Origin of the sequence: Brevundimonas sp., assembly GCF_046299535.1 — a bacterium.
Taxonomy (GTDB): domain Bacteria; phylum Pseudomonadota; class Alphaproteobacteria; order Caulobacterales; family Caulobacteraceae; genus Brevundimonas.
In genome coordinates, this window is the sequence record NZ_JBKBIB010000009.1 from 53,777 (window position 1) to 160,298 (window position 106,522).

A 106,522-nucleotide genomic window follows, 5' to 3' on the forward strand; every position below is an offset into this window, starting at 1 on the left:
ATGGGGTGCAGTCAGTCCGAGGTCTGGCGCGGCGTCAAGGGCGGGCGGTTGTTGCGGCGCTCGAGGTCGGCCAGCTCGCGCTCGAGGGCGGCCAGGTCCGGGTCATCCTCGGGCATGTCGTCGGTGTCCGGCACGGCGACCCAGGCGGGGACGTGATGCGGGCGGCAGGGGAAGGTGCGCGGGGTCATGCGGCGGCCTCGGCTTCTCGCTGGATGCGGATCGCTTCCCGTTCGGCCACGCATTCATCATAGGCGGCGGCCATCATGGCCTTGGTGACCTTGCGCCAGTCGGGGAAGGAGCGCGTTGGGCGGATGTCGTCCCAGCCATGCGACGTCCGCGTGCCGAGCGTGACTTCAAATCCGGCCCCGAATTCAGGCATCAAGGGCCGCACGATATAGGCGTCCTTTTCGCCGTAGCAGACCTTCCACCATCGGTGTTTGAAGGCCCATTGCCGGTCAGTCCAGCGCCACTCGGGATGGAGAGCGACGAGGCGGCGCGGCAGATAGGATAGGCCGACGTTGTGCCACCAGCAGAGGGCGCCGTCTTCGAGGCTTTCGATCAGATATTCCGGCCAGCCGGGATTGGTCTCGCGCGTTTCGACCAGCCAGCCGATGATCCACTTTGATGGCGGAGCCGAACTGAGCACGACCAGATCACCGACCTGGACTTGCGCATCGCCGAAGCCGCCGCCTACGAACGCGTCGAGGCCTGCATATTTCTGGCCGCCCTGTTCTTCTTCAGCCTTGGCGACATCGTATTGCCGCGACAGGCAGAAGCTCAGCACGTAGTGCATGATCTGCTGGCGAGCGATCAGCTTGGGTTCCGGTTTGACGGTCATCCCCGGTGCTCCTCTTCCATCTGGCGCGTGTCCAGCCGGAACTGGCCGGCGTGCGGCCTCTTCAGGGGGATAATCGCGCTGGGATAACCGCTGAAGATCGTGACGCGCCGCCGGTCTTCCGGGCTCAACCGCGCGACCAGCTGGTGGGCCAGAAGGGTTTTGCCGCTGGCCCTGCCGCCGAGAATGAATATCTCGATGCGCTCGCGGCTGGGCGGCAGATCGAAGGGCTTGGCGATCGGCGCGGGGGGATTGAACGCGCGCGTCCAGGCGCGGCGGAATGAAGCGAACATGGGGTGTTCCTCTTGGGTTTGGCTACCCGCCCGCCGCCGCCAGGAGGGCGGCGACGCGGTCGGCGGGCGGCGTGGGGTGACGGTCGTTGGCGTGGGTGTCGTAACCCGGCGCCGGGGCGGCGGTGTCGGCTTGGTCCGGCCGGGGGAAGCGCTGGCCGTGCTTGAAGGCGATGATGAGCGCGCGCGCCCATCGGGGGGACTGCCCCCGGCCGCCGCCTTTGTGCGGCCAGGGGAAGCCCGGCTCCGTGCGCCAGTGACGCTGGAGCCAGTCGTAAGTGACGTCCAGCTCCGCGGCGGCGCCGTGCAGATCGAGGACGTCAGGGGTCATGGCGCGGTCCTGAGAGCATGAAGCCCGAAGGCCAGGGCGATCAGGGCGATGGTCACGGGCGCGCGCCAGCGCGGGCGATGGTCCGCGCCTCCCTCAGTGTCGGCGATCATCCAGAGCACCATGCACACGGCCGCGACCCAGGCCGCGACCTTGAGCGCATGGAGCACAGCCTGCAGATCGAGGACGTCAGAGGTCATCGGCCGCCGTGCTCCGCCGCCAGCTGGTTGAACTGCTGCCGCGCCTTGGCGGTCGGCTTGACGCCGCCCATGCGCCCGGCCGAGGGGACGTCCTCGCACAGGCCCGCGCGCTTCCACGCCTCGACGGTCTCGTTGCTGATGAAGGGCGGGTGCTGGGTGGCGCTGTACCCGTCCTCGGTGCGGTAGAGGCGGCGGTGATCGAGCAACGCCTTCAGCTCACGGATGCGAACGGCCACGGGGGCCTCGTCCGTCTGGATGACGGCCAGGTCCTCCTTGACCGCGTCGGGCTGATCCACAGTCTCGCCGTCCTCGCCGGCGACGCCGCGCTTGGCGGCGGCGATTTCCTCCGGCGTGAAGGTGGGGGCGGTCTCCGACGTGGCGGCGTCGATGCGCTGGAACGCCTCGGCCAATGCCGACTTGGTGGCGGAGAGCTGCTCTTCGGTCCACGCTTCATGGCGGGCCACGACTTCCGGGCGTTCGATCGTTTCCAGATCGCCCGTGACCCACGCGCCTTGCTCGTCGTTGAAGTGCGCGCCGTCGGCGGTCATCTGGTCGGCCCAGCGTTCGGCCGCCTGGGCGTCTTCGTCGGACCAAGCCTTGACCGCCTCTTCGGTCAGGCTGCCGATGTGGGCCGGGTCGATGTCGAGGCCCGCGTCCGCCAGCTTCAGGATGATCAGGGCGTCGTCGCGGGTCCACGGCTGCGGATCCTGCGCGGCCTGTTCGGCGGGCGCGTCGGCCGGGGGATCGGCGGGCGGTTCGGCGTCGCTGTTGGGCGGTCCGTCGTCGGGGCGGTTGGGGGCGCCGTCGGGGTTGGCGTCCGGCGCCCGGGCTTCGGTTGCGGTGTCGGCCGGGGCGTCCGCGCCCTGCATATAGGGCGCGGTCTTGTTGCCGGGCAGGGAGCCGCCGGGGTCGCCGTCGCCGTCGCGGTCCAGCGGGTCGGTGCGCCTGGATTGAGCCTTCTTGGTCATGGGGTCTTCCTTGAGTGGACGGCCGCGAGGGCCGCGTTGAGAGCGTCAGAGGGAGAGGCGCCTTCGCCGGTGACGATGACGCCCATGGTGTCCGGCGATGAGGCGAGCCGGTGCCATTGGGGGTTGGTCAACTGGGCGCGCCACGGCCCGTCCGGCCGCCGCCCGACGGACACGCCCCAACCGGGGAGCGCGTCACCAGCGGCGACCAGAGGGCAGGGCGCGGCGGTCAATGCCGGACCGCTTCGGGCGTGGGCGAGGCGATCAGCCCGCCTTCCTCGAGCGCGGCCAGCGCCGCGCGGACGCGGGCCAGGCGGGCGGTGCAGGCCGGGCAGGTGCGGCAATCATCGTCCCGGTCGGCCTCCGCCCCGGCGATGGCCCGCAGCAGCTGGTGCGCACCGGCCTCGAGGTCCATGGCCGTGGTTTCGTCGCCCGCGCCCCACCAGACGCGGAACGCGCCCGGCTTTCTCTCGAAACCCATCAGGACATAGCTCTCTTCAAGCGCCGCCAGGTGTGGTTCGAGGGCTTCCAGCTGGTCCTTCATGACACCCACCACATCAGCAGGAGGACGGCGCAAGCGATCGCCGTCAGGATCAGGGTGCGCGCGCCGGTGTGGCGGGGTTCGCGGCGGGACTGCCACGCGATGGGGGAGGGCGCGCGGTCCACGATGGGCTTCATCAGCTCTTCGTGGTCGGCGGCCTCGGCGTCGGGGCAATAGGCGCCGATGTGCGGGCGGCCCAGGCCGCGCAGCGGGAGGCCCTGCAGCGGGCCGCGATCATAGGCGGTCCCCATGTCAGACCTCCCCCAGGGCGGCGAGGTAGAGGTCCAGAATGGCGTCCTCTTCCTGGGCCTTGGCCCGGTCTTTCTTCCGGCGGGCGATGACCTTGCGCAGGGTGGCCACGTCGTAGCCCTCGCCCTTGGCCTCGGCGAAGATCTCCTTGATGTCGCCGAGGATGGCGGCCTTGTCCTCTTCCAGCCGCTCGATGCGTTCGATGATGGTGCGCAGGCGACCCTGAGCCGAAGCGTTCAGGACGTCGGGGTGCGCGGTTTGGTCGTTCATGGCGACAGCCTCCCGTTGAAAGGTGTCACCGCCGCGCCTGGCGTCCCCGACCCTTCGCCCGCTGCGGTTGGGAGTAGGAATTCGGGCGATCGGCACCGACCGGCGCGGCGGTGACCGGGGGATGTGGATGCTAGTTTGCGAAAATCGTCAAGACGAAAATCGTCAATAGGTGTCGCCAATCGCAAGGGCGATGACGATGACGCCGAGGGCGACCCCTGTTCCGGTAAGGATTGCGTCGGCCCAGACGCGCCGCGAGCGCGGCAGTTTCACCACGTTCAGGTCGGTGTGTCCGGTGAGGCGTTCGGCAGCCAGCAGGATCCGCGCTTCGTCAGGCGTCGGACTGCGATAGTCGGTGCGGCGGCTGGCGAGGGCGGCGGTCAAGCCCGCGAAGGGCGCAAGAGCCATGAAGATGGCGGAGCCGCCACCCGCGTAGCGTTCCGCCAGCACGGCGGCGATGAAGGCGCCGGTCCCGATCAGCGCCCAGATCGCGCTGGGAACATGATAGGGCCGGCCGGGTCGCATCAGCCGGTTCCGAAGGTGGAGCCCACCACGGCGTCCAGTCCTTCGACCTCGCGCAGCGCCACGCTGACCGGCGCGCGTTTGGGGTAGGTCTCATAGAGGTGCAGGGTGCGGTCGTCCTGACTGTCGTAGAACTTGACCAGGGCCTCGCCGGTCTGGAGCCGGACCACGCACAGCTGGTTGCGGAAGGGCGGGCGGTTGCGCAGGGCGTAGCCCGTGTCACCGTGCTGGAGCCGCGTTGAAACGCTGTCGCCGAAACAGATGAAGGCATAGGCGTTGCGGCTGCCCCGCTGGGCCGGATGCAGGGGCACTACAGCCACGACGCTGTCTTCGTTAAGGCGCAGGGTCTGGCCCGCGCCGTTGGCGTAGCCGAACAGAGGCTGGACTTCGTCGGTGTCCGTGAGGACCGGCGTGGCGGCGGGCGATGAAACCGGCGCGGCGGCCAGCTCGCGCAGCGCCTCCAGCTCGTCGGCCTGGACCTTCCGTTCGCCCGACAGGATGCGGCTGACCTGGTAATGCTGGAAGTCCCGCTGAAGCCGACGTGACAGATAGGCGGCCACTTCGGCGTTGGTGCGCTCGGATGCCCTGATCATCTCGATGGCAGGGGCGTTGCGCTGAAGGTTTTCCTTTCGCGCTTCGCTACGTCGGTTTCGGTCGCGGGTCTCACTCATACCCACACTTGTGACCGATTTCGTCAAACATGCCGATTGACGATACATGCCAAATCACTCCAGCCATCGTGACGATTATCGTCAACGCCCTCTAACGGAGCTGTGGTGTGAAAGCGACCGAAAAGATGCGGGCCTTTGGTTTGAAAGAACTGGAGGCGCGGACAGGCCGGTCCCTGTCGATCCTCTATCGATGGATCAAGGCCATCGAAAACGGCCGGGGCGTCCGGGACGAAAACAAGCGGCTGCTGATCGAGGCCACGGCGGGCAGCGACGACCCGATCAGCTGGGGCGACTTCGAGCCCGCCGAGTTGAGGGACGCGGCATGATCGACCTCTACTGCCTTGTCTTGGCCGAGGAAGCGGAGCTGCCTCCCGACGAAGAATTCACGCCGCGTCAGGTCGCGGTAATCGACGCCATGTGGGCGCTCACCGGCGGTGTCGGCGGGGCGTGGTGTGACAGTCGCGCCGTGGCGGCCGCCGCAGGGCGCTATGCCTGGTGCACGGTGCGGGCCTTGATCCGGCGGGGCGTGGTGGAGCAAGGGGCCGTCTCGGGCCAGCCGCGCCAGCCCCATAGCCGCCATGTGTGGCCATTGAGCCTGCTCTATCGGTTCACCCAGGAAGGGTTCGCGGAAGTCGCCCTGACCCAAGGGGTGCTGCGATGACCCCGGTGAACCTGAACGCGGTGAAGTGGCGTCAGCTGTGCGACCAGGCGGAGCAGGCGGCGCTGCTGCGCCAGCCGAACACGGCGGCCGACGAGCTGGCCAAGGCGGCCGGGCGGCTGACCACGGTGACGCCGCCCCACGAAAGCATGGCGGACACGGCGCTGGCCACGGCCTTTCGCTGGTCCTGCACGGCGTTTGGGCTGGCCGATCCGGGGCGGCGGTCGGTGCTGGCCGCCGGGCTGGTCGCGCAGGCGGCGCTGGTGCGGCGGATGGTGGACCCGGACGCGCCGGAGGCGGCCGAGGCGCTGGCCGTGCCGACGCTCGCGCCGGAAGAGCCGCCCGCCTGGACCCAGCGCGCGGACATCGGGGGCTGACACCATGGCGGGGGAAACGAGAGTGGCCGGGCGCGAGCGCGACCCCGGCCTGTTGACCGCCATCGAGGCGGCGGGCGGCCTGCGCGCGCTGGCCCGCAAGGCGGGCCGCCGATCACATCAGGCCCTGGGCAAATGGGTGAAGGTGCCGCGCTGTGAGGTGTTCGCCATCGCGGCGGCGTCGGGCGTGGACGCGGAGATCCTGCGTCCCGACCTGGCCGACTGGATCAAGACGGAACGGACGCGGCGTCTGCTGGAGCGGGCGCGGGAGAAATTTTCGGTGCGCACCGGCCTGACGCCGGGGGCGGCGGCGACGGTCAAGCGCCCCGAGAAGGGCGACCCCCAGACCTTCGACCTGCTGGACCTGGGCATGGTGACGGCCGCGACCCGGTTCGCGGCGCGCGAACGGGGGCTGGACGTGCGGGCGGTGTTCGCGGCCCCGGCGGGCGGAGCGGGCGGAAAGCCCACCCCGGCCCAGAGCGCGCGGGCCTATGGCGCGGCCCTGGCCGTGGTGGTGGGCCGGGTGTCCAGCGAGACGGTGGCCGGGGTGCTGGGCCTGACGCGGCAGAACGTGGACGGCGCGGCGGAACGGTATCTGCGCGCCCGCGACGGCGACGACCCCGAGGACGGCGAGACGGTGATGGAGCGCGGCCGGGTGCGCCGCGCCAAGTCGGCCGAGGACGGCCTGTGGGAGGCGGAGCGCCGGTTCATCGGCGAGTTGAGCGGGGAGGGCGGACGATGACCGAACACGAACGGGGCGTCCTGCTGACGTCCATGTCCGACGATACGGCCGCCATGGTGCTGGGCCGGTCCGCCGCCTGGGTGAAGCGCAAGCGCGGCGAGCTGGCCGGGCGCGTGGCCGTGCCGCCCATCCCGGCGCCGAGGACGCCGCCGCCGCCGCCCCCGCCCGTGGTTCCGACCCCGCCGCCCGCGCCGCCCCTGCCGCCCCTGCCGGAACCCGGCCTCGAGGCGCGGCTGGTGCGCTGGATCGGCTGGTTTCGTGACGCGCGCTGGGCGCCGGCGGAGGTGGCGCGGCTGTTCGACCTGGACATGGACGAGCTGCTGACCGCCGTGCCGGATTGGAGGGCGTCATGAACCGGCTGGAGCAGCTGGGGTTCGACACCGCCGCGAAGCGCGCCCTGGGCGTTCGGCCGCAGGAAGGTGAAATCCTGCGCAGGCTGGTGATCGCCAGCCCGGCCGCCGTGCATCTGGAGCAGTTGCGCATGAGCGGATACCAGTGGGACCGCCGCGTCAGCATGCCGGTGTCGCAGGTCCGCGCCCTGGTCAGCCGGTTGCGCGAGGCGCTGGCCGACATCGGCCATGCGGACTGCATCGAGACCATCGGGGGGTTCGGCTATGCCATCCGCGACCCCGCCACGGCCGACACGATCCGCGCCATGGTCGAGGCCGCCGCATGAGCGAGGACATCGCCCGAAAGCTGTCCCTGTTGCTGGCCGACGACATCGAGGGCGTGGTGGACGCGCTGCGCATCGACGTGCGCCAGCGCGGGCGTCGTCAGCTGGTCTGCTTCGCGCCGTGGAACAGCCACCACAAGCCCAAGCTGGAAATCAATCTGCACCGCCGCCGGGGCGGGTGGAACGACTGGCACGGCGGCGTCTGGGGCGATGCCCTGGGCCTGGTCGCCTGCACCCTGTCGCGCCAGCCGGACCCCAAGGCGGCCGACGCCCTGCGCGAGGCCATCCGCTGGGCCCAGGCCCGCTATGGGATCGCGGGCGCGGTCGAGCCGGAAGCGTGGAAAGAGAAGGTGGCGGCGGCCGAGAAGCGGGCCAAGGTCCGCGAAGGTCAGGCCGCGCGCGAGCTGGCCGAGGCCCGAAAGCAGATGTTCGGCGTCTGGCTGCGGTTCTCGGACCCGCTGCGCCCTACCACTAGGACGCACAAGGGCTGTTTCGGCGCGCGCTACCTCGAGGCGCGCGGGGTGGACTTCGGCCTGCTGCCGCACCTGCCGCGCGCCGTGCGCCTGAGCGGGTCGCAGCAATGGCGGGGGCGTGACGGCGAAACCCATGTGGGCCCCGCGTTGATGTCCGCCATGACCCTGCCGGACGGCAAGTTCGGCAGTCTGCACCGCATCTGGATCGACCCGTTCCGCGACGGCGAGAAGGCGGACATCAACCCGCCGCGCAAGATGTATCCGTCCAGCGAGGGCGCGGCCATCCGCCTGTGGCGCGGGGCGTCGCGCCTGAGCATGGCCGAGGCGGCCGAGAAGGGCATCAAGGAAGGGGTCGTGGTCGCCGAAGGGGTCGAGGACGGCCTGTCGGTGGCCATGATGACGCCCGAGCTGCGCGTGGACGCGGCGGGGAGCCTGCCCGGCCTGCTGTCCTATGTGCCGCCGCCGTGCGCCAGCCATCTGGTGATCGCGGCCGACAACGATTGGGGCAAGCCGCAGGCCCAGGCCCTGCTGGACCGGGCCGTGGCCCGGCTGCGCACCGAATTCAAGATGCCCGTGGGGATCGCGCGATCGCCCGAGGGCAAAGACTTCAACGATCTGGTCAAGGAGTAGCGTGTGAGTTTCAGGGACCAGGGCCTTGAGGGTGGATGGAGCGGCAAATTCGACACCGCCGAGACGTGGGCGCAGTTCGACGCCCTGCCGGTGGGGGTGAAGCGGCTGTATTGGAACGCCCCCTATGCCTACACCGCGCGCCCGGCCTTCCGGGCGTGGATGGCGCGGGCCGACATGCGGGCATGGGTGGCGGGCCGCCTCGAGGGCTTCGCCGACGACGTCGCCCGCGAGAGCGCGCGGCTGTATGGCGAAGCCCAAGAGGGGTGGCTGTAATGGCGGTCATTCCCCCCGGCGACCCCCACGGCGACCGCGAGTGGCTGGAGGCGCAGCGGCGCAAGAAGCTGGGTCGCGGCCGCGAGGCCATCCTTGGCGCGGACTTCGGCGACTTCCCGCCCCCGCCCGAGGGCGGCGCCGGCGGCGATGACGGCGGCGACGACACCGGCGGCGGGCCGGGCGGGCCGCGCGTCTATCGCGGGTTGAAGATCCCGCGCATCGGCGCGGACGGGACGGTGTTCTGGACCACCCTGGGACTGCCCGACAATTGCCCGGTCACGGCGCTGGGCCGCGACGGGCGGGTGTTCTTCTTCCTGACGCCCGAAGGCCAACTGGTCAGCTATGAGGACGGCAAGTTCGGCCAGGCGCACCTAGAGGGCCTGTTCGCCAGCCATCTGGGGTGGCTGATCGACGCCTTTCCCCAGATCAGCGCCAACAAGGCGTTGAAGGGGTTTCAGGCCCAATACGCCCGCATGGCCCTGTTCAACACCTGCGCGCGCCGCGGCGTGTTCGATGCGCGGGAGAAGGTGCGCGGCCTCGGCTGCTGGAAAGGGCCGGAGGGCCAGCTGATCCAGCACATCGGGGACAAGGTGCTGATCGACGGCGAGGCCCACGACCCCGGCATGATCGGGGACTTCGTCTATCCCGGTCGCCCGCCCGTGCCGCCGCCCATGAAGGGCGGGCAGGAGAGCGCCATGGCGCTTTACGGCGACTTCCAGACGTGGAGCTGGGGACGCGGGCCGCTGGACGCGCGGCTGCTGATCGGCTGGATCGGCTGCGCGATCATGGGCGCCGCCCTGGACTGGCGCCCGATGGTGTTCATCACCGGGGACGCCGGGTCCGGCAAGTCCTCGGTGCAGGAGCGGTTGAAGAAGCTGCTCCCCGGCCGACTGGCCTCGACGGTGGACGCCACCCCGGCCGCCTTGCGCCAGATCGTCAATCAGGACGCCATCGGCGTCAGCTTCGATGAGATCGAGGCCGACATGAACACCGATCAGGGCACCATGGTCATGAAGCTGGCGCGGGTCGCGGCCTCGGGCGGGACCACCTATCGCGGCGGCAAGGATCACAACGCCTCGGAATTCACCCTGCGCGGCTGCTTCGCCTTTTCGGCCATCGTGCCGCCGTCCATGCGCGCCCAGGACATGCAGCGCCTGACCTTCCTTCGGCTCCAGCCCCTGCCCAAGGGCGGGAAGATGGCCAAGTTCCCTGACGCGGTCCTGAAAGAGCACGGCCAGCGCATGGCCGGGCGCATCGCCGAGGGCTGGGCGCGCTGGGACGACACCCTGGCCGCCTATGAAGCCGCCCTCGAGCGCATCGGCCACAACCAGCGAGGCCAGCGCCAGTTCGGCACCCTGATGGCTGCGTTCGACCTGATGATGTTCGATGAGGTTCCCCACCCGCAGGTCGCCGACAATCTGGTGGCCGGGCTGGATAGGGACACCCTTTACGAATACGAGAGCGCCGACCCCCTTTGGCTGACGGTCGTGCGGCATATCCTGTCAGCGCAGCCCGAAGTCTGGCGCAACTCCGGATCGCCCACGGTGGCCGAGGTGGTGCGGGACTTCCTGAACGCCGTCAGCGACGACGACGCCCGCCGCGAGCAGCGCAAGCTGAACCGGGCGGGCCTCGCGGTCACGCGCGACCGGAAGACGGGCCAGCCGTGGCTGGCCATCCCGGCGCGAAACCAGCAGGTGCAGGCCATGTTCAGGGACAGCGACTTCCGCGCCCACGGCGGCGAGGGCGCGTGGACGGGGGTTCTGCGCAACGCTGATCAGTGGAAAAAGGAAGACCCCCACAAGGGGGTGTATCGTGTGGAGAACGTGCCGCAGCTGGGCCGCGCCAAGGCGACCCTGATAAGGCTGACCGCCGAGGTGGAGGTGGGCGGCAAGACGGTGCCGATCTTCGACCTGGACCCCGAGGCGGTCCAGACGGACGGCGGGGGCTAGGCGACGGGCCCGACGTCCTTCAGGGCCTCGAGCACTTCTTCGGCGTAGCGCGCCTGAATTTCCCGCTCGCGGGGGACAGGCTGAAGCGCGGCCTTGATCTCGGACGCCCACGCCTGATTGACCTGATAGGGCTCGCCGTTGCGCACCTTGGACACCAGCCGGCGGATGGTGCGGTCGTTGACGCCCAGCAGCTTGGCCAGCGGCATCTGCCAGTGCTCCCCATAGAGGGCATGGCCAGCGCGGCAGACCAGGTCGGCGGTCAGGGGGTGGGTCACGTCATCCATCCGGGTTTCATAGGCCGAATTGGCGGGGACGGCCAAGCCGTCCCCGCCCCGGCGTCAGGCGTTGTCTTCGTCGTCGGCCGCGAAGCCGTCTTCGGCGCACCCGGCCGCATCCGCGCGGGTCCAGCCGTAGTTTTCGTCTCCGAACACACAGGACGCCCGCTCCAGTTCTTCACGAAGGAACCGCGCCGCCAGTTCGCCCGCCTGGACGCCCGGGACACCGTGGTGCGTGACCAAGGCGTCCGCGATCCACGCCAGATAGGTTTCCTCATCGGGCGCCTGCGTGGGGTCGTCGGCCCGCACCTTGTCGCCCTTCGGATCGGTCACGTCCATGAACCCCTTGAGCAGGGCCGGGCGCCAGCCCTTGAGGGCGACGAGGGTATCGACGTAGGCGACCAGATCACCCTTCTTGGCGTTCGGCATATCCTTGCCGTCCGCCTCCTTGACGGCGGCCAGCAAGGCTTCCTTGCTGCCGCCCTTGAGAAACGCTTCATCAGGCGTCCAGACATCGTCGACGGCCACGCCCGCGTGGCTCCCCATCCAGCCCAAATGCCGCCGCCGGTCGGCAGTCCCCATGCCGATCTGGACTTCCACGCCGTCGAGCGTCGCGGCGTAGCAGAGGGCTTGGAGCGTCAGCTTGTCGTCGGCCGACAGGGCGGCCACGGCCTCACAGAACGCGATGACCGTGGCTGGGAGCCGCGTTTTCCACGCGGCCAGGTCGCAGTTGAGGTCGAAAAGCCCTTCGACCGCCACATGGTCCGGGCGAGAGGCGAAGCGCGGGTCCACCACCAGATTGGACGCCAACTGCTGCTGGGTTGACCCATACTGCGGCTTGCGGAGCACGGCCCACGCCAGATGCGCCAGCATGGCGTCGGCGGCCGCTTTCGGATTGCGCGCCAGCGCGACCTTGGTGGCGTCCGTGGCCACCTGCGTCATGATGTGGTGGCCCTTGTGTCCGAAGCCGAACCGCGCCGGATCGGCCTTGGCGGGCGGGAGGAAGGCCGTGTCGCCGCCCTTGACCTTCTTCTCCTTGGCCCAGCCGCGCTCGATTTTGACGTCGTTATACTCGAACAGCACGAAGGCGTAGCCGCCCTTCATCTGTTCGGCCGTGAACGCCTTCTTTCCTTTCTTGCCCGCGCCCTCTGGCGTCAGGCGCTCGAACCCCTTGGACCAGCCCCAGCCGCCGTCGCGCGCCTCGGCATGGCCCCAGCCCTCGGCTTTCAGATCGGCCAGGGTCTTGGCCATCTTCTCATCGAACAGGCGCTGGAGCAGGGGTTCGTCCGACCACGTCTCGTCAATCTCCCGATGGGAGAACAGGTCGGTCAGGAAGGTGCCCCCCGCCTTGGCGTAGGCGACCCGGCCCACCCAGCGCGCCCGGCGGTCCATGGCGTCCACGGACCCTTTCTTGATGCGCTGGCGCACGTCGGCGGCGCGCGGCGGCTTTCCGTTGAAGCTGGCCAGCACATCCCGCTGGCGGTCCTGATCTTCGGAGAGCGTGAAGGCGAGGGCCGCGTCGAATTCCATTTCCCCCGCCTTGAATGCGGCGAAGATCTCCGGCGCGAGCATTCGGAAGCGCAGCAGCTGGCCCACGTCCTTGGCGCTGGCCCCCACGGCGGCCGCGATCTGCTCGGGCGTCTGGCCCTGATCGAACAGGGTGTTCCACATCAGAAAGCGGTCAGTCGGGTGCATGTCCTCCCGGACGAAGGTCGCGGCCGAGGCGATGCGCGCTTCCTCTTGCGTCGTCACGATCACCGGGACGGCGTCGATGATGGCCAGCGCCTCCGCATCGCCGTCGTCCGCGAGAAGGTTGAGGGCCGCCAAGCGTCGGCCGCCATCCCAGACCGCGCCGCCGGTGTCGTCGGCGTAGGCTTTCAGCGGTTCGATCAGCGCGCGGCCGGTGGCCCGATACAGCGCGCGCAGAGACATGGCCAACTGCATGAGGCCGTCGATGTCATAGATGTGGCCGTGGCGAGCGTTTTCCGTTGCCAAGCGCAGGTCAGCGAGTTTGAACGTGGTGATTTGGGCAGTCATGATCGGTCCTTTCAGTGACCAGATGGACGCCCGGGCCCGTTGCCCAGGGCGTGAACCGTGGCGGTTCAGCAAGGCCCCCACCCGGTGACGGATGGGGGCTAAGCGGAAGCGTCAGTGATCGTAGGTCCAGAACCCGTTTGCACGGTCCCATCGAGCGACATGGACGTGCAGGCTTTCCCGCTCGTCGGCTTCGTAATCCGACAGTCCGTCCTTAACGGCCTCCGAATGCGTTCTGAAAAGCGCTCCGGTGTGGCGTTCGCCATCGTGTCCGGCAAACTCGATGATGCCCCATGCCTCTCCATTGGTGTCAGCGAAGGCGGTGATGCGGGCGGTTTGAGTCTCGTGGGTCATGACCTGATCCTCACGCTGCGACGGGTTGAGCAACGCGGGTGGCTTCGAGAGCCGTGCGCGCGATCAGGGTGCAGACCCAGCGCGGGCAGTCGCCGAACGACTGCAGCTTGTCCGTCAATGCCCGTTCCGGCGCGGAGGGGAACCAGCGGACCAACTCGCCAGCCACGACGAGGCGGCGTGCGATCAGGTCGCGGTCGGTTTGGGGAAGGTGCGCGGTCTCGCGCTCTAGCACGGTGTGCATGGTCATCGGGTCAGTCCCTGATGTTGGCCCCCGACCCTGCGCCGGAGGCTTCCGCGACGGGCCTGTGCCCTGCCGCGTCCTATATGTAGGGCGCGCTTCGCTGGCGTGTCAACCGCCTACGCCCCCACCCCTTGCGGCGGAGCCGAGCAAGAGGGATAAGGGGTGGCTGCTTCGCGGTTCTGTCCCCGCCTTGGGTCGGGGGAGGGGACAAGATCAGGGACATTCAAGCCCCTGATATGTAAGCGAAAAACGGCAAAGTCCCCACTGTCTCCAACGTCTCGGGCGCGCATCACACGCGCGGGCTGGACCATGGCCGCCGCCCGGTCGGGCCGCGTTGTATGACGTGGCGACGGGGACAATGGGGACATTAGAGACAGAGACTGATTATTATAAGCATTATAAGGGCTTAGATGTCTCCGAAGCTGTCTCCGCCGTGTCCCCGACCGGCCGCGTTGCGGTCGGCGGGCGGCGGTGATCCTGCCCATGGATTAAAAATGAGGGTGATATGTCCGGCGGGGTGCGCGCGGCGCTAGAGCAGGTGGTCGATGGTCAGGGCGGCATGGAGGAAGTCGTCCAGGCGGGCCTGTTCGATGACGATCTGACGCCCGAGGAAACCGGCGCCCTGGACGCGCCGTCGCCGCTGTCCGCCGCCCTGCCATCGACGCGCCGGAAGGCCGGACGGCCCAAGGGCGCGAAGAACCGGCGAACCGAGGCCGTCACCAGCTGGCTGCTGGCCCAGCACCGGCACCCGCTGTCGGTGATGATGGAAGCCTACTCCATGTCGCCGGAGCAGCTGGCCGAGCGGATCGGGCTGGCCAAGGTCACGCGGACGGAGAAGCAAAAGCGGCAGATCGCGGGCGGCATCGTTGAGGTCGAGGTCGAGGTTCCGACCGATCGCTACTCCAACGACGTCCTGCTCGATCTGCTCAAGCTACAGGTGCGGATGGCGGAGGCCGTCGCGCCCTATGTCGCCCAGAAGCTGCCGCAGGCCGTCCAGCTCCAAGCGTCGGCCAGCCTCCTGCTGTCGTTCGGCGGCGTGGACCTTGGCGGAGGGGTCTCCGATCCCGCGCGCGGGGAGGCTGGCGAGATTTCCGTGGGCGACGGGATGGCCGTGAAGCTGGGCAAGTCGGACGATCAAAGTCGGACGGACGACTAGCGACCTGTAATCACAGGGCTTTTTCTATAAGTAGGGGTTAAGTGGGGAGTGCCTGGGCGACCGGGCCTCCCCCAAACCGCCGCCGCCAACCCCTTATGTCCGTCGGGTCCCGCACATAGGCGCGTTGCGAAAAAGCGCGGGGGGCGACGCTTCCTAGACCGACCCAGGGTCGGGGTTAGGGAGCGGAGCGAAACCGGCCGTGTTCAACGCCAGAGCCTACATCCCCGGCGGGCCAGTCCTGAAGCGGTTCCACGAAAGCACCGCCTTCACGCGATTGATGGCAGGGCCGATCGGGTCTGGCAAGACCGTGGGGGCTGGGGTCGCGGAGCCGTTCTTCACGGCCATGACGCAGCGGCCGGACAGCGACGGCGTGCGATCGGCCATCGTCGGGATCCTGCGCGACAACTATCGCAACCTCTACGCCACGACCATGAAGACCTGGCTGGACTGGGTGCCGCGCGAGTTCGGGCGCTTCGTCGGCTCCGATGACCGGCCGGCGATCCACGAGCTGGAATTCCCGGCGCCTTATGTGGACGGCACGCCCGGCGAGGGGCTTTGCCGCCTGCGCGTCGAGTGGCGGGCGCTGGGGACCAACACCGTCGAGGCCACCTGCCGGGGCTGGGAGCTGCACGGCGCCGGGATTGACGAGGCCGACACCACGCCCTTCGAGGCCCTGGCCTTCCTCGCAGGGCGGGTCAAGCGCGGCGGCCGAAAGGAAACCCGCGTCAGCCGCGGCGTCTGGGCCACCTTCAACAAGCCCGACACGGACCATCCGCTGTTCACCAAATGCGTGGAGGAAGCGGCCGATCACCGCCTGAACGGCGTCGAATTCTTCGATCAGCCCTCGGGCATCCTGCCGGGCGGTCCGCCCTATGTGACCAATCCGGGCGCCGAGAACCTGGCCAATCTGGACGCGGACTACTACGACGTGGCCGCGCGCGGCCAGGCGGAATGGTATGTGCGGCGCATGATCCGCAACCAGTGGGGCGCCTCGGTCGCGGGCGAACCCGTGTTCGGCGCGGTGGAGCTGGACCGCCTGTTCCTGCCGGTGGAGGTGGAGCCGGAGCCGGGGACAGAGCTGATCCTGGGCATCGACGGCGGCGGGACGCCGGCGGCGGTCATCATGGGGCGCGAGCCCAAGACCGGGCGGCGGATCATCTATGCCGAGGTGGTCCTGACCGACCCGCGCGACCCCCGCGCCCGGTCGATCCTGCACGGCGTCGGGCCCAAGCGGTTCGCGGAGGCCCTGGGCGACACCCTGCACCCCCGCTTCGCGCAATGCCGCGTGTCGATCGCCTGGGGCGACCCGTCCGCCTTCTACGGCGCCGATCGCGAGATGGGCGAATACGCGGACATCGAGCTGGTCTGCAACAAGCTGAAGATCCCCGTGCAGCCCGCGCCGTCCAACGAGCTGGGCCTGCGGCATGAGGCGGTGCGGACCTTGATGAGCCGCAACAACATCGTGGACGGCCTGCCGGACCTGCGCATCAACCCGTCCTGCCGGTGGCTGCGGCGCGGCTTCGCGGGCGATTACCGCTGGGAAGCCCGCGACCCGCGCCAGCCCTCGAAGCGGCTGAGGGTGCAGAAGACAAACAGCTCCCACGCCATGGAGGCGGTGCAATACGCCGCCCTGGGCGACGTGGGGCGGGCCGGGATCGTGGCCGGTCCCGCCTTCGACCAGCACCGGCCGAAGGCGGGCGGCGGCGAGGGCGGCGGCCATTGGGGCATGTCCGAAGGCGGCGTCCTACTCCCAGGGCGTGGTCAGGCGAACCGGGACAGCTACCGGTCGGACTGGTCGCCATGGGATTGAAGATGGGGGGACTGACGGTCAGCCAGGCGCGGGCGTCGGATTTGCTCGAGGCGGTGGACGACTTCGGGCGGCGGCAGCGGTTCACGCGGCGCGGCTTCGCGCTGGCGGCGCGGCAGGCGGCGGAAGGGGCGGCGCTGACGATCCGGGACGACGCCGGCGCGCTGGTGGCCGTGGTGGGCCTGTGGCCCGAGGCGGACCATGCGGAGGCGTGGTTCGCGGTGGGCGGGGGCTTTCGGGCGGCGCCGGTGGCGGCGGTGCGGCGGATGCGGGACCTGCTGGACGCCGTGGGGGCGGACGTGGCGCCCATGGAGGTGCGGGCGTTCGTGCGCGCGGGGTCGGAGGGTCGCGTTGCGGGCGCGCGGCTGGCCGCATGGTTGGGCTTCGAGATGGACGGTGAAGACCGGACGGCGGGCGTCCCGCTGGTCCGGTTCGTCCGCCGCTTCACTGTTTAGGAGACCGACCCCATGGACCGTGTTCGCAGTTTCTTCGGCGGTCGCACCCGGGCCCAGAAGCGCGCCGAGGCCGAGGCGCAGACGGCCCAGCGGCGGATGCAGCGCGACGCCGAGGAAGACGCCCAGCGCCAGCGCGCCGAGACCAACGCCGCCGGGCGTCGCCTGCGCGGGGCGGGCCAGCGGGCGTTGACCTGGCAGGGCCAGCAACAGTCGGGCGGTCTCGCCACCACCCTGGGGGGCTGATCGGTCATGGCTTCGAACGGGGCGGGCTGGTCCGTCAGCAAGATCATTCAGCGGTTTCAGGCGGCGGAGCTCCAGCGCGCCAAGGTTCAGCCGTTCATCGACCGGGCCATGGAATACGCCATGCCCTGGCGCCGGGACATCCGGAAGGGCCGCGCGCCGTTCGACGCCCTGTTCGACAGCTCCGGCCCGACGGGCGTTCACAAGTTCGGCAGTCGCCTGCAGCAGGACCTGACCCCGCCGTTCCAGCGCTGGTATCAACTCGAGGCCGGGCCGCTGATCGACCCGCGCCAGGCCGAGGAAGTGAACCGCCAGCTGGAGACGGCGACGCTGATCTCCCACGCGGCCCTGGACGCCTCCGCCTTTCCCAAGGCGAGCCATGAAGCCTATTCCGACCTGTCGATCGGCACCGGCGCCCTGCTGGCCATCGAGGGCGACGACGACGAGTTGATCCGCTGGACGGCGGTTCCGCCGTGGGCGCTGGCGATCGAGGAAGGTCCGAGCGGCCGCATCGACAACGTCTATTGGCAGCGGCGCTATCCGGCCAATCAGCTGGCGCGGCTGTGGCCCACCGCCAAATGGCCGGAGCGGGTGGCGCAGTTGATCGCCGAGGACAAGACCGACGAGGTCCTGATCCTTCAGGCCAGCTATTTCGACCTGTCCGCCAAGCACTGGCGGTTCGACGTCATCTGCCGCGAGGGCGCCGACGTGGAACAGGCCAAGGTCTGGACATCGGAGCACCGGACCAATCCGTGGATCGTGTTCCGCTGGTGGACCACGCCGGGCAATCCGTGGGGCATGGGCCCGCTGCTGCTGACGCTGCCGGACATCATGACCGCCAACAAGGCCGTGGAGATGATCCTGAAGGCGGCGGCCTATGCGCTGGCGCCGCCGTTGATGGTGGCCCACGACGGGGTGGTGAACCCCGACACCCTGCGCCTGGCGCCCCACGCCCTGATCCGGGTGGCGCGCACGGGCGGGCCGTTGGGGAGCTCCATCCAGCCGCTGGACATGAACGGGCGGGTGGACCTGGCGCAGCTGTCGCTGGCCGAGATGAAGCAGAACATCGCCCAGAACCTGATGTCGCGTCAGCTGCCGCCCGAGAGCGCGGCGGTGCGCAGCCCCACGGAGATCGTGGAGCGGATGCGCGAGTTCGCCTTCGACACCGGCGCCGCCTTCGGGCGCATGAACCACGAATACGTCCCGGCCGTCGTGGCGCGGGTGCTGGACATCCTGGACAAGAAGAAGGTGCCCGGCATCGACTTCAGCCTGCTGAAGGTCGACCAGCTGATTTTGAAGGTGAAGGTCACCAGCCCGCTGGCGCGCGGTCAGAACCTTGAGGATGTGCAGAACATCGTCCGGTATCTGGAACTGCTGAACGCCATCGGCGGGCCGGAAGCCCGCATGGCCATCGCCAAGATCGAGGACCTGCACCGGCTGGCCGCGCTGATGGGCGCGCCGGGCTGGATCAACCGGCCCCAGGCGGAGCGCGAGGAAATGATGGCGCGCCTGGGCGCCGCCGCGGCCGACGGCATGCAGACGCCCGGCCCGGCCGAGGCCAAGCGCACCGATGTGGCGGTGACGGAGCTGGCCGGATGAACGACCTGCTGTTGAACCATGTGATCGAGCAGGTGCGCGCGGGCTACGTCGCGCCGGATCCGCGCATCGAGCCGGATGACGCGACGCTGGCGCTGGCGCGTCTGGTCTGGGACCGGACCCAGGGCGAGGACGGCGAGAAGTTTCTGCGGTTGCTGGCAGACCTGAGCGTGCTGCGCCCCGCCGTCGATCATCGCCTGACCGGCGCGGACTATCTGGCCTTCGCCCAGCTGAGGCAGGGGCAGGACACCATTTTCGCGTCCGTGATCCACTACCGCCACTTGTGGGAAGACAACCTGAAAAAGAGGAAAGACAATGACCACCCCCGACACGAACGCCACGACCCCGCCGGCGGAGACGCCGAAGGCGGAAACACCGGCAACGACTGGAGCGCCTTCGACCCCGCCGGAGCCGTCGCCGGACGCTGACGCGCCCAAGTCCGGCGAGAGCGACCCGAAGCCCGCCGCCGACAAGCCCGCCGATACGCCCAAGCCGGAGGGCGACAAGCCCGCGGCGGATGATCCGCGCGCCGTGGTGCCGGACACGCCCGAAGCCTATGCGGTCAACGTCTCCGACGAGGTGAAGACCGGCCTTGGCCTGACGGACGATGACCCGATGGTGAAGGCCCTGCAGGCCCACGCTCACGACACCAAGAAGCCCCAGGGCTGGCTTGACGACGTGATGGAGGCGGCGGGCGTGCTGAACGCCAAGGGCTTGCTGGACGGGGTGTTCGATCCGGCGGCGGAGCTGGCCAAGATGGGCGAGAACGGCGCGGCCCTGCGCACCGAGGCCGAGACCTATGCGGGCGCCCTGAAGGAGCGGGGCGAGATCAGCGAGGACGCCTATGGCGAGTTGATGAGCCTGACGCCCACGGCCGCGGGCGTCGAGCTGATCCGATATTTCCGCAAGGCGGCCAACCAGGAGGCGGGCTTCGACGCCCCGTCCGAGGGCGGCCCCACCAGCCAGGAGGTCCTGCAGCAAAAGGCGCAGGAAATGGCCCGTGATCCGAAATACGGGACCGACCGCGCCTTCACCAAGGAAGCGGACGCGCTGTGGATCAAGGCCTACTCCAAGACCGGCTCCTGACCGCGTTGCGGCGCATCGGGCGGCCTTAGCGTCGGCGAAGTGGAAATCCGCCGGCGCTCATGCCGGTCATCGAAGGAGCGTCAGCTATGTCCCACAATCTGCCCGACTGGTTCATCCCGAAGTTCCGCGACGCCTACAAGCTTCGCGGTGAACAGAAGAAGCGCCGCCTGGACGGCCTGGCCGAGGAAGGGGGCATGTTCATCGGCGACGACTGCCACTTCCCCCGCTTCGGCCAGGCCGAGACCACCAAGTCCAGCCGCCTGCAAGAGCTGATCATGCAGCAGGTGCCGCTGGACTGGGTGAAGATCGCGGCGGAGCCCGAGTTCGTGTCCTTCGGCATCTGGGACCCGGACAAGAAGAAGCTGAACATCTCGATGGCCAACGCCTTCGCCGGCGCGGCCGTTCGCTCGGTGAACCGGGCGCGCGATCGCCAGCACATCGACGCCCTGCGTCTTGCGGCCACCAACGGGGTGACCAACACCAAGGGGCAGACCGAGAACATCATCACCATCGGCGACTACGACACCGTGGTGGATCTCGAGACCATCTGCGACGCCATCGTGCGTCTGGCCGAGGATGAAATGTTCGAGGGCGAGAGCGTGTCGGTCATCTCGCCCTTCAAGGTGCGGATGAACATGTCGCTGGACCCCTATCTGGCCAAGCGCGACATGAAGGAGAACCGCCCCTGGGATGAGGTCAACTGGCGCGGCTACGAGCGGCTGCCCGGCAACGGCGCCAACGGCGCGGGCTGGACCGCCGCGGGCGCCACGGGGGTGGACCTGTTCGTGCACGCCAAGTCCGCCGTGATGACCGTGGCCAATGACGAGGACACGGAAATCAACGAGCGCCTGGGCAGCCGCATGGGCGACCTGATCGGCCGCTGGTTCCAGACGGCCTCGGGCGTGGTGGAGCCCAAGGGCGTCATCCGCATCCGGTCGAAGCTGGACTTCGAGCTGTTCCGGCGCGCCATCCCGATCATCGATACGTCCGAGTAAGTCTCCCTGAGCCGACTGGGGCGGCGGTTCGCGCCGCCGCCCCTTTTTTTGACCGGGTTCCGCCATGTCCGACGCCGCCATCGCCATCTGCAATCTGTCCATCGACCGGATCGCCGGCGACGCCATCGAAAGCTTCACCGAGGAGACGCCCCTGGGCGCCTTCTGCGCGCGGAATTTCCCCGACCTTCAACGGGACCTGCTGTCTAAATACCGCTGGACCTTCGCCAACCAGATCGCCCGCCTGGCCGAGGTGGCGCCCGACCCGGCCGAGGCCGCGCCCATGGCGCACCGCTTCGCGCGCCCGGGCGACCTGACCGGCGCGGTCCACGCCTGGCGCGACCATGCCGACCCGGCCCAGGGCCGCCGCGTTCACGTCCTAGATGTAGGGCGTCACTTCTGGGCTGACACCCGCGTCGTCTTCGCGGAATACACCCGCATGGTGGCGCCGGAGCACTGGCCCAGCTGGTTCAAGACCCTGTTCCAGACCGCCCTGGCCGCGCGCCTGGCCGACTTCGCCCAGCAGCGCACCTTGGCCAACCGTCTCACCTCCGAAGCCTTCGGCACGCCCCAGGACAACGGCGAGGGCGGGCTGTATCAGCAGGCCCGGAATGAGGACGCACGCCTGGCCCCGCCCCGACAGCTGACCACGGGGGTGGACGCCGGGCCGCTGGTGGGCGTGCGGGAGCGCCACGGCTTCGCCTATGACCCGTCGTGGGTCGTCATCGGAGGGGCGTAAGATGGAGGTCCTGCGACAATCCACCTTCACCAGCGGGGCGCTGGATCCGACCTGCCACGGACGGCGCGACCTGAAGCCCTATTACTCGAGCCTCGCCGAGGCCGAGAACCTGTTGCCCATCCCGCAAGGGCCGATCCGTCGCCGGGGCGGCCTCGCCCATGTGGCGTGGATCCGCAACCAGCTCGAGAGCGTGCCGCTGGACACGGTGACGGCCACGGCCCCTAACGGGGGATCGGCGGCGGCTGCGATCAGCGGCACGCGGCTGGTGACCACGGCGGGACTGTCGACAACCGACCCCTATGTGGTGATCGAGCTGGACTTTGGAGAACCCACGGCCGTGGGCCTGGTGGACCTGATCGATTTCGCCGTCGTGCCGGCCAGCTATGTGCCGGGGGTCGATGATCCGGGGGCGCCGCCCATCCAGCAGCCGTGGGACCCGATCTTTCCGGTGATCCCATGATCCCGTCCACCGTCCGCGACGCGGTCGCGCTGCAATACCAGAACGCCGACGACGCCTGGGTCACGGTGGCGACCTGCGACCTGGGCGCTTTCCTGCGCACCCGGCGCCTGGCCGCGCCTCCGGGTCAGACCATCACCGCGCGGCGGTGGCGGGTGGTCAAGATCGGTTCCCACGACTTCGGCCTGAATGTCATGAGCCTGCGCAAGATCGAGGTGCGGCGCGAGACGGCGGCGCTGTCGGCGCATCGGCGCTGGAGCTTCGACTTCGACGCCGGCGAGCAGCGGTATGGCCTGATCGTCACCGACGGCAACGCCGAGGTCTTCCGGCGCGGCGAGCGGGTGGCGTCGATCCCTTCGCCCTACGGCCATGAACAGGTGGCGGAGGTGCGCCGGGCCCAAACCCTGGACACCCTTCTGGCGTTTCACCGGGACGTGCCGCCGTTCCGCTTCAGCCGCCAGGGCGCCCACAGCGAATGGGACAGCCGGGCCGTGGTGTTCGAGAACGTGCCCATCTTCGACTTTGACGGCACGCGGGCTGGCGGCGTCAACGATGAACAGCAGCTGGAATTCCGCGACTATCAGGCGGGCGACACCTTCAATCTGAGCCTTGAGGGCGAGGTCACCACGTCGATCGTCTATTCGACAAACATGGTCACCCTTGCCGCCTCGGTGCGGGCCGCCCTGGAAAACCTGACCAATGTGGGCGCCGGGGGCGTCACGGTCACCTCGCCGGAGGACAAGAAGCTGAAGGTGGTCTTCGTGGGCAAGAACCGCTCCGACGACGTGGGAGAGCTGGCCCCGGCCACCCTCAACTCCGATGAAGGCGGCATCCGGGTGGCCACCCTGGTGCAGGGCAAACCGGGGGGGGAGCCGGTCATGTCCGTCACGCGGGGATGGCCCGCGGCCGGTGCGTTCTTCCAGCAGCGGCTGGTGATGGCGGGGCTGCGCGATCGGCCCCAGACCGTGCTGGCGTCCATGGCGGGGCTCTATTTCAACCTGCGCACCCAGGGGGCCGAGACGAACAAGGGCATCGACGTGGAGATCGCCACCGACGAGAGCACGCCCATCATGGCCCTGTCGCCCGGCCGCCACCTGCAGGTGTTCACCAAGTCGGCCGAGTTCTTCAATCCGCCGCCGTTCGCGCCGCCGCCGGAGTTTGTGCGCACGTCGCGGGTGGGCCTCGAACCGGCGACGCCGATCCTCGAGATGGACGGCCAGTCGCTGTTCATCGCGGCGGGCGGCGGCACGGTTTACATCACCGCCTATGACGACATCCAGCAGGGCTATTCGGCCACGCCCCTATCGTCGCTGGCCTCGCACATCGTGAGCGACATCACGGCGGCGGGCTTTCGGCGGCATCGCAACACCGCCGAACCCAACCTGGGCCTGTTCATCCGCGCGGACGGCGGGGCGGCGGTCATGTCCGCCATGTTGAGCCAGGAGGTGCTGGGGTGGGTCCCATGGACCACGGACGGCGCCTTCACCGAGGCGGGCGGCGAGCGTGCCGGCGACCTGTATGTGTGCGTCCGGCGCGAGGCGGACGGCGTCGAAACCAACCGGCTGGAGCGTCTGGACGAGCGGCATATGCTGGACGCCTCGGTGCGCGGCGACGGTCCGGCCGAGGGCGCCACGGGCCTGCACCACCTGGAGGGTCGCACGGTGGCGCTGTATCTGGACGGCGGGGACGCCGGCGACGCCGTGGTCACGGACGGCGCGGTGACCTTCCCGTTCCCCTGCCAGCGCAGCTGGGAGGTGGGTTTGCTGTTCACGCCCAAGGGGCGGTTGCTGCCCATGGTGCTGGAGAAGGATCCACGCGCGGGCGCCTCGATGCGCGCACGGGTCGGCGAGATCGCCTTCAACCTCGGGCCCACGGCGGCCCTCAAGGCGGGCATGACGGGCAAGGCCATGTGGACCGTCCCCTTGAAGCGCCGACCGGGCGCGTTGCTGGATCATGGTCCCGGTGAAGATGCCTTCGAGGGATGGACCCGGCTTTTTCCAGTCCCCGGCTTCCAGGACGACGCGCAGATTGATTTTGCGCAACCCCGTCCCGGCCCGCTGGAGATCCGCGAGATCGTGCTGACCATCACCTCCTGACCGATCAGAGGGTGAAGGCATGAAAGCCGTTCAGGCGTTTCAGGGGCGACAGGCCCAATCGGCGGCGGCCCAGGGCGGTGAGGGCGGCGGCTTCAACTTCAGCGGCAAACAGCTGGGCGGCATGAGCCGGGGCCTGTCGGTCGCCGGGTCGATCATGGAATTCGCGGGCAATCTGCAGAAGGCGGGCGGGATGCGCACGGAGGCCCGCATGGAGCGCATGTCCGCTCGGCAGGAATACATTCAGGCCGACGAGCAGGTGAACGCCATCGACGCGGCCTATAACCAGCTAATCGGCGACCAGATGGCGGCGGCGGGCGGCATGGGCATCGACGTGTCGTCGGGATCCGTCGTGGCGCAGCGAAACGCGGCGCGAGACGCGGCGGACCGCGAACGGCGCATTCTGCGCAACAGCGCCGACGCCAACGCCAGCCTTCGACGCCTGCGGTCGATCCAGCTGAAGGACGCGGCGAAAAACCAGGTGATCGGCGCCTCGCTGAAGCTGGGCTTCGACGTGGCCAGCTCCTTCGTGGGAGGCTGAGGATGGCGAGGCGTCCCTTCGGCCCCGCCGACTTCGGCCAACGGGTCAGCAGCGTGGACACGCGCGGGCAGGGCGGCGCGCCGTCGGCCCAGATTACCGGCGCGCTGGGCGAGGCCGTGCATCGCTTTGGGGGAAAAGTCCGCGAGATCGCCGACGAAACCCTGACACGCGAGGGTCTGTCGGACGCGGCGGCGGACACCCAGGCGGGAACCCTGGCCGTTCGCGGCGGGCGGGGCGCGCGCAATCGGGCCTATGACACCGCGGCCCGGGAGCAGATGTCGGCCCAGCGGAGATCGGCCTTCGCCGACGCCGTCGATCAGGCGCTGACGGCCAATCCTGAAAGCCCGACCAACTTCGGCGAGGCGGTGGCCGCCGCCCGCGCCGCCTTCACCCCGACCGGGGACGCGCAGCTGGATCTGGACTTCGAGCAGTTCGCCACCCTGACCACGGGCCGGGCCCTGTCGCAGGTGCGGGCCGGCGAGGAGCGCCGGCGCGTCGATGTGGCGCGCGGGGCGTTCGTCACCAGCATAAACACCGAGCGGGCCGAGCTGGACCGGGCGGTGCGGGCCGCGCCGCTGGACGAAACCGGATCGGGCATGGTGGCGGCGCAGATGAGCCGGTTCGCCGGCCAGCTGGCGCGCTATGGTCCGGCCGAGGCCTTCGAGATCGGCGGCGTCCGGTTCGAGGCGGACCCGGACCGTCTGGGCGTCATCGACGTGCAGACGCTGGCCCGGGCTTACGACGAGACCCAGGAGGCCGCCCGCACCCAATGGATCATGGCCGCCTTCGACGGGATCGAGGGCAGTCAGGGCAAGGCCGCCTTCCAGGGGAATGTGCGCGAACGCTGGCAGTCGGGCGATCCCATGTTCGCCGGTCTGACCGGCGAGGCCGTGGACGCCCTGGACCGGCGCATGGGCGCGGAGGTGAACCGCGCGGCGTCCAGTGAGCGGGCGGCCGTCACGGCGGCGGCGGGGCAGGCCCGCGACCTTCTGCGCGCGCTGGAATACGGCGGCGATGTGGACCCGGAAGAGTTGCGGGCCATGGCGCGGGCGTCCGGCGACGTGGGCCTGATCGTTGAGGCGGATTACCGGCTGGCGCACGGTTGGGAAAGCGGGCCGGGCGCGCGCGGCGGCCAATGGCGCGGCGTGGCCGGGGCGGGCTTCGACAGCTACGCCGGGTTCCTGCTGAACGACCTCGAGGGCAGCGGCCTGGTCGGCGACGACAACGGCGCGGGCCGGGCGCGATGGGGCATCACGGAGCGTTCGCACCCGGACGCGTGGCGCGCCGGCGATGTGAGCGAAGCCCAGGCGCGCGCCATCTATCGGCGGGAGTATTGGGACGCCATGAACGGGGACAATCTGCCGCCGGACCTTGCCGTGGTGGCCGTCTCGGCCGCCGTGGTGGGGGGCGTCGGCACGGCGCGCCAGTTGCTGCGCGAGAGCGGCGGCGACCCCGAACGCTTCCTGCAGCTGGAAATGGCCCGCTTCGAGCGCCTGGCCGCCCAGAACCCGGCCCGATACGCCGACGATCTGCCGGGCTGGCGCAACCGTCAGGCCAAGATCCGGGGCTATCTGAGCGCCCTGCAGGGCAACATGCGCGAGCAGGCCGGTTTCGCGGGCGATCCCATGTCCTATGCGATGGGGTCCCGCACGCGCCCCGCCCTGACCAATGTGGCCGCCATCGACCTGGCCGCGCCCCTGACCGATGGCGGCGATCTCGGCGCCTGGGGCCAGGCCCTGCGGCAAAGGCGGGCGGCCGGGCTTCAACTGAGCCAGCAATATTCCGTGCCGCCGCGGATGCTGACCGACGCGGACGCGACCTTCTACCGGGACCAGATCGCCGCCAGTCCCGCCGCCGCTGTGCAGTTGGCCCGGGCGGCGGGTCAGGCCGTGGGCGTCGAGGGCGCGCGGGACCTGCTACGCGAGGTGGGCCGCACCGGCGGGGGGCTGGAGTTGCATGTGGCCAGCCTTGCGGCCAATCCGCAAAGCGCCGGGTTCGTGAACCGGGTGGTCGAAGGCATGGTGCTGCGCGCGGACGGGGCGCGCGCGCCGTCCTATGAGAGCGGCGAACGGCGCATCGAGCAGGTGGGGCAGGACTACGCGCCCGCCCTGTCCGGCCTGCCGGGGCTGCTGTCCTCGGCCGCCCAGGCGGCGGAGGCCGCGCGTCTGGCCGACGCCCAGCGGGGGATGGTGCGTTCGGCCGGCTATTACCTGAACGGCGCCCTGGGCGCGACGGAGCGGGACGGCGCCATCTATGGGGGCGTGGTGCGGGTGAACGGCGCGCCCGCCCTGGCGCCCGACTGGTTGCGGGCCGACCGGCTGGACGACGCCCTGGACCTGGCGGCGGATCTCTGGGTGCGGCACGACGAAGGGCCGGTCTATTCGAACGGGCGTCCCATGGAGCGCGGCGCGTTACGGCGGCTTCAGCCGCGCGCCATGCCCAATGGCCGCTATCAGCTGGTCAACCCCGCCACGGGCGAGGCGGTGCCGGCCCGGAGCGGGGCGGCGTTCGAGTTCAATATCGAGGCCGAGAGCTTCCGGCGTTTGCTGGAGACCCGCGTGCCCGGCTCCGTGATGCGGGGGCGCTGAGATGCCGCCCGTGTTCGCCAGCGTCCGTGAGGACCTGAACCGAAGCGACCCCGTTAGGGTCCAGTCGCCGGATGAGCCGACGCCCTTCTGGGACGCCCTGACGCGGTCGGTCGCGGCCAATGCGGAAGACGGGGTGCGCAACCGCGTGGCGGGGTGGCGCGAGCAGGAATGGCGCGGGGTCCTGATCGAGCGACACCGTGAGATTGAGCGCCTGACCGGCGAGCGGCTGACGCCATCGGCCGAGCAGCTGGGCTATGAGTTGCCGCCCGAAGGGGCGGAAGGCGGGTGGGCCGGGTTCGTTCGGGGGCTGCGCGATATGGAGGGGCGCGGCCCGGCGGCGCTGTACGGCCTGCCGTCCATCGCCGACTATGAGGCGCGGATCGAGGCGCTGCGGGCGACCCATGATCTGTCGGGAATTCTCTCACGCGATGACCTGTGGGCGCGCCAGAACGCTGCCCTGAACGCGGTCCGCGCGCGGGCGGACGAAACCATGTCGGACGGCGTGGCCGGCGCGGTCGGCGGTTTCGCCGGGCAGGTGGCCGGTAGTTTCGCGGATCCCGTGAACGTGGCGGCCAGTCTCGCCACGGGCGGCGTCACGGGCGCCGGGCGGCCCCTGTTGCAGCGCATGGCGGTGGTGGGCGCCGTCAACATGGGTATCGAGACCGCCCAGGTCCCCGGCCGGGCGGCCGACGCGGGCAATTTCGGCGGCCCGGACTACACCGCCGGGGAGGCGGTCACCGAGGTCATCGGCGCGGGCGCGTTCGGCGGCGTCTTCGAAGCCGGGCGCACGGCCACGGTGCTGGGCTGGCGCCAACTGGCCCGGATGCGCCAGGCCGGGGAGGCCGACGCCGGGACGCGCGGAACGGCCCAGGCGCTGGACCGGCTGCTGGCCGACGAGGCGGCCATTGGCCCGGCGCCGGACTTCGACGCGGCCCGCACGGCCATGGCGCGAGGTGATTTGCCGCCGCAAGTCCAGCCTGAGCAAGGGCTTGATGAACTGTTCGCGGGCGCGGCGGCAACCCGTGGCAACCCTTCGCAACGTGACCTGACCATCCTGCCCGGGGCGGCGGCTGACGACGGCCTGGTCAGCGTCGATTATCGCGGTCGGCGCATCTGGTCGGGGCGGTTCGATCCGCTGGCCACAGAGACGGACGCGGCCACGTTCCAATACAAGGCCGACGGCGACGCGGCAGGCGTGACCAACCGGCTGCGCGGGGTGGAGCAATGGGACGCCACGGCGGCCGGGCGGGTGCTGCTGTTCGAAAACCGCGAGGGGCGCACCTTCGTGGCGGACGGCCACCAACGCCGGGGCCTGGCCGTGCGGCTGTCGGAACAGGGGTTCGATGACGCCCGGCTGGACGGCTATCTGTTCCGCGAGGCGGACGGGTGGAGCCCTCGCGAGGTGCGCGTGGTGGCCGCCCTGAAGAACATGCGCGAGGGGTCCGGCACCATCCTGGACGCCGCCAAGGTGTTTCGCGACGCGCCCGGCGCGCTGAGGGACCGGTCCCTGCCGGTGTCGGGGGAATTCATCACCCAGGCCCGCCAGCTGGCCAGCCTGTCGGAACCGGCGTTCAGGGCCGTGGTGAACGGCGTCATCCCCGAACGCTACGCCGCGGTGATCGGCGAGTTGGCGGCCGAGCGGCCCGAGTTGCACGCGGACCTGGTGGCCCTGCTGAAGAAGGCGTCGCCCGGGTCGACGGACGGCGCCCGCGCCCTGACCCACGAAGCCATGCTGGACGACTTCATTGCGACGGAAGGCGTCCAGACGGATCTGTTCGGCGGCCTGCCGCGCCAGTCGACCCTGATCGCGCGCGGCCAGATCCGTGAGGCGGTGATGGCGGGCCTGCGCAAGGATCAACGCACCTTCGGCGGACTGGTGCGGAACGCCGACGCCATCGAGGCGGGCGGCAATGTGCTGTCGCGGTCGGACAATGAAGCCCGTCTGGCCATCGACCGGGCCGCCCAGGAGCTGGTGTCCAAGCTGTCGCTGCGCGCCGGCGACATCGGCGAGGCGTTCGCTGATGCGGCGGCGGCCGTGACCAAGGGCGACGCGACCGTGGCGGGGGTCTCGCGCGGCCTGATCCAGCGCATCCGCACCGCGGTGAAGAAGGGCGAGCTGGCGGAGTTGCAGCGCAAGGCCGTGCTGGACCCGGACCCCCCGTCCATGGCGGCGCGCGAGGCGGCCAAGGCGTTCGATGATCCGGCCGGACCGGGCCAGCGGGCGCAGCTGGAGCCCAAGCCCGAGGATGCGGAGATCGAGGCGGGGCGGGCCGGGCTGTTCGATGACCTGCCCGAGACCGTGGCCGAGGAACGGGCCTTGAACGTGTTGAGGGCCTGTGCGCCCGGAAAGGGCGGATGATGGCCACCTTCAGGGACTGCATCACGGAGGCCGTGCAAAAGGGCGACATCGACGCCGACAGCGCCCGGCTGGCCGAAGACGCCTATGACGACGCGTTCGAGGCGACGGCGGCGAGCCTGGGCCCCATCGAGGCGGACCGGGCGGGCGCCGACGCGGCCATGGCCCGGCTCGAGGCCGAGGCGATCGAGGCGCGCCGCCGCCGCCAGCTGGCCATCCGCACGCGGCGCGCGGCGCTGGAGACCGTGGCGGGCTACAAGACCCGGCGCGGCTATGAGGGCGTGCAGGCCCTGGGCGGCGGCGGCGACAAGCCGCCGAAAGAGGGCTGGACCCAGGGCGGCGGACCGCCGCCGGAAGGACCGGGCAGCCGGGGGGCGGCGGCGGCCAAGGCCCTGGAGCTGCTGGTGGAGAACAAGCCGGGCCTGTCGGGCGCGCCCGGCGCCTCGGTGGAGGGGCGTTACCGGACCCTGCGCGGATCCTTCGACGCGCGCATGGCCGAGCTGATCGAGACCTTCGAGACCCGCACCGGATTTGACCGGCCCGGGCGCGCCCATGGCGACAACCTGGTGCGCGAAGCCTTCGGCCAGGACACCGGTGATGCGGCGGCCAAGGGCATGGCTCTGGCGTGGCGGGAAACGGCGGAGGAGGCGCGGCGCCTGTTCAACGCCGCCGGCGGGGCCATCGGCAAGCTGGGCGACTGGGGCATGCCACAACGCCACGACGCGCTGAAAATCCGGCAGATGGGGCGTCCCGCGTGGATTGAGGCCGTCTTGCCCCGGCTGGCGCGGGCCAAGATGATCGACCGGGTGACCGGCCAGCCCTTCACCGAGCGTCGCCTGCGCGCGGTGTTGGGGGAGACGTGGGAGAGCATCGCCACCGGCGGCGCGTCCAAGCGTCAGCCGGGCGGGCATATCGGCCTGGGCATGTTGGCCAAGCGGCGCAGCGACGAACGGTTTCTCGTCTTCAACAACGCCGACGACTGGATGGCCTATCAGAAGGATTTCGGCGAGGGGGACCCGTTCCAGGCCATGATGGGCCATCTGGACGACATGGCGCGAGACATCGCCCAGATGCAGATTTTGGGCCCGAACCCGGCCCACCAGTTCGAGTGGCTGGCCAATTTCGCCCGGCGCGAGGCGGCCATCGAGGAAGCGGCGGGCGTGACGGGCGCGCGCGATCGGGCCGAGGGCATGGTGACCACGGCGGCCAACATGCTGGCGCACCTGAACGGCGACCTGTCGGCGCCGGTGAACAGCAAGCTGTCCCAGGTCAGCGGGACGGTCCGCGCGGGCATGACGAGCGTGATGCTGGGGTCGGCGATCCTGGGCGAGCTGGGGTCGAGCCCCTATTTCGGGCGGCAGGCCCGCGCCTTCGCGGGGCTGAGCCGGACCGGCGACATGGGCCAGCTGATGCGCCTGGTCACGGACCCGGCCGAGCGGGCGATCGCGCGGCGCAGCGGCTTCATCCTCGAGCAGGCCACGGACGGCTTCATCCGCGACACCCAGGACAATCTGCGTCTGCTGACCGTGGGCACGAAAGGCGCCGGGCGCCTGAACGCCTTCGCCCGCCGACTGCCCGCGTTCACCCTGCGCATGAGCGGGCTGACCGGCATGGTGCAGGCGCGCAAGCGCAGTCACCGGTTCGAATTCATGGGCCGGCTGAACGACCTGCGCGACCGGTCCCTGGCGGAGATCCGCGCGGGCGACGCCGGAGACCGGGCGTTCGGCGACTGGCTGGACGCGCGTGGCTTCACCGAGGAGGATTGGGCCGTCATCCGGTCGACGCCGGCATGGGAGCCCAAGGCGGGCGCGAAGTTCATCCGCCCGGCCGACGTGGCCCTGCCGGAGCTGGCCATGCGACTGGGCGAAGCCATCGAGATCGAGACCCGCTTCCTGACGCCGGAGACCAGCCTGTGGACGCGGGCCAAGCTGGCGCGGGACCGCCCCGGCACCCTGCAGGGCGAGTTCATGCGCAGCCTGCACATGTTCAAGGGCTTCACCGTCACGGCCAGTCACCTGTATGCCGAGGAGATCGCCCTGCGCGGCGGCAGGCAGGGCGGCCTGGCCGGGGCGGGCCTGATGGTCGGCCTGGCCAGTCAGGCGATCATCTGGCTGACGATCGGCGGCGCGCTGAATATCCAGCTGCGCGAAATGGCCAAGGGCAATGATCCGCGCCCCATGGACAAGCTGGAGTTCTGGGGCGCATCCCTGTTCCAGGGCGGCGGCATCGGCATCTTCGGCGACTTCCTCTATGCGGCCCAGGCCCGCAACGGCCTGACCGCGCCGGCGACGGGTTATGGGCCGGTCGGCCAGCTGGTGGCCGACCTGGGCGCGCTGACCGTGGGCAATGTCGGCCAGGTGGCCGAAGGGCTGGATAAGGGCAAGACCCTGGGCGAGGCGGTGGAGGGCGCGCGCCCCGGCCGTGACGCGGCGCGGGTGGCGACCCGCTATAATCCGCTGGCCACCATGTGGTGGAGCCGGGCGGCCTGGTCCCGCATGATGGGCGACAATCTGCAGCGGGCGCTGGACCCGGAGGCCGAGGCGGAGTTCGCGCGCCGGGCGCGGCGGATCGAGCGGGAAGGGCGCGGCCAATGGTGGCCGGAAGGGGAGACCCTGCCGACGCGGGCGCCGGATCTCGCCAACGCTGTTGGTGAGTCCTAGTTGTAGGGCGCTAACCCTCGACACGCGATGTCTTGCTGCCTGATCGCGGGACCGCGTTGCGGCTGTTCAGGCGCGGCCATTCTGCGTTCATGGCCGAACTGCCCGTCAATGACCGACTGACCGGACCCTTCATCGCCCACGCGGGGCAAAGGGACTTTCCGGCCGACTTCCCGCTGCTGAACGGCGGCGTGGTGCTGCAGCGCGTGCGCGGCGAGACGCTGACGGTTCTGAGCGGGGACGCCCTCGAGCTGGTGGACGAGGCGCCCGGCGGCTTCACGGTCCGCCTCGCCCTCGCGCACGCCTGTGAGGACGGGGATATCTGCCACGTGGCGGGGGACATGGACGCCGCCCGCCCGCGGGCCCACGCGCCCGGCGGCTTCACGCGCAGCGACACCCTCGAGGCCGACGCCATGGGCCTGACGGCCCTGCATCAGGAGCGGCGCCGCGACCAGGCGCAGGCCTTGCGGTTCCCCTTCGGCGAGGGCGGCTACACCGCGCCGACGAAAGCCGCGCGCCGCGAGACCATCCCGATCTTCAACGCCGCCGGCGACCTGATCTTCGCCCAGGCGGTGCAGGTGCTGAACGAAATCGGCCTGCCTTTCGCGGACGACGGCCCCTGGGGCGGTCCGACCGATCCTCTCACCTTTGACGACGGAGTGTTCGCCTGATGGCCCGCCGCCGCTTGCCCTTTGGAACGACCGCCCAGCTGGCGCCCCATGTGCTGTTCGAGGGGGAGGTGGTCACGGATGTGACCGACTTCCGCTTCCGCATCGGCGACGGGGTGACGGCGGGCGGCGTGCCCCAGGCGCGCCTGTCGGAAGTGCTGGCGCGCACCCTGCGCGACGGCTCGAACCTGACCCAGCCGGCGTCATGGCGCCAGGCGCTGGAGCTGGGCACCGCCGCCGGGCGCAATGTTGGCACGGCCCCGGGGCAGGTGGCGCCCGGCGACCTGGTGGCGACGCTGCAGACCACGGTGACGAACCTGGGTCTGAACATGGGCACGTCCAAGCTGGTGGACACGGTGGCCCAGTTGGCCGCCATTCCCGGCGCGGCCCTGTATGACCAGGCCATCGTCCAGAACGATCCCCTGGGCAATGTGGAGAACGGAAACGGCAAGTGGTCCTTCGTCGGCCCCGGCGCGGGCGACTGGGTCTGGCGCGGGCCGCTGTCCGAGGTGCTGTGGGACGACGAGGACGAGGCGGTCAAGGCGCCCGGCCTGTGGCTGGGGCGCGAGGATCGCGACGGCGGCCTGCAGGTGAGGGACGGCGTGGGCAGCGAGGCCCGGCCCGGCGCCGCCGTAGAGCTGGGCTGGACCAGCGGCCCGTCGCTGGAAATCTCGGACGGCGTGGGGTCGTCCGTGCGCATCGGCCTGGGCGGCGGCGGCGCGGCCAGCCAGCAGGAAGGCTTCACCGAGGCGGACCGCGCCTGGGTGGCGGCGCGCGCGCGGGCCAAGGCCGAGGCCATGAAGAACACCGACCTGTCGGCCCTGGCGGGCTATCTGGCGGGTGCGAACCTGCGTCTGTGCCTTGGCCAGTCGTTCCGGGCGGGCTCGGACAACGCGCGCCTGTACGCCAGCGCCAGCCAGATCGCCCTGATGGGGTGGGATTACAACGCCTGGCAGGTGGGCGACGCCAGCCGGTGCGTGGGCGCCACGGCCGTCTATGACCTGTATGGAACCGCCGAGCTGAACCCGCTGGTGGAGACCTTCGTGCGGGGGCCGGACCTGCTGAACGACGCCCAGATCGCGGCGGGGCAATATCCCCTGAACGCGCGGGGCGGCACGCCGGAGGTGATCACCGCCTATGTGTTCGAGGTGCTGCGCGCCCGCGCCCTGGGCCAGGCGGCCAAGGACATCAGCCGGTATTCGGTGTCGATGAACGTGGCCAAGTCCGAAGGGTCGCTGGCGGAAATCAGCGACCCGGCCACGGGCGGCGCCCGCACCCTGGACGCCATGAACCTGTTCAAGAGCACGGTCGAGGACCTGGACGGGGCCGCGCCGTCAACCGTGGGCGCGGGGAACGTGGACCCCCTGAACTGCATGTCGATCAACTTCGACCACGGCCAGGCGGACGAGGGGCTGAACCAGGACTACATCACCCCCTTCAGCACCTGGATGAACAGCCTGTTCGCCCACATGCAGACGGCGTGGGGCCAGAGCGCGCGGCCCGCCATCATCATGTCCCAGGCGGGCGGCCCCCGATACGGCGGGGCGGCCATGTTCGGCCGGGCCCAATACGCCACCATGCTGCAGGACAAGGGCCCGGCGTCCAACTTCAACCACATCTGGATCTCGCACGTCGATTACGGCCTGCCCAATTTCTACTATGTGGCCGAGGAAACGGGGCACGTGAACTGGGGCGACGGCCACCTGACCCAGGCGGGCAACGTGATGAAGGCCGTGTGGCACGCGGCGGCCGAGTATTACCTGATCCATCTGCGGCGGGCCTTCTATCCGCCGTTCGTGCACGAGGTGTTCTATCGCGGCCGGCACTGGCTTGCCGGTGTCGCGGTGTGCTTCCCGCCCCTGCGCGAAAGCCAGGTGGTGGTCAGCACCGACCCGGTCTGGCTGGCCAACAAGGGGATCAGCTTCGAGACCGACGGCGGCATCGAGACGGCCACCACGACCGTGGGCATGGCGCCCGGCTGGGATAATGTGATCGAGGGGACGTGCGCCGACCCGATCGAGGGGTTCCGCAACTTCAAGGCGGCCAAGGGCGGCGTGGGCCACCCCAGCCAGGGCTGCACCAACTTCCGCGACAGCTTCTCGTTCGACAGCCCCCTGCCGATCAAGTTCGAGACGCCGAACCAGATCCGCTACGCCAACGCGGATTACGCCACGAACCCGACGGCCGACGGCTGGCTGGACAACCCGGCCACCAACGGGACCAGCCCGCCCCGCTATCTGGAAAACATCGAGTTCCTGGTCGGCACCCGCGACTGGGGCCTGTTCATGCTGGGCGACCTGCTGATCGCCAAGCCCATGCCCGACATCACCGCCTAGAGGACGCAACGATATGGCCCTGACGCCGCTGCCGCGCATCAACTTTCCCGACCGTGACCCGTGGAAATCCCCGGACGCCGTCACCCGCCTGCCGGGCGTGGCGGAGCCCAACCACCTGGGCAGCTGGATTTTCGGACGCGCCAACCCGTCCGACGCGGTGGCGCGCAATCTGTGCAAGCGCAACCGCGCGCCCCTGGCCCGCAACGCCGAGGCGGATCACGAGATCTTCGGGGCGCCGGTGATCCACGACGACTACTGGGAGTTCCGGGGCGGGCTGGACAGCCTGCGCACGACCCTGTTCCTGCCCCGGCAGTTCTGCGGCTATGCGGTCGCGTGGAGCACCGCCGGCGGGCTGGCGTCCTCGGGTCTGCACCGGGCGCCGATCCTGTCCAGCTTCCAGAATACGGCGTCGCGCGGATATCAGCTGGCCTTCTGGTCCGCGACCATCGCGCGCGGCATCGCCTATGGCGGCGACCCGACGGGCGTCAAGACGGTGGACCTGACCACGCCCGGCGTGGCGGTGCCGCGCCTGTTCTATTTCGAGCGCCAGCCCACGGGCGGCACGGGCGACGAATGGCGCACGCGTGTCATCAACCTCAGCGACGACAGCGTGACCGACGACGTGCAGGTGGTCTGGTCCGCCGGCGCGGCCAATGACGAACTGCCCCTGTGGATCGGGGCCAGCCGCGCGGGCTATGTCTCTGACGTCAAGCTGCACCGGCTGGAGCTGATCGCCGGGGCCGGGCACGACCTGGCCACGCGCACGGCCATCGCCGACAGCGTCCTGCGCGGCCACATGGCCCGCAACACCGCCCTTGAAGAACTGACCGAGGCGGCGTGATGACGGACACCGGAACCCATAGCCGCCGCGTCAGCCCCGGTTGGGCGGCCTTCGTGGTCGCCATGGTGGCGCAGGTGATCACCATGGGCGCGGCCTATGGCGCCATGAACCAGCGGGTGTCCGCCCTCGAAATCCAGACCGCGCCACTGGGCGCCGGCGCGCTGGTGCGGGTGGAAGAGCGCATGGTGGCCATGCAGGCCAGCGTCGCGCGCATCGAACGCCGTCTGGAACAGCCCCAATGACCGATCCCGCCAAAGCCGCGGCCGCCATCGACCACAGCCGATGGGGCAACCGCAAGGTTTACGGGTGGGCCGTGACGCTGGGCCTGGCCGTGCTGCTGGGCGCGGCGGGCCATCTGGGCGTGCCGGCCGAGCCGATCGCGTGGCTGCTGGCCGTCGTGATCGTGATGACATTCACCATGCCGAGCGCCGAACAGATGGTGAAGATGATGGCCCAGGCGGCCGCCATCCGCCACGGCCCGGCCGCGAGAGGAGCGGACGATGACCAGAACTGACGTGCAGAAGGCGCTGGCCGCGCTGGGCCTGTATTCCGGCGATATCGACGGGAAGTGGGGCCGGCTGTCGCAAGCGGCGTGGGATGCGCTGGTCGAGGCCGCCCGGCCGAACCTGCCGCGTCCGGCCGACAAGGCCCGCCCGGACGGCTGGACGTGGGATCAGTCGGAAGGCGTGCTCTACCGCGACGGCAGGCTGGTGGCGCGTGGCTATTCCGGCCGCAAGGGCCTGCACCGCAACAACCCCGACAGCGAGACCCTGCGCGCCCAGGGGCCGATCCCCCGCGGCCGCTATTCCATCGGCCCTCTGCGCAATTCGAGCCAGACGGGGCCGCTGGTCATGGACCTGAAGCCCATCGGCCATGACGCGCGTGGGCGCAGCGCCTTCCAGATCCACGGCGACAACAGCGTGGGCGACGCCAGCTCCGGCTGCATCATCCTGCCCCGCGCCGTGCGCGAGACCATCGCCGCGTCGGGGCTGAAGGTGATCGAGGTGGTGCGGTGAGAGGTCTGACCTTCGACGCGCTGCACAGCGCCAACGTGGACCGGCAGGCCGCCTGGTGCCCGGATCAGACGCCGTCCCTGTCGTTCAGGGGCAACGAGCTGGCGGGCGAAACGGGCGAAGCCTGCAACGTCATCAAGAAGCTGGAGCGGGAGCGGCACGGCTGGGCGGGTTCGCGTGACACCCTGGAGCATCTGGCCGAAGAGCTGGCCGACGTCGTCATATGCGCGGATCTGTGCGCGATCACGGCCGGGGTCGATCTGTCGGCCGCCGTCGTCGCCAAGTTCAACGCAACCTCGGAAAAGGTGGGCCTGCCTCATCGCCTCGCAGAGCCGGTTCCAACGGCACCGGCGACCGGAGCGCAGGCCGTCATCAAGGACGGCAAGATCGTAATCAGCATCGACGTGGACGCCCTGCCGCTGATCGTGTCCGGCTCCTGCGCGACCAACGAAATCCTTCACGGGTGCTGGAAGGTCACGGATCCGGCCGAGTTCGCCAAGGAAGTCTGCCACGCCCTCAACCGCGAAAGCGAGATCGGCACCACGCCGGTCCACGTCATGTTCGACAGGGCGTTCCTGCACGTCATCGAGCAGGGCGGCGAGGGCATCGACCAAGTGTCGGAAGCCGAGTTCGAGGCCGAGGCCGCGCGGCTGCAGAAGGAAGCCGCCGCATGAAGCGCGCCGCCCTCACATGGCTGGCTGTCGGGGTCGCGGCGTTGATCGCTGCGGCGCTGGCGGTCAGCCTTTGGAACGGCCTGTGGTCCTTCCTGCCCTGGTCGGCCGAGAGCCGGGCCGAGCGGGAAGCGGTCCGCGCCGACACGGCCGAGGCCGGAGAGAGCGCACGCCGCATCGAGAGCCAGGGCCAGGCCGAACAGATCCAGCGCGTCGAGACCACGCACCGCCAGGTGATCGAGGTGATCGACGCCACCGCCCCCGTCATCCACGAAACCCGGAGCGCCCCCGATGCGCACGAGCCCCTGGACCCTGAGCGCCGTTCTCGTGTCCGCGATCATCAGCAGCGGATGTGCGAGCTGGTTCCAGCGACCTGCCCCGCCGATTGACCCGCCGCGCCTGACCGTGCCGGCGTTCGCGTTGACGCCCTGCACCCTGCCGCTGCTGCCCGAGGACGCCACATGGGCGGACCTTGAGGCCGTGGCCATCCAGCGCGCCGCCGCCCTGGTCCAGTGCGAGACCGCCCGCGCCCTGGCCGTGGAGACCCTGACCGCCGAACGCGCCCTGCAGGACCGCTGGCGCGCCGAACAACCCAAGTAACCCAAGGAGACTGACCCATGACCAAGATCACCATTGAGACCACGGAGCGCACCCGCGTCACCGAGATCACCCTGATCCAGGGCAACCGCCAGCGCGGCACGTCCACCATCATCGAGGCGGGCCAGACCGAAGAGCGCGACCTGGACGGCCTGGTGGCCCTCGAGGTCGTGCACGAAGAGGAAGAGGACACCGGGGAGGCGTAACCCGGCCAGCGACGGGGGCGCAGCGCCGCCGCCCTCCGAAGCGACGAAGCCCCGGTCAGCAATGGCCGGGGCTTTTGTCTTGTGCGCGTTGCGCGGGGTCGGTCGGGCCTAACCTGCAATCTGGTCGCCGATCGGGCGGCCGAGCCAAAAGCAGGAGATCGCCCGTCATGGCCCTTAACGCTGACCAACTGTCCAAGCCCGCCAACCTGAAGCCCGCCTCCGGTTCGGCCAAGCAGACCCGCTCGCTGTTCTGGTATGAGGCCGGCGCCGACGCCATCGCCGCCGTCGTCACCGCCGGATATTTCAATGGCGTGCGCGCCCAGCTGGCCGTGGGCGACCGCATCCAGGTGGTGTGCAACAACGAAGCGGACTTCCGCGTGCTGAAGGTGACCGCGGTTCCCATCGGGACGGCCAACGTCACCACGGCCGCCCTGGCCGTCGTCGCCGGCTAGATCCTTCTGCGAACATGGCGCGGCCTTCAGGGGTGGCGGCCGCGCGATGCAGACGCCCCGCCGGTTGGAAGGTCCCGGCGGGGCGTCGTTGCTTTCCGACCTGTTCCAGCCGCAGCCGCCGCCACGTCCCGGCGCGCCCCGTCAGCGTCCGACTTGGCCCGACACTTAAGCCGAAGTCGGACAGGCGGCGTCGTCAAACCCTTTGAAAATAAAGGAACGGGGTTCGGCGCGCGATAACGCCAACTTAAGGATGCCCGGCCATAGTGGCGCTTAACAAGATGCAGGCCCTTCCCGACCATATGGGGATGACCAAAGCGTCTCGGCAGGGAACAGACCGGTCGGTGATGATGTCCAAGAAAGTCCTCATCGTCGAGGATAACGAGCTGAACATGAAGCTCTTTCATGACCTGCTCGATTCCCAGGGGTACGAGACCCTGCAAACCCGCGAGGGACTGCAGGCTCTGGCCCTGGCGCGCGAGCATCGCCCCGACCTGATCCTCATGGACATCCAGTTGCCCGAAATCTCCGGCCTCGAAGTCACCAAGTGGCTCAAGGAGGACGAGGATCTGGCCCATATTCCCGTCGTTGCCGTCACCGCCTTCGCCATGAAAGGCGACGAGGAACGCATCCGTGAGGGGGGGTGCGAAGCGTATATATCCAAGCCCATCTCGGTGATGGGTTTTCTGGACACCGTGAAACGGTATGTGTCTTAACGAGGCAGCTCCATGACCGCGCGCATTCTGGTGGTCGATGACGTCGAGGCGAACGTCCGCGTGCTCGAGGCCAAGCTGACGATCGAGTACTATGACGTCCTGAAATGCTCCGATGGTCCGACCGCACTGGAAATCGCGGCGCGCGACCAGCCGGATATCATCCTGCTCGACGTCATGATGCCCGGCATGGACGGTTTCGAGACCTGCCGGAGGCTGAAGGCCGATCCCGCGACCCGCCACATCCCCGTGGTCATGGTCACGGCCCTGGATGGCCGCGAGGACCGCATCAAGGGGCTGGAGGCCGGGGCCGACGACTTCGTCACCAAGCCGATCGACGACGTGGTCCTGTTCGCCCGTGTCCGCTCGCTGAGCCGGCTCAAGCTGGTCATGGACGAGTTGCGCGAGCGCGAGGAGTCCGGGCGGCGTCTGGGCCTTGAGGAGGGCTCGGCCCGCATGCGCGGCATCGGCGGCCGTGTCCTGATCGTGGACGACAACGAGCGCCAGGCGAACCGGATTTTCGAACAGCTCAAGGGCGAGCATCGCCCGGTCATCGAACCAGACGCAGGCAACGCTCTCATGGCGTCGCGCGGGCCCGTCGACCTCATGATCATCAACGCGGCGGCCGACAGTTTCGACGGCCTGCGTCTGGCGGCGCACATTCGCTCGGCGGAAGCCAGCCGCCATCTGCCCCTGCTCATCATCATCGAACCGGAAGATCGGCAGCGGCTCGTCAAGGCGCTGGAACTGGGCGTCAACGACGTGCTGACCCGGCCTGTGGACGCCCAGGAGCTGGCCGCCCGGGCCCGCACCCAGATCCGGCGCAAGCGCTACACGGACTTCCTGCGGGACAAGCTGGACCACAGCCTGGAAATGGCGGTTACGGACGCCCTGACAGGCCTTCATAACCGGCGCTACATGACGACCCAGCTTCAGGCCCTGGCCAACCGCGCCTCGCGCGGCGGCGAGCCCGCGGCGGTAATGGTTCTGGACATTGATCACTTCAAGGCTGTGAACGACGGCTTCGGTCACGACGCGGGCGACGAAGTCCTGCGCGAGTTCGCAGTGCGTTTGGCCACCAATGTGCGGGCCATCGATCTGCCATGCCGCTACGGGGGCGAGGAGTTCGTGGTGGTCATGCCCGGGGCCTCGCTGCAGGCCGCCGAGCGGGTCGCCGACCGGATCCGCCGCGACGTGGGCGGAACGCCGTTCCGAATCATGGGCGGGCGCGAACTGCTGAGCGTCACCATATCGGTCGGCGTCGCCGCCACCGACGGGGCTCACGATACGCCAGAGGCCTTGATGAAGCGGGCCGACGAGGCGCTTTACGAGGCCAAGACCTCGGGCCGGGATCGCGTCATCGCCCGCGCGGCCTGACGCCCCCGTCCGCGCCCCGGACACAGAAAAACGCCCGGTCTTGCGACCGGGCGTCCAATTCCACTAGCAGATCAAGTTGTTACTTGATCTTGCCTTCCTTGAATTCCACGTGCTTCTTCGCGACCGGGTCGTACTTACGCACAACCATCTTCTCGGTCATGGTGCGGGCGTTCTTCTTGGTGACGTAGAAGAAGCCGGTGTCCGCCGTGGAGTTCAGGCGGATCTTGATGGAAGCCGGTTTGGCCATCGGGACTACCTTGGAGCAAGCGGTCGAAAGTGATGTCCGGCCGCGAAAATCGGAGCGGCGGAACATACTCAGGCCCGCGCCAAAGTCAACGGCGGGTTAGGTCCTGTGCGCTTCTGCACCGGTTTTCCTTGTGTCGCACGGCTTGGCCGTTACGCTGGGCCGCCATGAACATGACCCTCAAGGCCTTCAGCGCCCCCGTCGCCATTCTGTCCGCCCTGGCCATCGCCGCCTGCTCGCAGCCTGCCAATGACGAGGGCCCGGCGGTGGAAACCGCCGACGCCCAGGACGCCTTCTTCGCCAATCTGACCGAGCTGTGCGGCCAGCGGTTCGAGGGGCAGGTCATCACCGACGACCCCGTGGACGACGATTTCCGCGCCCAGCGCCTGCTGATGCACGTGCGCGACTGTTCCGACAGCGAGATCCGCATCCCGTTCTGGGTCGGCGAGGACCACAGCCGCACCTGGGTCATCACCCGCAACGACGACGGCGGCCTGACCCTGAAGCACGATCACCGCGACCCGGACGGCACGGAGCACACCCTGCACTGGTACGGCGGCGACACCGAGACCGAAGGCACGGCCACGCGCCAGGAGTTCCCGGTGGACCAGTTCTCCATCGACCTGTTCAACCGCACCGACGCCCAGGTCTCGACCACCAACGTCTGGGCTGTCGAGGTGAACCCCGGGGACACCTATGTCTACGAACTGGCCCGCGAGAACCGCCTGCTGCGCGTCGCCTTCGACCTGACCGAGCCGCTGGACGAGTAACGCCTATTGCGGAATGGGGGCGGCGGCGGAGATGCGGTCGCCCTCAACGGCGTAGATGAAGTCCCCGGCAGCTACATAGAGCGCCATTCCGTTGATCAACGACAGGAAAACGTGGGTCTCGACCGGGGTGTCCGACAGCATGTGGGTCACGAACATGACGACATCCTCGCCTTCTGGCCGCATATTCAGGCATCTATTGCTCAGTTGATCCCGCATCAGAACGCTTCGTCCATCCGCGCTGATGCGGAATCGGTAATGCCCGCCCACGGGAATCACACCGGCTTCCGACGTGGCGGCCAGCATCCATACCAGCCACCCTTCACCATCGGGGTCCTTGAGGACGATGCTGTTGAAGCTGGGCGTGCATCGGAGTTCGCCGAGGTTGGCGATAGCTGTCTGGCGCGCTTGGAATTGTGCCTGTTCCGCATCTGAAAGAATAGTGTCTGTCGCCGTGATGAGGGAACCGGCCACGCCTTCCTGAACCACGACATCCCATCCGGGACGGATGACGTCTCCATCCAGTCGGACGAAGCGAACAACAAGATCCTCATTGCGCGGTGAGACAATCCAGCCTCGCAGGTCCGGCGGCGGCGCACCGTTCGTCTGTGCGAGCATGACGTCCGTCGCCACCCAGGCGGCGATGTCGTGACGATGTATCTCACGTCCCAACTCGGAAATCCGATCGAGGCTCCAGGCTTCGATGGGGACGGGCGCGGTCCGGTCATCGGCCAGCGCCGCCGTTCCGGACAGAATGGCGGCGATCGTCAGGCAAGCTGTCAGATGGCGCATGTCAGACTTCCCTCCAAGGCGTGGAGCAGCCTAACCAGTCTTACTGCTCGACGTCGATGTCGAAGATCGTCAGTGAGGACGCCACGATCTGGGCGCCAGCAGGCGGCCGCGGCGGGTGTCGTAGCCGATTGCGGCGGCTCGCTAGGCGGGCGAGGGTCGCATGGCTGATCTCCGGGGGAAGGGGCAGGGGCGGGCCGGTCTAGACGTCAAGCTCCGCCACGGCGAACCGTGCGTTCTGCTGGATGAAGTCGAAGCGGGCCTCGGCCTTGCGGCCCATCAGACGTTCGACCAGATCCATGATCTCATCCTCGCTCTCGGGCAGGGTGACGCGGGCCAGGGTCCGCTTCTTCGGATCCATGGTGGTCTCCTTGAGCTGGGCGGCCATCATCTCGCCCAGGCCCTTGAAGCGGCCGATCTCGACCTTCTTGCCCTTGAAGGTGGTGGCCAGCAGTTCGTCGCGGTGGGCGTCGTCGCGGGCGTAGTCGCTGAGCGGGCCGGAGGAGAGGCGATAGAGCGGCGGCAGGGCCATGAACAGGCGGCCCTGGCGGATCAGGTCTGGCATGGAGCGGTAGAAGAAGGTGATCAGGAGGGCGGCGATGTGCGCCCCGTCCACGTCGGCGTCGGTCATGATGACGATCCGCTCGTAACGCAGGTCATCGACGCTGAACCGGCTGCCCGCCTGCACCCCCAGCGCCAGCATCAGGTCGGTCAGTTCCACGTTCTGGCGCAGCTTGTCGGCGGTGGCCGACGCCACGTTCAGGATCTTGCCGCGCAGGGGCAGGATGGCCTGGGTGGTGCGGTCCCGCGCCTGCTTGGCCGAACCGCCGGCCGAGTCACCCTCAACGATGAAAAGTTCGGTGCCGGCCGCCGCCTGACGCGAGCAGTCCGACAGCTTGCCCGGCAGGCGCAGCTTGCGGGTGGCGGCGGCGCGCTGGACTTCCTTGTCCTTGCGACGGCGCAGCCGGTCCTCGGCCCGGTCGATGACGAAGCCCAGCAGGGTCGAGGCCTGCTTGGGGCTTTCGGTCAGCCAGTGGTCGAACGGATCGCGCACCAGCTGTTCGGTCAGCCGCTGGCCCTCGGGCGACGACAGGCGATCCTTGGTCTGGCCCTGGAACTCGGGATTGCGGATGAACACCGAGACCATGGCCCCGGCGTTGGCGATGACGTCCTCGGCGGTGATCAGCCCGGCGCGCTTCTCGCCCGACATCTCGCCATAGGCCTTCAGGCCCTTGACCAGGGCGGCGCGGAAGCCCGCCTCGTGGGTCCCGCCGTCGGGCGTCGGCACGGTGTTGCAGTAGGACGAGACGAAGCTGTCGGCGTCGCCGAAGCCGATGGGCGACCAGGTCACGGCCCATTCCACGGCCCCGGCCTCGCCCTTCTTCTCCACCCGGCCGGCGAAGGCGGGGGTGACGGTGTCGATCTCGCCGATGCGCTCGGCCAGGGCGTCGGCCAGACCGCCGGGGAAGTGCAGGGTCGCCTCGGCGGGCGTGGCGTCGGTGATCCGTTCCGGCGCGCAGGTCCAGCGGATCTCGACGCCCCGGAACAGATAGGCCTTGGACCGCGTCATGCGGTACAGGCGCGCCGGCTTGAACGCCGCGCCGTGCCCGAAGATCTCGTCGTCCGGGCGGAAGCGGATCAGGGTGCCCTTCTTGCGGCTGGTCCCCACCTGTTCGATGGGGCCCAGCGGGTGGCCCCGGCTGAAGGACTGACGCCATTCGTGCCCGTCCCGCCAGACGGTGACGTCCAGCCGCTCCGACAGGGCGTTGACCACCGACACGCCCACGCCGTGCAAGCCACCTGATGTTTCATAGGCTTTGCCGGAAAACTTGCCGCCTGAGTGCAGCACGGTCATGACCACTTCCAGCGCCGATTTGCCCGGATGCTTGGGGTGCGGGTCCACCGGGATGCCCCGGCCGTCGTCGCGCACCGACAGGAAGCCCTCGGCGTCCAGATCCACGGTGATCAGCCTGGCGTGGCGGGCCACCGCCTCGTCCATGGCGTTGTCCAGCACCTCGGCGAACAGGTGGTGCAGGGCCCGCTCGTCCGTGCCGCCGATATACATGCCCGGCCGCTTGCGCACGGGCTCGAGCCCTTCCAGCACCTCGATGGACGAGGCGGAATAGGCGTTCGCCGCCCCGCCTGTCGGGGCCGGATGCGTCTCCACCGGCGCGGCCACGGCCTCGGGCGCGGCGGGGGCCTGAACCTTCAGTTCGGGCTTGTCCGCCTTGGGGGCGGGCTCGGGGAGATCGTCAAACAGGGAAGCAGAAGAAGCCATGCGCCAGTCTTGCCGCGATTCGGGGAGCGATCAGCTAAGCCTCGACGCCCCGGGTAGCAAGCGTCAGCGGTTCACCACCCGGGCATGGGCGGGCAGGGGCCTCGCCGCGGGCCGTCTGGCGGCCGCGCGCCGCCTCGGCTCGTCGATCCCTTCCGGCGGCGTCAGAGGTGCAAAGGCCCGCGCCAGAACCGCCATGAACAGCACCCACGGCAGGTCCTGGTGCCGCAGCAGCACGCTTTCCGACAGGCTCAGCAGCAGGAAAGCGGCCAGATAGCCCGCGGCCCAGAAGCCTTCCTGACGGCCCGCCACCGGCAGGCGCAGGAAGCTGCCCATGACGCCGACCACCACCACCGCGCCCACCGACCACACCCCGATCCAGCCCAGCTGGATCAGCACCTCCAGCCAGCCCTGGTGCGCCGAGGGCACGTCCCACTGGTTCTGGACGCGGATATAGTTGGCCGGGTCCGAATGCAGGCCCCAGAAGGCGGCGTAGCCATAGCCGGTCATGGGCCGCTGCTCGCTGAAGCGGCCGATGGCCTCCCAGATCTCGGTGCGGCCGGTCAGGGACGGGTCCTTGCCAAGGGCTTCCAGAATGAACTCCGGCGCGGCCACCAGAATGCCGATCCCCGCCGCGACCGCCACCACGCCGGTCCAGAGTCCCGCCACGGCCAGGGCCGGGCCGATCTTCCTCAGCACCCACAGCCCGCCGATCACCCCGCAGGCCGCCATCAGGCACAGCAGGGCCGTCTTGGACTGAGTGCCCAGGATCATCAGGACGCAGAACGGAAAGGCGACCATGGCCAGCCGCCGGTGCGGCCCCGGCGAAGCCAGCACGGCGGCGGCGGACACGGCCCCCGCCACCATGACCCAGCCCATGGTGTTCTTCTCGTACCAGACGCCGCGCCACAGCCCGGCGTTGACGTCCTGGTGGATGCCGATGGACGGCAGGGCCGCCACGAAAATCAGGCTCAGCACCGCCAGAATCAGCGCCGTCTGGGTCAGCAGCACCGGCAGCCGGCGCCCGGGCCAGGCCGCGGCCAGATAGACCGCGAAGAAGGTGCTCATCACCAGGGCGATCACCCGCCGGATGGTGATGTCCGGCGCCAGCGACCAGTAGCGCGAGGCATAGGCCAGCAACGCCAGAAGAAGCAGGAGAAACAGCGGAAACCACAGCCGCGCCATGGCCTCGTACCGCGACGCCATCAGGCCGAGGATCGCCACATAGGCCGGCAGCCACATCAGCCGCAGCAGGCTGGACTCCGCGCCCCCGCCGCTGGACGGCGCGAACACCGGCCCCAGGATGGCGCCTGACAGCATGATCAGCAGGATAATCGAGGCCACGCGCTCCCACATGGCCGGCTCCCGATAGCCGGGCGGCGGCGTCCTGTGCAGGGGCGGGGCGGGTGCGTGAGTCACGCGCTGGAGGTTGCGCGCGGGGCGTTAAGGATTGGCTTACCGGGACCGGTTCGGGCGAGCGCCAGAATCTACATCAACGCCTGCGTCGATCCTCTGCGCCGTGAAACAGCCGAAGAACGAGTATCTGGTCCGGCCGAACTTCATAGCGAAGGACGAACCCGAAGTGGCCAAGGCGGACAGTGGTCTCTCGCTGGTTCTGGCCGATGGACACGCCTGAAAACGGATACTCGGCCAAAAGACTGAGCGCGTCGAAGATAGCGCGTCCGGTCTTCTCTGCAGCGTTAGGCGACCGCTCGACCAGCCAGTCGATGTGTCTGCGCACGTCCCCCTGAGCCTTCCGGGAGAGACGAACCCTCAACCGCGCGCCTTGAGCTGGGCTTTCAGGTAAGCCTCCATTTCAGGGCGAACCTCGCTCCAATCCCGCGCACCTTCTTCGCTGACGGCCTGCATGGGGTCCCGCGGATCGCCGTTGGTCCAGGTGAAGTCGTCGTAGTCGAACAGATGCTGGTCCAGCAGCATCGCGGCCAGAGCCTCCGGCGTGACGCCCAGCGCCTCCGCCTTCTTGGTCAGCTTGGCGACCGTGTAGTCGCTCAGGGTCAGGTTCAGCGCACCGTCTGCCATAACCGGACGATAGCCGAATTCAGCGCGCCCGCCTAACTGGAAAGCGTGGCCGTTGTTCGGCCGTATCCACCTGTGCAACTCTTCACAAGTTCAAGAGGGGAGGGGCTTCATGCTGAAGCGGCTGTTTGGCAAGGGCGCGTTTCTCGACCCTGACGTGGAGCACTGGCACCTCGAGACCTGGGGGCTTCTGATCCAACGGCTCGGTGCGCAGGTCTCTCTTTTGGAAACGCCCGTCGTCCTGCCCACGCGAGAGTTCTTTCCCCCGACCGAAGCGACCGGCCACGCCCGGGCCGAGCACGTCTTCGCCTGCGTGAAATCCGTCATGGGCATGGACGCGTGGCCCGTTTCACTCGAGGCGCAGACGGAACGGCGGGGAGGCGAGCGGATCGCCGAGTTCGTGTCCACGGCGCCCGTTGACGCCCCGGCGGGAACGTTCCGTGTCGAGGCGGATGGAAGGGTGGTGGTCACCTACTCACCCGAGCTCGTTGATCGGCCCGGTGATCTGGTCGCGACCCTGGCTCATGAACTGGCGCACTACCTGCTCGCCAGCCACGAGGAACTTGTCGAGGACGAGACCCATGAACTTATGACCGACCTTGCGGTCGCCTATGCGGGGTTGGGTCTGTTCGGGGCCAATGCGGCGTTCAGCTTCAGCCAGCACGGGGACGCCTTCAGTCAGGGATGGTCCTGGCAATCTTCGGGCTATCTCTCACCACGAAGCTGGGCCTTCGCCCTGGCGGTGTTCGCGCGGCTGCGTGGTGACGATGGAGGCATCGAGCCGTATCTGAAGCCCGAGATCGCGTCGCTTCGCCGCGACGCCTTGAGGTATCTCGACAAACATCCCGATCTGCTGGCCGCGTTGCGCCCGGCCTGATCAGGTCTTCTCCACGAAGGTATCGATCACCTTCTTCTCACCAGCCTTTTCGAAGTCCACCACCAGCTTGTTGCCCTCGATGGCGCGGATCGCGCCATAGCCGAACTTCTGGTGGAAAACGCGCTCGCCCCGCGCCCAGTTGGACGAGGCCTTGGGGTCCCCCGTGGCGATCAGGCGGCCCTTGCCCTCGATGACAGCATTGCGCGCCATGCGGTCGCGGGGCGTGGTGGAGGCGGTGAAGCTCTGGGCGCGCTTCCAGCCGGGGCTGGAGTATCCGGCGCCGAACACCGGCGTGTCGTCCCAGCGGGATTTGGCTTCCTTCAGACCCGGCCCGGCGCCGTAGTAGCCGGTGTCGCTTTCGGCCTGCACATGGTCGATGGGCAGTTCGTCCACGAAGCGACTGGGCAGCTGGCTGGTCCATCGGCCGTACACCAGACGGTTGGCGGCGAAGCTGATGCGTGCTTCCTCACGGGCGCGTGTGACGCCCACATAGGCGAGGCGCCGTTCCTCCTCGAGACCCTTCTCGCCCTTCTCGTCGATGCTGCGCTGGGACGGGAACACCCCTTCTTCCCAGCCGGGAAGGAACACCAGAGGGAACTCCAGCCCCTTGGCGGCGTGCAGGGTCATGATCTGCACCGCGTCCTCGCCCGCGCCCCGGTCCAGATCCATGACCAGCGAGACGTGCTCCAGATAGGCCTGCAGGCTGTCGAAGGCCTGCATGGACTGGGTCAGCTCCTTGAGGTTGTCCAGACGGGTCTGGCCGCTGGCCCGGTCAGCGCGCTGCATGTCGGTGTAGCCGCTTTCCTCAAGGATGGTCTCGGTCAGCTCGCCATGGGTCACGGTGGCCGCCATGGCCCGCCAGCGGTCCAGATCGCGCACGAAATTGGACAGGGCTGTGCGGGTGCGGGCCTGCAGCTCGTCCGTATTGATCAGGCCGCGCACGGCGGTCAGGGCCGACAGATTGTGCTGGCGGGCGATGGCCAGGATCTTCTGCACCGAGGTGTCGCCGATGCCGCGCTTGGGCGTATTGACGATGCGCTCGAAAGCCAGATCGTCATCCTCGGACTGGATCAGGCGCAGATAGGCGTGGGCGTCGCGAATCTCGGCCCGCTCGAAGAAGCGCGGCCCGCCCACGACGGTGTAGGGAATGGCCAGCAGGACGAACCGCTCCTCGAACGCCCGCATCTGGAACGAGGCGCGCACCAGAATGGCGATGTCGCTGTATTTGCGGCCGGCGCGGCGCTGGGTCTCGATCTCGTCGGCGATCAGGCGGCTTTCTGCCTCGCCGTCCCAGACGCCCTGGACCCGCACCTTCTCGCCGCCGTCCGCTTCGGTCCACAGGGTCTTGCCCAGACGGTCCTTGTTGGCCTCGATCAGGCCCGAGGCGGCCCCGAGAATATGCGAGGTGGAGCGATAGTTGCGCTCCAGCCGGATCACCTTGGCGCCCGGGAAATCCCGCTCGAAGCGCAGGATGTTGTCCACCTCGGCGCCCCGCCAGCCATAGATGGACTGGTCGTCATCGCCGACGCAGCAGACGTTGCCCGTGGAGGACGACAGCAGCCGCAGCCACAGGTACTGGGCCACGTTGGTGTCCTGATACTCGTCCACCAGAATGTATTTGAACCGCCGCCGGTACTCCTCGGCCAGATCCGGATTCTTGCCCAGAATGGTCAGGTTGTGCAGCAGCAGATCGCCGAAATCGCAGGCGTTCAGCGAAACCAGCCGCGCCTGATAGGCGGCGTACAGACCCTTGCCCTTGCCGTTGGCGAAATCTTCCCCCGCCGGCAGGGTGTCCGGCGTCCAGCCCCGGTTCTTCCAGTGGTCGATCATCCCGGACAGGGACCGGGGCGTCCACCGCTTGGTGTCGATGTTCGCCGCTTCCAGCAGCTGTTTCAGCACCCGCTCCTGATCGTCCATGTCCAGGATGGTGAAGCTGGATTTCAGGCCCACCAGCTCCGCATGGCGGCGCAGGATCTGGGCGGCGACGCTGTGGAACGTGCCCAGCCAGCGCAGGCCCTCGGCAGACGGGCCGATCAGGTGGGTGATCCGTTCGCGCATCTCGCGCGCGGCCTTGTTGGTGAAGGTGACCACCAGCAGCTCCCACGGCCGCGCCTTGCCCGTGGCCAGGATGTGCGCCAGCCGCGTGGTCAGCACCCGCGTCTTGCCCGTGCCCGCGCCCGCCAGCACCAGCACCGGCCCCTCGGTGGTCTCGACCGCCAGCCGCTGTTCGGGATTGAGCCCGGCCATATAGTCGCCGGCGCCTTGCGGGGCGCCTTCGGGCGGACGGGCGCGGGCCAGGTCGGAAATGCGGGGAGACGGAAGATCGGTCACGAAACGGAAGGCTGCCTGATGCGGATTCGAAAAGGGAGAACATAAGTAGCACGCGCCGACGCGCCAGCGCGACCGCAGGGAACCGCAAGGCTTGGATTCCGTTTCGGCTCCATCAGAACACAATGGGAGGATTCCATCATGGCGGACGAAGGCAAGAGCGGCGGCAACGCCGGGCTGGCGTTCATCGTCGGGGGACTTGTGGTGGTGGTCATCATCATCGGCTGGTTCCTTTTCTCGGGCGGCGGCGCCGTCGAAGCCCCGACGCGGGACGTGGATGTGGAAATCAGCGTTCCTGATGCGCCTTCCGCCCCGGCTGCTGACTAAGGAGAACTCAAATGACCGATCCCAACATGCCCCCGGCCCCGCCGCCTGAAGAAACCCGGGCCCAGACGACCGTCCACAATCACAATCCGGCGCCTCCGCCGAAGAAGTCCGGCGGCGCGGGTCTCGCCTTCATCGTCGGCGGACTGGTGGTTCTGGTGGCGATCATCGCCTGGGTGATGTGGTCCGGCGGCGCCATGACCCCGACCCCGGAAGACCGCGACGTGGACATCAACGTCCAGATGCCGGAAATGCCCAATATGGAGCCGCCGGCCAATCCCGTGCCGGCTCCGCCCGCGGCAGACCCGGCTCCGGCTCCGGCTCCGGCTCAATAGTCGCGCAGAATGATAAGATGGCGCCCCGGTCCGTGTGGCCGGGGCGCTTTTCTATGGCCTTGCCGGATGACGGGTCCGCCAGTCCAGCGCCGTGATACGGCAGGCCGAGGCCAGCGGCCGGCGTCCTCGTTCGGCGTCGATACGCGCCAGCAGGGCGGGCGGAGTCAGGCCGTCATGGGCGGCGATCTCGTCCAGAACCGCCCAGAACTCCGGCTCCAGCGCCACCGAGGTGGCGTGGCCGGAGAGCTGTACGGAGCGCTTCTTCAGCGTCGACACCTAGGGGACCGCCACCATCATGATGTCGACACTCATGGGCGCGCCGGCTGTGATGACCGAATGGCGGGTGTCGGTGGTGAAGCGCAGACGACCATCGGCATCGCGGATCTCCGCCCGGACCGCATAACTATGGTTGGCGCGGATATCGGCCGGGTCATAGGCCAGACTGAAGGCGTAGGGCGGCCCGCGGCCCTCCAGCGGCGTGACCTGTTCGGCCAGCGTCCGCGACGGCGCATCGGCCAGACTGACGTCTTCCAGCCGAACCGTCAGCACATGGCCGGGGGGCAGCAGGATGCGCTCGCGATAGGCGGCGGTTCCCGTCACCTCGGCCCGGTCTGCGGGGACGGTGGCGCAAGCGGACAGGGCCATAACAACTCCCGCGGGGGCGAGCATCAGGGGGTTCAGGCGCATGGTCAGGTCTCCTTGAAAGCAGTCTAGCGGCATTCGGACGCCGGATACATTCCGGTTCCGCTTGTGATGGGACGCGGCGGGGCAGGGGTGTTATCGGGGCGTCCCCGTCCCCCTGAAACGCTCGAGATCGCCCTTCGTGTCCCGCCCCGTCGCCCTTGCCTGCGTCCTCATCTGCGCCCTGATCTGGGGCACGACCTGGTACGCCATTACCCTGCAGTTTGGCACGGTCGATCCTGTGGCCTCCGTGACCTATCGCTTCGGCATCGCGGCGGCGGTGATCTTCGCCGGGTGCCTTGTGACCCGCCGCTCCCTGAAGATGACCCGGGCTCAGCATCTGGCGCTCATGGGGCAGGGGCTGTTCGTCTTCACCATCGGCTACGCCTTCGTCTACTGGGCGGAGGAGCGGGTGGCCTCGGCCGTGGTGGCGGTGATCTTCGCCGCCCTGGCCTTCCTCAATCTGGTGCTGTTCCGGGTGGTGGCCCGCCAGAAGGCCGCGCCTCTGGCTTGGGCGGGCGCCGGGCTGGGCATCCTCGGTGTCGGCGTGCTGTTCGCCTCCGAGCTGCTGCGCGCCGGCATGGACCAGCGCGCCATGGTCGGCCTGACCTTCGCCCTGATCGCCGTCAGCGCCTCGGCCGTGGGCAATGTGTTCGCCTGGAAGGTCCAGACCGCGGCCGCCCCGGTCATTCCCGCCACCGCCTGGGCCATGGCCTACGGCACGGCGTTCCTCGCCCTGTTCGGCCTGGCCATCGGGGTGGAATGGGCGTTCGAGTTCACGCCCCGCTACATGCTGTCGCTGCTGCACCTCTCCATGCTGGGCTCGGTGGTCGCGTTCCTGCTGTATTTCACCCTGGCGCGGGCGCGGGGCTATGCCCTGGCGTCCTATATCTCGGCTCTGACGCCGCCGGTGGCCATGCTGGTGTCGGTGCTGTTCGAGGGCGCGACCTTCGGCATCGCCGCCTTCGCCGGGCTGGCCCTCGTGCTGGCGGGACAGATGCTGCTGATCAAGGCGCCGCGGGTGTCCGCCGCCTAATCATCCTCGCGTCTGGCCCCGTCCAGATCGCGCTTCAGCCGCTCCGCCTCGATCCGCGCTGCGTCCTTCTGGCCCTTCGTGCGCCCGAACGCGGCCCGGTTGGCGGCGGCCGTCGCCTTCGCCTCGGCCCGCGCCCGGTCCTTGCGCGCCTTGTTCAGATTGATGATCTCGCCCGCCATCGTCCTCAGAACCCCGTGAACAGCCGGTCGAGCGCCCGGCGAATGTCGTCCTCATAGACCCCAAGGTCCGCCACCGGCTGCCCGAGATCCCGGCGACGTATGGGCGCCATTTCGGCCAGCGACAGATGAAGGTCTTCATCCAGCAGACGTACGCCAATGGAGACGCGACTGAAGTCGCCACTTCCGCTTTCGCGGATCAGGGGCGCGACGAGGACCGTATGCATGGCCTCGAGAAAATGGGACTGCATGACGACGATGAACGGCGCCGCCTCCCGCGAACGCGGCGACGGATTCTTAAAGACGGAAAACTGACGGATCACCAGGTTCGGAAGTCTTCACCGAACACGCCGTCGCGTTCGACCCGGCGGCGATAGCCCTCGAGCGTGTCGGCGTTTTCGGCGGCCCACACGCCAGCATCGGCGGCGCGCTCGGCGTCGGTCAGGGTCGCGTTCTTTCGGGCGACCAGTGCGCGGCGCAGGCCGTCAGCCGTCGCTTGCTCGATGTCGATATCCAGCCGACGAGCCTGATCCAGCAGGTCGGCGTCGATTTCGATGTTCAGGTCCACCTTGCCCATGGGCCCAGATTACGTCGAAACGCTCCGGCCCGCCACTGCAGCCCTCACCCCGGCGCGATCATCTTCTCGGGCCGCACCCATTCATCGAACTCTTCATTGGTCAGATAGCCGCCGCCGACGGCCTCCTCGCGCAGGGTGGTGCCGTTCTTGTGGGCCGTCTTGGCGATCTTCGCGCAGGCGTCGTAGCCCAGCTTGGCGTTCAGGGCGGTGACCAGCATCAGGCTGTTCTCCACGCCCTTCTGGATGTTGTCCCGCCGCGGCTCGATGCCCACGACGCAGTTGTCGGTGAAGCTGATCGCCGCGTCGGCCATCAGGCGCACCGACTGCAGGAAGTTGTAGGCCATCACCGGATTGAACACGTTCAGCTCGAAATGCCCCTGCGATCCGGCGAAGGTGATCGCCGCGTGGTTGCCGAACACCTGCACGCACACCTGGGTCAGGGCCTCGCACTGGGTGGGATTGACCTTGCCCGGCATGATGGAACTGCCCGGCTCGTTCTCGGGCAGGGCCAGCTCGCCCAGACCCGCCCGGGGACCGGAGCCCAGGAAGCGGATGTCGTTGGCGATCTTGAACAGCGATGCGGCCACCGTGTTGATGGCGCCGTGGGTCATGACCATGGCGTCGTGGGCGGCCAGGGCCTCGAACTTGTTGGGGGCGGTGGTGAAGGGCAGGCCGGTGATCTGGGCGATCTTGTCCGCCACGCCTTCCGCGAAGCCGACGGGGGCGTTCAGCCCGGTGCCGACGGCGGTGCCGCCCTGGGCCAGCTGCATCAGGTCGGGCAGGGTGCTCTCGATCCGCTCGATGCCCTTGGTCACCTGCTGCACATAGGCGCTGAATTCCTGACCGAGGGTCAGGGGCGTGGCGTCCTGGGTGTGGGTGCGGCCGATCTTGATGATGTCCTTCCACGCCTCGGCCTTGTCGTTCAGGGCGTTGCGCAGGGTCTGCAGCGCCGGGACCAGCCGATGCACCACTTCTTCCGCGCAGGCCACATGCATGGCCGTGGGATAGGTGTCGTTGGACGACTGGCTCATGTTGACGTGGTCGTTGGGGTGGACCGGCTTCTTGGAGCCCATCTCGCCGCCCAGGATCTCGATGGCGCGGTTCGAGATCACCTCATTGGCGTTCATGTTGGACTGGGTGCCCGAGCCGGTCTGCCAGACCACCAGCGGGAAGTGGCCGTTGAGCTTGCCCTCGATCACCTCGTCGGCGGCCTGGACGATGGCCTTGCCCAGGTCCTTGTCCAGCCGGCCCAGCGCCATGTTGGTCTCGGCGGCGCCGCGCTTGACGATCCCCAGCGCCCGCACGATCGGCAGGGGCTGCTTCTCCCAGCCGATCTTGAAGTTGCCGAGGCTGCGCTGCGCCTGGGCGCCCCAGTAGCGGTCCGCCTGAACCTCGATGGGGCCGAAGGTGTCGGATTCTGTCCGGGTCTTGGTCATGATGCGCTCGTGTTCAGGCATGGCGGGAAGGTGCGCGGCGGTGTAGCACGCAGACCGCAGGGGGCAAGCCGAGGACGCGATGGATCAGGACTGGACCGGAACCGGCAAGGTGCGCGCCCGCGAGCGCGGCGACGTGGTCGAGATCATGATCGACGGCCTGACCACCCAGGCCAAATACTACAAGCCGCTGGTCTATGAGTTCATGCGCAAGGAATGGTCCTCGCGCCCCTCATGGGGCGACTTCGCCGTGGACATCCGCATGGAGCATGTGGGCGAGCCGCCGCACATCGATCTGGACAATCTGGCCAAGGCCCTGCTGGACGCCATCAAGGGCTATCTGTTCCACGACGACGCCCAGGTGGCCCGCCTGCTGGTCGAACGGAACGAGGGCGAGCGCGAGCGCATCACCATCGCCGTGCGGCCCCGCTGACCGGTGTCAGCCTCCCGGATATCGTTCGAACGCTGGAAGCTCCTCCAGATGCCCCATCCAGCCGATCCGCTCGGCCGTCTGGATCTGGGCACCCAGCGGAATGGAGTCCGGATTGTCGAGGGTTGCGCTCTGCACGTCGATCATGCCGGGGAACACGACGTCATTGGTGTAGAACAGGCTGCTCCCGCAGGCGCCGCAGAACAGCCGTCGGCCGTGCTCCGATGAGGCGTAGGTGACAGGGTCGCCGGTTATCGTCACCTGATCCATCGCCGCCATGGCCCAGGCCACCGCCGGCGCGCCGCTGGCCCGGCGGCAGTCGGTGCAGTGACACAGCGTATGGTGCGCCACCTGCGCCGGCATCTCGTAGCGTACCGCGCCGCAATGGCATCCACCGCTTGGCATCGTCATCACTCCCCTCATACGCTGTTCCCCATACGTTCGCATAGGCCTTGTCGTCAGGCCAGCGAAATCCGGTCAATCCGGCGACCGCTGGAACCGCAGCGTGGGCATCAGCAACTGCATGGTCGCGCCGATGAAGACCTGAGGCTCGGACGGCGGCGTCAGGCCCTCGGCCCGTTCACGCTCGGCGACGCACCGTTGGGTCTCGCCGGCCAGGGCGATGAAGTCCGTGGCCGCGTCCAGCGACTGGATCACGCACCCGTCAAAATAGGGATAGTCCGAGTCCTCGCTGCAGCCGAAAGACGCCCGATCTGCGCGCGCCGCCGTGATCACCATGCGATTCGGCCGCGACAGCGCCCCCATGAAGCTGCCCGAATAGCATGCAGACACCACCACGACCGTAGGCCGATGCCCGCACCAGCTGCCGATCAGGGCGTTCATCGGTCCGGGCTCCAGCTGTCCACCCGGTCCGAACACGATCTCGCCGGGCGCGCCGTGGGAGGTGAAATAGACGAGGCAGCCGCCGCTTCCCCGCCGTGCGACCGTCGTCGCGCCCTCGATCGCGGTGCGGACGCTGACGCCGCCGTCGGGACGCAGCGAATAGGCCGCCGTCAGCTCAGGATCGAAGCCGGCTTGCTCAAAGGCCGCGGTCAGGTCCCGCAGGGCGTTGTCGAAGGCCTGGATCGGCCGTCCGCGGCTGTCGGTCCAGTCCCCCGCGATGATCACGGCGGACCAGTCGTCGAAATCGCCCGACTCCGCCCTTGCTCCGGGCGTGGTCAGCGCCAGGGCGCAGAGCAAGATCGAAAGACAGCGAAACACCCGCATCCCATCCCTCCAGCGTCATTACCCTAGCGACGGCGGCGGCGATGAAAAGAGGAACAATCGGGCAGCGCCGGGCGGCGTGCGTCTATTTCTTGCGGAACTGGTCCAGCGACACGACCTTGGGGCCGTCATCCACGGGCGGCGCGGCTGTTACCGGCTTTTCCTCCGGCTCCGGCTCGGTGGGCGTCTCCGGCGCCTCGAACTGCAGCAGGAACTGCACGCTGGGATCATAGAAGCGCACCACGGCGGTCCACGGCGTCACAAGCTTCTTGGGCTGGCCGCCGAACTTCAGCAGCACCGAAAAGCCCTCGTCGTCGATGGTCAGGTCCCAGTACTGGTGCTGCATCACCACGGTGATCTCGTCCGGGTACTTCTCGGACACGTCGGGGGGGACGGACACGCCCTTCGCCCGGGTCTTGAAGGTGATGTAGAAATGGTGCTCGCCGGGCAGGCCTTCGGGCATGGCGGCCCGCTCAAGCGCGGCGCGCACGACACCCCTCAGGGCGTTCTGGGCCATGGCTTCATAGCCCATCTCGTCGCGCACCGGCGTCTCGGCCATGTCGTCTCCGCAAAACCCGAAAGGGTCAGCGTGACCCCCGTGGCGGAGTGATAGCGGCGGCGGAGGCGCGGCGAAAGTTCAATTCAGGGTAAAGTGGGAGGCTTCTGTTGCCAGGCGCCTCCCGGGCCCCGCCTGAGGATCTGAACCCTCAGGACTTAGGTCGGAAATACCGGAACCGCATTACGCGGCGACGGCGTATTCCTCAGCGAAGTTATCGTTCGCATTTAGATAAAGGCCCGATACGGTGGGCCAGGACGAGCGAAAGCAATCTTCTTTACACGTCCGTCGATGCTAGTCGGCCCCATGCTGCCTCCGCCGATAACGCGGGGAGAAAGATGGTGGAGCCGCCGGGAATCGCACCCGGGTCCGGTCCGCTTATTACAAGCGCGTTTATCGCTATAGTCCGGGCGAACCCGGACGGAACCAATATAGGCGATCGGGGGCGGGGTTCCAAGAGGGCGTGCGTCCTAGGGCGCGACCACAACGTCCAAACCGCGCGAACGCAGGATGGCCGGCACGCTGTCGTCGCCAATCAGATGCAGCACCCCGACCGCGATGAAGGCTGTGCCTGATCCCTCCAGCAGGGTCTCGATCCTGTCCGTCCACCGGAGATTCCGCTCAACAAGAACGGTCTGGTAAATCAGCTCACTCTCAAGACGCATGGGTGTGACGGCGAGGGCTTGGATCGCTTCCACGTCGCCGGTCGCCCAGGCCTCCACCAGCTGGTCCGGGACCGTCAGGGCGTTGTCGAACTCGGCCAGTGTGCGGCGCAGGAATGTCAATTGGCCCGCGTCGGGAAAGCCCGCCAGCATCCGGATCTGGTCTTCTGGCGTCTCGAGGCCCGCGATCGGTATGCCCGCAGCTTCGGCGCGGGCGCGCAGGATCAGGTCCGCCCCGGATCCGGGATCATAGCCGGCCCGAACGAGGCTGGAGGCCGACAGGGTCACGCTGGCCAGCCAGGGGCGCAGGCCGTCCAGGGCTGCGGCGCTGGCGCCGATGGTTCTCGCCGCCGAATCCAGGGTGGCCAGTTCCTCCGCCGTGAGCAGGCTGGATAGCGGCGTGTCCGGCGCCAGGCCGTGCCGCTGGATCAGCGGGAGAAGGGCGGCCTGATCGTTCGGATCGGCGACTTCCAGCACCAGCAGGTCGGCGCTGTCGAAAGCCGCGGTTACGCGAGGCGATTCCCATGCCGTCGTCGGGCGCAGGAAATGCACGGTTCCGAACAGGTAGACGGTGGAATCCGCGTCGCGCACGACCCAGAGGGCGGGGTTTGGGGCCGCCGCCTGAACGGGCGATGGGGCTTCCCGGGGCGCGGGCGTCTGGGCCCGGGCCGCCCCGGCGGGCCATTGAAACAGGCCGATGGTCAGGGTCGCGGCCACCGCCAGTCGGCAGGCGGCGGACATGCGGGTGCGCGCACGGCTTTCGCCGCGATGTTGATGCGTCATGGGAATGATCCTGTGGGTGAGGTTCAGGCGGCGGGGCGCCGCCGAGAGGGCCGTCTGTCAGCGACGGCGGCGGCTCAGGAGCCTTTGGCCGCTTCGGACGCCGGTGCGCCCAGGTTGCGGCAAGCCCAGATGGCGTAACCGATGGCGATGGCGAGGCTGGACCCCACCAGGATCATGGCGGCGGTCACGGCGAAGTCGACAGGGGCGAAGGCCCAGAGTCCGGCATGGGCCAGCCCGGCAAGGGTCAAGGACCAGCCGCCGATCCGGCGGGCCGTCTGCATCCGGGCCTCGGCCTCGCGAGACATCCGCTGGGGACCGATCCGCTTGGGCGCGACATTGGCGAAGCCGGCCAGCATCAGGCCGATCATCACCTGGACGGCCCGCTGGGCCATGTCGTCGCCGACCAGACCGACGCTCTCTGCGTATTTCAGGCCAGCGGCCGCGATGAGAAAACCGGCGGCGAGCAAGATGGAGGGAAGAAGGCGTTTCATGATCCTGTTCCTTGTTCAGGCGTGGTTCGATCCGCCTTGGCGGGATCAGCGTCCGGACCGATGCCCAGCGCCTGGGCGAAGCCCAGCAGGGCGTCCTCCAGCACCGACAGCTTGATCCGGTAGGTGATGGTCGTGCCCTGTTTGCTGGCGTCGATCAGGTCGGCCTCCTTCAGCACGTTGAAGTGGGCCGACATGGTGGGCTTTGACACCGGGAAGTGTTCGCACAGCTCCCCGGCGGTCATGGGGTGGACGCGCAGCAGCTCCAGCACCTTGCGGCGCGTCGGGTCTGCGAGGGCTTTGAAGACTGAGCTCATGAATCGATAATTAGCTAATCATCAAAATATGTCAACCGCCGAAATCAGGCCCGCCGCCGCGCGTCTTGCGCATGCCCGACGAGGCCCCGGGCGGTTATGCCCACGGAGGTGACACAGCCCCGCGGGGAGGCGCCTCTCAGGAAACGGGGCTGCGCGCGCTGTGGAGCGAAGCCCTGACCGTCAGGTCAGGGCGAGTATGACTGGATCAAGCTGAGCGAAAACGAGGCGTGGAAGGCTGCCCGAACCCCTGGCCGACTTAACCCGGCGTGCCGGGAAGCTCCTGGGGGGCGCCGCGATCAGTTTCGCGCAGGGTTTCCCGCGACTGGTCGCGAATGGCGTCCCATTGCGCCCGTGTCATGCACACGCGCTGCGGGCGATTGCTGCCGACCACGTGCTCCCGGCGGCAGATCATCCGATCAGCGTCTTCCTGGCGTTCGGAGCGCTCTTCGGCCGAGTTGCCCCGGGGGTTTGCCGTATCCGGGCTCGGCGCGGGCTGGGCGAAGGCTGCGAGGGTGAGGGAAACCAGGGCGGCGGTCAGCATGAAATACTCCGGGAACACGGTCGCTGGATCGCTGACCAAGGTTGAGTAAGCGATGTTCACATAAGGGAAGGTTTCGTCCCTTGGCAAGCACAACCATTTCGACGCCGTCCAATGGGGGAGGCCGTTGTCGGGGACGGGCTTGAGCGTGCCCCAATCCGCCCTTGCGCCCCACGCCTGATCAGGCAGGCGGGAGCACCCTGCGCCAGTCCGGCGTCTGGTTCCGGAACCAGGTCAGCTGCCGCTTGGCGTAGTTGCGGGTGGCCTGGCGCATGATGTCCAGCGCGTCGTCCATGGACAGTTCCCCCCGCAGATGCGCGCCCAGTTCACGCACCCCCACCGCCTTCATGATCGGCAGGCCGTGGGGCAGGTCCCGCGCCATCAGGGCGCGGACCTCCTCCAGCGCCCCGTTGGCCATCATCACCGAAACCCGCGTGTCGCAGGCCGCATAGAGCGTCTTGCGGTCCGGCTCCACCACCAGGGCCTCATAGGCGCCGGGCGCCAGCACGGGCCGGGTCTCGGCGCGCAGGGCCGACAGGGGGCGCCCCGCCACCTGCGCCACCGCCAGCGCCCGCACCAGCCTTTGCCGGTCGCCCGCCTCGATGGCGGCTTCGGAAGGGGCGTCCACCTCGGCCAGCGCCCGCCGGAACGCCGCCTCGCCCTCGGCGGCGAAGCGGGCGTCCAGCGCCGCGCGCACCTCGGGCGGCACCGGCGGCACGTCGGCCAGCCCCCGCGTCAGGGCGTTGAAATAAAGCCCCGTGCCGCCCACGACGATCACCGGCCGCCCGCCGGCGCCGTCGTCGTTCAACAGCGCCTCCGCCGCCCGCAACCACTTGCCAACCGACCAGGCCTCGGCCGCATCGGCCACGCCGTACAGCCGGTGCTCGGCCTGCGCTTCCTCGTCCGGCCCCGGCCTGGCGGTCAGCACGCGCAGGTCGGCGTACAACTGCTGGCTGTCGGCGTTGATGATCACGGCCCCCGTCTCACGCGCCAGGTCCAGCGCCAGGCGCGACTTGCCCGAGGCTGTGGCGCCCCCGATCAGGGTGACGGGGGAGATCGGCGCTTGGTTCCGGGCCATGACACCCGATATGACGACGCACGCCCTGTAAGCAACCCGCCGGAGAGACTCCTTGCCCGACCGCGCCGCCGTCATCGCCGCCCTGGACGCCGTCACCGACCCCAAGAGCGGGCAGGGGCTGATGGCCGCCGGGCTGGTGCAGGGGCTGGTGGTGGCCGAAGACCGGGCCGGTTTCGCGCTGGAGGTCCCCGCCGGCGACACGGCGCTGTACGCTCCCGTCCGCGACGCGGCCGAGGCGGCGCTCAAGGCCATCCCCGGCATGGCCCGCGTCTCCGTGGTCCTGACCGCCGAGGCCGTGGCGGCGCCCGCGCCCCGCCGCCGCACCGCCAGCCTGTCGCCCCAGGCCGCCGATCAGGGCCGCGCCAGGGCCCCGGTCCCCACCGACCGGCCCGCCCATGTGCGCCGCGTGCTGGCGGTGGCCAGCGGCAAGGGCGGGGTGGGCAAGTCCACCGTGTCGGTGAATCTGGCCTGCGCCCTCGCCGCGCGGGGCCTGCGCACGGGCCTGCTGGACGCCGACGTCTACGGCCCCTCCGCCCCCACCATGCTGGGGATCTCCGGCAAGCCCGCCTATGAGGACGGCGCCATGGTCCCGCACGAGGCCTGGGGCCTGAAGGCCATGTCCGTGGGCCTGCTGATGGCGGCGGACGACGCCATGATCTGGCGCGGCCCCATGGCCAGCCAGGCCATCACCCAGATGCTGACCCAGACCCGCTGGGGCACGGAGGATCAGCCGCTGGACGTGCTGGTGGTCGACCTGCCGCCCGGCACCGGCGACGTCCAGCTGACCCTGATCCAGAAGACGCCCCTGGACGGCGCCGTCATCGTCTCCACGCCGCAGGAAGTGGCGCTGGCTGACGCCCGCCGCGCGAAAACCCTGTTCGACCGGGTCAATGTCCCCACCCTCGGCCTGATCGAGAACATGTCCGGCGATGTCTTCGGCCGCGGCGGCGCCGAGGCCGAGGCCGACCGGCTGGGCGTGCCCTTCCTCGGCGACATTCCCCTGGACGCGGCCGTGCGCGAGTCCGGCGACGCGGGCCGCCCGCTGGTCGCGGCCGAGCCCGATGGCCTCGCCGCCCGCCGCTTCGCCGTCGTCGCGGCGCGGGTCGCGGACGTTCTCGGCGTCTAGCTCACAGCTTTCCGAACGCCACGCCCTTCCAGCCCCAGCCCGCCTCGGCCACGGCGGCCTTCAGCGGTCCCTTGATCTCGCCGGTGTTGAATTTGTAGCTGTAGACCTCGCCCCACGAGCCGTCCTCGCGGAAGGCGTAAACGCGCTCGAAGCTCATTTCCCATTGCTGCCCCCGGAACGCCGATCCCGCCAGCGACAGCTCGGGCGTCCCCGCCCGCCACTCCACCGACCACGCCTGATCGCTGGAGCGGACCACGCCCGCTGCCTCATCGAACCTGATCAGCATCTTGAAAACCCGCCGGGTCCCGGCCCTGGCGAAGATTTCGTACCATTCGGCGTCGACGATCCGCCACTCGGCCACCAGATCGACCCCCTCCGGCCCGCCGTCGCGGACCGTCCAGGGCGCGGTGTCCCGATTCAGCCCCAGCAACCGTTTGCGCAGGGCCGCCGCCGGCTCGCGCGCCACGCCCGGAGGCGCCGCCCGGCTGCCGGTCAGCCAGTTGAAAGCACCCATCTCAGCTTCCCCGCCCCATGGCCTGTAATCGGGCCTGTAATCGGGCCTGTAATCGGGCCCGCCGAACAGTGACACATCTGCGTCTCCAGCCTCTGGCCTTTTTTCCGCCGCTTCCTATCTGGACTCAGGCGTCGCCTGTTTCGTTCACGGATCGTTGTTCGTTCTGGAGCGATACTGGCCTGTCAGGGGGACCGGATAATGGATCCGAAAGTGATTGAATGGCTGGCGAACCGGCCCCGTCTGGGGATCGCGACGCTGTTCCTGTGGCGCGCGACATGGATCATGGCGCTGCTCGGCACGCTGGGTTTGCTGGGCGCGGCTCTGGCGCTGGGCGTGTTCGGGGTGGGCGGTCATGACGTGGCCGACCGCGTCTCCATCGGCGCCCTGCTGGCTTTCATGGCCCTCATGATGTTCGCCATCGGCTCCCTTGCGCGCCTGTCGGCCGCACAGCTGAAAGCCGTGCTCGGCGCGCGCGGAGGCCTCTGCGCGCGAAGGCTGCGCCGCTGCCCGTCCTGACCCGAGGTCAGTCCAGGGAGTCGAACCCGCGAAGCACCAGCGCCCCGTCGGCGTCCAGCCAGACCCGCGCCGTCCGGACTTCCAGCAGCCTGTGCATCCGGTAGCCGGTGAAGCCCCCCGGCGGCGGGACGTAGTCGGGGGTCTCGCACGGCAGGGTCAGGGAGAGCGTGTCGCCGGTCTGGCGGTCGCCCCGCTCGACCCCGGTGATCACCGCCTCGATCCGGCAGGCGCCCTGGCTGACGTTTTCCGCCAGGCCTTCCGACGACTGGACCTGAATGACCAGCACATGGGCCGCCTCGGCCCGTTCCTGCTCATAGACATGGGGCGGCAGGTCCGCCGCCGCTGGGGTGGCGATCAGAAGCAGGGGTAGGATCCACCGGCGCATTCAGGCCTTCCTGAGGAATGAAACGCCGTTATATGACGGCCTCAGCGCCGTTCCAGCAAGCGGAAAGCAAAGCCGTGATCGTCCGCCTCGCCCGCCTCGTGCTGCTCTGACGCTGCCTCGATCCAGGCGCTCTCGTCAAAGGCGGGGAACAGCACCTCGCCCTCGGGCTCCGCGTCCACCTCGGTGATGTACAGCCGTTTCGCGCGGGGCAGGGCCAGTTCGAACAGGGCTGCGCCGCCGATCACGCAGATCTCCTCCGCGCCTTCCTCCTCGGCCTGTTCGGCGGCGATCTCGACCGCCTCGAAGAAGCTCTCGCACGCGACCGCCCCCGCAGCCTCGAACGAGGAGTCCCGCGTCAGCACCAGATTCAGCCGGCCGGGCAGGGGGCGCAGCGGCAGGCTGTCCCACGTCTTGCGCCCCATGATGCACGGCTTGCCCATGGTGATCTGCTTGAACCGTTTCAGGTCGGAGCGCAGACGCCACGGCAGGTCGCCGTTCCGCCCGATCACGCCGTTCCGGGCGCGCGCCACAACAATGGACAGGGGAATCATCTCAGGCCGCGTCCTGTTCCAGCCATTTCAGCCACTTGCGCCGCATGGCGTCCTCGATGTCGATGCCCGCCCGGTCGCAATAGATCAGCAGCATGCCCAGCACGTCCGCCGCCTCGTCGGCCAGCGCCGCCGGATCGCCCGCGCCCCGCGCCCGCGAGGACAGCCGCAGATGCTCGGCGGTCAGCTCGCCCAGCTCCTCCTGCATCTTCAGCAGCGCCCAGTCACGGTCCCGCTCGATGCCGTGTTCCCGGGCGTAGATGTCGGAGATGCGCAGGACGGATGCAGACAATTCCTCGAGTGTCATGACTTCAACGTCGTTCCACCGTGACGCCGGATGCGGCCAGCGCGTCAAGCTGCGCCTGCGCTTCGGCATCGTTCAGGGCGTGGGCGTCGAGGAAGGCCTGCGTCGCCCGCAGGATCACGGCGAATGCGGCGTCGTCCGCTGCGGCCACCAGATCGTGTTCCGCGCCCTCGAAAACCATCAGGATCTTGTCGCCGGCGGGGCTGAGGTCAAAGGGCGCGCGATGGTCCCGCCAGTCGGTCACATAACCCGGCACCACATCGCGATCACCGGTGATCATCAGAAACGGCGCGGTCAGGGTCGCATAGGTATCTGGCGTCACCACGCCGGGCAGGCTTCCCGCCGACGAAAAGGCGATCACGCCCTGAACCGCCGGATCGCCCATGGGCCCCGCCGCCGTCACGGCCCCGGCCTGGATCGCCGACATCAGCGACCCGAATGAATGGCCCGCCACGATCAAGGGTTTTTCGGGATGGGCCTGACCGGCCATGGCGCGCGCCACCGCCAGATCCATAAGCCGGGTCGAGAAGGCCGCGACATTGTCATAGTCCCCATGGTCGGGGTGCTGGAGGGAATCCACATGCAGCGGCGCGATCACCGTGAAGCCGTGCCCGGCCCAAGCCGCCAGCAGCCGCTGATAGGCCGCGGGCGCGCCGTTGAAGCCGTGGCTGAACACCACCACGCCCCGTTCGTCCGTCGCGGTCCAGACGCTGATCGAAATCGAACGTCCGTCTGGCGCGGGGATTTGCATGACGTCCGGCGTGATCTCGGCCGGAGCGGCCGCCTGTGCGGGCTGCTGCGCCATCGCCGGAGCGACCGGCGCGGTCAGGATCACAAGAGCGGCCAGAACAGAGCGAATGGACATGAAGCTCTCCAGGGTGGGGCGGCGTCTAGACCGCCACCGCCGCCTTGATGTGCGGCCACGGGTCATAGCCCTCAAGCACGAAATCCTCCCGCCCGAAGGCGAACAGGTCGTCCCGGGGCGTGATCGTCATGGTCGGCAGGGGGCGCGGATCGCGGGTCAGCTGCAGCTTCGCCTGATCCAGATGGTTCAGATACAGGTGCGCATCGCCGAAGGTGTGCACGAACTCGCCGGGCTTCAGCCCCGTCACCTGCGCCATCATCAGCGTCATCAGGGCGTAGGAGGCGATGTTGAACGGCACCCCCAGAAACACGTCGGCGGACCGCTGGTACAGCTGGCAGCTCAGCTTGCCGTCGGCGACAAAGAACTGGAACAGACAGTGACAGGGCGGCAGGGCCATGTCGTCCACGTCCGCCGGGTTCCAGGCGGTGACGATGTGGCGTCGGCTGTTGGGGTTGGTCTTCAGGCTCTCGACCACGCGGGTGATCTGGTCGATGACCCGCCCGTCCGGCGCGGACCAGGACCGCCACTGCTTGCCATAGACCGGGCCCAGCTCGCCCTGCGCATCCGCCCATTCGTCCCAGATGCTGACCCCGTTGTCCTTCAGCCAGGCGATGTTGGTCTCGCCGCGCAGGAACCACAGCAGCTCCACCATGATCGAGCGCAGATGCAGCTTCTTGGTGGTCAGAAGCGGAAAGCCCTTCGACAGATCGAACCGCATCTGACGGCCGAACACGCCCAGCGTGCCGGTGCCCGTGCGGTCGCCCCGCTCCACGCCGTTTTGCAGAATGTCCTGCAACAGGCCAAGATACTGGAACTCGGGATGGTCGGCGGGCGCCGGCGTCGCGCCGGTGCGGGCTTCAGGGTCAGCGATGGCGGCCAGGGCGTTCATGACGCCATACAGAACCGATTCGCGGTGTGGGGGGTTAGCCTCCTGTACCCTTGATGCACAACATGACGGAGGCGCTTGTGGACGCTTTGGAAACCCTGGCCGCGAACATCAATCTGGTGTCGATCGTCGCCCTGACGGCTGTGTTCCTGATCGGCTACCTCATGGGCCGATCCCACACTCGCAAGGATCCCCAGCGCATCGGCAACCGTCGACGCCGCAACATCCGCGCCGACAACACGGTGGAACGGGCCCGCCGTTATGAGCGCGGCGGCGTGGCCGTGGACGAGGCCGACCTGCCCGGCGCCGCCAAGCACCACGTCCGACAGGGGGCTCGCAACGAGGCCGCCGACGCCGTGCGCGCCGCCAATCCGGGCATGAGCCTCTTCGCCGCCCGCCGCGCCGTGGACCGCTGGGCTGCCGAAAACGGCCTCTGACACCGGCTAATCCCCGCATTTCAGCGGGTCAATGCCGCTTGGGACAAGGGATTTCGATCCAGCAACCGCCTCTTTGCGCCGCCGCTCCCGGGGCGGCTCTAGACTCTCTCCCAAGGCCGGGTTCGAGCTTGGAAAGGAGGCGCCCCATACATACGCTCATCCCAGCGAAGGCTGGGGATCCAGGTCATAAGGCCAGGTTTCGGACACTTGGCCGCTGCAAACGCCAACCCCCGCGCCCGCCTCTGTACCCCAGCCTTCGCTGGGGTGAGCGGGTGAGAAGGGAACGTTGCACTCCAATTGCACTGTTTTTCGCCGCGGGAGTCTAAGGCACCTTGTCATCCCGGAAGCGCCGCAGGCGCTATCCGGGACGGGACGGAGAGATACTGCCAAGGCCCGGACGGCGCAGCCCGACGATCCGGGCCAAGGGTTCACCCTGTCGCCCGGCCTAGCCTCACGGTTGTCCGGGCGGCAGCATCAAGGACACGCCGTCCCGGCTCTCCGCTTCGCTCCGGCCGGGATGACAAGGCAGAATTGCACTCCCGTTGCACTGTTTTTCGCGCCCGGAGTCTCACTCAGCTCCCGAACCCGCCGTCGTCCAGAAAGGCCTGCTCCTCGGGTGTGGTGGTCCGTCCAAGTTCCGGATTTCTATGGGGAAAACGCCCGAACTTCACGATGATGTCCCGATGGATTTTGCCCCACTTCTCGGATTCGGCGTCCCCGGCCGCCAGCGCCATGTAGCGGTCCTGATCCTCCAGCCGCTCCGAGTGCTGGAACGGCAACAGGAGGAAGTTGCGCAGGGGGAACTCGAACGCCTCGTGGTGGCCGCGCTCAACCGCCTGTTCCGCGAACATCAGGCCCAGCGGGTCGGTGGCGAACGAGTGGGCCGTGCCCCGGAAGCTGTTGCGCGGGAACTGGTCCAGCAGAATCAGCAGGGCCAGGGCGCCCTCGGGCGTCTCCATCCAGTCGTCCAGCGCGCGCCGGGCGGCGGCCACATGGGCGTCATGGAAGCGGCGGCGGAACTCGGCGTCGAAGGCGTCGTCCTTGGCGAACCACTTTTCGGGACCGGCTTCTTTCCAGAAGGCGACGACGGCGGAAGGGGTTATGTCTGTGCTCATGACTGAACACCTAAGCACGCCTTTGCCCGTTTTCCATGACCGCGACTGCGACCTGTCGATCATCCGCGCCCGCAAGGTGGCCGTGATCGGCTACGGCAGCCAGGGCCGCACCCACGCCCTGAACCTGCGCGACTCCGGCGTCGCCGACATCCGCGTGGCGCTGAAGCCCGGCTCCGCCACCCGGGCGAAGGCCGAGGCCGACGGCTTTCAGGTGGTCACGGCGTCCGAGGCCGCGGCGTGGGCCGAGGTGCTGGCGATCATGGTCTCCGACGAAGCCCACCGCGACCTGTGGGCCGACGAGCTGGCGCCCCATGTGCGGCCGGGGACCGCCCTGGTGTTCGCCCACGGCCTGTCGGTGCGATTCGGCCTGATCCAGCCGCCGCCGGACGTGGACGTGATTCTGGCCTCGCCCAAGGGCATCGGGCCGCGCATTCGCGAGATCTACGAACAGGGCGACGGGGTCTTCTGCCTGTTCGCCGTGCATCAGGACGCCACAGGGCAGGCGAGGGGGCTGGGCCTGTCCTACGCCGCGGCGCTGGGCTGCGGCCGCAAGGGCATCCTCGAGACCACCATGAAGGACGAGTGCGAAAGCGACCTGTTCGGCGAACAGGTGGTCCTGTGCGGCGGCGTGGGCGAGCTGATCGACCAGGCCTTCATGAAGCTGGTGGACGCCGGCTATCCGCCCGAGGTGGCGTGGTTCGAGTGCTTCTACGAGGTCAAGCTGGTCACCGACCTGATGTTCGAGCGGGGCATCGCCGGGGCCTTCGCCCGTATCTCCAACACCGCCGAGTACGGGGCCTATCTGACCGGCCCCCGCGTCATCAACGACGCCTCGCGCAAGGCCATGGACGATGTTCTCTCCGAAGTCCGCGAGGGCGCCTTCGTCCGCCGCCTCATGGCCGACTACGACGCCGGATCGCCCGAGCTTCTCGCCCGCCGCAAGGCCCTGGGCCAACGCCCCATCGAGGCCGTCGGCGCCCACCTGAACGCCGTGGCGGCGCGGGCGAAAGACTGAAGGGAACATCTCGCCCTCAACCAGCGAGGCGCCGCGCGCCGGGCGGTAGGGCAAGGATAATGGTCGGAGTGGCAGGATTCGAACCTGCGACCCCCGCGTCCCGAACGCGGTGCTCTACCAGACTGAGCCACACTCCGACTTGAGGACGCGGCTTATAACCACGGGCCCCGGCGCCCGCAAGCGCCGTTCTTCGCCGCTGCGAAAAAGCCTTCAAAAGCGGTGTTGCATCCGAAAACGCCTTGGCGTATTCGACCGCCTCCCCGGCGTTCCCCGCTGGGCCGCGCCGATCCTGCTGGGGAATGGTGTAATGGTAACACTACGGTTTTTGGTACCGTCATTCTAGGTTCGAGTCCTAGTTCCCCAGCCATTCTCTCATAACGGTTTCAGCGCTTTCGCCTCCCTTCGCCTCAAGCTCCTCATCGTGGCGGCCGTCCTCAGGACCAGGTCTTGCTTTCGGCTTCGCGAGTCCAGATGACTGGTCTGAAGGGGACTGTCCCGGGCGCCTGGCTCTTTCGCGATCGTACATGACCCTCACACTGATACAGATCCTCGTCATCGCGGTCGGCGGGGCCATCGGCGGGGTGGCGCGGTTCGGGGTCTCCGGGATCATCGCGCGCCGTTTCGGGGAAGACTTTCCCTGGGGCACGCTGGTGGTGAATGTCTCCGGCGCCGCCCTGATCGGCGTTCTGGCCGGCGTTCTGCTCGCTCCCGAAACCCATGTCGCGAACCATGGCCCGGTCTGGTCCGGGCTCGTCATAGGCATTCTGGGTAGCTACACGACCGTTTCATCCTTCTCCCTGCAGACCCTGACGCTCCTGCGCACCAACAAGCCCTGGCTGGCTGGGGGCAATGTGATCGGGTCTCTTGCGCTCTGCGTGGCCTCTGCGGCGCTCGGCTATGCCTGGACGCTTCGCTTTCTGGAGGGGACAGGGTGATGGAATCTGTGAAGATCCATGGCGCCGTGGCGCTCGGCAGCGCTCTGGGAGCCGTCGCCCGATTTCTATGTTCCGTCGGGCTTCTGACCTTTCCTGGATACGGCCTTCCCCTGGGCACCCTTGCCGTCAATTTCGCAGGCTCTTTCCTCATCGGTCTCTATGCAACCCTGACCGGGCCAGGCGGACGGCTGACCGCAGGCCCGGCGGCGAAACACTTCATGATCACCGGATTTTGCGGGGGTTTCACGACGTTTTCGATCTTCAGCCTTGAGACCGTATTCTTCATTGAGGACGGGGCCTATCATCTGGCTGCGTTCAATGTCTGCGCTTCGGTCGTGCTGTGGATGGTTGCTGTATGGCTGGGCTGGCGCGCAGGCGCGCGGCTGAACCGTTGAAACGGAAGTGCTCGTCGGGAGCATGCGCCCGCGGCTTCGGAGACGGGACTTTCACTCGCCTGTCGGTCGCGCGAATGAGCGATCTGCGCACCGGGCGTCACTCCGGCCCGGTTCGGGAGGTGACGTCCTGATTGTCCGAGGAGAACCGCCAGATGGTGTGGTGGCGGTAGGTTTGGCCCGGATCAAGGCGTGAGGACGGGAAACCAGGCTGGTTCGGCGCGTCGGGAAAATTCTGGGACTCCAGGCAAAGACCCTGGCCCTGCCCGTAGGCGGCGCCGTCCCGACCGATCAGGGCTCCGGTCAGGAAGTTGCCTGAATAGAACTGCAGTCCGGGCTCTGTGGTCAGCAACACCATGCTTCGGCCGGAGGAAGGATCCACAAGCCGTGCGGCGAAGGTGGGCGTGTCGGTCCGCCCGTCGTCGAGGACGAAATTGTGATCATAGCCGCGGCCGATGCGGATTTGCGGATCATGAGCGTCCCGCACACGGTCGCCGATGCGTCGGGCGGTGCGGAAGTCGAAGGGCGTGTCGTCCACGGGGCGGATCTCGCCCGTGGGGATCAGGCCCTCGTCCACCGGCGTATAGGCGGAGGCGGCCAGGGTCAGGGTGTGATCCATTACGTCCCGGTCGCCGTCCGCCCCGGCCAGGTTGAAATAGCCGTGGGGTGCAAGCGACACTACGGTCGACGCATCGGTGACCGCCTCCAGGATCAGGTCCAGTTGGTCGACGCCCGGATCCAGCCGATAGGTGGCGGTGATGGTCAGTTCGCCGGGAAAACCCTGGTCTCCGTCGGGGCTGACATGGCGCAGCACCACCTGATGCTGGTCCGCCGACCGAATGCGCCAGACGACCTTGTCCAGTCCTAGAACGCCCCCGTGCAGGGCGTTGGCGCCTTCATTGGCGGTGATGTGGAAGGGGCGGCCGTCCAGGGAGAAGGCGGCGCCGCCGATGCGATTGGCGTAGCGCCCGACGCAGGCGCCCATGAAGTGGGGCTGGCGCACATAGGGCTCCAGCGTCTCGTGGCCCAGCAGCACATGGCCGAGGCGGCCCTCGCGGTCGGGAACCTGAACGCCCTGCAGGGACGCGCCCAGGGTGATGACGTCCACCTGCATGCCCCCGGCGTTGCGCAGGGTGACTCGCTCCACGACCTCCCCGTCCGGGGTGACGCCGAACCGGGTCCTGTCCGCATCGGGCATCGTCATCTCCTTGCGCCCGACCACGCCAGCGCGCGCAGCCGGTTCAGCCAGCGGCTGTCGCCGGCCGCGCGCAGCACGAGGAACAGCAGGATCATCAGGCCGATGACGATCTTGGCCCACCAGCTGGTCAGCGAGCCCTCGAAGGTGATGTAGGTCAGGATCAGGCCCTGAATCATCACGCCGAAGAACGAGCCGATCATGCCGCCCGAGCCGCCGGTCAGCAGGGCGCCGCCGATGACCACCGCGGCGATGGCCTCAAGCTCGACGCCCACCCCGGACAGGGCGTAGCCCGCCCCCGTGTAGATGGAGAACACCACCCCCGCCAGCGCCGCCATGAAGCCGGAGAAGGCGTAGATCAGGATGGTGACCCTGCCCACCGGCGCGCCCATCAGCAGGGCCGCGCGCGCGTCGCCGCCGACGGCGTAGACCTGCGATCCGAAAGGGGTCCGGTGAAGCAGCAGGCCGCCGAGGACCACCGCCGCGATCATGATGAGGGCGATCAGGGTCAGGCCCCCGCCGCCGGGCAGCGGCAGGCTCCATGACGCCAACTGGGCGTAGAGAGGATGCTGCACCGGAACGGATTCCTGCGACAGCACCAGCGCCGCGCCCCGGGCCAGAAACATGGCCGTCAGGGTGACGATGAAGGGCGGCGCCTCCAGATAATGGATCGCCGCGCCGACAAGAGCGCCGAAGCCTGCGCCCAGGGTCAGGGCCACGGCGAAGGCGGCCACGGGGTGCAGGCCCCAGTCGCCGATGGCGATGGCGATCAGCAGGGACGAAAACGCCATGACCGCGCCCACAGACAGGTCGATCCCGCCAGCCACGATCACCATGGTCATGCCCACGGCCAGGATGCCCAGATAGGCGCTGTCGGTCAGCAGGTTCCCGGCCACGCGCGGGGTGGCCATGTACGGAAACTGCAGGGCGAAGACGGCGTACATCAGCACGAACAGGCCGATGGTCACCAGCGTCGGGGCGCGAAGGCCGATCATGGGGCGGTCTCCGGGCGAGAGGGGATCAGGCGGCGCCAGGCCCGTCCGCCCGCGGGCGACTGCAGCGCCAGGATGATGGCGATCAGCAACGCCATGACGATCAGGTTGTACTCCGCCGGCAGGCCCGAGCGCAGGATCGCCAGCTTCAGGCCCTGAAGGGTCCACACGCCCAGCAACGCCAGCGACAGCCCCAGACGCCCGCCATACAGGGACGCCCCGCCGATCACCGCCGCAAGAATGGCGTCCAGCTCCAGCCAGAGGCCGGCGTTGTTGGCGTCCGCCCCGCGAATGTCGCCGGCCACGATCAGTCCGGCCAGGGCGGCCATCAGGCCCGAGGCCACATAGACGCAGATCAGCACCATGCGACTGTTGACGCCCGACAGGCGGCTGGCGGCGGGATTGACGCCGATGGCCTCGATGAACAGGCCCAGCGCCGTGCGACGGGTCAGGACGACGAGAGCCACGGCGGCGGCCAGGGTGATCCAGACGGGAATGGGCAGGCCCAGCCAGGCGCCGCTGCCGATGGCCGCCAGTCCCGGATCGTTGAAGGTCAGGATGCGGCCGTCGGTGATCAGCTGGGCGATCCCGCGCCCGGCCACCATCAGGATCAGGGTGGCGACGATGGGCTGGATGCCGATCATCGCCACCAGCACGCCGTTCCACAGGCCGCACGCCAGTCCGGCGCCCAACGCCGCCGCTACGGCGACTGGCCACGGCGCCCCGCCATTGACCAGCACCGCGGCCACCGCGCCCGCGATGGCCATGACCGCGCCCACCGACAGGTCGATGCCCCGCGTGGCGATGACCATAGCCATGCCCAGCGCCAGAAGGGCCACCGGCGCGGCGCGGTTCAGCAGGTTGATGGGACTGCCGTACAGCCGCCCGTCGGACCAGGTGAGATCGAGAAATCCGGGGGCGATCACCACGTTCAAAGCCAGCACCAGCGCCAGGGCGGCCAGTTGCGGCCGGGCCGTCATCAGCCAGCGGGTGGTGTCCTTCAGCATACTCACGCGGCGTCCGCGTCTGCGATGGCGCCGAGGATGCGGTCGGGGTCGATCTGGTCGTGGGGCAGGACCCGGACCTGACGCCGGTCGCGCATGACCGAGACGGTCTGGGACAGGGCGGTCAGCTCCTCGATCTCGGACGAGATCAGATAGACGGCCATGCCGTTGGCCCGCATCTCGTCCACCAGCTTGAGGATCTCGGCGTGGGCGCCGATGTCGACCCCCTGCGTCGGCTCATCCAGCAGGAACAGGACAGGCTCGGTGGCCAGCCAGCGGGCGATCAGGGCCTTCTGCTGATTGCCGCCCGACAGCTGTTCGATGGGCCTCTCCGCATCCGGCGTGCGGATGTCGAGCAGGCGGATGAAACGGTCGGCGATCTCGTTCTGGCGCGCGCGGGGGATGGGCCTGAGCCACCCCTGACGGGCCTGAAGCGCCAGAATGATGTTCTCGCGCACGCTGAGGGCGCCGACGATGCCGTCGGCCTTGCGGCTTTCGGGTAGCATGGCGAACCGCCGCGCCAGGGCTTGACGTGGGGCGCTCATCCGCACCGCTTCGCCGTCGATTTCCAGCGCGCCCGTGTCCGCCATCAGGGCGCCGAACATCAGCAGCGCGGTCTCGGTGCGGCCCGATCCCAGAAGGCCGGCGGCGCCCACCACCTGACCAGCGCGGAACTCCAGATCGAACGGCTCGACCACCCCTTTCAGGCCCATCCCCCGGGCGCGGGCGATCACCGGCGCCTGCGGGTCGGGCGGCGGCGAGATCCGGGGCGCGTCATCGAAGGCCCGGCCCAGCAGCAGCTCCACCAGCTCGCGACGCTCCAGCCCGGCGATGGCGCGCTCGCCCACCATGGCGCCGTTGCGCAGGACGGTCAGCCGGTCGCCGACCTCGAACACCTGATCCAGAAAGTGGGTGATGAAGATGATGCCGACGCCTTGCTTCGCCAGTCTGCGCATGACGCGGAACAGGGCCTGCACCTCGGCCTTGTCGAGACTGGCCGTGGGCTCGTCGAGGATCAGAACCTTCGCTCCCAGATCCACCGCCCGGGCGATGGCGGTCAGCTGGCGCACGGCGAGGGAATAGACCGACAGGGGCCGCGACACGTCGATGTCCAGACCGAAGGGCTTCAGCAATTCGGCGGCGCGCCGGTTCATCTCTCCGCGCCGCACCAGACCGAACCGGGTCGGCTGGCGGCCGAAGAAGATGTTCTCGGCCACGCTGAGGTTCACCGGGGCGGGCGCTTCCTGATGCACGGCGGCGATCCCCAGCCGCTCGCTTTCGGCCGGGGCGTGGGGATCGACCTCCTGTCCGTTCAGGAACAGGGCGCCGCCGTCACGCCGCAGCACCCCCGTGATGACCTTGATCAGGGTGGACTTGCCCGCGCCGTTCTCGCCCAGCAGGGCGTGAATCTCGCCGGGCCGAAGGGTGAAGTCCACGCCGTCCAGGGCGCGGACGCCGGGGAATATCTTGTCCACACCCCGCGCCTGCAGCAGGGGCGGGGCGCCAGGGGCGTGCGCCATGGATCAGTACCGGTCGCGGCGCTGTGCGTATTCGGCCTCGGCCGTATCCGCCAGATAGAGCGGCGACTCCGTGCGCACCCACTTTTGCGGCTGGGTTCCGTCTTCCAGATATGCCTGAAGCAGGTCGAAGGCGGGGCCCGCCATGTTCGGGGTCAGCTCGACTGTGGCGTTGGCCTGACCCTCGGCCATGGCGCGGAAAATGTCCGGCACCCCGTCTATGGAGATCGTCAGGATGTCTTCGCCGGGGCGCAGGCCCGCCTCGGTCATGGCCTGGATGGCTCCGATCATCATGTCGTCGTTGTGGGCATAGACCGCGCAGATGTTCGGACCGCCCACCGAGCGGATCAGGCTCTCCATCACCTCCTTGGCCCGCGAGCGGGTGAAGTCCCCGGACTGGCTGCGCAGGATGGTCAGGTTTGGGGTGTTCGCGACGATTTCGGCGAAGCCCGCTCGCCGGTCATTGGCTACGCTGGCGCCCACCGTGCCCTGAAGCTCGATGACGCCGCATCGCCGGTCGCCCGCCGCCCCGGCCAGCCACCGGCCCGCCACGCGGCCCTCCTCGACGGCGTCGGAGGCGACGGCGGCCAGATAGAGATCCTCGTCCGCAGTATCGATGCGGCGGTCCAGCAGGACCACGGGGATGTTGGCCTGACGCGCCTCGGCCAGCACCGCGTCCCAGCCGGTCTCCACCACCGGAGCAAGCAGGATGGCGTCGACACCCTGGGCGATGAAGGTGCGGATGGCGCGGATCTGGTTCTCCTGACGCTGCTGGGCGTCGGAGACGCGCAGGTCGATGCCGCGCTCCTCTGCCTGTTCGCGGGCCACCCTGGTCTCCGCCGCGCGCCAGCCGGATTCCGATCCGATCTGGGAGAAGCCGACCACCATGCGGTCGTTATCCTGACCCTGGCCGCATCCAGCCATGACGGCGCAGGCGAGGGCGGCGACGCCCAGTTTGAGCAAGGACTTCATGGCGTTTCTCTCCTCGGGCGCCGACTGAGCCGGTCATATGTCAGGGAGCACCATCGAATAGTCAGACATTTACCGCAAGCCTCCCGCTCGCGGTAAATGACATCGTGCAGCTCGATTCAGAAACGGAAGGCCGCGGCGCCAATCCGTTCGCCCAGCATGAAGGCGTCCGCCACGTGGCTGAGCGGCGTCAGGTCCACATCGCTGCGCCCTGCCGCGATCAGATCAGCGAAGCGGTCGTAGAGCGCCGCATATTCACCCCCCAGCACGCCGTCGTGGGCAGGCCCGGGCTGCCCTTCGCCGTCGATGAACAGGTCCGCCCCGCCGTTGGTCAGGGTCAGGACGCCGCCGTCGGTCTCGACCCGGATGGACCAGGTCTGGTCGCCGGTCTGCAGGAAGTCGAACACGGCCGTCACCGGCGCTCCGTCCACGGTTTCGAAAGCCAGATCCGCCAGGATGGGCGTCTGGCGGTTCTCCGGAACATGCACACGGGCTGTCCTGAGGAGGAAGGCGACGGGAAGGATGCGGGTGACGATGGACAGGGCGTTGATCCCCGGATCGAACACGCCCAGTCCGCCCGGCTCGAAGATCCAGTCCTGTCCCGGATGCCAGACCCGCACGTCCTCGCGCCATTCGATGTGGACGCCCCGGATGGTCTTGTCGACCAGCCACGCCCGGGCCGGCTCGACCCCTGCAGCGTGGCGGGAGTGCCAGGTGGCGAACAGGGTCAGCCGCGCCTTTTCCGCCTGTTCCGCCAGGGCGCGCACCTCGGACAGGGTGGCCCCGGGCGGCTTCTCGAGCATCACGTGCCGTCCGGCCTCCAGGGCCAGCCGGGCGTCTGCGAAACGGGGGGCGGGCGGCGTGCAAAGGGACACGGCCTGTATGTCAGGCACGGCCTCCAGCAATTCTCCCAGCCCGGAGCGTGTCGGAACGCCTTCGAGATCACCGTGTCGGTTGGCTGCGCCGGCCAGATTGAAGCGCGGGCTGGCGGCGATGGCGGGCAGATGCTGGCTGCGGGCGATAACGCCGACCCCCACAAGGCCCAGCTGAATGGGCTCGATGGTCACAGGGTGCGCACCGTCACCGGCGCGTGGGCTTCGACCGCAAGCGGATTGCGTACCGGCGTCAGGAACGGCGCCGCCTCGACCTCGAATACATCGCCCGGCCGGGTCTCGATCCCGTCGCTGAACGAGAGAGTGGCCGTCCCCATGAAGTGGACGTGCACGTCGCCCGGCCGGCGAAACTGGGCGTATTTGAAGTGGTGGTGCTCCAGATTGGCGATGCTGTGGCACATGTTGGCCTCGCCGCTCAGGAACGGTTTCTCCCAAAGTACGGCGTCGTCACGGTGGATACGCACCGTTCCCCGCACGTCGGCGGGCGGCTCCCCCAGCAGGATTTCGGCGCCCAGCGAGCAGGCGCGCAGCTTGGAATGGGCCAGATAGAGATAGTTCTGGCGCTCGGTCACATGGTCCGAGAACTCGTTGCCAAGGGCGAAGCCGAGCCGGAAAGGCGTTCCGTCCGGGCCGATAACGTAGATTCCCGCCAGTTCCGGCTCCTCGCCGCCGTCCAGGGCGAAGGCCGGGGAGGTCAGGGGCGCGCCGGGCGCGGAAATGACGCCGCCGTCCCCCTTGTAGAACCACTCCGGCTGGACGCCGGTCTGGCCGGGCCCGGGTTTGCCGCCTTCCAGACCCAGCTTGAACATCTTCATGGAATCCGTCAGCGCCGAGGCGTCGTTCAGATCCCGATGCATCTTGTCGCGACCTTCCGCCGAGCCCAGGTGCGTCAGGCCGGTACCGGTGACCAGCAGGTGCGCAGGGTCAGGATGATCGATGGGCGCGCGGACCCGACCCCCGGCCAGGGCGGCGTGCACGTCCACGGCTTCAGCCATTCCGGCGGCCTGAATCGCCTCACCCAGACTTGAACCGGCCGCGATGGCGGACAGGGCAAGGTCATAGGTGCTCACGTGGCCGTCGACCCGACGGGCCCGGCCGTCGTCCGTCATGACCGCCAGCAGACGATTACCGGCGGGGTCATCCAGTTGCAGCAGTCTGAGCGGCATGGCGTTCCTTGGGGAGGGAGGTTCGGCCAGGATATTTACTCATACAAATTGCACGGACATCAAGCGCGAAGGTGGGGATGCGGTTCTGCCTGCAGGCGTCCGACCTGAGCGAATCGGTGCGTGGCGCGTTCCCCTGTCCGCAAGAACCACAGAGGACGTGCGGCCATGGCGCGCGGCGAGCTCAAGACCTATCAGGCCAAGCGGAATTTCGGGGCGACGCCGGAGCCGAAGGGCCGGAAGGCGGCGCGGTCGAAAGCCGGGCTGCGCTATCTGATCCAGCGCCATGCGGCCACGCGGCTGCACTACGATTTCCGCATCGAGCACGACGGGGTTCTCAAGTCCTGGGCGGTGACCAAGGCGCCGTCGCGGGACCCGTCGGTCAAGCGGCTGGCCGTGGAGGTGGAGGACCACCCCATGGACTACGGCGGCTTCGAGGGCACGATCCCCGAGGGCAACTACGGCGCCGGCACGGTTCAAATGTGGGACGAGGGCGTCTGGACGCCGCAGGACGAGGACGTGGACGCGGCCTTCAAGAAGGGCGTGGTCAAGCTGACGCTGGCGGGGGAGCGGTTGAAGGGCGGCTGGGCGCTGATCCGGCTGAAGTCTGATCGGGGGCGACCCACCAAGCGCAACAACTGGCTGCTGGTCAAGGAGAAGGACGAGCACGCCGTGGACGGTGAGGGCGACGCCCTGGCCGAGATCGACGCCTCGGTGACCACCGGCCGCAGCCTGGCCGAGATCGCCGGCGGCGATGCGGAGTGGACCTCATCGAAGCCGACTGGTCGCAAGGCGCCGGCGAAACCGAAGGTCTCGAAGGCCCGGACAAGCACGGGCAAGGGGCCGCCCGCCTTCACGCCGATCCAGCTGTGCAAGGTGGTCGATAATCCGCCGGGCGGTTCAGGCTGGGCCCATGAGATCAAGTTTGACGGCTACCGGATCCAGGTGGCCGTGGGCGGCGGCAAGGCGAAGCTCTACACCCGCAGCGGGCTGGACTGGTCGGCGAAGTTTCCGGCGCTGGCGAAGCAGGCGGCGAACTGGCCGGACGGGGTCATCGACGGGGAGCTGTGCGCCCTGGACGACGATCACATGCCGGACTTCTCGGCGTTGCAGACCGCTATCTCCGAAGAGAGGACTGACGCGCTGATCTATTTCGCCTTCGACCTGATGTTCGAGGGGGCGGAGGACCTGCGGGACTTGCCGCTGGCCAGACGCAAGGCGCGGCTGCAGTCCTATGTGGACCGGGCGGGCGAGGCGGGCCCCAGCCTGCGGTTCGTGGAGCATTTCGCCACCACCGGTCAGGCGGTTCTGGACAGCGCCTGCCGCATGGATCTGGAAGGCGTGATCTCCAAGAAGCTGGACGCGCCGTACCGGGCGGGGCGGCAGGCCAGCTGGGTGAAGTCCAAGTGCCGAGGCCGGGACGAGGTGATCATCGGCGGGTGGTCTTCCGAGAAGGGCACCCGGTTCCGCTCGCTGCTGGTGGGGATCAAGGACGGCGAGGGGCTGCGCTATCTGGGCCGGGTTGGCACGGGCTACAGCGAGGCGCTGACGAAGGTGCTGGTTCCGGCGCTGAAGGATGCGGCCTCGGACGACAGCCCGTTCGCGGGCAAGGGGGCGCCGAAGGGCGGGCGGGAGATCCACTGGGTCAAGCCGCTGCTGGTGGCCGAGATCGAGCATGGCGGCTTCACCGAGAGCGGAACCCTGCGCCACGCCGCCTACAAGGGTCTGCGCGAGGACAAGGCGCCGAAGGATGTGACCGACGCGCCCCAGACGCCTGCGAAGACGGTCAGCCCGAAGGGCAGGGTGGTGGTGGCGGGCGTCACAATCTCCAGTCCCGACAAGCCGCTGTGGCCGGCCCATGAGGGCGAGGCGTCGATCACCAAGGCCGATCTGGCGCGCTACATGGAGATGGCGGCGGAGCGCATCCTGCCCCATGTGGCCGACCGGCCCACCTCGATCATCCGGGCGCCGGATGGAATTGAGGGGGAGACCTTCTTCCAGCGCCACGCCATGAAGGGGGCGAGCCCGCGGCTGAAGCTGATCGATGTGAAGCAGCGGACCCCCTATCTGGCGGCGTCGGATGTGGGGGGGCTGGTGGCCATCGCCCAGTCGGGGGGCATCGAACTGCACCCGTGGGGCTGCAAGCCCGGCGATCCGGAGACGCCGGAACAGCTGACCTTCGACCTGGACCCGGACGAGGGGCTGGATTTCGAGGACGTCATCGCGGCGGCCAAGGACGTCAAGACGACGCTGGAGGCGCTGGGGCTGAACCCCTTCGTGAAGACCACCGGCGGCAAGGGGCTGCATGTGGTGACACCCATCAAGGCGGACGGGCGCAGCCGGGTGGAGTGGGATCAGGCCAAGGCCTTCGCCAAGGCGGTGTGCGAACAGGTCAGGGACGCGGCCCCGGACCGCTACACCACCACCCTGTCCAAGAAGGCGCGGGGCGGGAAGATCTTCCTCGACTATCTGCGCAACGGGCGCATGGCGACGGCGGCGGCGCCCTGGTCAGCGCGGGCGCGGCCCGGGGCGACCATCGCCTTCCCCCTGTCGTGGGGGCAGGTGCGCAAGGGGCTGGACCCCAGGGCCTACACCCTGCGCACGGCGCCGGATTTGCTGAAGAAGCCCGACCCGTGGAAGGACTTCAGGAAGGGCGAGGTCTCGCTTCGGCCCCTGCTGAAGAAGGTGGGCGTCGCGTGAAGGTCGCGGTTTCGTGAAGAGCCTGCGCCCCGTTCAGGGAACGGCCATGACCACACCCCGTTCTCCCACCTTCAAAAAGGAGAACGACATGCTGAAGTGGGCGCTGATTTTCGCCGTTATCGCTATTGTAGCCGGGCTTGCCGGCTTTACCGGGATCGCTGGCGCCGCCGCCGGGATCGCGCAGTTCCTGGCCATAGCCGCCGTGGTGGTGTTCGTGGTGCTGCTGGTGCTGGGCTTCACGGTGGCCAAGAAGGTCACCTGACCGGGCAGGCCGGGATCAGAAACCCAGTCTGATCTCGGCCACCAGGGCCTCGTTGTATCGGTTGTCCGCGGGCAGATCGACGTCGGTGTCGTACCAGCGCACATCCAGATCCAGATTCCGGGTCAGGGCGTAGGTCGCGCCGACGTTCCAGCCTGTGTAGTCGACGCTGTTCCGCTGTTCGCGGCGACCGACGGCCGCAGTGCCTTCAAGGCGCGGGGTGAACGCCCATCCCACGCGGCCCTCGACCCAGCTGAAGCTGCCGGTCTGCCCAAGGGCGTCGGTTGAATACTGGTACTGGACCCGGGCGCTGGCCGGGCCGAGGGAGCGCGAGACGTTGGCGGTGAATTCCCAGGCGCCGTTGTCCGTGCCGGGGATCGGATCAATCAGCCATTTGTGGGCGGCGTTGAAGTCCAGGTCGAAGCCGGCGAACTGCGGCGCCCAGCCCACCAGCAACTTCGTCTCCCAGTCCGCGCCCGAGGAATCAACCCCCTCGATGGAGCCGGACATGTAGACGTCACCCGTCCCCGGAACGTAGTCGACGATGCCGTAAGCGTAGGCGTCGCCCTGCGTCTTCGAGATGGCCTTGGAGCGGTTGTCTGTGCCCGCCCCCAATTCCACGCCGAAGCCGTCGGGAAGGTTGAACCCGCCGTCCTGGGCCGATGCGACGGTGGCGGACAGGCCGACGAGGGCGGCGGCCAGAAGGACAGGACGGGGCATGAGGGGACTCGGGCTGGTGGCGGTGTGACGACGCCCTTACCTGTGCTTTCGGGCGAAATCATCACACGCCGACGTAAATTCGTCATTCAGCCTACGGATGAGTTCGGCTGTGGTCGGAATGTCATGGACGCCGCCGGCGCCCTGACCGGCCGACCACACCGTCTTCCACGCCCGGGCCTCTTCGCCCATGTCCAGCTTGTGCTCGGGCAGGGACTTGGGGTCGATGCCGTTCGCCACCAGCGACGGCGTGAGGAAGTTGGCCGGGATGCCGGACACCGCGGGGGTGTAGGTGACGTCCGAGGCCCCGGCGTCCACGATCATCTGCTTGTACTCGGACTGGGCCAGGCTTTCGGTCGTGGCGATGAAGCGGGTGCCCATATAGGCGAAGTCAGCGCCCATCATGAGGGCGGCGGCCACGTCCTGACCCGTCGACAGACAACCCGAGAGGATGATGGTTCCGTCGAAGAAGGACCGCACCTCGTTGACCAGGGCGAAGGGATTGACCACCCCCGCGTGGCCGCCCGCGCCGTTGGCCACCAGGATCAGGCCGTCGACGCCCGCCTCGGCCGCCTTGCGCGCATGACGAACGTTGGCGATGTCGTGGAAGACCACGCCGCCATAGCCGTGCACCGCATCCACCACGTCGCGCACGGCGCCCAGCGAGGTGATGATCAGCGGCACCTGATGCTCCACCGACACCATCATGTCGGCCATCAGCCGCGGGTTGGTGGGGTGGACGATGTGATTGACGCCAAAGGGCGCGGCGTCGGGTTTCAACCGGTCCTTGATCTCCACCAGCCAGTCCCGATAGCCCTCGGTGGTGCGCTGGTTGAGGGACGGGAAGGTGCCGATCATGCCGGCGTTGCACGTCTCCACCACCAGATCCGGGCCGGACACCAGGAACATGGGCGCGGCGATGACGGGCAGGGCGAGGTTCTTGTCCAGCGAAGCGGGAATGGCCACGGGCGTCTCCTGGGTTTCGTTTCACTACGCATAGCGGGCTGTCGCGGCGTAAGGCAATGCGGGGGCGCAGGAAGCGGCGCCTTTGGTTCGCCCGTTGCACTCCGCCATCAAAAAAACAGTGCAATTGGAGTGCAACGGAACCGGAAAAACAGTGTCCGAATTGTCCGAAATGTCCGAAATCGCGCTTCCACCCCACACGGTGCGCGTCAGTATAAGGCCTGCGTGGGAGCAGCGGTGAAAAAGGCGCGCCATGGCGTGCGAACCCTTTTTTTATAGGGGCATTGGCGCGGTGAAATGCGGGTGTTGGGGCGGCGTTCGTCCCACATTTCCTTCTCCCATCGAGGGAGAAAGTGGCCCGCGAAGCGGGTCGGATGAGGGGTGAAGCGCTGAACTTTCCTGTTCAAATGCTCCGGGGGACAGGAGGAAAATCGCGGCCGTTCGGAGTGAAACCACCTGATACCGGGATTCACCCCTCATCCGTCATGCTCCGCATGACACCTTCTCCCTCAAGGGGAGAAGGAAGACAGGTCCTCCGCAAAATGCGTTACAGGCCCTTTTCCGGACAGCCGGGGATGCGTAGGTGTCGGGCATGACCCAGACCGCACAGACTGACACCTGGACCGTCGCCGGACGGACCTTTTCCTCGCGCCTGATCGTGGGCACGGGGAAGTACAAGGACTACGCCGTAAACGCCGCGGCGGCCGAGGCGGCGGGGGCCGAGATCGTGACCGTGGCGGTGCGGCGGGTGAACCTGACCGATCCGGGTCAGCCGGTGCTGACCGACTTTCTGGACCCGAAGCGCTACACCTATCTGCCCAACACGGCCGGGTGCTTTACCGGCGAAGAGGCGGTGCGGACCCTGCGGTTGGCGCGCGAGGCGGGCGGCTGGACCCTGGTGAAGCTGGAGGTGCTGGCCGACCAGAAGACCCTGTTCCCCGACATGGAGGAGACGCTGCGGTCGTTGAAGCTGCTGACGGCCGAGGGGTTCGAGGTGATGGTCTATTGCACCGACGATCCGGTCTATGCGCGCAAGCTGGAGGACGCGGGCGCCGTGGCCATCATGCCGCTGGGCGCGCCCATCGGTTCGGGCCTGGGGGTGCAGAATCCCATCAATATCCACCTGATCGTCGAGCAGTCGTCGGTGCCGGTGTTGGTGGACGCGGGTGTCGGCACGGCGTCGGACGCGGCGGTGGCCATGGAGCTGGGTTGCGACGGGGTGCTGATGAACACCGCCATCGCCGAGGCGCGCGAACCGATCCGCATGGCCCGGGCCATGAAGCATGCGGTGATCGCTGGGCGGGAGGCCTATCTGGCCGGACGGATGAAGAAGCGGATGTATGCGGATCCGTCGTCGCCGCTGGCGGGGTTGATCTAGCCCCTGCGGTCATCGACACCGCCAGATCGGCTGGATAGGGTGCGCGCAATCCTGAAACCGCACCCGAGGTTCTCCATGCGTCCTGTCCGTTTCGCCACTGTCCTGATGGCGAGCGCCGCGCTCGCCCTGCCGCTCGCGCTCGGCGCCTGCGCCACCACCGACGGCGCGCACGCGTCCGCTTCCGCCCAAGCCGTGGCGTTCGAGGCCCAGCGGGTGTCCGATCACATCCGGACCCTGGCGGACGACAGCTTTGAGGGCCGCGGCATCGGCCAGGACGAGGTGGGCGAACAGCGCACCGTGGCCTACATCACCGAGCAGTTCCGGGCCGCAGGCCTGGCGCCCGGCGGCGAGAACGGCGGCTGGACCCAGACGGTGACCCTGAACCGGTTCGAGGCGTCCGATGTGCAGGCGGCCCTGAACGTGGGCGACTGGAGCCTGCCCATGACCCAGGGCGAACAGGTGGCGATCTCGACCCGGCGGCCGGCGCAGGGCGGCGCGGTCAATCTGGCGGACGCCGAGCTGGTGTTCGTGGGCTACGGGACCACGGCGCCCGAGCGTCAGTGGGACGACTTCAAGGACATGGACGTGGCCGGCAAGGTGCTGGTGGTCCTGATCAATGATGCGGACTTCGAGCAGCCGGAACTGAACACCTTCGGCGGCCGGGCCATGACCTATTACGGCCGCTGGACCTACAAGTACGAGGAAGCGGCGCGGCGCGGCGCTGCGGGCGTGCTGATCGTGCACGAGACGGCGCCGGCGTCCTATGGCTGGGCCACGGTGCGCAACTCGTGGGGCGGGCCGCAGTTCGACATCCAGCACGAGGATCCCGAAGCGGTGCGCATCCCGGTGGAAGCCTGGATCCAGCGCGATGTGGCGGTGGAGCTGTTCCAGCGGGCCGGGCAGGACTTCGAGGTCCTGAAGGTCGCCGCGCGCAGCCGCGACTTCCAGCCGGTGGTGCTGGAGAACGCAGGCTTCGACGTCAGCTTCAACGTCTCCTCGTCCGCCATCCGCACTGACAATGTCATCGGCGTCCTGCGGGGAACGACCCGGCCGGACGAGACCATCCTGTACGGCGGACACTGGGATCACCTGGGCATGGGCGAGCCGGACGCCAGCGGACAGCGCGAGGTGTTCAACGGCGCCGTGGACAACGCCTCGGGCATCGCGGCGATCATCGAGATCGCGCGCCGCTTCGGCGCCGGGCCGCGCCCGGAACGCTCGGTGGTGTTCATGGGCTTCACCGCCGAGGAGAGCGGGCTGCTGGGGGCCGAGTTCTACGCCTCCAACCCGCTCTATCCGCTGGAGACCATGGTGGCCGGCATCAACATCGACAGCGCCAATGTCTATGGCCGCACCACCGACATCGCGGTAACCGGCCACGGCCAGTCGCAGCTGGACGACTATGTGGGTCAGGCGGCGGCCGGACTGAACCGCACGGTGACGCCCGATCCGCGGCCGGAAGCGGGCGGCTATTTCCGCTCGGATCACTTCCCGTTCGTGAAGCGCGGCGTGCCCATGATCTATGCGGGCGGGGGCACGACCTTCCGTGACGAGCCGGTCCAGCCGCGCATCGACGCGCGGGCTGAATACGGCCGCACCCGCTATCACCAGGCGGGCGACGAGTGGTCGCCGGACTTCGACTATGCGGGCATGATCGAGGACATGGAGATCTGGTACGCGGTGGGCGCGCGTCTGGCCAACAGCCGTGACTGGCCTGCGTGGAACGCCGGCTCCGAGTTTGGTCCCGTGCGCGCCGAAAGCGCCTCGGCCCGCCAATAGGCCCTGAGGGCGGCCGGGCCGGACCCGGCCGCCCCATCTACTTCGAGAGACAGACGTGACCCGTTTCCAGATCACCGGCCGCGTGGCCGCCGCCGCCCTGCTGCTCGCCGCCTGGCCCGCACAGGGGCAGGACTTCTCCGCCGAGCGCCTGTCGCAGGGCATGCGCAGCATCAGTTCCGACGCCTTCGCCGGGCGCTATCCGGGGGAGATCGGCGAAGGCCTGACCCTGGGCTGGCTGCAGGCCCGCTACGAGATGCTGGGGCTGGAGCCGGGCGGGCCGGACGGCGAATGGCTGCAGCCGGTGGACCTGACCCGATACACTCCCGTTCGGCCCGCGACGGCGGCATGGCGCGCGGGCGGGGAGGCGCGCCCGCTGGCGGACGGCGTTCTGCTGCGGGCGGCCTCCAACGACGGGCGGGCGCAGGTCAGCGGGGCCCCGGTTGTGTTCGCCGGCTATGGCATCCATGCCCCGGAGCGGAACTGGGACGACTACGGCGACATCGACGTGGACGGCGCCGTGGTGGTGGTCATGTCGGGGGAGCCGGACGGCGCGCTGTTCAACGGCGAATACCGCACGGCCCACGCCAGCGACGCGGCCAAGGCGGCGGAGGCCTACCGACGCGGGGCTGTGGGGGTGCTGACCCTGGTGGACGCCGGGGCGGGCGAGCCCGCATGGACGCGGCGGGCGCAGTTCAATGATCGCCAGCGCACCCTGTCGCCGGGCAATGACGATCTGGAGTTCACCGGCGCGGTGCTGGCCGCCACCTTCGGACAGTGGGCCGAGGCGGCGGGGCGGACCCTCGAGGATGTGACCGCCGGTCTGGCCGGCGGGGACTTCCGCGCCATGGCGCTGGAGGGCGTGACCCTGGACGTGGACGTGCAGGAGACGGTGGAGACCCAGCGCTCCTGGAACCTGCTGGCGCGCATCCCGGGGACGGCGCGGCCGGAGGAGACCATCGTGTTCTCGGCCCACTGGGACCATGTGGGCGTGCGCGAGGGCGGCGAGGGGGACCACATCTACAACGGCGCCTGGGACAACGCCTCGGGCACCGTGGGGCTGGTGGAGATGGCGCGGGAGCTGAAGGCCGCCGGGCCGTTCGAGCGGTCCATCGTGTTCCTGCACGTGACCGCCGAGGAACAGGGCCTGCTGGGGGCGTTCTGGTATGCGGCCAATCCGGTCTGGCCGCTGGAGACCACGGCCGCCAACATCAACATCGACATGCTGCCCCTGTCGCCGCCGACCCGCGACCTGCCGATCTTCGGCCTTGGGCAGAACACGCTGGAGGATGACCTGTCGGCCCTGGCGGAAGCCGAGGGCCGCTATGTCAGCGACGACGGCCAGCCGGAGCAGGGGTTCTATTTCCGCTCGGACCACTTCGCCTTCGCGCGGGCGGGGGTGCCGGCCCTGATGCCGTGGCACGGCGTGGACTGGGTGGACGGCGGACGCGAGGTCGGGCTGGCGGCCTGGCAGGCGAAGTTCCGCAGCGACTATCATCAGCCCAGCGACGAATGGAGCGAGGATCTGGACTTCACCTCGGCGGTGGAGAACCTGACCCTGCTGTACCGGCTGACCGTCGATCTGGCCGACAGCGACCGCTGGCCCGGGTGGAAGCCCGCGTCGGAGTTCGGCCCGGTGCGGGCCCGCAGCGACGCGGCGCGGCAATAGGCCATGGCGGCGCGCCTGACCCCCATGACCGGCGACGGCTCGCCGCCTGTGCAGGGCGGCTATCCGCAGGCGGTGGCGGTGACGGGCGCGAGCCGCTGGCTGTACCTGTCCGGCCAGATCCCGGTGCGGCCGGACGGCGGGCTGTCGCCGGACTTCACCGAACAGTGCCGCCAGTGCTGGGCCAATATCGAGGCGCAGTTGCGGGCGGCGGACATGACCCTGGACAATCTGGTCAAGGTCACGACCTTCCTGTCAGACCGGGCGTATGCGCTGGAGAACCGGGCGGTGCGGCTGGAGGTGCTGGAGCATCGCCAGCCCGCCCTGACCGTCATCATCACCGGCCTCTTTGACGAGGCCTGGCTGGTGGAGATCGAGGCGGTGGCGGCGGCCTGAGCCGTCAGGCGCCTTCGCGGATCAGCTTCTTGCTGATGAGCTTCCAGGCGATGAGGGTGGCGGCGGTGACCACCAGGGCGACCGTGGCGACGACTCCGATGGTGTGCAGGTGGTCGTCCAGGCTGCCGAACTGGGTCAGGCCGGCGGCCACCAGCCAGCCCGGCGCGATCATCACCGGCACCCAGACCACGGCCGAGAAGAAATTGGCCAGCTGGAACTTCACCTGGTTCATGGTGGTCATGCCCGCGATCAGCGGCACGAAGGCGCGCACAGGTCCCATGAAGCGGCACAGGAAGATGGAGGCCACGCCGTAGTGGCGGAAGAACAGGCGGGCGCGGGCCAGGGGGCGGCGGTGCTTCTTGAGCCAGGGGTGACGCCAGGCGCTGGGGCCGACGCGGCGGCCGATCCAGTAGGACACGGCGTCGCCCAGGGTGGCGCCCGCGATGCACCACAGCAGCACCGGGATCGGGTTCAGGATGCCCGCGCCGATCAGGCCGCCGGCCGTGACCATCAGGGCCGTGGCGGGGAAGAAGGCGCCGATGAAGACCAGGGATTCGCCGAAGGTGATCAGGCCCAGGATCGGCGCGGCCCACATGACGTTGCGCTGCACGAAATCGTTCAGTTGGGCGATCAGGTCTTCCAATGGACTGCGGCTCCGATTTCAGGCGAGGGCGGTCGTCCGCGCCTCGCGGTCCGCAAATCTCATATGGGGTGTGTGTGAACCATAGCCGCGTCGCGGAATTTTGACCACGCTTCGTTTGGTCGCGGCAGAACGAAACCGGCGGACCCTCCAGGCGTTGAGGGGGCATGATGAAGCGAACCTCCACCCTGATCGCCCCGCTTGCCCTTTTCGCCCTCGCCGCGTGCGGGGACGACGTCAATCCGCCGACCCAGCCGGCCGAGCCGGCGAGCGAAGTCATGATCGACAACCCGACCGCGCCGATCCGGCCGGGCGAGGGACCCGACAGCTTCGTGGGCAACTGGGCCGCCGAAGCGGCCTGGTGCGCCAACACATCGGCGACCACCGACCAGGTTCCGATTCGCATCAGCGCCCAGCGCTTCGAAGGATACGAAAACCGCTGCGACATCACCGCCATCCAGCAGTCCGGCGACAGCTATGACGCCAGCCTGGCCTGCGAGGCCGAAGGCATGGTCAGTCGCGAACAGGTCAATATGCGCGTTCGCGAGGATCGCATGATCCTGACCTATGCGGACCGAGGAACCGAGCCTGTGCATCTGGTGCGCTGCGAGGCCGAGGCGGAGTAGTCGCGCGATCCCGGTGGCGGCGAGGGCTTCGAGCCCTTGCCCGGCTCTTGTCCGCTCCGGCCCCTGGACGGAGCGTCAATGTGACTGTCGCGTGATCACCGACTCCATTAGGAAGTGTCAGGCGGCAAACCGGTCGGGGCGGAACTTTCGGGCATGGGTAGCGGAATCGGTCTGACCAGCGATCGCCTCGGGCGCATCGTCGAGGAAGCGGCCAGCGAGGTCTACATCTTCTCCGATGAGGACTTTCGCTTTCGGCTGGTCAACAAGGGCGCGCGCGAGAACCTCGGCTATACCATGGGTGAGCTTCATCAGCTGACGCCATGGGATCTGAAACCCCAGATATCTCGCGCTGAATTTCTGGATATGGTCCGTCCGCTGCAAACGGGCGCGGTGGAGCGGCTGGATTTCGAAACGATCCACCGGCGCAAGGACGGGACGGACTACAACGTTTCGGTCAAGCTTCAGATGTTCGACGAGGAGGGCGACCGGGTCTTCTACGCGGCCATTCAGGACATCACCAGCCATCGGAAGATCGAGTCCGAGTTGCGGGAAATTTCGGCGCGGCTGGACGCGATCCTGAGCAATACGACCATGTCCGTGTTCCTGATGAATGAGCAGCAGCACTGCGTATTCATGAACAAGGCGGCGGAGGAACTGACCGGGTTCTCGTTCGCCGAGGTCACAGGACGCCCCCTTCATGACGTGATCCACCACACCCATCCGGACGGCACGCCCTTTCCGCTGGAGGACTGCCCCATAGACCGCAGCTTTCCGGAGAAGGTGGGGACGCAGGGGGAGGAGGTTTTCGTCCACAAGGACGGGTCCTTCTATCCGGTCGCCTTCACCGCCAGTCCGGTCCAGGACAATGAGGCCAATGTGGTGGGCACGATCATCGAGGCGCGGGACATCAGCGATGAGAAACGCAACGAGATGGCGCGCAGCCTGCTGATGCGGGAGGTGGATCACCGGGCGCGCAATGTGCTGACGGTGGTGCACTCGCTGGCGCAGCTGACGCGGGCGGATGATCTGGAGAGCTACAAGACCATCCTGGCGGGCCGGATCAACGCCCTGGCGCGGGCGCAGACGTCCCTGGCCAGCCGGCGCTGGGAGGGCGGGCGGCTGGAGGATGTGGTGCGCGAGGAGCTGGAGGCCCTGTGCCCGCGGGACAGCATCGAGGTGCAGGGGCCGGAGGTCGGGCTGTCACCCGAGCAGGTTCAGCCCGTCAGCATGCTGATGCACGAGATGGCCACCAATGCGAACAAGTACGGCGCCTGCAGCCGCGAAGGCGGCAAGGTGTCGGTGACCTGGACGCTGGAGGGTGGTCAGGTGACGCTGGTCTGGCGCGAGGCCGGGGGGCCGCCCGTGGCGCCGCCCACACGCGAGGGGTTCGGCTCGGTGCTGAAAGCCGGGGTGGTCGGTCAGATCAAGGGCACGATCACGCGGACGTGGGACCCGGCGGGCCTGGTGGTGGAAGTGGCCTTCCCGCTGTAGCGACGCGACAGGTCAGGCGCCCAGCAGGCGGGCGGCGCGGGGGGCGAAATAGGTCAGAACGCCCGCGCAGCCGGCGCGCTTGAAGGCGGTGAGGGTCTCGATGACGGCGCGGTCCTCGTCCAGCCAGCCGCTCGTGGCCGCGGCGCGCATCATCGCGTACTCGCCGGACACCTGATAGGCGAAGGTGGGCACGTGGAACGCCTCGTGGATGCGGCGCACGATGTCCAGATAGGGCAGGCCCGGCTTGACCATCACCGCGTCGGCGCCCTCGGCCAGATCGGCGGCCACCTCGCGCAGGGCCTCCTCGGAATTGGCGAAGTCCATCTGATAGGTCTTCTTGTCGCCGGTCAGGGCCTTCGCGGAGCCGACCGCGTCGCGATAGGGGCCGTAGAAGGCCGAGGCGTATTTGGCGGCGTAGGACAGGATCAGCACGTCCTGAAAGCCGTTGGCCTCCAGCGCGTCGCGGATGGCGGCCACGCGGCCGTCCATCATGTCCGACGGTCCCACCATGTCGGCGCCCGCATGGGCGTGGATGAAGGCCATCTCGGCCAGACGGTCCAGGGTGGCGTCGTTGACGATGACGCCGTCCTCGATCAGGCCGTCGTGGCCGTGGTCGGCGAAGCAGTCCAGCGCCACATCGGTCATGACGCCGATCTGGGGCGCGGCGTCCTTGATGGCCTTGATGCAGTCGGGGATCAGGCCGTCGGGATCCACGGCGCCGGAAGCTTCCGCATCCTTCTTCGACGGATCGATGTTGGGAAACAGGGCCACGGCGGGGATGCCCAGCGATGCGGCTTCCTTCGCGGCCTCGGCGGCGGCCTTCGGGCTGAGGCGATCGACGCCGGGCATGGAGGGGACGGGGACGCGGTCCTCGGGGCCGTCATGGACGATCAGGGGCCAGATCAGGTCCGACGGGGTCAGCACATGCTCGGCCACCAGCGAGCGGACCCACGGGGTGCGGCGCAGACGGCGCGGGCGGGCGGCGGGGAAGGGGGCGGGGGTGAAGACGCTCATGACCGGAACTTTCAGACCGAAACGCGGCCCATGGGCTGCTGGGCGCCCAGGCGCAGCATGCCGATGACCGAGGAGATGATGACCCACAGGCTGGCCAGGGCGTAGGCGATCAGGAACACGAACACACCCACAAAGAAGACCACGGGCATTTCCGGGTGCACCTGCATGGCCACCGCCTTCCAGGGGTCGCCCGGCGCATTGGCGATCACCAGCCGGACCAGATCCACGAACAGGAACACCACTCCGACGGCCAGGGCGATGAAGGCGATCATGGCCACGGCGAAGCCGATCCAGAAATGGCGGATCTGGTAGCGGTAGTGGCTGCACGCCAGCGGCTCGGACTCGGGCTTGCGCACATAGGCGATGACCACGGCCATCAGGGCGGTGAGGCCGAAGACGAAGGGGGAGGCGAACATCAGGGCGTGGCCGACCATGGCCAGGTTGCGATCATCGCTCGACGGATCGCGTCCCTGTCCGGTATTAGCGGTGTCGCTCATGCGGGTCTCCTCATGGATTCCGCCGTCAGCCCCCGACGACGCGCCGTTCAGGCCGCCGCATAGACCAATCGCAACAGCGGCGCAAAGCCGCGACGACTTCAGGGATGTTCATGGACTTCGCCCTCACCGAGGATCAACGCGCCATTCAGGAGGCCGCACGCGCCTTCGCCGAGGCCGAACTGGCGCCCCATTCCGCCCGCTGGGACGAGGAAAAGCACTTTCCCGTCGACGTGATGAAGGCGGCGGCCGAGATGGGATTTTGCGGCATCTATGCGGGCGAGGAGCACGGCGGCATGGCGCTGGGCAGGGTCGAGGCGGCGGTGATCTTCGAGGAACTGTCGCGGGGCGACGTGTCCGTGGCGGCCTTCATCTCGATCCACAACATGGCCACCTGGATGATCGACGGGTTCGGCTCCGACGACCTGCGCGTGCGCTATGTGCCGTCGCTGGTGAGCATGGACAGGATCGCCAGCTATTGCCTGACCGAGCCGGGCTCGGGGTCGGACGCGGCGGCGCTGCGGACCACGGCGGTGAAGGACGGGGATCACTACGTCCTGAACGGCTCCAAGGCCTTCATCTCGGGCGCGGGGACGTCGGACATCTATGTGGTCATGGCCCGCACCGGCGGGGAGGGCGCCAGGGGCATCAGCGCCTTCGTGGTGGACAAGGACACGCCGGGCCTGAGCTTCGGCGCGCAGGAGAAGAAGATGGGCTGGAACGCCCAGCCCACGGCCATCGTCCAGTTCGACGACTGCCGCGTGCCGGCGGCGAACCTGCTGGGCAAGGAGGGCGACGGATTCCGCTATGCCATGATGGGACTGGACGGCGGGCGGCTGAACATCGCGGCCTGCTCGCTGGGCGGGGCGCGGCTGGCGCTGGAGACGGCGCAGGAGTACGTCGCCAGCCGCAAGCAGTTCGGCAAGGCGTTGGCCGAGTTCCAGAACACCCAGTTCAAGCTGGCGGACATGGCGACCCAGCTGGACGCCGCCCGGCTGATGGTGCTGCGGGGCGCCTGGGCCATCGACACGGCCCACCCGGAGAAGACCAAGTGGTGCGCCATGGCCAAGCGGCTGGCCACCGACGCCTGTTTCCAGATCGCCGACGAGGCGCTGCAACTGCATGGGGGCTACGGCTACCTGAAGGACTATCCGCTGGAGCGCATCGTGCGCGACCTGCGTGTGCACCGCATCCTGGAAGGCACCAACGAGATCATGCGCGTGATCACCGCGCGGGAGATGCTGCGGCAGTAGCCAGATCGTCGGGCTTGAGTTATTCTGACCACAATTATGATCTGGAGGTCATTATGCGGTCCGTAGGCGTGCTTGAGGCCAAGACAAACCTGTCCACGCTGCTGGATGACGTCCTCGAGTCCGGGGAACCCATCCTGATCACGCGACACGGCAAGCCCATCGCCAGATTGGCGCCTGAGACCAAGCGGCGACGGCTTCCGGCGGCGGAGCTTGCGGTTCGTACCAAGGCGTTCCGCAACCAGCAGATTCCTGATCCGGATTGGTCGAAGATGTCCTGGGAGGAGCTGAAGGTCGTGGCGCGTGACGAAGACCATTATCGTTGACGCCTCGGCCGCTGCGTCCTGGCTCCTTGCGAGCCAATCGACCCGGTCGGCGGAGTCCTTCTTGCTGGAACTGGACTCGTATCACCTGGCGGCGCCGGACATCTTTCAATGGGAGGTCGGCAACCTCCTGCTCCGACAGACGCGTAGAGATCCGCGGTTTGACTTGAATCTGGCCTATCAGCGTCTCGACGAATTCCAGATCGAGATGGCCCGACCATTGGGACGGCGGCATTTGAGACGCCTTTCAGGGGTGGCGGCGGACCGGGGACTGAGCTTATTCGACGCCAGCTATCTCTGGCTGTGTCTGGGACTGGACGCAGGTCTGGCGTCGAGAGACGCAGCGCTTCTTTCGGCGGCATCGGCGGCCGGACAACCGATTTTCGACTTACGGGATCAAGAATGACCGACGAAATCCTCACCCGCGTCGAGACCGGCCTCGGCGTGATCACCCTGAACCGGCCGAAAGCCATCCATGCGCTGAACAAGGGCATGTGCGAGGCGATGATCGCGGCGCTGCTGGACTGGCGGGACGATCCGGCGGTCCACTCGGTGCTGATCGACCATGCGGGCGAGCGGGGCTTCTGCGCCGGGGGCGACATCCGCATGATCGCCGAGAGCGGGGCGGGGGATGCGTCGGAGGCCAAGGCCTTCTTCCATGCGGAATACCGGCTGAACCATCTGCTGTTCGACTATCCCAAGCCGGTGACGGCGCTGGTGGACGGCATCGTCATGGGCGGGGGCGTGGGGATTAGCGAGCCGGCGGACGTGCGCATCGCCACCGAGCGGACCACCTACGCCATGCCGGAGACGGGAATCGGCCTGTTCCCGGACGTGGGCGGGGGCTGGTTCCTGCCGCGCCTGCCGGGCCAGACGGGCGTGTGGCTGGCCCTGACCGGGGCGCGGCTGAAGGCGGCGGACACGGTGGCGCTGGGCATCCATACCCACTTCATGCCGGCGGAGCAGGTCGAGGCGCTGAAGGCGGCCCTGACGGCCGAACCGGCCGATCCGAAGGCTGTCGCGGAGCGCTTCGCCGCCGATCCTGGCCCGGCGCCGCTGGGCGAGCACCGCGCGGCCATCGACCGGCTGTTCGGCCATGACACGGTGGAGGCCATCTTCGCGACGCTGGAAGCGGACGGGTCGGAGTGGGCGCTGAAACAGCTGTCGATCCTGAAGACCAAGTCGCCCCAGTCCATGAAGGTTTCGCTGCGCCAGATCCGCACCGGGGCGGGACTGACATCCTTCGCCGAGAACATGGCCATGGAGTACCGGCTGGGCGGGCGGGTCGTGCGCACCCACGACTTCCAGGAGGGGGTGCGCGCCGTGATCGTGGACAAGGACAATGCGCCGAAGTGGTCGCCGGCTGATCTGGCGGGCGTCACCGACGCGAATCTGGACGCCCTGTTCGCGCCGCTGCCGGCCGATGAGGAATGGACGCCGCTGGCCTGACCGCTCTGAGGTGATGACCGGGGCGCGGCGAGGCGCTAAAGCGGGGTCATGACCACGAACACTTCCGGCCTCACCCAGCTCGGCGGCGATGTGCGGGGCTTCGACAGCCCCGAACAGGCCGTTCTGGAGCGCGTTCCCAATCCGCACGCTGACACCCTGTACCTGGCGCGCTTCACCGCGCCGGAGTTCACCAGCCTGTGCCCGGTGACGGCCCAGCCGGATTTCGCCCATCTGGTGATCGACTATGCGCCGGGAGACTGGCTGGTCGAGTCCAAGAGCCTGAAGATGTACCTCACCTCGTTCCGCAACCACGGGGCGTTCCACGAGGACTGCACGGTGGCCATCGGCAAGCGGCTTGCCGACCTGCTGGCGCCCAAATGGCTGAGAATCGGCGGCTACTGGTATCCGCGCGGGGGCATTCCCATCGACGTGTTCTGGCAGACCGGCCCGGCGCCGGAAGGCCTGTGGCTGCCGGATCAGGGCGTGCCGACGTATCGCGGCCGGGGCTGACGCTTCCATGAGCGAGGCGCGCCGTCTCCCGCTCGAGGCCTGGGGGCGGGCGCATCTGTTGCGGCTGCAGGACTGGGCCGACCGGCGGCGCGCGACCCGCTGGGGCTTCGAGTTCCTGTTGTTCGGCATCAAGCAGGGCTGGGCCTGCCTGTTCGGCGGACTGATGCTGGTCCTGCTGCTGGGGACGCACCTGCTGTATCCCGAGGACGCGCCGCTGGCCCGGTACGACTTCCTGGTCATCGGGGCGGTGGCGATACAGGCGGCCATGCTGCTGCTGAAGCTGGAGAGCTGGGACGAAGCGAAGGTGATCTTCGTCTTCCATGTGGTCGGGACGATCATGGAACTGTTCAAGACGGCGGCAGGGTCGTGGATCTATCCCGAGCCCAGCCTGCTGCGGATCGGCGAGGTGCCGCTGTTCTCGGGCTTCATGTATGCGGCGGTGGGCAGCTATATCGCCCGCATCTGGCGCATCTTCGACATCCGGTTCACGGGCTATCCGCCGCTGTGGACCACCTGGCTGCTGGCGGCGGGGATCTATGTGAACTTCTTCGCCCATCACTGGGTGATGGATGTGCGCTGGGGGCTGTTCGCGCTCACGGCGGTGCTGTTCTGGCGCGGACGGTTCTATTTCACGCCGGATCGGAAGCGGAGGTGGATGCCCATTCTGCTGGGGTTCTTTCTGGTCGCCCTGTTCATCTGGGTGGCGGAGAACCTGGGCACCTTCTCGCGGGCCTGGATCTATCCGGATCAGGCGGACGGCTGGGCACCGGTGTCCCTGGCCAAGCTGGGCAGCTGGTATCTGCTGATGATCATCAGCGTGGTTCTGGTGTCGCTGGTGCATCGGCCGCAGGCGGAGCGAGGCGCTGACTCAGGGCGCCTTGGCTAGCGCAGCGGCTCCCACCTAACGAAGTGCGGTGTGGGCTCGTTCGACACATAAGCCGCCAGTACGGCCATAGTTTCTTCGAAGGGCCAGACGTCCGCCTTCCGCGCGGCCTTTCTGGAGGACGGCGCCTGTCTCGACGCCTTGAAATGACGCTCGCCGCCGCCGTCGCGCTTCTCAATGATGAAGCCTCCATCCGTCGCCATCATCTGGATGTAGGTTTCGTCAGCAGATTCCACGATTAAAAAGTCACTGTCGCCCAGATCGAGCAGGGCGTCATAGATCGCGGCCGGTGTCAGGTTCCCGTTCCATTTCTCTCCGCCGATGCTCAGGATGAGCGGTCCCGTGATGGTCATGGAACGGGTCGATCTTTGCCGGAGCGATTTCCCTGATGCCGAGACGGCATCCTCAAGAAATCGAACCAAAGGGTCCGCCTCTCGCCTTGCCTTGTGGTTTATCCAGAGGGTCAGGGGAAAGAGGGAAATAAGGCCGACGCCCAGCAGAATGCCCCCGAATGATTCTTCCCGAAAGGCGATGAAGGCCATCAGGACGATAAAGGGGAAACACACCGCAAGCATGAGCATGCCGTTCAAGTCAGAGCCGGCTCGCCCAAGAATGCGCGTGCTTGCACCATCCGCTGAAATCCAGCCGAGCAACATCGGCCCGTAGCGGTTGAACGGGCTCAACCAGAGGCACATCAAAGAGCCGACTATCCAGCCGCGTGCGCCAGTGTTCGGATCAAACCACCCCTTCTTGCGGGCGCGGATGCGGCCCTTCACCGAGGAGGGCGACATGCGCGTTTTGATCTCGAAGGGATAGCCAAACGGCAAGTGCGGCATTCGTCTTTTCCTGCTGGATGTAAACGAGTTCACCCCGGCGAGTGCTGTCGATCAATCCGCTTTGGGAAGGGGCCTTACAGCCCCGATGACGCGGATGTAATCGGCCCCGTTCCGGTTTCGATGGTCGCGCGGTGCGCGGCGCGATAAGCTGGACGGGAAAAAGGGAGGCTGCCTGTGGGTTTGTCCGTATTTGCGATCGTCGTGGTGGTGATGGCCATCGCGCTGGCGTTCAGCGTCATCAAGATCGTGCCCCAGGGGCGCGAGTTCACCGTTGAGCGGTTCGGGAAGTACACCCGGACCCTGAGCCCCGGCATCAGCTTCCTGACGCCCTTCGTCGAAGGCATCGGGCGGCGCATGAACATGATGGAGCAGGTCCTGGACGTGCCCCAGCAGGAGGTCATCACCAAGGACAACGCCATGGTGAAGGTGGACGCCATTGTCTTCATCCAGGTGATGAGCGCCTCGGCGGCGGCCTACCGGGTCGATGATCTGAACTACGCCATCACCCAGCTGTGCTCGACCAATCTGCGGACCGTCGTGGGCTCCATGGAGCTGGACGAGGTGCTGTTCCAGCGCGACAGCATCAACTCGCGCCTGCTGACCGTGATCGACGCGGCCACCGAGCCGTGGGGCGTCAAGGTCAACCGCATCGAGATCAAGGACCTGACGCCGCCGGTGGACATCACCAACGCCATGGCCCGCCAGATGAAGGCCGAACGTGAGCGCCGGGCCATCATCACCGAGGCGGACGGCGAGAAGCAGGCCGCCATCGCCCGGGCCGAGGGCGCCAAGCAGGCCGCCATCCTGGAGGCCGAGGGCCGCAAGGAAGCCGCCTTCCGCGACGCCGAGGCCCGTGAACGGGAAGCCGAGGCCGAGGCCCGCGCCACCGCCATGGTGTCCCAAGCCATCGCCGCCGGCGACGTCAACGCCATCAACTACTTCGTGGCCCAGAAATACGTCGAGGCCTTCGCCGAGCTGGCCCGCAGCCCGCAGCAGAAGACCGTCATCGTCCCCGCCGAGATGGGCGGACTGGTCGGCACCATCGCCGGCCTGGGCGAACTGGTCGGTCTGGCCCGGGAACAGCAACAGGATCGCCGCGACGATCGTCAGGCCACGCGCCCCGCGCCGCGTCCGACCACCACGAACTCGCCGCCGCCGCCCCAGACCGCCCCGCGCCGTCCGCGCGGATCGGTCCCCGGCACGGAGTAGGCCATGGACTGGCTGATCGACCTCTATTCGGCGCAGCCGTTCTGGATCTGGCTGGCCATCGGCGTGGCGTTGCTGGCCATCGAGGTCAGCATGACCACCGAATGGTTGCTGTGGCCCGCCGCCGCCGCCGGGGTGGTGGCCGTGCTGACCGCCCTGGGCCTGCCGCTGGGCTGGGCCGGGGAACTGATCGTTTTCGCGTTGCTGACGGTGGTGTTCACGGTTCTGGCGCGGCGCTTCATCAAGCGGATCAATCCGGGCGACGCCGCCGACATCAACGACCGCGACAGCCGGCTGATTGGCCAGCGCGCCCAGGTGGTCCAGGCCTTCGCCGAGGGCCGCGGCCGGGTGTTCATCTCGGGGTCCGAATGGGCCGCCGAGATCGACGGCGAGGCGCCCATGGTGGGCCAGGCGGTGGTGGTGGAGTCGGTCAGCGGGTCGCGCCTGAAGGTGCGGGCGGTCTAGTCAGACCGGGCGCTAACCTTTCAGCTCATCCACGCCCCGGTTGGCGAGGGCGTCGGCGCGCTCGTTCCACTGGTGGCCGGCGTGACCCTTGACCCAGCGCCAGCGCACGTCGTGGCGGGCGCGGGCGGCGTCGAGGCGTTTCCACAGGTCCTCGTTCTTGACCGGCTTCTTGTCGGCGGTCTTCCAGCCGCGGGCCTTCCAGCCGTGGATCCACTGCTCGATGCCCTGCATGACGTATTTGCTGTCGGTGTGGAGCTCGACCTTGCAGGGGCGCGTCAGGGCCTCGAGCGCCTGAATGGCGGCCATCAGCTCCATGCGGTTGTTGGTGGTCAGCTTCTCGCCGCCCCACAGCTCTTTCTCACGCTCGCCCCAGTGCATCACCGCCCCCCAGCCGCCGGGACCGGGGTTGCCGCGACAGGCGCCGTCGGTGTGGATGATGACGTGGGACAAGGGACCTGCCGACATTTTGGAGAGGAGGGGAAATGTCACTATTCTCTCCGCAGGAGAAGAGCCATGATCCAGTTGAAAATCGAAGACATCGAGGGCCGGGCTGCCATTCTTCTGGATGACGCTTCGCTCAGGACGCTGGGCGTCGAGCGCGGGTAACGGAGAACGACGATGATCGCGCTGTTGCTCACCATGCTGGCGTTGCAGGCGCCGGGTTCGGGTGAACCGGGCCCTGATATTCGCCAAGCCATCGCTCCGGTCATCGAAGCCATCGAGGCGGAAATCGAGCGGCAGGCCGCCCTGCCGCCACCCGCGACCGATCGGGAGCGGCTGGAGCGGATGGGCCGGCTGGATCAGGCCGGCCGCTGGCGCATAGGCGAGGTGGATGTATCGGCTCTGCCGCCAGAGCAACGGGGCGAGGCGTTTGAGGCGATCGGCCGCGTGATGGGCCGCATCGACGCTGAAAATCAGGCGGCGCTCATGACCATGATTCCCGAAGAGGGATGGTTTCTCCGCAGCCGCTATGGCGACGAAGCCGCCACTGCCGCTTTCCGCATCGTGCAGCACGGAGACGAAGCGCTGTGGCGCAGGTTCCTGCCTGTCTTGCAGCCGCTGGTCGAAAGCGGGGAGGTGGCGGGTGAGAGCTTCGCCATGATGTATGACCGGCTCGCAATCAGTGAGGGGCGGCCACAGCGATATGGAACACAGTTCGTCTGCGTCGAAGAACGCTGGACCCTGGCCCCGCTAGAAAATCCGGACGAAGTGGAGGCGCGGCGTGCGGAGATGGATATCGCCGCACCGCTTTCAGCGCTGGTCGAGCATATGGAGCAGCAGCCGCCCTGCGCCTGACGATCAGGCCGGGTCGGCTTCCAGGCGCATGTCCAGATAGGCGCCGACGCGGCGTTCCACCGCGGGCAGGTGGTCCTGCCAGAAGTGGGTGGCTCCCTCTTCCAGCTCGTAGTCGATGGTGATGCCCTTCTGGGTACGCAGCTTGTTGACCACGCGCTCAACCTCGACGGGCGGGACGATGGTGTCGGCGGTGCCGTGCAGGAACAGGCCCGAGGCCGGGCAGGGGGCCAGGAAGCTGAAATCGTAGATGTTGGTGGGCGGCGACACGGAGATGAAGCCGTCCGTCTCGGGCCGGCGCATCAAAAGCTGCATGCCGATGTAGGCGCCGAACTGATAGCCGGCGACCCAGGTCTGGCTGGCGGCGGGGTTCTCGGTCTGGAGCCAGTCCAGGGCGGTGGCGGCGTCGGCCAGCTCGCCGATGCCGGAGTCGAACTCGCCCTGGGACTTGCCCACGCCGCGCGAGTTGTAGCGCAGGGTGGCGAAGCCGCGTTTCTGGAACAGCTGGTACAGATGCACCGCAACCGGATTGTTCATGTGCCCGCCCGCCTTGGGGTGCGGATGCAGGATCAGGGCGATGGGCGCGTTCTCGCGCTTGCCGGGGGAATAGCGGGCCTCGATGCGACCGGAGGCGCCGCTCAGGATGACTTCAGGCATGAATCTGGTGGAATCCCGTCTTCAACTGTCGTTTCGCAGCTGCGTAATACTTGACCATGGGGGTAGGACTTTATATCTCCACCCCACGCGCCATGGCCCATGAAGCCGCGGGTTCTAGCACAGGAGCCCCGAAAAGCGCGCGATTTCTTGAGGTGCGCGATGCGACTTTCGACAAAGGGACGGTACGCTGTGATGGCCATGGCCGATCTGGCCCGCCATGGTCGTGAGCGCGCCGTGTCGCTGGCGGAGATCGCCGCGCGGCAGGAAATCTCCCTCAGCTATCTGGAGCAGTTGTTCGCCCGCCTGCGCCGGGCCGGGCTGGTCAAGAGCGTGCGCGGCCCGGGCGGGGGATACCGCCTGTCGTCGGCGTCCTCGGAGATCATGGTGTCCGACATCGTACTGGCGGTGGACGAGCCGATCCGGGCCACCCGCTGTGCGGTGCAGGGCTCGCCCAAGGGCTGCATGATCGGCGGCGAACGCTGCATCACCCATGACCTGTGGGCCGGACTGGGCGACGAAATCCACCGCTATCTGTCCAGCGTCAGCCTGGAGGACGTGGTCATGCGCCGGACGCGCCGTTCTTCCCAGCTGGATGCGCGCGAGGGGGTGGCGGCGTGAGCATCTATCTGGACTACAATTCGACGGCGCTGGTGCGGCCGCAGGTGCGGGCGATCATGGCCGAGGTGCTGGCCGAGGGGGGCAACCCCAATGCGGTGCACGCGCTGGGCCGGCGCGCCCGCTCGCGCATCGAGACAGCGCGGGCCCAGGTGGCGGCGCTGGTCGGGGCCGATCCGACCGCGGTGGTGTTCTCCAGCGGCGGGACCGAGGCCAATGCGCAAGGGATCGCCAGCGCCATCGCGGCGGGATGCGAACGGCTGATCGTGTCGGCCACCGAGCATCCGTGCGTGGCCGAGGCGGCGATGGCCAGCGGCATCCCGGTGGAGGTCCTGCCCGTGGACGGAAACGGCGTGGTCGATCTGGACTGGCTGGCCGGGGCGCTGCAGCGGCCGGGCCGGGCGGCGGTCGCCATCCATCATGCGAACAACGAGAGCGGCGTGATCCAGCCCATCGTCGAGGCCGCAGCGCTGGTGCGGGCAGCGGGCGGCTGGCTGCACGTGGACGCCATCCAGTCGGCGGGCAAGATCGCCGTGGACATGCGGGCGCTGGACGCGGACACCCTGACCCTGTCTGGGCACAAGCTGGGCGCGGCGCAGGGCGTCGGCGCGCTGGTGGCGCGCGAAGGGCTGACTCTTGTGCGCATCCTGCACGGCGCCGGGCAGGAGCGGGGCCTGCGCGCGGGCACCGAGAACACGGCGGGCATCGCCGGCTTCGGCGTCGCGGCCGAGATCGCCGGCGGCGAGCTGGCGCAGGCGGCGGATCATGTGGTCTGGCGCGACGCGGCGGCCGGGCGGGTCAAGGCGGCGGGCGCGGTGGTGGTGGGCGAGGCGGTGGATCGTCTGCCCAACACCCTGTTCCTGGCGGTGGAGGGCTGGGACAGCCCGCAGCAGCTGATCGGGCTGGATCTGGCGGGCGTCATGGTGTCGGCGGGCAGCGCCTGTTCGTCGGGCAAGACCAAGCCGTCCAAGACGCTGGTCGCCATGGGGCTGGATCGGCTGGCCACGGGCGCGGTGCGCGCTTCGGGCGGCTGGGGCACGCAGAACTCCGACTGGACGAGGTTCGCGGACGTTTGGACCGCCGCATTTGAAAAGCATGTCGCGCGCCTGAGTGTGCGCGCGAAGGAAGTCGCGTAAATGGCTGCAGTTAAAGAGACAATCGACACGGTCGCGGAACTGGAGCGGTACAAGCACGGCTTCACCTCCGACATCGAGCAGGAATTCGCGCCCAAGGGCCTGAACACCGACATCGTGCGCTTCATCTCCGAGAAGAAGGGCGAGCCCGAGTGGATGCTGGAATGGCGTCTGGCCGCCTATGAGCGCTGGCTTGCCATGGAGGAGCCCACCTGGTCGGCGGTGCGCTACCAGCCCATCGACTATCAGGACCTGTACTACTACGCCGCGCCCAAGAAGAAGGACGGGCCCAAGTCGCTGGACGAGGTCGATCCGGAACTGCTGGCGGTCTACGAAAAGCTGGGCATTCCGCTGAAGGAGCAGGCGGTTCTGGCGGGGGTCGAGGGCGCGCCGCGCTATGCGGTGGACGCGGTGTTCGACTCCGTCAGCGTGGTCACCACCTTCAAGGAAGAGCTGAAGAAGGCCGGCGTGATCTTCATGCCGATCTCCGAGGCCCTGCGCGAACACCCCGAGCTGGTGCGCCAGTACCTGGGCACGGTGGTGCCGGTGTCGGACAACTATTTCGCGGCGCTGAACAGCGCGGTCTTTTCGGACGGCTCGTTCGTCTATGTGCCGCCGGGGGTCCGCTGCCCCATGGAGCTGTCGACCTATTTCCGCATCAATGCGAGCCAGACGGGCCAGTTCGAGCGCACCCTGATCATCGCCGACAAGGGCAGCTACGTCTCGTATCTGGAGGGCTGCACCGCTCCCATGCGCGACGAGAACCAGCTGCACGCCGCGGTGGTGGAGATCGTGGCGCTGGACGACGCCGAGGTGAAATATTCGACGGTCCAGAACTGGTACCCCGGCGACGCCGAGGGCAAGGGCGGCATCTACAATTTCGTCACCAAGCGCGCCGACTGCCGGGGCGACCGGTCCAAGGTCAGCTGGACCCAGGTGGAGACCGGCTCGGCCGTCACCTGGAAATATCCGTCCTGCATCCTGAAGGGCGAAGAGAGCTCGGGCGAGTTCTATTCCATCGCCATCACCAACGGGCATCAGCAGGCCGACACCGGCACCAAGATGATCCATCTGGGCAAGAACTCGAAGAGCCGGATCATCGCCAAGGCGGTGTCGGCGGGCAAGTCGGATTCCACCTATCGCGGGCTGGTGTCGGTGCACCCCAAGGCGACCGGGGTGCGCAATTTCACCCAGTGCGACAGCCTGCTGATCGGCAAGGACTGCGGCAGCCATACCGTGCCCTATATCGAGGCGAAGAACGGCTCGGCCCAGCTGGAGCACGAGGCCACCACCACGCGCCTGTCGGACGACCAGCTGTTCTATGCGCAACAGCGCGGCCTGTCGGAGGAGGAGGCGGTGGCCCTGCTGGTCAACGGCTTCGTCCGCGACGTGCTGCAGGAACTGCCCATGGAGTTCGCGGTGGAGGCGCAGAAGCTGGTGGCGATCTCGCTGGAGGGGTCGGTCGGATGATCCTCCAGCCTCCGTCATCCTCGGGCTTGTCCCGAGGACCCATTTGTCCGCATTCTCGACCGCATGGGACGCGAACGCCCTCTGATCGCCGCCTATATCGTGACGAACAAGCCGTTCGGAACGCTCTACACCGGCGTGACCAGCAACCTCTATCAGCGCGTACACCAGCACCGGACGGGGGCCTTTCCGGGCTTCACAAAGGAGCACGGCCTGAAGCGCCTGGTCTGGTTCGAACCATTCGAGCTGATGACGTCCGCCATCCGGCGCGAGAAGTCGCTGAAGCGGTATCTGCGCGCTTGGAAGATCAATCTGATCGAGCGGGAGAATCCCGACTGGGACGACCTGTCGCTGGAGTGGGATCGAGCGCCGGTGTGGAAGCACGGACCGACGGACGAGTAAGCGCAGCTTTTGCCCCCACCCTCCGTCATCCTCGGGCTTGTCCCGAGGACTCATCGTCCAGCGGCATGGATCCTTCGAGTTCGTGGCGGCCGTCCGCGCGCGCTGACCTGGGGCTCGCGGGTCCCGACAAATGGGTCCTCGGGACAAGCCCGAGGATGACGGATGTTGTGTTGGCGATCTCGCTGGAAGGGAGCGTGGCGTAATGTTTGGGTGGTTCAGCAAGTCACGGCCCAGGCAAGTGGCTCCTGCTGCGCGTCCTCTCGGTGAGCCCCCTTACGAGTGGCAGCCGACGCGCACGGTGCTTCCGACCTACGCTCTTGAGCTCAGAGATGAGGGTGAGTTCCGGGAGTTCATGAGGCGCGCCGAGACCCCGGCATCATGGAACCGGCGTGAGGATTTTGCAGCGCAGGCCAGCGAACCGCGAATGGACAAGATCGACGCCGATTTCTGGTGGTGGGCTCGGGTCGGCGATGAACTCTGGGTCCTTGCGGAGCGGGTCTGGGCCTATTTTCCCGATCCCTTGCCTTACTCGCTCGCCGTCTGGAGTCCTGCAAAACGAAGGTTCCGGACCCTCGGCCATTTCGGCGTTCTCCCTCCCCATTGGGCCAACGGGCCTCAAAAGGTTCAGAATTAAAGTGCTCTCTATCAACAACCTCCACGTCACTCTCGACGACAAACCCATCCTGAACGGCCTGACGCTCGACGTGCCGGCGGGGGAGGTGCATGCGGTCATGGGGCCGAACGGGGCGGGGAAGTCGACCCTGGGTTACGCCCTGGCCGGGCGGCCCGGTTATGAGGCGGCGCAGGGGTCCGCGACCTGGCGGGGCGAGGACCTGCTGGCCTTGGACCCGGCGGAGCGGGCGGCGAAGGGCGTGTTCCTGTCGTTCCAGTATCCCATCGAGATCCCGGGGGTGCCGGCCCTGACCTTCGTGCGCACGGCGGTGAACGCCCAGCGGCGCGCGCGCGGCGAGGCGGAGATCTCGGCGCCGGACTTCCTCAAGAAGGTGCGCGAGGCGTCGAAGGCCCTGAAGATGGATTTCGACATGCTGAAGCGGCCCCTGAACGTGGGCTTCTCCGGCGGTGAGAAGAAGCGCATGGAGATCCTGCAGATGGCGCTTCTCGAGCCCAGTCTGCTTATCCTCGACGAGACGGACTCGGGCCTCGACATCGACGCCCTGCGCATCGTGGCCGAGGGGGTGAACTCCCTGCGCTCGCCGGAGCGGTCGATGCTGGTGATCACCCACTATCAGCGCCTGCTGGACTACATCAAACCGGACCGGGTGCACGTGCTGGCGGCCGGGCGCATCGTCGCCTCGGGCGGGCCAGAACTGGCCCACGAACTGGAGGCGGAAGGCTACGACAAGTTCCTTCCGGCGGCGGCGTGAGCGCGGCGGTCCTGAACCTCAACGATCCGGCCACCTTCCCGTCGCGGCGGGTGGAGGCCTGGAAATACAGCGACCTGCGCCGGGTTCTGCGCGAGGCGCCTGAGCCGTCGCCGGACGCGTCCGTCGCGCCGGGCGGGCCGTTCGCGGCCTTGGGCGGCGAGGAGATGGCGTTCGCCAACGGGCGGGCCGTGGGGGCGGACGCCTTCGTGGCCTCGGGCGAGCAGACCCTGCGCCTGCGCTTCGTGTCGGAGGCGACGAACACCGGCCACAGCGCCGCCGCGCGCATCGCGGTGAAGCCGGGGGCGAAGCTGCTGCTGCTGGAAAGCCATGAGGGGTCGGGCGCCGGCTATGTGGCGCACAACCGGCTGGATATCGACATCCCGGCGGGCGCCGAGGTCACGCGCGTGGTGCTGGTCGAGGAGCCGGAGGACGCCATCTCGGTGGCCGAGGCGAGGGTCGCCGTGGCGCCGGGCGGGACGTTCCGCCAGACGACCCTGCTGACCGGGGCGAAACTGCAGCGGCAGGAGACGCACCTGACTCACGGCGGTCAGGGGACGGACGTGCGGATGGACGGCGTCTATCTGCTGACGGGCGCGCGCCATGCGGACATGACCAGCGTGGTCA

General features: G+C 68.4%; 132 protein-coding genes, 2 tRNA genes and 1 other RNA gene (2 of these 135 cut by a window edge). 74 read left to right on the forward strand and 61 right to left on the reverse strand.

Annotation, left to right across the window (positions count from 1 at the left end):
* The 12 genes from ACK4FB_RS08845 to ACK4FB_RS08900 all read right to left on the reverse strand — a co-directional run.
* A protein-coding gene (locus tag ACK4FB_RS08845; protein ID WP_409750735.1) for a hypothetical protein crosses the window boundary here: on the reverse strand, positions 1-2 show a 2-nt sliver of it. It extends 1,339 nt beyond the left edge of the window; a 2-nt sliver of its 1,341-nt coding sequence is all that appears in the window; only part of the start codon is in view: it crosses the left edge, with 2 bases visible at positions 1-2; the stop codon falls past the left edge of the window.
* A gap of 9 nt (positions 3-11) precedes the next feature.
* Positions 12-188 carry a hypothetical protein gene (locus ACK4FB_RS08850; RefSeq protein WP_409750737.1) on the reverse strand — a complete coding sequence of 59 codons (177 nt, stop codon included), beginning with the start codon at positions 186-188 and terminating at the stop codon, positions 12-14.
* Positions 185-838, reverse strand: a complete 654-nt coding sequence (locus ACK4FB_RS08855) for a hypothetical protein (RefSeq protein WP_409750740.1) — start codon at positions 836-838, stop codon at positions 185-187. The genes ACK4FB_RS08850 and ACK4FB_RS08855 overlap by 4 nt, the downstream gene beginning before the upstream one ends.
* Positions 835-1,128 (reverse strand): hypothetical protein, encoded by a 294-nt coding sequence (locus ACK4FB_RS08860; protein WP_409750743.1) that lies wholly within the window; start codon positions 1,126-1,128, stop codon positions 835-837. The genes ACK4FB_RS08855 and ACK4FB_RS08860 overlap by 4 nt, the downstream gene beginning before the upstream one ends.
* Before the next feature lie 22 nt (positions 1,129-1,150).
* A complete protein-coding gene (locus ACK4FB_RS08865) occupies positions 1,151-1,456 on the reverse strand; it encodes a hypothetical protein (protein ID WP_409750745.1) in 306 nt (101 codons plus the stop codon).
* A complete protein-coding gene (locus ACK4FB_RS08870; protein WP_409750748.1) occupies positions 1,453-1,653 on the reverse strand; it encodes a hypothetical protein in 201 nt (66 codons plus the stop codon). Before ACK4FB_RS08870 ends, ACK4FB_RS08865 begins: the two co-directional genes overlap by 4 nt.
* Entirely contained in the window at positions 1,650-2,621 is a 972-nt protein-coding gene (locus ACK4FB_RS08875; protein WP_409750751.1) for a hypothetical protein, read from the reverse strand. Before ACK4FB_RS08875 ends, ACK4FB_RS08870 begins: the two co-directional genes overlap by 4 nt.
* A gap of 226 nt (positions 2,622-2,847) precedes the next feature.
* A complete protein-coding gene (locus ACK4FB_RS08880) occupies positions 2,848-3,162 on the reverse strand; it encodes a hypothetical protein (protein WP_409750754.1) in 315 nt (104 codons plus the stop codon).
* Positions 3,159-3,410 (reverse strand): hypothetical protein, encoded by a 252-nt coding sequence (locus ACK4FB_RS08885; protein WP_409750757.1) that lies wholly within the window; start codon positions 3,408-3,410, stop codon positions 3,159-3,161. The genes ACK4FB_RS08880 and ACK4FB_RS08885 overlap by 4 nt, the downstream gene beginning before the upstream one ends.
* A 1-nt stretch (position 3,411) precedes the next feature.
* Positions 3,412-3,678 carry a DUF2312 domain-containing protein gene (locus ACK4FB_RS08890; RefSeq protein WP_409750760.1) on the reverse strand — a complete coding sequence of 89 codons (267 nt, stop codon included), beginning with the start codon at positions 3,676-3,678 and terminating at the stop codon, positions 3,412-3,414.
* Positions 3,679-3,840: 162 nt separating this feature from the next.
* Positions 3,841-4,200, reverse strand: a complete 360-nt coding sequence (locus ACK4FB_RS08895; RefSeq protein ID WP_409750763.1) for a hypothetical protein — start codon at positions 4,198-4,200, stop codon at positions 3,841-3,843.
* Positions 4,200-4,790, reverse strand: coding sequence for a hypothetical protein (locus tag ACK4FB_RS08900; RefSeq protein WP_409750765.1), 591 nt, complete (start codon positions 4,788-4,790; stop codon positions 4,200-4,202). The genes ACK4FB_RS08895 and ACK4FB_RS08900 overlap by 1 nt, the downstream gene beginning before the upstream one ends.
* A gap of 185 nt (positions 4,791-4,975) precedes the next feature.
* Between ACK4FB_RS08900 and ACK4FB_RS08905 the strand changes: the two genes are divergently transcribed.
* The 9 genes from ACK4FB_RS08905 to ACK4FB_RS08945 are packed head-to-tail and all read left to right on the forward strand — an operon-like array spanning position 4,976 to position 10,640.
* The gene (locus ACK4FB_RS08905) at positions 4,976-5,194 is read left to right on the forward strand and encodes a hypothetical protein (RefSeq protein WP_409750768.1); all 219 of its coding nucleotides are present in this window, start codon (positions 4,976-4,978) and stop codon (positions 5,192-5,194) included.
* Positions 5,191-5,529 carry a hypothetical protein gene (locus ACK4FB_RS08910; RefSeq protein ID WP_409750771.1) on the forward strand — a complete coding sequence of 113 codons (339 nt, stop codon included), beginning with the start codon at positions 5,191-5,193 and terminating at the stop codon, positions 5,527-5,529. The genes ACK4FB_RS08905 and ACK4FB_RS08910 overlap by 4 nt, the downstream gene beginning before the upstream one ends.
* Positions 5,526-5,903 (forward strand): hypothetical protein, encoded by a 378-nt coding sequence (locus ACK4FB_RS08915; protein ID WP_409750774.1) that lies wholly within the window; start codon positions 5,526-5,528, stop codon positions 5,901-5,903. Before ACK4FB_RS08910 ends, ACK4FB_RS08915 begins: the two co-directional genes overlap by 4 nt.
* Positions 5,904-5,907: 4 nt before the next feature.
* Positions 5,908-6,642, forward strand: coding sequence for a hypothetical protein (locus ACK4FB_RS08920; RefSeq protein ID WP_409750777.1), 735 nt, complete (start codon positions 5,908-5,910; stop codon positions 6,640-6,642).
* Positions 6,639-6,995, forward strand: a complete 357-nt coding sequence (locus ACK4FB_RS08925) for a hypothetical protein (protein WP_409750779.1) — start codon at positions 6,639-6,641, stop codon at positions 6,993-6,995. The genes ACK4FB_RS08920 and ACK4FB_RS08925 overlap by 4 nt, the downstream gene beginning before the upstream one ends.
* Positions 6,992-7,318: a helix-turn-helix domain-containing protein gene (locus tag ACK4FB_RS08930; protein WP_409750781.1), complete on the forward strand. Its 327-nt coding sequence runs from the start codon at positions 6,992-6,994 to the stop codon at positions 7,316-7,318. The genes ACK4FB_RS08925 and ACK4FB_RS08930 overlap by 4 nt, the downstream gene beginning before the upstream one ends.
* Complete coding sequence (locus ACK4FB_RS08935) at positions 7,315-8,418, forward strand: toprim domain-containing protein (protein ID WP_409750784.1); 1,104 nt, start codon at positions 7,315-7,317, stop codon at positions 8,416-8,418. Before ACK4FB_RS08930 ends, ACK4FB_RS08935 begins: the two co-directional genes overlap by 4 nt.
* A gap of 3 nt (positions 8,419-8,421) precedes the next feature.
* Positions 8,422-8,691, forward strand: a complete 270-nt coding sequence (locus ACK4FB_RS08940) for a hypothetical protein (RefSeq protein WP_409750787.1) — start codon at positions 8,422-8,424, stop codon at positions 8,689-8,691.
* The gene (locus ACK4FB_RS08945; RefSeq protein WP_409750790.1) at positions 8,691-10,640 is read left to right on the forward strand and encodes a hypothetical protein; all 1,950 of its coding nucleotides are present in this window, start codon (positions 8,691-8,693) and stop codon (positions 10,638-10,640) included. Before ACK4FB_RS08940 ends, ACK4FB_RS08945 begins: the two co-directional genes overlap by 1 nt.
* On the opposite strand, the gene ACK4FB_RS08950 is transcribed toward ACK4FB_RS08945, so the two are convergent.
* From ACK4FB_RS08950 to ACK4FB_RS08965, 4 genes are all read right to left on the reverse strand, one after another.
* Positions 10,637-10,960 (reverse strand): hypothetical protein, encoded by a 324-nt coding sequence (locus ACK4FB_RS08950; RefSeq protein ID WP_409750793.1) that lies wholly within the window; start codon positions 10,958-10,960, stop codon positions 10,637-10,639. The genes ACK4FB_RS08945 and ACK4FB_RS08950 overlap by 4 nt on opposite strands.
* A gap of 18 nt (positions 10,961-10,978) precedes the next feature.
* A complete protein-coding gene (locus ACK4FB_RS08955) occupies positions 10,979-12,952 on the reverse strand; it encodes a ParB/RepB/Spo0J family partition protein (RefSeq protein ID WP_409750796.1) in 1,974 nt (657 codons plus the stop codon).
* 111 nt (positions 12,953-13,063) lie between these two features.
* Positions 13,064-13,303, reverse strand: coding sequence for a hypothetical protein (locus tag ACK4FB_RS08960; protein ID WP_409750799.1), 240 nt, complete (start codon positions 13,301-13,303; stop codon positions 13,064-13,066).
* A 10-nt stretch (positions 13,304-13,313) separates the two neighbouring features.
* A complete protein-coding gene (locus ACK4FB_RS08965) occupies positions 13,314-13,550 on the reverse strand; it encodes a hypothetical protein (protein ID WP_409750802.1) in 237 nt (78 codons plus the stop codon).
* Between the two features lie 499 nt (positions 13,551-14,049).
* On the opposite strand from ACK4FB_RS08965, the gene ACK4FB_RS08970 reads away from it, so the two are divergent.
* The 28 genes from ACK4FB_RS08970 (at position 14,050) to ACK4FB_RS09105 (ending at position 41,178) form a co-directional block, all read left to right on the forward strand.
* Complete coding sequence (locus tag ACK4FB_RS08970; RefSeq protein ID WP_409750805.1) at positions 14,050-14,700, forward strand: hypothetical protein; 651 nt, start codon at positions 14,050-14,052, stop codon at positions 14,698-14,700.
* Positions 14,701-14,899: 199 nt separating this feature from the next.
* Complete coding sequence (locus ACK4FB_RS08975; RefSeq protein ID WP_409750807.1) at positions 14,900-16,510, forward strand: hypothetical protein; 1,611 nt, start codon at positions 14,900-14,902, stop codon at positions 16,508-16,510.
* On the forward strand, positions 16,501-16,962 hold the full coding sequence (locus ACK4FB_RS08980; protein WP_409750810.1) for a hypothetical protein: 462 nt from the start codon (positions 16,501-16,503) through the stop codon (positions 16,960-16,962). The genes ACK4FB_RS08975 and ACK4FB_RS08980 overlap by 10 nt, the downstream gene beginning before the upstream one ends.
* A gap of 12 nt (positions 16,963-16,974) precedes the next feature.
* Complete coding sequence (locus ACK4FB_RS08985; protein ID WP_409750813.1) at positions 16,975-17,205, forward strand: hypothetical protein; 231 nt, start codon at positions 16,975-16,977, stop codon at positions 17,203-17,205.
* Positions 17,206-17,211: 6 nt separating this feature from the next.
* Complete coding sequence (locus tag ACK4FB_RS08990; RefSeq protein WP_409750815.1) at positions 17,212-18,801, forward strand: portal protein; 1,590 nt, start codon at positions 17,212-17,214, stop codon at positions 18,799-18,801.
* The gene (locus ACK4FB_RS08995; RefSeq protein WP_409750818.1) at positions 18,798-19,226 is read left to right on the forward strand and encodes a hypothetical protein; all 429 of its coding nucleotides are present in this window, start codon (positions 18,798-18,800) and stop codon (positions 19,224-19,226) included. Before ACK4FB_RS08990 ends, ACK4FB_RS08995 begins: the two co-directional genes overlap by 4 nt.
* Positions 19,114-19,884 carry a hypothetical protein gene (locus tag ACK4FB_RS09000; protein ID WP_409750820.1) on the forward strand — a complete coding sequence of 257 codons (771 nt, stop codon included), beginning with the start codon at positions 19,114-19,116 and terminating at the stop codon, positions 19,882-19,884. The genes ACK4FB_RS08995 and ACK4FB_RS09000 overlap by 113 nt, the downstream gene beginning before the upstream one ends.
* Positions 19,885-19,970: 86 nt before the next feature.
* Positions 19,971-20,879: a phage capsid protein gene (locus ACK4FB_RS09005; protein ID WP_409750823.1), complete on the forward strand. Its 909-nt coding sequence runs from the start codon at positions 19,971-19,973 to the stop codon at positions 20,877-20,879.
* 64 nt (positions 20,880-20,943) lie between these two features.
* Entirely contained in the window at positions 20,944-21,615 is a 672-nt protein-coding gene (locus ACK4FB_RS09010) for a hypothetical protein (protein WP_409750826.1), read from the forward strand.
* A gap of 1 nt (position 21,616) precedes the next feature.
* A complete protein-coding gene (locus tag ACK4FB_RS09015; protein WP_409750829.1) occupies positions 21,617-22,075 on the forward strand; it encodes a hypothetical protein in 459 nt (152 codons plus the stop codon).
* Positions 22,072-24,168 carry a hypothetical protein gene (locus ACK4FB_RS09020; RefSeq protein WP_409750832.1) on the forward strand — a complete coding sequence of 699 codons (2,097 nt, stop codon included), beginning with the start codon at positions 22,072-22,074 and terminating at the stop codon, positions 24,166-24,168. The genes ACK4FB_RS09015 and ACK4FB_RS09020 overlap by 4 nt, the downstream gene beginning before the upstream one ends.
* A gap of 19 nt (positions 24,169-24,187) precedes the next feature.
* Positions 24,188-24,706, forward strand: a complete 519-nt coding sequence (locus ACK4FB_RS09025) for a hypothetical protein (protein ID WP_409750835.1) — start codon at positions 24,188-24,190, stop codon at positions 24,704-24,706.
* A 2-nt stretch (positions 24,707-24,708) separates the two neighbouring features.
* Positions 24,709-27,294 carry a glycosyl hydrolase 108 family protein gene (locus ACK4FB_RS09030; RefSeq protein WP_409750838.1) on the forward strand — a complete coding sequence of 862 codons (2,586 nt, stop codon included), beginning with the start codon at positions 24,709-24,711 and terminating at the stop codon, positions 27,292-27,294.
* A 1-nt stretch (position 27,295) separates the two neighbouring features.
* Positions 27,296-29,653 carry a hypothetical protein gene (locus tag ACK4FB_RS09035; RefSeq protein ID WP_409750841.1) on the forward strand — a complete coding sequence of 786 codons (2,358 nt, stop codon included), beginning with the start codon at positions 27,296-27,298 and terminating at the stop codon, positions 29,651-29,653.
* Positions 29,650-32,310, forward strand: a complete 2,661-nt coding sequence (locus ACK4FB_RS09040; RefSeq protein WP_409750844.1) for a hypothetical protein — start codon at positions 29,650-29,652, stop codon at positions 32,308-32,310. The genes ACK4FB_RS09035 and ACK4FB_RS09040 overlap by 4 nt, the downstream gene beginning before the upstream one ends.
* Positions 32,311-32,399: 89 nt before the next feature.
* Positions 32,400-32,978 carry a hypothetical protein gene (locus tag ACK4FB_RS09045; RefSeq protein WP_409750847.1) on the forward strand — a complete coding sequence of 193 codons (579 nt, stop codon included), beginning with the start codon at positions 32,400-32,402 and terminating at the stop codon, positions 32,976-32,978.
* Positions 32,978-35,311, forward strand: a complete 2,334-nt coding sequence (locus ACK4FB_RS09050) for a hypothetical protein (protein ID WP_409750849.1) — start codon at positions 32,978-32,980, stop codon at positions 35,309-35,311. Before ACK4FB_RS09045 ends, ACK4FB_RS09050 begins: the two co-directional genes overlap by 1 nt.
* Positions 35,312-35,324: 13 nt before the next feature.
* Positions 35,325-36,152, forward strand: coding sequence for a hypothetical protein (locus ACK4FB_RS09055; RefSeq protein WP_409750852.1), 828 nt, complete (start codon positions 35,325-35,327; stop codon positions 36,150-36,152).
* Entirely contained in the window at positions 36,152-36,394 is a 243-nt protein-coding gene (locus tag ACK4FB_RS09060) for a hypothetical protein (RefSeq protein ID WP_409750855.1), read from the forward strand. The genes ACK4FB_RS09055 and ACK4FB_RS09060 overlap by 1 nt, the downstream gene beginning before the upstream one ends.
* Positions 36,391-36,666 carry a hypothetical protein gene (locus ACK4FB_RS09065; protein ID WP_409750858.1) on the forward strand — a complete coding sequence of 92 codons (276 nt, stop codon included), beginning with the start codon at positions 36,391-36,393 and terminating at the stop codon, positions 36,664-36,666. Before ACK4FB_RS09060 ends, ACK4FB_RS09065 begins: the two co-directional genes overlap by 4 nt.
* The gene (locus ACK4FB_RS09070; protein ID WP_409750861.1) at positions 36,653-37,168 is read left to right on the forward strand and encodes a tlde1 domain-containing protein; all 516 of its coding nucleotides are present in this window, start codon (positions 36,653-36,655) and stop codon (positions 37,166-37,168) included. Before ACK4FB_RS09065 ends, ACK4FB_RS09070 begins: the two co-directional genes overlap by 14 nt.
* Entirely contained in the window at positions 37,165-37,839 is a 675-nt protein-coding gene (locus ACK4FB_RS09075) for a MazG-like family protein (RefSeq protein WP_409750864.1), read from the forward strand. Before ACK4FB_RS09070 ends, ACK4FB_RS09075 begins: the two co-directional genes overlap by 4 nt.
* Complete coding sequence (locus tag ACK4FB_RS09080) at positions 37,836-38,225, forward strand: hypothetical protein (protein WP_409750867.1); 390 nt, start codon at positions 37,836-37,838, stop codon at positions 38,223-38,225. The genes ACK4FB_RS09075 and ACK4FB_RS09080 overlap by 4 nt, the downstream gene beginning before the upstream one ends.
* A gap of 31 nt (positions 38,226-38,256) precedes the next feature.
* Positions 38,257-38,436: a hypothetical protein gene (locus tag ACK4FB_RS09085; protein ID WP_409750870.1), complete on the forward strand. Its 180-nt coding sequence runs from the start codon at positions 38,257-38,259 to the stop codon at positions 38,434-38,436.
* A gap of 17 nt (positions 38,437-38,453) precedes the next feature.
* Complete coding sequence (locus tag ACK4FB_RS09090) at positions 38,454-38,639, forward strand: hypothetical protein (protein ID WP_409750873.1); 186 nt, start codon at positions 38,454-38,456, stop codon at positions 38,637-38,639.
* Positions 38,640-38,806: 167 nt separating this feature from the next.
* Positions 38,807-39,091, forward strand: a complete 285-nt coding sequence (locus ACK4FB_RS09095; protein ID WP_409750876.1) for a hypothetical protein — start codon at positions 38,807-38,809, stop codon at positions 39,089-39,091.
* Positions 39,092-39,438: 347 nt separating this feature from the next.
* Entirely contained in the window at positions 39,439-39,804 is a 366-nt protein-coding gene (locus ACK4FB_RS09100; protein WP_292105212.1) for a response regulator, read from the forward strand.
* 12 nt (positions 39,805-39,816) lie between these two features.
* Positions 39,817-41,178 (forward strand): PleD family two-component system response regulator, encoded by a 1,362-nt coding sequence (locus ACK4FB_RS09105; protein ID WP_409750879.1) that lies wholly within the window; start codon positions 39,817-39,819, stop codon positions 41,176-41,178.
* Between the two features lie 79 nt (positions 41,179-41,257).
* Here the strand turns inward: ACK4FB_RS09105 and rpmG are convergent, their stop codons facing one another.
* Positions 41,258-41,425: a 50S ribosomal protein L33 gene (gene rpmG, locus ACK4FB_RS09110; protein WP_021695965.1), complete on the reverse strand. Its 168-nt coding sequence runs from the start codon at positions 41,423-41,425 to the stop codon at positions 41,258-41,260.
* A 164-nt stretch (positions 41,426-41,589) separates the two neighbouring features.
* Between rpmG and ACK4FB_RS09115 the strand changes: the two genes are divergently transcribed.
* Positions 41,590-42,192 carry a hypothetical protein gene (locus tag ACK4FB_RS09115; protein ID WP_409750883.1) on the forward strand — a complete coding sequence of 201 codons (603 nt, stop codon included), beginning with the start codon at positions 41,590-41,592 and terminating at the stop codon, positions 42,190-42,192.
* A 3-nt stretch (positions 42,193-42,195) separates the two neighbouring features.
* Here the strand turns inward: ACK4FB_RS09115 and ACK4FB_RS09120 are convergent, their stop codons facing one another.
* From ACK4FB_RS09120 to ACK4FB_RS09140, 5 genes are all read right to left on the reverse strand, one after another.
* A complete protein-coding gene (locus ACK4FB_RS09120) occupies positions 42,196-42,981 on the reverse strand; it encodes a hypothetical protein (protein WP_409750886.1) in 786 nt (261 codons plus the stop codon).
* 199 nt (positions 42,982-43,180) lie between these two features.
* Entirely contained in the window at positions 43,181-45,256 is a 2,076-nt protein-coding gene (gene parE / locus ACK4FB_RS09125; RefSeq protein ID WP_409750889.1) for a DNA topoisomerase IV subunit B, read from the reverse strand.
* A gap of 63 nt (positions 45,257-45,319) precedes the next feature.
* A complete protein-coding gene (locus ACK4FB_RS09130; RefSeq protein WP_409750892.1) occupies positions 45,320-46,672 on the reverse strand; it encodes an O-antigen ligase family protein in 1,353 nt (450 codons plus the stop codon).
* 73 nt (positions 46,673-46,745) lie between these two features.
* Complete coding sequence (locus ACK4FB_RS09135) at positions 46,746-47,030, reverse strand: type II toxin-antitoxin system RelE/ParE family toxin (protein ID WP_409750895.1); 285 nt, start codon at positions 47,028-47,030, stop codon at positions 46,746-46,748.
* Complete coding sequence (locus ACK4FB_RS09140) at positions 47,027-47,293, reverse strand: hypothetical protein (RefSeq protein WP_409750898.1); 267 nt, start codon at positions 47,291-47,293, stop codon at positions 47,027-47,029. Before ACK4FB_RS09140 ends, ACK4FB_RS09135 begins: the two co-directional genes overlap by 4 nt.
* Before the next feature lie 109 nt (positions 47,294-47,402).
* Between ACK4FB_RS09140 and ACK4FB_RS09145 the strand changes: the two genes are divergently transcribed.
* Positions 47,403-48,167: a hypothetical protein gene (locus ACK4FB_RS09145; protein ID WP_409750902.1), complete on the forward strand. Its 765-nt coding sequence runs from the start codon at positions 47,403-47,405 to the stop codon at positions 48,165-48,167.
* Here ACK4FB_RS09145 and ACK4FB_RS09150 read toward each other — a convergent pair whose 3' ends face one another.
* Positions 48,168-50,498: an ATP-dependent helicase gene (locus ACK4FB_RS09150; protein ID WP_409750905.1), complete on the reverse strand. Its 2,331-nt coding sequence runs from the start codon at positions 50,496-50,498 to the stop codon at positions 48,168-48,170. It lies immediately after the preceding gene.
* A 138-nt stretch (positions 50,499-50,636) separates the two neighbouring features.
* On the opposite strand from ACK4FB_RS09150, the gene ACK4FB_RS09155 reads away from it, so the two are divergent.
* Positions 50,637-50,822 (forward strand): hypothetical protein, encoded by a 186-nt coding sequence (locus ACK4FB_RS09155; protein ID WP_409750907.1) that lies wholly within the window; start codon positions 50,637-50,639, stop codon positions 50,820-50,822.
* 11 nt (positions 50,823-50,833) lie between these two features.
* The gene (locus tag ACK4FB_RS09160) at positions 50,834-51,154 is read left to right on the forward strand and encodes a hypothetical protein (RefSeq protein ID WP_409750910.1); all 321 of its coding nucleotides are present in this window, start codon (positions 50,834-50,836) and stop codon (positions 51,152-51,154) included.
* Between the two features lie 51 nt (positions 51,155-51,205).
* Here the strand turns inward: ACK4FB_RS09160 and ACK4FB_RS09165 are convergent, their stop codons facing one another.
* Both ACK4FB_RS09165 and ACK4FB_RS09170 read right to left on the reverse strand, forming a co-directional pair.
* Positions 51,206-51,430: a ribbon-helix-helix domain-containing protein gene (locus ACK4FB_RS09165; RefSeq protein WP_409750913.1), complete on the reverse strand. Its 225-nt coding sequence runs from the start codon at positions 51,428-51,430 to the stop codon at positions 51,206-51,208.
* Positions 51,431-51,841: a YbaY family lipoprotein gene (locus ACK4FB_RS09170; protein WP_409750916.1), complete on the reverse strand. Its 411-nt coding sequence runs from the start codon at positions 51,839-51,841 to the stop codon at positions 51,431-51,433.
* A 136-nt stretch (positions 51,842-51,977) separates the two neighbouring features.
* On the opposite strand from ACK4FB_RS09170, the gene ACK4FB_RS09175 reads away from it, so the two are divergent.
* Positions 51,978-52,871 (forward strand): DMT family transporter, encoded by an 894-nt coding sequence (locus ACK4FB_RS09175; protein ID WP_409750919.1) that lies wholly within the window; start codon positions 51,978-51,980, stop codon positions 52,869-52,871.
* Here ACK4FB_RS09175 and ACK4FB_RS09180 read toward each other — a convergent pair.
* From ACK4FB_RS09180 to fumC, 4 genes are read right to left on the reverse strand one after another with little or no spacing between them, the layout of a single operon-like run.
* The gene (locus ACK4FB_RS09180; protein ID WP_409750922.1) at positions 52,868-53,050 is read right to left on the reverse strand and encodes a DUF4169 family protein; all 183 of its coding nucleotides are present in this window, start codon (positions 53,048-53,050) and stop codon (positions 52,868-52,870) included. The two genes, ACK4FB_RS09175 and ACK4FB_RS09180, sit on opposite strands and share 4 nt — an antisense overlap.
* A gap of 5 nt (positions 53,051-53,055) precedes the next feature.
* Positions 53,056-53,370, reverse strand: coding sequence for a CcdB family protein (locus ACK4FB_RS09185; RefSeq protein WP_409750925.1), 315 nt, complete (start codon positions 53,368-53,370; stop codon positions 53,056-53,058).
* Positions 53,367-53,624 (reverse strand): type II toxin-antitoxin system CcdA family antitoxin, encoded by a 258-nt coding sequence (locus ACK4FB_RS09190; protein ID WP_409750928.1) that lies wholly within the window; start codon positions 53,622-53,624, stop codon positions 53,367-53,369. Before ACK4FB_RS09190 ends, ACK4FB_RS09185 begins: the two co-directional genes overlap by 4 nt.
* Before the next feature lie 44 nt (positions 53,625-53,668).
* Positions 53,669-55,060 (reverse strand): class II fumarate hydratase, encoded by a 1,392-nt coding sequence (gene fumC, locus ACK4FB_RS09195; RefSeq protein ID WP_409750931.1) that lies wholly within the window; start codon positions 55,058-55,060, stop codon positions 53,669-53,671.
* Positions 55,061-55,139: 79 nt separating this feature from the next.
* On the opposite strand from fumC, the gene ACK4FB_RS09200 reads away from it, so the two are divergent.
* Complete coding sequence (locus ACK4FB_RS09200) at positions 55,140-55,490, forward strand: RusA family crossover junction endodeoxyribonuclease (RefSeq protein WP_409750934.1); 351 nt, start codon at positions 55,140-55,142, stop codon at positions 55,488-55,490.
* Positions 55,491-55,496: 6 nt separating this feature from the next.
* On the opposite strand, the gene ACK4FB_RS09205 is transcribed toward ACK4FB_RS09200, so the two are convergent.
* The 9 genes from ACK4FB_RS09205 to miaA all read right to left on the reverse strand — a co-directional run bounded on the left by ACK4FB_RS09205 (position 55,497) and on the right by miaA (position 61,133).
* Complete coding sequence (locus tag ACK4FB_RS09205; protein WP_409750937.1) at positions 55,497-55,898, reverse strand: GFA family protein; 402 nt, start codon at positions 55,896-55,898, stop codon at positions 55,497-55,499.
* A 66-nt stretch (positions 55,899-55,964) separates the two neighbouring features.
* Positions 55,965-56,708 carry a C13 family peptidase gene (locus tag ACK4FB_RS09210; RefSeq protein WP_409750940.1) on the reverse strand — a complete coding sequence of 248 codons (744 nt, stop codon included), beginning with the start codon at positions 56,706-56,708 and terminating at the stop codon, positions 55,965-55,967.
* Between the two features lie 88 nt (positions 56,709-56,796).
* The gene (locus ACK4FB_RS09215; protein WP_409750943.1) at positions 56,797-57,270 is read right to left on the reverse strand and encodes an SspB family protein; all 474 of its coding nucleotides are present in this window, start codon (positions 57,268-57,270) and stop codon (positions 56,797-56,799) included.
* Positions 57,271-57,362: 92 nt separating this feature from the next.
* Positions 57,363-57,728, reverse strand: a transfer-messenger RNA (tmRNA) gene (ssrA, locus tag ACK4FB_RS09220).
* Positions 57,729-57,737: 9 nt separating this feature from the next.
* Positions 57,738-58,712: a TraB/GumN family protein gene (locus ACK4FB_RS09225; RefSeq protein WP_409750946.1), complete on the reverse strand. Its 975-nt coding sequence runs from the start codon at positions 58,710-58,712 to the stop codon at positions 57,738-57,740.
* A gap of 74 nt (positions 58,713-58,786) precedes the next feature.
* Positions 58,787-59,203, reverse strand: a complete 417-nt coding sequence (locus ACK4FB_RS09230; protein WP_409750949.1) for a hypothetical protein — start codon at positions 59,201-59,203, stop codon at positions 58,787-58,789.
* Complete coding sequence (locus ACK4FB_RS09235) at positions 59,200-59,517, reverse strand: autorepressor SdpR family transcription factor (protein WP_292106211.1); 318 nt, start codon at positions 59,515-59,517, stop codon at positions 59,200-59,202. The genes ACK4FB_RS09230 and ACK4FB_RS09235 overlap by 4 nt, the downstream gene beginning before the upstream one ends.
* 256 nt (positions 59,518-59,773) lie before the next feature.
* Positions 59,774-60,058, reverse strand: a complete 285-nt coding sequence (locus ACK4FB_RS09240) for a hypothetical protein (RefSeq protein WP_409750952.1) — start codon at positions 60,056-60,058, stop codon at positions 59,774-59,776.
* Between the two features lie 178 nt (positions 60,059-60,236).
* The gene (gene miaA / locus ACK4FB_RS09245) at positions 60,237-61,133 is read right to left on the reverse strand and encodes a tRNA (adenosine(37)-N6)-dimethylallyltransferase MiaA (protein WP_409750955.1); all 897 of its coding nucleotides are present in this window, start codon (positions 61,131-61,133) and stop codon (positions 60,237-60,239) included.
* A gap of 52 nt (positions 61,134-61,185) precedes the next feature.
* Between miaA and ACK4FB_RS09250 the strand changes: the two genes are divergently transcribed.
* Positions 61,186-62,259 (forward strand): Mrp/NBP35 family ATP-binding protein, encoded by a 1,074-nt coding sequence (locus ACK4FB_RS09250; RefSeq protein WP_409750958.1) that lies wholly within the window; start codon positions 61,186-61,188, stop codon positions 62,257-62,259.
* A 1-nt stretch (position 62,260) separates the two neighbouring features.
* Here the strand turns inward: ACK4FB_RS09250 and ACK4FB_RS09255 are convergent, their stop codons facing one another.
* Entirely contained in the window at positions 62,261-62,773 is a 513-nt protein-coding gene (locus ACK4FB_RS09255; RefSeq protein ID WP_409750961.1) for a hypothetical protein, read from the reverse strand.
* Positions 62,774-62,983: 210 nt separating this feature from the next.
* Between ACK4FB_RS09255 and ACK4FB_RS09260 the strand changes: the two genes are divergently transcribed.
* On the forward strand, positions 62,984-63,289 hold the full coding sequence (locus ACK4FB_RS09260) for a hypothetical protein (protein ID WP_409750964.1): 306 nt from the start codon (positions 62,984-62,986) through the stop codon (positions 63,287-63,289).
* 7 nt (positions 63,290-63,296) lie between these two features.
* On the opposite strand, the gene ACK4FB_RS09265 is transcribed toward ACK4FB_RS09260, so the two are convergent.
* Genes ACK4FB_RS09265 through ACK4FB_RS09285 form a run of 5 tightly spaced genes read right to left on the reverse strand, consistent with a single transcriptional unit; the run spans position 63,297 to position 66,280 of the window.
* Positions 63,297-63,674, reverse strand: a complete 378-nt coding sequence (locus ACK4FB_RS09265; protein ID WP_409750967.1) for a hypothetical protein — start codon at positions 63,672-63,674, stop codon at positions 63,297-63,299.
* Positions 63,675-63,715: 41 nt separating this feature from the next.
* Positions 63,716-64,225, reverse strand: a complete 510-nt coding sequence (locus tag ACK4FB_RS09270; RefSeq protein WP_409750970.1) for a dihydrofolate reductase — start codon at positions 64,223-64,225, stop codon at positions 63,716-63,718.
* Between the two features lies 1 nt (position 64,226).
* Positions 64,227-64,529, reverse strand: a complete 303-nt coding sequence (locus tag ACK4FB_RS09275) for a phosphoribosyl-ATP pyrophosphohydrolase (protein WP_409750973.1) — start codon at positions 64,527-64,529, stop codon at positions 64,227-64,229.
* 4 nt (positions 64,530-64,533) lie between these two features.
* Positions 64,534-65,391 carry an alpha/beta hydrolase gene (locus tag ACK4FB_RS09280; protein ID WP_409750976.1) on the reverse strand — a complete coding sequence of 286 codons (858 nt, stop codon included), beginning with the start codon at positions 65,389-65,391 and terminating at the stop codon, positions 64,534-64,536.
* 25 nt (positions 65,392-65,416) lie between these two features.
* Positions 65,417-66,280: a thymidylate synthase gene (locus ACK4FB_RS09285; RefSeq protein WP_409750979.1), complete on the reverse strand. Its 864-nt coding sequence runs from the start codon at positions 66,278-66,280 to the stop codon at positions 65,417-65,419.
* A 62-nt stretch (positions 66,281-66,342) separates the two neighbouring features.
* Here ACK4FB_RS09285 and ACK4FB_RS09290 point away from each other — a divergent pair, with 62 nt between their 5' ends.
* Positions 66,343-66,714 carry a hypothetical protein gene (locus ACK4FB_RS09290; RefSeq protein ID WP_409750982.1) on the forward strand — a complete coding sequence of 124 codons (372 nt, stop codon included), beginning with the start codon at positions 66,343-66,345 and terminating at the stop codon, positions 66,712-66,714.
* Between the two features lie 572 nt (positions 66,715-67,286).
* On the opposite strand, the gene ACK4FB_RS09295 is transcribed toward ACK4FB_RS09290, so the two are convergent.
* Complete coding sequence (locus ACK4FB_RS09295) at positions 67,287-67,829, reverse strand: DUF924 family protein (RefSeq protein WP_409750985.1); 543 nt, start codon at positions 67,827-67,829, stop codon at positions 67,287-67,289.
* Here ACK4FB_RS09295 and ilvC point away from each other — a divergent pair.
* Entirely contained in the window at positions 67,828-68,844 is a 1,017-nt protein-coding gene (ilvC, locus tag ACK4FB_RS09300) for a ketol-acid reductoisomerase (protein ID WP_409750988.1), read from the forward strand. The two genes, ACK4FB_RS09295 and ilvC, sit on opposite strands and share 2 nt — an antisense overlap.
* Before the next feature lie 60 nt (positions 68,845-68,904).
* Here ilvC and ACK4FB_RS09305 read toward each other — a convergent pair.
* Positions 68,905-68,981 (reverse strand) — tRNA-Pro (locus tag ACK4FB_RS09305).
* A 156-nt stretch (positions 68,982-69,137) separates the two neighbouring features.
* Here ACK4FB_RS09305 and ACK4FB_RS09310 point away from each other — a divergent pair.
* From ACK4FB_RS09310 to crcB (ACK4FB_RS09320), 3 genes are all read left to right on the forward strand, one after another.
* A tRNA-Gln gene (locus ACK4FB_RS09310) sits at positions 69,138-69,211 on the forward strand.
* A gap of 157 nt (positions 69,212-69,368) precedes the next feature.
* Positions 69,369-69,779, forward strand: a complete 411-nt coding sequence (crcB, locus tag ACK4FB_RS09315; protein WP_409750990.1) for a fluoride efflux transporter CrcB — start codon at positions 69,369-69,371, stop codon at positions 69,777-69,779.
* Entirely contained in the window at positions 69,779-70,174 is a 396-nt protein-coding gene (crcB, locus tag ACK4FB_RS09320) for a fluoride efflux transporter CrcB (RefSeq protein WP_409750992.1), read from the forward strand. Before crcB (ACK4FB_RS09315) ends, crcB (ACK4FB_RS09320) begins: the two co-directional genes overlap by 1 nt.
* Before the next feature lie 97 nt (positions 70,175-70,271).
* On the opposite strand, the gene ACK4FB_RS09325 is transcribed toward crcB (ACK4FB_RS09320), so the two are convergent.
* The 7 genes from ACK4FB_RS09325 to araD1 form a co-directional block, all read right to left on the reverse strand.
* Entirely contained in the window at positions 70,272-71,369 is a 1,098-nt protein-coding gene (locus ACK4FB_RS09325) for an aldose epimerase family protein (protein ID WP_409750994.1), read from the reverse strand.
* 2 nt (positions 71,370-71,371) lie between these two features.
* A complete protein-coding gene (yjfF, locus tag ACK4FB_RS09330; RefSeq protein ID WP_409750996.1) occupies positions 71,372-72,361 on the reverse strand; it encodes a galactofuranose ABC transporter, permease protein YjfF in 990 nt (329 codons plus the stop codon).
* On the reverse strand, positions 72,358-73,365 hold the full coding sequence (locus ACK4FB_RS09335; RefSeq protein ID WP_409751119.1) for an ABC transporter permease: 1,008 nt from the start codon (positions 73,363-73,365) through the stop codon (positions 72,358-72,360). The genes yjfF and ACK4FB_RS09335 overlap by 4 nt, the downstream gene beginning before the upstream one ends.
* A 2-nt stretch (positions 73,366-73,367) precedes the next feature.
* Positions 73,368-74,882 (reverse strand): sugar ABC transporter ATP-binding protein, encoded by a 1,515-nt coding sequence (locus tag ACK4FB_RS09340; RefSeq protein ID WP_409750998.1) that lies wholly within the window; start codon positions 74,880-74,882, stop codon positions 73,368-73,370.
* 3 nt (positions 74,883-74,885) lie between these two features.
* Entirely contained in the window at positions 74,886-75,851 is a 966-nt protein-coding gene (locus ACK4FB_RS09345) for an ABC transporter substrate-binding protein (RefSeq protein WP_409751000.1), read from the reverse strand.
* 116 nt (positions 75,852-75,967) lie between these two features.
* Positions 75,968-76,915, reverse strand: coding sequence for a Gfo/Idh/MocA family protein (locus ACK4FB_RS09350; RefSeq protein ID WP_409751003.1), 948 nt, complete (start codon positions 76,913-76,915; stop codon positions 75,968-75,970).
* Positions 76,912-77,907 (reverse strand): AraD1 family protein, encoded by a 996-nt coding sequence (gene araD1 / locus ACK4FB_RS09355; RefSeq protein ID WP_409751005.1) that lies wholly within the window; start codon positions 77,905-77,907, stop codon positions 76,912-76,914. The genes ACK4FB_RS09350 and araD1 overlap by 4 nt, the downstream gene beginning before the upstream one ends.
* 165 nt (positions 77,908-78,072) lie before the next feature.
* On the opposite strand from araD1, the gene ligD reads away from it, so the two are divergent.
* Both ligD and ACK4FB_RS09365 read left to right on the forward strand, forming a co-directional pair.
* Entirely contained in the window at positions 78,073-80,604 is a 2,532-nt protein-coding gene (ligD, locus tag ACK4FB_RS09360) for a DNA ligase D (RefSeq protein ID WP_409751007.1), read from the forward strand.
* Positions 80,605-80,692: 88 nt separating this feature from the next.
* Positions 80,693-80,866, forward strand: a complete 174-nt coding sequence (locus tag ACK4FB_RS09365; protein ID WP_409751122.1) for a DUF1328 family protein — start codon at positions 80,693-80,695, stop codon at positions 80,864-80,866.
* 15 nt (positions 80,867-80,881) lie between these two features.
* Here the strand turns inward: ACK4FB_RS09365 and ACK4FB_RS09370 are convergent, their stop codons facing one another.
* Positions 80,882-81,583 (reverse strand): TorF family putative porin, encoded by a 702-nt coding sequence (locus ACK4FB_RS09370; protein ID WP_409751009.1) that lies wholly within the window; start codon positions 81,581-81,583, stop codon positions 80,882-80,884.
* Between the two features lie 36 nt (positions 81,584-81,619).
* A complete protein-coding gene (locus ACK4FB_RS09375) occupies positions 81,620-82,546 on the reverse strand; it encodes an NAD(P)H-dependent flavin oxidoreductase (RefSeq protein ID WP_409751011.1) in 927 nt (308 codons plus the stop codon).
* Positions 82,547-83,135: 589 nt separating this feature from the next.
* Here ACK4FB_RS09375 and ACK4FB_RS09380 point away from each other — a divergent pair.
* From ACK4FB_RS09380 to ACK4FB_RS09395, 4 genes are all read left to right on the forward strand, one after another.
* Positions 83,136-83,921 carry a thiazole synthase gene (locus tag ACK4FB_RS09380; RefSeq protein WP_409751013.1) on the forward strand — a complete coding sequence of 262 codons (786 nt, stop codon included), beginning with the start codon at positions 83,136-83,138 and terminating at the stop codon, positions 83,919-83,921.
* A 75-nt stretch (positions 83,922-83,996) separates the two neighbouring features.
* A complete protein-coding gene (locus ACK4FB_RS09385; RefSeq protein ID WP_409751015.1) occupies positions 83,997-85,700 on the forward strand; it encodes a M28 family metallopeptidase in 1,704 nt (567 codons plus the stop codon).
* 55 nt (positions 85,701-85,755) lie between these two features.
* Positions 85,756-87,366 carry a M28 family peptidase gene (locus ACK4FB_RS09390; RefSeq protein ID WP_409751018.1) on the forward strand — a complete coding sequence of 537 codons (1,611 nt, stop codon included), beginning with the start codon at positions 85,756-85,758 and terminating at the stop codon, positions 87,364-87,366.
* A gap of 3 nt (positions 87,367-87,369) precedes the next feature.
* Positions 87,370-87,759 (forward strand): RidA family protein, encoded by a 390-nt coding sequence (locus tag ACK4FB_RS09395; protein WP_409751021.1) that lies wholly within the window; start codon positions 87,370-87,372, stop codon positions 87,757-87,759.
* A gap of 4 nt (positions 87,760-87,763) precedes the next feature.
* Here the strand turns inward: ACK4FB_RS09395 and ACK4FB_RS09400 are convergent, their stop codons facing one another.
* Entirely contained in the window at positions 87,764-88,402 is a 639-nt protein-coding gene (locus ACK4FB_RS09400) for a DedA family protein (RefSeq protein ID WP_409751023.1), read from the reverse strand.
* Between the two features lie 164 nt (positions 88,403-88,566).
* Here ACK4FB_RS09400 and ACK4FB_RS09405 point away from each other — a divergent pair, with 164 nt between their 5' ends.
* Together ACK4FB_RS09405 and ACK4FB_RS09410 are read left to right on the forward strand one after the other, a co-directional pair.
* Complete coding sequence (locus ACK4FB_RS09405) at positions 88,567-89,025, forward strand: hypothetical protein (RefSeq protein ID WP_409751025.1); 459 nt, start codon at positions 88,567-88,569, stop codon at positions 89,023-89,025.
* Positions 89,026-89,178: 153 nt separating this feature from the next.
* Positions 89,179-90,516, forward strand: coding sequence for a PAS domain S-box protein (locus ACK4FB_RS09410; RefSeq protein WP_409751028.1), 1,338 nt, complete (start codon positions 89,179-89,181; stop codon positions 90,514-90,516).
* Between the two features lie 12 nt (positions 90,517-90,528).
* Here the strand turns inward: ACK4FB_RS09410 and hemB are convergent, their stop codons facing one another.
* Both hemB and ACK4FB_RS09420 read right to left on the reverse strand, forming a co-directional pair.
* Positions 90,529-91,530, reverse strand: coding sequence for a porphobilinogen synthase (hemB, locus tag ACK4FB_RS09415; protein WP_409751031.1), 1,002 nt, complete (start codon positions 91,528-91,530; stop codon positions 90,529-90,531).
* A gap of 11 nt (positions 91,531-91,541) precedes the next feature.
* Positions 91,542-92,027 carry a DUF4870 family protein gene (locus ACK4FB_RS09420; protein ID WP_409751034.1) on the reverse strand — a complete coding sequence of 162 codons (486 nt, stop codon included), beginning with the start codon at positions 92,025-92,027 and terminating at the stop codon, positions 91,542-91,544.
* A 110-nt stretch (positions 92,028-92,137) separates the two neighbouring features.
* Here ACK4FB_RS09420 and ACK4FB_RS09425 point away from each other — a divergent pair, with 110 nt between their 5' ends.
* From ACK4FB_RS09425 to ACK4FB_RS09450, 6 genes are read left to right on the forward strand one after another with little or no spacing between them, the layout of a single operon-like run.
* Complete coding sequence (locus ACK4FB_RS09425) at positions 92,138-93,277, forward strand: acyl-CoA dehydrogenase family protein (protein WP_409751037.1); 1,140 nt, start codon at positions 92,138-92,140, stop codon at positions 93,275-93,277.
* A gap of 14 nt (positions 93,278-93,291) precedes the next feature.
* A complete protein-coding gene (locus ACK4FB_RS09430; protein WP_409751040.1) occupies positions 93,292-93,600 on the forward strand; it encodes a type II toxin-antitoxin system Phd/YefM family antitoxin in 309 nt (102 codons plus the stop codon).
* A complete protein-coding gene (locus ACK4FB_RS09435) occupies positions 93,578-94,003 on the forward strand; it encodes a type II toxin-antitoxin system VapC family toxin (RefSeq protein ID WP_409751043.1) in 426 nt (141 codons plus the stop codon). Before ACK4FB_RS09430 ends, ACK4FB_RS09435 begins: the two co-directional genes overlap by 23 nt.
* Entirely contained in the window at positions 94,000-95,046 is a 1,047-nt protein-coding gene (locus ACK4FB_RS09440) for an enoyl-CoA hydratase/isomerase family protein (RefSeq protein WP_409751046.1), read from the forward strand. Before ACK4FB_RS09435 ends, ACK4FB_RS09440 begins: the two co-directional genes overlap by 4 nt.
* Positions 95,047-95,094: 48 nt before the next feature.
* Positions 95,095-95,556 (forward strand): preQ(1) synthase, encoded by a 462-nt coding sequence (gene queF / locus ACK4FB_RS09445; protein ID WP_409751049.1) that lies wholly within the window; start codon positions 95,095-95,097, stop codon positions 95,554-95,556.
* Between the two features lie 7 nt (positions 95,557-95,563).
* Positions 95,564-96,442: a DUF817 domain-containing protein gene (locus ACK4FB_RS09450; RefSeq protein WP_409751051.1), complete on the forward strand. Its 879-nt coding sequence runs from the start codon at positions 95,564-95,566 to the stop codon at positions 96,440-96,442.
* On the opposite strand, the gene ACK4FB_RS09455 is transcribed toward ACK4FB_RS09450, so the two are convergent.
* Complete coding sequence (locus tag ACK4FB_RS09455; protein ID WP_409751054.1) at positions 96,439-97,275, reverse strand: hypothetical protein; 837 nt, start codon at positions 97,273-97,275, stop codon at positions 96,439-96,441. The genes ACK4FB_RS09450 and ACK4FB_RS09455 overlap by 4 nt on opposite strands.
* 210 nt (positions 97,276-97,485) lie before the next feature.
* Here ACK4FB_RS09455 and ACK4FB_RS09460 point away from each other — a divergent pair, with 210 nt between their 5' ends.
* Both ACK4FB_RS09460 and ACK4FB_RS09465 read left to right on the forward strand, forming a co-directional pair.
* Entirely contained in the window at positions 97,486-98,484 is a 999-nt protein-coding gene (locus tag ACK4FB_RS09460; RefSeq protein ID WP_409751125.1) for an SPFH domain-containing protein, read from the forward strand.
* Between the two features lie 3 nt (positions 98,485-98,487).
* Entirely contained in the window at positions 98,488-98,946 is a 459-nt protein-coding gene (locus ACK4FB_RS09465; RefSeq protein ID WP_409751057.1) for an NfeD family protein, read from the forward strand.
* 12 nt (positions 98,947-98,958) lie between these two features.
* On the opposite strand, the gene rnhA is transcribed toward ACK4FB_RS09465, so the two are convergent.
* Positions 98,959-99,411, reverse strand: a complete 453-nt coding sequence (rnhA, locus tag ACK4FB_RS09470; RefSeq protein WP_409751128.1) for a ribonuclease HI — start codon at positions 99,409-99,411, stop codon at positions 98,959-98,961.
* Positions 99,412-99,564: 153 nt separating this feature from the next.
* Here rnhA and ACK4FB_RS09475 point away from each other — a divergent pair, with 153 nt between their 5' ends.
* The gene (locus tag ACK4FB_RS09475) at positions 99,565-100,242 is read left to right on the forward strand and encodes a DUF6624 domain-containing protein (protein ID WP_409751060.1); all 678 of its coding nucleotides are present in this window, start codon (positions 99,565-99,567) and stop codon (positions 100,240-100,242) included.
* 3 nt (positions 100,243-100,245) lie between these two features.
* Here the strand turns inward: ACK4FB_RS09475 and ACK4FB_RS09480 are convergent, their stop codons facing one another.
* On the reverse strand, positions 100,246-100,896 hold the full coding sequence (locus tag ACK4FB_RS09480; RefSeq protein ID WP_292105265.1) for an alpha/beta hydrolase: 651 nt from the start codon (positions 100,894-100,896) through the stop codon (positions 100,246-100,248).
* Between the two features lie 159 nt (positions 100,897-101,055).
* Between ACK4FB_RS09480 and ACK4FB_RS09485 the strand changes: the two genes are divergently transcribed.
* The 7 genes from ACK4FB_RS09485 to sufD form a co-directional block, all read left to right on the forward strand.
* On the forward strand, positions 101,056-101,514 hold the full coding sequence (locus ACK4FB_RS09485; RefSeq protein ID WP_409751063.1) for an Rrf2 family transcriptional regulator: 459 nt from the start codon (positions 101,056-101,058) through the stop codon (positions 101,512-101,514).
* Positions 101,511-102,647 (forward strand): cysteine desulfurase family protein, encoded by a 1,137-nt coding sequence (locus tag ACK4FB_RS09490; protein WP_409751066.1) that lies wholly within the window; start codon positions 101,511-101,513, stop codon positions 102,645-102,647. Before ACK4FB_RS09485 ends, ACK4FB_RS09490 begins: the two co-directional genes overlap by 4 nt.
* A complete protein-coding gene (gene sufB, locus ACK4FB_RS09495) occupies positions 102,648-104,114 on the forward strand; it encodes a Fe-S cluster assembly protein SufB (RefSeq protein ID WP_196838210.1) in 1,467 nt (488 codons plus the stop codon). It abuts the gene before it with no gap.
* Between the two features lie 63 nt (positions 104,115-104,177).
* Entirely contained in the window at positions 104,178-104,513 is a 336-nt protein-coding gene (locus tag ACK4FB_RS09500; RefSeq protein ID WP_409751070.1) for a GIY-YIG nuclease family protein, read from the forward strand.
* Positions 104,514-104,865: 352 nt separating this feature from the next.
* The gene (locus ACK4FB_RS09505; RefSeq protein WP_409751073.1) at positions 104,866-105,147 is read left to right on the forward strand and encodes a hypothetical protein; all 282 of its coding nucleotides are present in this window, start codon (positions 104,866-104,868) and stop codon (positions 105,145-105,147) included.
* A 1-nt stretch (position 105,148) separates the two neighbouring features.
* Positions 105,149-105,898, forward strand: a complete 750-nt coding sequence (gene sufC / locus ACK4FB_RS09510) for a Fe-S cluster assembly ATPase SufC (RefSeq protein WP_409751076.1) — start codon at positions 105,149-105,151, stop codon at positions 105,896-105,898.
* Positions 105,895-106,522, forward strand: the 5' portion of a protein-coding gene (gene sufD, locus ACK4FB_RS09515; protein ID WP_409751079.1) for a Fe-S cluster assembly protein SufD. It continues 392 nt past the right edge of the window; only the first 628 of its 1,020 coding nucleotides appear in the window; its start codon is at positions 105,895-105,897; its stop codon lies beyond the right edge, outside the window. The genes sufC and sufD overlap by 4 nt, the downstream gene beginning before the upstream one ends.

Coding starts and splice junctions, on each gene's coding strand:
- ACK4FB_RS09505 (WP_409751073.1), top strand. CDS start 104,866: ATGAGGCGCGCCGAGACCCCGGCATCATGGAACCGGCGTGAGGATTTT.
- ACK4FB_RS08980 (WP_409750810.1), top strand. CDS start 16,501: ATGGGATTGAAGATGGGGGGACTGACGGTCAGCCAGGCGCGGGCGTCG.
- ACK4FB_RS09090 (WP_409750873.1), top strand. CDS start 38,454: ATGACCAAGATCACCATTGAGACCACGGAGCGCACCCGCGTCACCGAG.
- ACK4FB_RS09050 (WP_409750849.1), top strand. CDS start 32,978: ATGGCCCGCCGCCGCTTGCCCTTTGGAACGACCGCCCAGCTGGCGCCC.
- crcB (WP_409750990.1), top strand. CDS start 69,369: ATGACCCTCACACTGATACAGATCCTCGTCATCGCGGTCGGCGGGGCC.
- ACK4FB_RS09440 (WP_409751046.1), top strand. CDS start 94,000: ATGACCGACGAAATCCTCACCCGCGTCGAGACCGGCCTCGGCGTGATC.
- ACK4FB_RS09200 (WP_409750934.1), top strand. CDS start 55,140: ATGGATCAGGACTGGACCGGAACCGGCAAGGTGCGCGCCCGCGAGCGC.
- ACK4FB_RS09235 (WP_292106211.1), bottom strand. CDS start 59,517: ATGAGCTCAGTCTTCAAAGCCCTCGCAGACCCGACGCGCCGCAAGGTG.
- fumC (WP_409750931.1), bottom strand. CDS start 55,060: ATGACCAAGACCCGGACAGAATCCGACACCTTCGGCCCCATCGAGGTT.
- ACK4FB_RS09015 (WP_409750829.1), top strand. CDS start 21,617: ATGGAGGTCCTGCGACAATCCACCTTCACCAGCGGGGCGCTGGATCCG.
- ACK4FB_RS09140 (WP_409750898.1), bottom strand. CDS start 47,293: ATGGCAGACGGTGCGCTGAACCTGACCCTGAGCGACTACACGGTCGCC.
- sufB (WP_196838210.1), top strand. CDS start 102,648: ATGGCTGCAGTTAAAGAGACAATCGACACGGTCGCGGAACTGGAGCGG.
- ACK4FB_RS08960 (WP_409750799.1), bottom strand. CDS start 13,303: ATGACCCACGAGACTCAAACCGCCCGCATCACCGCCTTCGCTGACACC.
- crcB (WP_409750992.1), top strand. CDS start 69,779: ATGGAATCTGTGAAGATCCATGGCGCCGTGGCGCTCGGCAGCGCTCTG.
- ACK4FB_RS09485 (WP_409751063.1), top strand. CDS start 101,056: ATGCGACTTTCGACAAAGGGACGGTACGCTGTGATGGCCATGGCCGAT.
- ACK4FB_RS08865 (WP_409750745.1), bottom strand. CDS start 1,456: ATGACCCCTGACGTCCTCGATCTGCACGGCGCCGCCGCGGAGCTGGAC.
- ACK4FB_RS09035 (WP_409750841.1), top strand. CDS start 27,296: ATGCCGCCCGTGTTCGCCAGCGTCCGTGAGGACCTGAACCGAAGCGAC.
- ACK4FB_RS08890 (WP_409750760.1), bottom strand. CDS start 3,678: ATGAACGACCAAACCGCGCACCCCGACGTCCTGAACGCTTCGGCTCAG.
- ACK4FB_RS08955 (WP_409750796.1), bottom strand. CDS start 12,952: ATGACTGCCCAAATCACCACGTTCAAACTCGCTGACCTGCGCTTGGCA.
- ACK4FB_RS09060 (WP_409750855.1), top strand. CDS start 36,152: ATGACGGACACCGGAACCCATAGCCGCCGCGTCAGCCCCGGTTGGGCG.
- ACK4FB_RS09275 (WP_409750973.1), bottom strand. CDS start 64,529: ATGACACTCGAGGAATTGTCTGCATCCGTCCTGCGCATCTCCGACATC.
- ACK4FB_RS09100 (WP_292105212.1), top strand. CDS start 39,439: ATGTCCAAGAAAGTCCTCATCGTCGAGGATAACGAGCTGAACATGAAG.
- ACK4FB_RS09120 (WP_409750886.1), bottom strand. CDS start 42,981: ATGCGCCATCTGACAGCTTGCCTGACGATCGCCGCCATTCTGTCCGGA.
- ACK4FB_RS09190 (WP_409750928.1), bottom strand. CDS start 53,624: ATGGGCAAGGTGGACCTGAACATCGAAATCGACGCCGACCTGCTGGAT.
- ACK4FB_RS08880 (WP_409750754.1), bottom strand. CDS start 3,162: ATGAAGGACCAGCTGGAAGCCCTCGAACCACACCTGGCGGCGCTTGAA.
- parE (WP_409750889.1), bottom strand. CDS start 45,256: ATGGCTTCTTCTGCTTCCCTGTTTGACGATCTCCCCGAGCCCGCCCCC.
- queF (WP_409751049.1), top strand. CDS start 95,095: ATGACCACGAACACTTCCGGCCTCACCCAGCTCGGCGGCGATGTGCGG.
- miaA (WP_409750955.1), bottom strand. CDS start 61,133: ATGGCCCGGAACCAAGCGCCGATCTCCCCCGTCACCCTGATCGGGGGC.
- ACK4FB_RS08985 (WP_409750813.1), top strand. CDS start 16,975: ATGGACCGTGTTCGCAGTTTCTTCGGCGGTCGCACCCGGGCCCAGAAG.
- rnhA (WP_409751128.1), bottom strand. CDS start 99,411: ATGTCGGCAGGTCCCTTGTCCCACGTCATCATCCACACCGACGGCGCC.
- ACK4FB_RS08870 (WP_409750748.1), bottom strand. CDS start 1,653: ATGACCTCTGACGTCCTCGATCTGCAGGCTGTGCTCCATGCGCTCAAG.
- ACK4FB_RS09145 (WP_409750902.1), top strand. CDS start 47,403: ATGCTGAAGCGGCTGTTTGGCAAGGGCGCGTTTCTCGACCCTGACGTG.
- ACK4FB_RS09095 (WP_409750876.1), top strand. CDS start 38,807: ATGGCCCTTAACGCTGACCAACTGTCCAAGCCCGCCAACCTGAAGCCC.
- ACK4FB_RS09270 (WP_409750970.1), bottom strand. CDS start 64,225: ATGATTCCCCTGTCCATTGTTGTGGCGCGCGCCCGGAACGGCGTGATC.
- ACK4FB_RS09230 (WP_409750949.1), bottom strand. CDS start 59,203: ATGAAACGCCTTCTTCCCTCCATCTTGCTCGCCGCCGGTTTTCTCATC.
- ACK4FB_RS09010 (WP_409750826.1), top strand. CDS start 20,944: ATGTCCGACGCCGCCATCGCCATCTGCAATCTGTCCATCGACCGGATC.
- ACK4FB_RS09370 (WP_409751009.1), bottom strand. CDS start 81,583: ATGCCCCGTCCTGTCCTTCTGGCCGCCGCCCTCGTCGGCCTGTCCGCC.
- ACK4FB_RS08895 (WP_409750763.1), bottom strand. CDS start 4,200: ATGCGACCCGGCCGGCCCTATCATGTTCCCAGCGCGATCTGGGCGCTG.
- ACK4FB_RS09340 (WP_409750998.1), bottom strand. CDS start 74,882: ATGGCGCACGCCCCTGGCGCCCCGCCCCTGCTGCAGGCGCGGGGTGTG.
- ACK4FB_RS09070 (WP_409750861.1), top strand. CDS start 36,653: ATGACCAGAACTGACGTGCAGAAGGCGCTGGCCGCGCTGGGCCTGTAT.
- ACK4FB_RS08935 (WP_409750784.1), top strand. CDS start 7,315: ATGAGCGAGGACATCGCCCGAAAGCTGTCCCTGTTGCTGGCCGACGAC.
- ACK4FB_RS09500 (WP_409751070.1), top strand. CDS start 104,178: ATGGGACGCGAACGCCCTCTGATCGCCGCCTATATCGTGACGAACAAG.
- ACK4FB_RS09080 (WP_409750867.1), top strand. CDS start 37,836: ATGAAGCGCGCCGCCCTCACATGGCTGGCTGTCGGGGTCGCGGCGTTG.
- ACK4FB_RS08945 (WP_409750790.1), top strand. CDS start 8,691: ATGGCGGTCATTCCCCCCGGCGACCCCCACGGCGACCGCGAGTGGCTG.
- ACK4FB_RS08965 (WP_409750802.1), bottom strand. CDS start 13,550: ATGACCATGCACACCGTGCTAGAGCGCGAGACCGCGCACCTTCCCCAA.
- ACK4FB_RS08930 (WP_409750781.1), top strand. CDS start 6,992: ATGAACCGGCTGGAGCAGCTGGGGTTCGACACCGCCGCGAAGCGCGCC.
- ACK4FB_RS09180 (WP_409750922.1), bottom strand. CDS start 53,050: ATGGCGGGCGAGATCATCAATCTGAACAAGGCGCGCAAGGACCGGGCG.
- ACK4FB_RS08875 (WP_409750751.1), bottom strand. CDS start 2,621: ATGACCAAGAAGGCTCAATCCAGGCGCACCGACCCGCTGGACCGCGAC.
- ACK4FB_RS09480 (WP_292105265.1), bottom strand. CDS start 100,896: ATGCCTGAAGTCATCCTGAGCGGCGCCTCCGGTCGCATCGAGGCCCGC.
- ACK4FB_RS09225 (WP_409750946.1), bottom strand. CDS start 58,712: ATGACGCATCAACATCGCGGCGAAAGCCGTGCGCGCACCCGCATGTCC.
- ACK4FB_RS09045 (WP_409750847.1), top strand. CDS start 32,400: ATGGCCGAACTGCCCGTCAATGACCGACTGACCGGACCCTTCATCGCC.
- ACK4FB_RS09450 (WP_409751051.1), top strand. CDS start 95,564: ATGAGCGAGGCGCGCCGTCTCCCGCTCGAGGCCTGGGGGCGGGCGCAT.
- araD1 (WP_409751005.1), bottom strand. CDS start 77,907: ATGCCGCTCAGACTGCTGCAACTGGATGACCCCGCCGGTAATCGTCTG.
- ACK4FB_RS09475 (WP_409751060.1), top strand. CDS start 99,565: ATGATCGCGCTGTTGCTCACCATGCTGGCGTTGCAGGCGCCGGGTTCG.
- ACK4FB_RS09295 (WP_409750985.1), bottom strand. CDS start 67,829: ATGAGCACAGACATAACCCCTTCCGCCGTCGTCGCCTTCTGGAAAGAA.
- ACK4FB_RS09115 (WP_409750883.1), top strand. CDS start 41,590: ATGAACATGACCCTCAAGGCCTTCAGCGCCCCCGTCGCCATTCTGTCC.
- ACK4FB_RS08900 (WP_409750765.1), bottom strand. CDS start 4,790: ATGATCAGGGCATCCGAGCGCACCAACGCCGAAGTGGCCGCCTATCTG.
- ACK4FB_RS09205 (WP_409750937.1), bottom strand. CDS start 55,898: ATGACGATGCCAAGCGGTGGATGCCATTGCGGCGCGGTACGCTACGAG.
- ACK4FB_RS08990 (WP_409750815.1), top strand. CDS start 17,212: ATGGCTTCGAACGGGGCGGGCTGGTCCGTCAGCAAGATCATTCAGCGG.
- ACK4FB_RS09055 (WP_409750852.1), top strand. CDS start 35,325: ATGGCCCTGACGCCGCTGCCGCGCATCAACTTTCCCGACCGTGACCCG.
- ACK4FB_RS09345 (WP_409751000.1), bottom strand. CDS start 75,851: ATGAAGTCCTTGCTCAAACTGGGCGTCGCCGCCCTCGCCTGCGCCGTC.
- ACK4FB_RS08915 (WP_409750774.1), top strand. CDS start 5,526: ATGACCCCGGTGAACCTGAACGCGGTGAAGTGGCGTCAGCTGTGCGAC.
- ACK4FB_RS08920 (WP_409750777.1), top strand. CDS start 5,908: ATGGCGGGGGAAACGAGAGTGGCCGGGCGCGAGCGCGACCCCGGCCTG.
- ACK4FB_RS09365 (WP_409751122.1), top strand. CDS start 80,693: ATGCTGAAGTGGGCGCTGATTTTCGCCGTTATCGCTATTGTAGCCGGG.
- ACK4FB_RS09020 (WP_409750832.1), top strand. CDS start 22,072: ATGATCCCGTCCACCGTCCGCGACGCGGTCGCGCTGCAATACCAGAAC.
- ACK4FB_RS08910 (WP_409750771.1), top strand. CDS start 5,191: ATGATCGACCTCTACTGCCTTGTCTTGGCCGAGGAAGCGGAGCTGCCT.
- ACK4FB_RS09005 (WP_409750823.1), top strand. CDS start 19,971: ATGTCCCACAATCTGCCCGACTGGTTCATCCCGAAGTTCCGCGACGCC.
- ACK4FB_RS09455 (WP_409751054.1), bottom strand. CDS start 97,275: ATGCCGCACTTGCCGTTTGGCTATCCCTTCGAGATCAAAACGCGCATG.
- ACK4FB_RS09240 (WP_409750952.1), bottom strand. CDS start 60,058: ATGCTGACCGCCGCCCTGGTTTCCCTCACCCTCGCAGCCTTCGCCCAG.
- yjfF (WP_409750996.1), bottom strand. CDS start 72,361: ATGATCGGCCTTCGCGCCCCGACGCTGGTGACCATCGGCCTGTTCGTG.
- ACK4FB_RS09285 (WP_409750979.1), bottom strand. CDS start 66,280: ATGAACGCCCTGGCCGCCATCGCTGACCCTGAAGCCCGCACCGGCGCG.
- ACK4FB_RS08995 (WP_409750818.1), top strand. CDS start 18,798: ATGAACGACCTGCTGTTGAACCATGTGATCGAGCAGGTGCGCGCGGGC.
- ACK4FB_RS09155 (WP_409750907.1), top strand. CDS start 50,637: ATGGCGGACGAAGGCAAGAGCGGCGGCAACGCCGGGCTGGCGTTCATC.
- ACK4FB_RS09105 (WP_409750879.1), top strand. CDS start 39,817: ATGACCGCGCGCATTCTGGTGGTCGATGACGTCGAGGCGAACGTCCGC.
- ACK4FB_RS09405 (WP_409751025.1), top strand. CDS start 88,567: ATGATGAAGCGAACCTCCACCCTGATCGCCCCGCTTGCCCTTTTCGCC.
- ACK4FB_RS09255 (WP_409750961.1), bottom strand. CDS start 62,773: ATGGGTGCTTTCAACTGGCTGACCGGCAGCCGGGCGGCGCCTCCGGGC.
- ACK4FB_RS09040 (WP_409750844.1), top strand. CDS start 29,650: ATGATGGCCACCTTCAGGGACTGCATCACGGAGGCCGTGCAAAAGGGC.
- ACK4FB_RS09395 (WP_409751021.1), top strand. CDS start 87,370: ATGGCGGCGCGCCTGACCCCCATGACCGGCGACGGCTCGCCGCCTGTG.
- ACK4FB_RS09460 (WP_409751125.1), top strand. CDS start 97,486: ATGGCCATCGCGCTGGCGTTCAGCGTCATCAAGATCGTGCCCCAGGGG.
- ACK4FB_RS08925 (WP_409750779.1), top strand. CDS start 6,639: ATGACCGAACACGAACGGGGCGTCCTGCTGACGTCCATGTCCGACGAT.
- ACK4FB_RS08885 (WP_409750757.1), bottom strand. CDS start 3,410: ATGGGGACCGCCTATGATCGCGGCCCGCTGCAGGGCCTCCCGCTGCGC.
- ACK4FB_RS09385 (WP_409751015.1), top strand. CDS start 83,997: ATGCGTCCTGTCCGTTTCGCCACTGTCCTGATGGCGAGCGCCGCGCTC.
- ACK4FB_RS09215 (WP_409750943.1), bottom strand. CDS start 57,270: ATGGCCGAGACGCCGGTGCGCGACGAGATGGGCTATGAAGCCATGGCC.
- ACK4FB_RS08970 (WP_409750805.1), top strand. CDS start 14,050: ATGTCCGGCGGGGTGCGCGCGGCGCTAGAGCAGGTGGTCGATGGTCAG.
- ACK4FB_RS09380 (WP_409751013.1), top strand. CDS start 83,136: ATGACCCAGACCGCACAGACTGACACCTGGACCGTCGCCGGACGGACC.
- ACK4FB_RS09425 (WP_409751037.1), top strand. CDS start 92,138: ATGGACTTCGCCCTCACCGAGGATCAACGCGCCATTCAGGAGGCCGCA.
- ACK4FB_RS09410 (WP_409751028.1), top strand. CDS start 89,179: ATGGGTAGCGGAATCGGTCTGACCAGCGATCGCCTCGGGCGCATCGTC.
- ilvC (WP_409750988.1), top strand. CDS start 67,828: ATGACTGAACACCTAAGCACGCCTTTGCCCGTTTTCCATGACCGCGAC.
- ACK4FB_RS09170 (WP_409750916.1), bottom strand. CDS start 51,841: ATGCGCCTGAACCCCCTGATGCTCGCCCCCGCGGGAGTTGTTATGGCC.
- ACK4FB_RS09030 (WP_409750838.1), top strand. CDS start 24,709: ATGGCGAGGCGTCCCTTCGGCCCCGCCGACTTCGGCCAACGGGTCAGC.
- ACK4FB_RS08850 (WP_409750737.1), bottom strand. CDS start 188: ATGACCCCGCGCACCTTCCCCTGCCGCCCGCATCACGTCCCCGCCTGG.
- ACK4FB_RS09465 (WP_409751057.1), top strand. CDS start 98,488: ATGGACTGGCTGATCGACCTCTATTCGGCGCAGCCGTTCTGGATCTGG.
- ligD (WP_409751007.1), top strand. CDS start 78,073: ATGGCGCGCGGCGAGCTCAAGACCTATCAGGCCAAGCGGAATTTCGGG.
- ACK4FB_RS09160 (WP_409750910.1), top strand. CDS start 50,834: ATGACCGATCCCAACATGCCCCCGGCCCCGCCGCCTGAAGAAACCCGG.
- ACK4FB_RS09025 (WP_409750835.1), top strand. CDS start 24,188: ATGAAAGCCGTTCAGGCGTTTCAGGGGCGACAGGCCCAATCGGCGGCG.
- ACK4FB_RS09335 (WP_409751119.1), bottom strand. CDS start 73,365: ATGCTGAAGGACACCACCCGCTGGCTGATGACGGCCCGGCCGCAACTG.
- hemB (WP_409751031.1), bottom strand. CDS start 91,530: ATGAGCGTCTTCACCCCCGCCCCCTTCCCCGCCGCCCGCCCGCGCCGT.
- rpmG (WP_021695965.1), bottom strand. CDS start 41,425: ATGGCCAAACCGGCTTCCATCAAGATCCGCCTGAACTCCACGGCGGAC.
- ACK4FB_RS09000 (WP_409750820.1), top strand. CDS start 19,114: ATGACCACCCCCGACACGAACGCCACGACCCCGCCGGCGGAGACGCCG.
- ACK4FB_RS09280 (WP_409750976.1), bottom strand. CDS start 65,391: ATGTCCATTCGCTCTGTTCTGGCCGCTCTTGTGATCCTGACCGCGCCG.
- ACK4FB_RS09065 (WP_409750858.1), top strand. CDS start 36,391: ATGACCGATCCCGCCAAAGCCGCGGCCGCCATCGACCACAGCCGATGG.
- ACK4FB_RS09265 (WP_409750967.1), bottom strand. CDS start 63,674: ATGCGCCGGTGGATCCTACCCCTGCTTCTGATCGCCACCCCAGCGGCG.
- ACK4FB_RS09325 (WP_409750994.1), bottom strand. CDS start 71,369: ATGCCCGATGCGGACAGGACCCGGTTCGGCGTCACCCCGGACGGGGAG.
- ACK4FB_RS09290 (WP_409750982.1), top strand. CDS start 66,343: ATGACGGAGGCGCTTGTGGACGCTTTGGAAACCCTGGCCGCGAACATC.
- ACK4FB_RS08855 (WP_409750740.1), bottom strand. CDS start 838: ATGACCGTCAAACCGGAACCCAAGCTGATCGCTCGCCAGCAGATCATG.
- ACK4FB_RS09420 (WP_409751034.1), bottom strand. CDS start 92,027: ATGAGCGACACCGCTAATACCGGACAGGGACGCGATCCGTCGAGCGAT.
- ACK4FB_RS08860 (WP_409750743.1), bottom strand. CDS start 1,128: ATGTTCGCTTCATTCCGCCGCGCCTGGACGCGCGCGTTCAATCCCCCC.